This window comes from Variovorax sp. Root434 (genome assembly GCF_001426595.1).
Taxonomy (GTDB): Bacteria; Pseudomonadota; Gammaproteobacteria; order Burkholderiales; family Burkholderiaceae_C; genus Variovorax.
In genome coordinates, this window is record NZ_LMEK01000025.1 from 735,417 (window position 1) to 829,490 (window position 94,074).

Annotated in this window: 90 protein-coding genes, 2 tRNA genes and 1 pseudogene (1 of these 93 cut by a window edge); 34 read left to right on the forward strand and 59 right to left on the reverse strand. The window is 66.8% G+C overall.

Going from position 1 to position 94,074, the window contains the following annotated elements; translation table 11 throughout:
- From ASD05_RS24130 to ASD05_RS24155, 6 genes are all read right to left on the reverse strand, one after another.
- Positions 1 to 691 carry the 5' portion of an alcohol dehydrogenase gene (locus tag ASD05_RS24130; protein ID WP_056597702.1) on the reverse strand. It extends 338 nt beyond the left edge of the window, so 691 of the gene's 1,029 nt are visible here — the first part of the coding sequence; the start codon lies at positions 689 to 691; its stop codon lies off the left edge, out of view.
- Between the two features lie 53 nt (positions 692 to 744).
- Positions 745 to 1,863, reverse strand: a complete 1,119-nt coding sequence (locus ASD05_RS24135) for a flavin monoamine oxidase family protein (RefSeq protein WP_056597704.1) — start codon at positions 1,861 to 1,863, stop codon at positions 745 to 747.
- Positions 1,857 to 2,537 carry a cupin domain-containing protein gene (locus ASD05_RS24140; RefSeq protein ID WP_056597706.1) on the reverse strand — a complete coding sequence of 227 codons (681 nt, stop codon included), beginning with the start codon at positions 2,535 to 2,537 and terminating at the stop codon, positions 1,857 to 1,859. Before ASD05_RS24140 ends, ASD05_RS24135 begins: the two co-directional genes overlap by 7 nt.
- 76 nt (positions 2,538 to 2,613) lie before the next feature.
- Positions 2,614 to 2,958 carry a carboxymuconolactone decarboxylase family protein gene (locus tag ASD05_RS24145; RefSeq protein WP_056597708.1) on the reverse strand — a complete coding sequence of 115 codons (345 nt, stop codon included), beginning with the start codon at positions 2,956 to 2,958 and terminating at the stop codon, positions 2,614 to 2,616.
- Positions 2,959 to 2,985: 27 nt separating this feature from the next.
- Positions 2,986 to 3,267: a hypothetical protein gene (locus ASD05_RS24150; RefSeq protein WP_056597980.1), complete on the reverse strand. Its 282-nt coding sequence runs from the start codon at positions 3,265 to 3,267 to the stop codon at positions 2,986 to 2,988.
- Between the two features lie 62 nt (positions 3,268 to 3,329).
- Entirely contained in the window at positions 3,330 to 4,103 is a 774-nt protein-coding gene (locus tag ASD05_RS24155) for an SDR family NAD(P)-dependent oxidoreductase (protein WP_056597710.1), read from the reverse strand.
- Between the two features lie 307 nt (positions 4,104 to 4,410).
- On the opposite strand from ASD05_RS24155, the gene gcvA reads away from it, so the two are divergent.
- Entirely contained in the window at positions 4,411 to 5,331 is a 921-nt protein-coding gene (gene gcvA, locus ASD05_RS24160) for a transcriptional regulator GcvA (protein ID WP_056597713.1), read from the forward strand.
- 144 nt (positions 5,332 to 5,475) lie between these two features.
- On the opposite strand, the gene ASD05_RS24165 is transcribed toward gcvA, so the two are convergent.
- The 25 genes and pseudogenes from ASD05_RS24165 to ASD05_RS24285 form a co-directional block, all read right to left on the reverse strand.
- Positions 5,476 to 5,551, reverse strand: a tRNA-Phe gene (locus ASD05_RS24165).
- A 24-nt stretch (positions 5,552 to 5,575) separates the two neighbouring features.
- Positions 5,576 to 6,277 carry a response regulator gene (locus ASD05_RS24170; protein WP_007831069.1) on the reverse strand — a complete coding sequence of 234 codons (702 nt, stop codon included), beginning with the start codon at positions 6,275 to 6,277 and terminating at the stop codon, positions 5,576 to 5,578.
- Positions 6,278 to 6,366: 89 nt separating this feature from the next.
- Complete coding sequence (locus ASD05_RS24175) at positions 6,367 to 8,697, reverse strand: sensor histidine kinase (RefSeq protein WP_056597714.1); 2,331 nt, start codon at positions 8,695 to 8,697, stop codon at positions 6,367 to 6,369.
- Complete coding sequence (locus tag ASD05_RS24180) at positions 8,694 to 9,260, reverse strand: DUF4390 domain-containing protein (RefSeq protein ID WP_200955490.1); 567 nt, start codon at positions 9,258 to 9,260, stop codon at positions 8,694 to 8,696. The genes ASD05_RS24175 and ASD05_RS24180 overlap by 4 nt, the downstream gene beginning before the upstream one ends.
- 52 nt (positions 9,261 to 9,312) lie before the next feature.
- Positions 9,313 to 10,698, reverse strand: a complete 1,386-nt coding sequence (rsmB, locus tag ASD05_RS24185) for a 16S rRNA (cytosine(967)-C(5))-methyltransferase RsmB (RefSeq protein ID WP_200955480.1) — start codon at positions 10,696 to 10,698, stop codon at positions 9,313 to 9,315.
- A 79-nt stretch (positions 10,699 to 10,777) separates the two neighbouring features.
- Entirely contained in the window at positions 10,778 to 11,386 is a 609-nt protein-coding gene (locus ASD05_RS24190) for a hypothetical protein (protein WP_056597721.1), read from the reverse strand.
- A 97-nt stretch (positions 11,387 to 11,483) separates the two neighbouring features.
- Positions 11,484 to 15,719: a DNA-directed RNA polymerase subunit beta' gene (rpoC, locus tag ASD05_RS24195; protein WP_056597724.1), complete on the reverse strand. Its 4,236-nt coding sequence runs from the start codon at positions 15,717 to 15,719 to the stop codon at positions 11,484 to 11,486.
- A gap of 21 nt (positions 15,720 to 15,740) precedes the next feature.
- Positions 15,741 to 19,865: a DNA-directed RNA polymerase subunit beta gene (rpoB, locus tag ASD05_RS24200; RefSeq protein WP_056597726.1), complete on the reverse strand. Its 4,125-nt coding sequence runs from the start codon at positions 19,863 to 19,865 to the stop codon at positions 15,741 to 15,743.
- Positions 19,866 to 20,161: 296 nt separating this feature from the next.
- On the reverse strand, positions 20,162 to 20,536 hold the full coding sequence (rplL, locus tag ASD05_RS24205) for a 50S ribosomal protein L7/L12 (RefSeq protein ID WP_007831060.1): 375 nt from the start codon (positions 20,534 to 20,536) through the stop codon (positions 20,162 to 20,164).
- Positions 20,537 to 20,579: 43 nt separating this feature from the next.
- Positions 20,580 to 21,116 (reverse strand): 50S ribosomal protein L10, encoded by a 537-nt coding sequence (rplJ, locus tag ASD05_RS24210; RefSeq protein ID WP_007831059.1) that lies wholly within the window; start codon positions 21,114 to 21,116, stop codon positions 20,580 to 20,582.
- A 248-nt stretch (positions 21,117 to 21,364) separates the two neighbouring features.
- A complete protein-coding gene (gene rplA, locus ASD05_RS24215) occupies positions 21,365 to 22,063 on the reverse strand; it encodes a 50S ribosomal protein L1 (RefSeq protein ID WP_007831052.1) in 699 nt (232 codons plus the stop codon).
- Positions 22,064 to 22,495, reverse strand: a complete 432-nt coding sequence (gene rplK, locus ASD05_RS24220; RefSeq protein ID WP_007831051.1) for a 50S ribosomal protein L11 — start codon at positions 22,493 to 22,495, stop codon at positions 22,064 to 22,066.
- 137 nt (positions 22,496 to 22,632) lie between these two features.
- Complete coding sequence (gene nusG, locus ASD05_RS24225) at positions 22,633 to 23,235, reverse strand: transcription termination/antitermination protein NusG (RefSeq protein WP_007831050.1); 603 nt, start codon at positions 23,233 to 23,235, stop codon at positions 22,633 to 22,635.
- Between the two features lie 3 nt (positions 23,236 to 23,238).
- The gene (gene secE, locus ASD05_RS24230) at positions 23,239 to 23,622 is read right to left on the reverse strand and encodes a preprotein translocase subunit SecE (protein WP_056597729.1); all 384 of its coding nucleotides are present in this window, start codon (positions 23,620 to 23,622) and stop codon (positions 23,239 to 23,241) included.
- A 102-nt stretch (positions 23,623 to 23,724) separates the two neighbouring features.
- A tRNA-Trp gene (locus ASD05_RS24235) sits at positions 23,725 to 23,800 on the reverse strand.
- 21 nt (positions 23,801 to 23,821) lie between these two features.
- Complete coding sequence (tuf, locus tag ASD05_RS24240) at positions 23,822 to 25,114, reverse strand: elongation factor Tu (RefSeq protein WP_082572269.1); 1,293 nt, start codon at positions 25,112 to 25,114, stop codon at positions 23,822 to 23,824.
- A gap of 6 nt (positions 25,115 to 25,120) precedes the next feature.
- Positions 25,121 to 25,214: pseudogene (locus ASD05_RS31100) on the reverse strand (GTP-binding protein); the annotation flags it as partial.
- 141 nt (positions 25,215 to 25,355) lie between these two features.
- A complete protein-coding gene (gene fusA / locus ASD05_RS24250; protein ID WP_007829590.1) occupies positions 25,356 to 27,455 on the reverse strand; it encodes an elongation factor G in 2,100 nt (699 codons plus the stop codon).
- 96 nt (positions 27,456 to 27,551) lie between these two features.
- Positions 27,552 to 28,025, reverse strand: coding sequence for a 30S ribosomal protein S7 (rpsG, locus tag ASD05_RS24255; RefSeq protein ID WP_007829591.1), 474 nt, complete (start codon positions 28,023 to 28,025; stop codon positions 27,552 to 27,554).
- A gap of 150 nt (positions 28,026 to 28,175) precedes the next feature.
- Positions 28,176 to 28,553, reverse strand: a complete 378-nt coding sequence (gene rpsL / locus ASD05_RS24260; protein WP_013543948.1) for a 30S ribosomal protein S12 — start codon at positions 28,551 to 28,553, stop codon at positions 28,176 to 28,178.
- 203 nt (positions 28,554 to 28,756) lie between these two features.
- Complete coding sequence (locus ASD05_RS24265; protein ID WP_056597731.1) at positions 28,757 to 29,926, reverse strand: D-alanyl-D-alanine carboxypeptidase family protein; 1,170 nt, start codon at positions 29,924 to 29,926, stop codon at positions 28,757 to 28,759.
- 40 nt (positions 29,927 to 29,966) lie between these two features.
- Positions 29,967 to 30,599, reverse strand: coding sequence for an alpha/beta hydrolase (locus tag ASD05_RS24270; protein WP_056597733.1), 633 nt, complete (start codon positions 30,597 to 30,599; stop codon positions 29,967 to 29,969).
- Positions 30,600 to 30,635: 36 nt separating this feature from the next.
- Positions 30,636 to 30,989, reverse strand: a complete 354-nt coding sequence (locus ASD05_RS24275; protein ID WP_007829595.1) for a (2Fe-2S) ferredoxin domain-containing protein — start codon at positions 30,987 to 30,989, stop codon at positions 30,636 to 30,638.
- Between the two features lie 44 nt (positions 30,990 to 31,033).
- The gene (locus ASD05_RS24280; RefSeq protein ID WP_200955481.1) at positions 31,034 to 32,164 is read right to left on the reverse strand and encodes a VanZ family protein; all 1,131 of its coding nucleotides are present in this window, start codon (positions 32,162 to 32,164) and stop codon (positions 31,034 to 31,036) included.
- Between the two features lie 12 nt (positions 32,165 to 32,176).
- Positions 32,177 to 32,605: a CopD family protein gene (locus ASD05_RS24285; RefSeq protein ID WP_056597735.1), complete on the reverse strand. Its 429-nt coding sequence runs from the start codon at positions 32,603 to 32,605 to the stop codon at positions 32,177 to 32,179.
- A gap of 368 nt (positions 32,606 to 32,973) precedes the next feature.
- Between ASD05_RS24285 and hemB the strand changes: the two genes are divergently transcribed.
- Together hemB and ASD05_RS24295 are read left to right on the forward strand one after the other, a co-directional pair.
- Complete coding sequence (gene hemB, locus ASD05_RS24290) at positions 32,974 to 33,960, forward strand: porphobilinogen synthase (RefSeq protein ID WP_056597737.1); 987 nt, start codon at positions 32,974 to 32,976, stop codon at positions 33,958 to 33,960.
- An 11-nt stretch (positions 33,961 to 33,971) separates the two neighbouring features.
- Positions 33,972 to 35,114, forward strand: coding sequence for a magnesium transporter CorA family protein (locus ASD05_RS24295; RefSeq protein WP_056597738.1), 1,143 nt, complete (start codon positions 33,972 to 33,974; stop codon positions 35,112 to 35,114).
- A gap of 87 nt (positions 35,115 to 35,201) precedes the next feature.
- Here the strand turns inward: ASD05_RS24295 and ASD05_RS24300 are convergent, their stop codons facing one another.
- The gene (locus ASD05_RS24300; protein WP_056597740.1) at positions 35,202 to 35,576 is read right to left on the reverse strand and encodes a hypothetical protein; all 375 of its coding nucleotides are present in this window, start codon (positions 35,574 to 35,576) and stop codon (positions 35,202 to 35,204) included.
- Between the two features lie 304 nt (positions 35,577 to 35,880).
- Here ASD05_RS24300 and ASD05_RS24305 point away from each other — a divergent pair, with 304 nt between their 5' ends.
- Complete coding sequence (locus tag ASD05_RS24305) at positions 35,881 to 36,786, forward strand: LysR family transcriptional regulator (protein WP_056597742.1); 906 nt, start codon at positions 35,881 to 35,883, stop codon at positions 36,784 to 36,786.
- Between the two features lie 18 nt (positions 36,787 to 36,804).
- Here the strand turns inward: ASD05_RS24305 and ASD05_RS24310 are convergent, their stop codons facing one another.
- Together ASD05_RS24310 and ASD05_RS24315 are read right to left on the reverse strand one after the other, a co-directional pair.
- Positions 36,805 to 37,488, reverse strand: coding sequence for a dienelactone hydrolase family protein (locus ASD05_RS24310; protein WP_056597744.1), 684 nt, complete (start codon positions 37,486 to 37,488; stop codon positions 36,805 to 36,807).
- Positions 37,489 to 37,541: 53 nt separating this feature from the next.
- Positions 37,542 to 38,147 (reverse strand): 2-hydroxychromene-2-carboxylate isomerase, encoded by a 606-nt coding sequence (locus ASD05_RS24315; RefSeq protein WP_056597746.1) that lies wholly within the window; start codon positions 38,145 to 38,147, stop codon positions 37,542 to 37,544.
- 73 nt (positions 38,148 to 38,220) lie between these two features.
- On the opposite strand from ASD05_RS24315, the gene ASD05_RS24320 reads away from it, so the two are divergent.
- Entirely contained in the window at positions 38,221 to 38,967 is a 747-nt protein-coding gene (locus tag ASD05_RS24320) for an SDR family oxidoreductase (RefSeq protein WP_056597748.1), read from the forward strand.
- Between the two features lie 2 nt (positions 38,968 to 38,969).
- Complete coding sequence (locus ASD05_RS24325; RefSeq protein ID WP_007829619.1) at positions 38,970 to 39,623, forward strand: MarC family protein; 654 nt, start codon at positions 38,970 to 38,972, stop codon at positions 39,621 to 39,623.
- A 5-nt stretch (positions 39,624 to 39,628) separates the two neighbouring features.
- Here ASD05_RS24325 and ASD05_RS24330 read toward each other — a convergent pair whose 3' ends face one another.
- The 10 genes from ASD05_RS24330 to purT form a co-directional block, all read right to left on the reverse strand.
- A complete protein-coding gene (locus ASD05_RS24330) occupies positions 39,629 to 40,090 on the reverse strand; it encodes an EVE domain-containing protein (protein WP_056597750.1) in 462 nt (153 codons plus the stop codon).
- A 139-nt stretch (positions 40,091 to 40,229) separates the two neighbouring features.
- Entirely contained in the window at positions 40,230 to 41,396 is a 1,167-nt protein-coding gene (locus ASD05_RS24335) for an ABC transporter substrate-binding protein (RefSeq protein WP_007829622.1), read from the reverse strand.
- A 32-nt stretch (positions 41,397 to 41,428) separates the two neighbouring features.
- Complete coding sequence (locus ASD05_RS24340; protein WP_056597752.1) at positions 41,429 to 43,285, reverse strand: AMP-dependent synthetase/ligase; 1,857 nt, start codon at positions 43,283 to 43,285, stop codon at positions 41,429 to 41,431.
- Between the two features lie 5 nt (positions 43,286 to 43,290).
- On the reverse strand, positions 43,291 to 44,064 hold the full coding sequence (locus ASD05_RS24345) for an ABC transporter ATP-binding protein (RefSeq protein ID WP_056597754.1): 774 nt from the start codon (positions 44,062 to 44,064) through the stop codon (positions 43,291 to 43,293).
- A 472-nt stretch (positions 44,065 to 44,536) separates the two neighbouring features.
- On the reverse strand, positions 44,537 to 45,355 hold the full coding sequence (locus ASD05_RS24350) for an ABC transporter ATP-binding protein (RefSeq protein WP_056597757.1): 819 nt from the start codon (positions 45,353 to 45,355) through the stop codon (positions 44,537 to 44,539).
- Positions 45,352 to 46,428 carry a branched-chain amino acid ABC transporter permease gene (locus ASD05_RS24355; protein WP_056597759.1) on the reverse strand — a complete coding sequence of 359 codons (1,077 nt, stop codon included), beginning with the start codon at positions 46,426 to 46,428 and terminating at the stop codon, positions 45,352 to 45,354. Before ASD05_RS24355 ends, ASD05_RS24350 begins: the two co-directional genes overlap by 4 nt.
- Before the next feature lie 6 nt (positions 46,429 to 46,434).
- Positions 46,435 to 47,310, reverse strand: a complete 876-nt coding sequence (locus ASD05_RS24360) for a branched-chain amino acid ABC transporter permease (RefSeq protein ID WP_007829636.1) — start codon at positions 47,308 to 47,310, stop codon at positions 46,435 to 46,437.
- A 15-nt stretch (positions 47,311 to 47,325) separates the two neighbouring features.
- Positions 47,326 to 48,156: a helix-turn-helix domain-containing protein gene (locus ASD05_RS24365; protein WP_056597984.1), complete on the reverse strand. Its 831-nt coding sequence runs from the start codon at positions 48,154 to 48,156 to the stop codon at positions 47,326 to 47,328.
- Positions 48,157 to 48,266: 110 nt separating this feature from the next.
- Positions 48,267 to 49,208, reverse strand: coding sequence for an alpha/beta hydrolase (locus tag ASD05_RS24370; RefSeq protein ID WP_056597761.1), 942 nt, complete (start codon positions 49,206 to 49,208; stop codon positions 48,267 to 48,269).
- Between the two features lie 144 nt (positions 49,209 to 49,352).
- A complete protein-coding gene (purT, locus tag ASD05_RS24375) occupies positions 49,353 to 50,555 on the reverse strand; it encodes a formate-dependent phosphoribosylglycinamide formyltransferase (RefSeq protein ID WP_056597763.1) in 1,203 nt (400 codons plus the stop codon).
- A 173-nt stretch (positions 50,556 to 50,728) separates the two neighbouring features.
- Between purT and ASD05_RS24380 the strand changes: the two genes are divergently transcribed.
- The 3 genes from ASD05_RS24380 to ASD05_RS24390 are packed head-to-tail and all read left to right on the forward strand — an operon-like array spanning position 50,729 to position 53,777.
- Positions 50,729 to 51,577 (forward strand): 3-hydroxybutyryl-CoA dehydrogenase, encoded by an 849-nt coding sequence (locus tag ASD05_RS24380; RefSeq protein WP_056597765.1) that lies wholly within the window; start codon positions 50,729 to 50,731, stop codon positions 51,575 to 51,577.
- A gap of 35 nt (positions 51,578 to 51,612) precedes the next feature.
- Positions 51,613 to 52,428, forward strand: a complete 816-nt coding sequence (locus tag ASD05_RS24385; RefSeq protein WP_056597768.1) for a crotonase/enoyl-CoA hydratase family protein — start codon at positions 51,613 to 51,615, stop codon at positions 52,426 to 52,428.
- 20 nt (positions 52,429 to 52,448) lie between these two features.
- Positions 52,449 to 53,777, forward strand: coding sequence for a serine hydrolase domain-containing protein (locus tag ASD05_RS24390; protein WP_056597986.1), 1,329 nt, complete (start codon positions 52,449 to 52,451; stop codon positions 53,775 to 53,777).
- A gap of 17 nt (positions 53,778 to 53,794) precedes the next feature.
- On the opposite strand, the gene ASD05_RS24395 is transcribed toward ASD05_RS24390, so the two are convergent.
- A complete protein-coding gene (locus ASD05_RS24395; RefSeq protein WP_056516467.1) occupies positions 53,795 to 54,580 on the reverse strand; it encodes a type III pantothenate kinase in 786 nt (261 codons plus the stop codon).
- A 135-nt stretch (positions 54,581 to 54,715) separates the two neighbouring features.
- On the opposite strand from ASD05_RS24395, the gene lysM reads away from it, so the two are divergent.
- A complete protein-coding gene (gene lysM / locus ASD05_RS24400; RefSeq protein WP_056597770.1) occupies positions 54,716 to 55,177 on the forward strand; it encodes a peptidoglycan-binding protein LysM in 462 nt (153 codons plus the stop codon).
- 276 nt (positions 55,178 to 55,453) lie between these two features.
- Here lysM and ASD05_RS24405 read toward each other — a convergent pair whose 3' ends face one another.
- A complete protein-coding gene (locus ASD05_RS24405; RefSeq protein WP_056597772.1) occupies positions 55,454 to 55,864 on the reverse strand; it encodes a rhodanese-like domain-containing protein in 411 nt (136 codons plus the stop codon).
- A gap of 177 nt (positions 55,865 to 56,041) precedes the next feature.
- On the opposite strand from ASD05_RS24405, the gene ASD05_RS24410 reads away from it, so the two are divergent.
- The 3 genes from ASD05_RS24410 (at position 56,042) to ASD05_RS24420 (ending at position 59,937) form a co-directional block, all read left to right on the forward strand.
- The gene (locus ASD05_RS24410) at positions 56,042 to 57,151 is read left to right on the forward strand and encodes a TRAP transporter substrate-binding protein (RefSeq protein WP_056597776.1); all 1,110 of its coding nucleotides are present in this window, start codon (positions 56,042 to 56,044) and stop codon (positions 57,149 to 57,151) included.
- A 124-nt stretch (positions 57,152 to 57,275) separates the two neighbouring features.
- The gene (locus tag ASD05_RS24415; RefSeq protein WP_056597779.1) at positions 57,276 to 57,944 is read left to right on the forward strand and encodes a TRAP transporter small permease subunit; all 669 of its coding nucleotides are present in this window, start codon (positions 57,276 to 57,278) and stop codon (positions 57,942 to 57,944) included.
- A gap of 61 nt (positions 57,945 to 58,005) precedes the next feature.
- A complete protein-coding gene (locus ASD05_RS24420; RefSeq protein WP_056597781.1) occupies positions 58,006 to 59,937 on the forward strand; it encodes a TRAP transporter large permease in 1,932 nt (643 codons plus the stop codon).
- Positions 59,938 to 59,945: 8 nt separating this feature from the next.
- On the opposite strand, the gene ASD05_RS24425 is transcribed toward ASD05_RS24420, so the two are convergent.
- From ASD05_RS24425 to ASD05_RS24435, 3 genes are read right to left on the reverse strand one after another with little or no spacing between them, the layout of a single operon-like run.
- Entirely contained in the window at positions 59,946 to 60,389 is a 444-nt protein-coding gene (locus ASD05_RS24425) for a YeeE/YedE family protein (RefSeq protein WP_056597988.1), read from the reverse strand.
- A gap of 20 nt (positions 60,390 to 60,409) precedes the next feature.
- Positions 60,410 to 60,847: a YeeE/YedE family protein gene (locus ASD05_RS24430; protein ID WP_056597783.1), complete on the reverse strand. Its 438-nt coding sequence runs from the start codon at positions 60,845 to 60,847 to the stop codon at positions 60,410 to 60,412.
- Positions 60,848 to 60,849: 2 nt separating this feature from the next.
- The gene (locus ASD05_RS24435; RefSeq protein ID WP_056597785.1) at positions 60,850 to 61,173 is read right to left on the reverse strand and encodes an ArsR/SmtB family transcription factor; all 324 of its coding nucleotides are present in this window, start codon (positions 61,171 to 61,173) and stop codon (positions 60,850 to 60,852) included.
- 75 nt (positions 61,174 to 61,248) lie between these two features.
- Here ASD05_RS24435 and ASD05_RS24440 point away from each other — a divergent pair, with 75 nt between their 5' ends.
- Positions 61,249 to 62,160, forward strand: a complete 912-nt coding sequence (locus tag ASD05_RS24440; protein WP_056597787.1) for an MBL fold metallo-hydrolase — start codon at positions 61,249 to 61,251, stop codon at positions 62,158 to 62,160.
- Between the two features lie 4 nt (positions 62,161 to 62,164).
- Here ASD05_RS24440 and ASD05_RS24445 read toward each other — a convergent pair whose 3' ends face one another.
- Positions 62,165 to 64,210 carry a PEP/pyruvate-binding domain-containing protein gene (locus ASD05_RS24445; RefSeq protein WP_157610247.1) on the reverse strand — a complete coding sequence of 682 codons (2,046 nt, stop codon included), beginning with the start codon at positions 64,208 to 64,210 and terminating at the stop codon, positions 62,165 to 62,167.
- A 141-nt stretch (positions 64,211 to 64,351) separates the two neighbouring features.
- Between ASD05_RS24445 and ASD05_RS24450 the strand changes: the two genes are divergently transcribed.
- Both ASD05_RS24450 and gorA read left to right on the forward strand, forming a co-directional pair.
- The gene (locus ASD05_RS24450; RefSeq protein WP_056597789.1) at positions 64,352 to 66,295 is read left to right on the forward strand and encodes a DUF6600 domain-containing protein; all 1,944 of its coding nucleotides are present in this window, start codon (positions 64,352 to 64,354) and stop codon (positions 66,293 to 66,295) included.
- Between the two features lie 77 nt (positions 66,296 to 66,372).
- Complete coding sequence (gene gorA, locus ASD05_RS24455) at positions 66,373 to 67,731, forward strand: glutathione-disulfide reductase (protein ID WP_056597791.1); 1,359 nt, start codon at positions 66,373 to 66,375, stop codon at positions 67,729 to 67,731.
- On the opposite strand, the gene ASD05_RS24460 is transcribed toward gorA, so the two are convergent.
- Together ASD05_RS24460 and ASD05_RS24465 are read right to left on the reverse strand one after the other, a co-directional pair.
- On the reverse strand, positions 67,728 to 68,624 hold the full coding sequence (locus ASD05_RS24460) for a ketopantoate reductase family protein (protein WP_056597793.1): 897 nt from the start codon (positions 68,622 to 68,624) through the stop codon (positions 67,728 to 67,730). The two genes, gorA and ASD05_RS24460, sit on opposite strands and share 4 nt — an antisense overlap.
- 54 nt (positions 68,625 to 68,678) lie before the next feature.
- Positions 68,679 to 69,593, reverse strand: a complete 915-nt coding sequence (locus ASD05_RS24465) for a LysR substrate-binding domain-containing protein (RefSeq protein WP_056597795.1) — start codon at positions 69,591 to 69,593, stop codon at positions 68,679 to 68,681.
- Between the two features lie 166 nt (positions 69,594 to 69,759).
- Between ASD05_RS24465 and ASD05_RS24470 the strand changes: the two genes are divergently transcribed.
- The 8 genes from ASD05_RS24470 to ASD05_RS24505 all read left to right on the forward strand — a co-directional run bounded on the left by ASD05_RS24470 (position 69,760) and on the right by ASD05_RS24505 (position 78,095).
- Positions 69,760 to 70,545 carry an ABC transporter permease gene (locus ASD05_RS24470; RefSeq protein ID WP_056597797.1) on the forward strand — a complete coding sequence of 262 codons (786 nt, stop codon included), beginning with the start codon at positions 69,760 to 69,762 and terminating at the stop codon, positions 70,543 to 70,545.
- A gap of 6 nt (positions 70,546 to 70,551) precedes the next feature.
- Positions 70,552 to 71,580: an ABC transporter ATP-binding protein gene (locus ASD05_RS24475; RefSeq protein ID WP_056597799.1), complete on the forward strand. Its 1,029-nt coding sequence runs from the start codon at positions 70,552 to 70,554 to the stop codon at positions 71,578 to 71,580.
- 22 nt (positions 71,581 to 71,602) lie between these two features.
- Positions 71,603 to 72,682, forward strand: coding sequence for an extracellular solute-binding protein (locus ASD05_RS24480; protein WP_056597801.1), 1,080 nt, complete (start codon positions 71,603 to 71,605; stop codon positions 72,680 to 72,682).
- Between the two features lie 5 nt (positions 72,683 to 72,687).
- Positions 72,688 to 73,509: an ABC transporter permease gene (locus tag ASD05_RS24485; protein ID WP_056597803.1), complete on the forward strand. Its 822-nt coding sequence runs from the start codon at positions 72,688 to 72,690 to the stop codon at positions 73,507 to 73,509.
- Positions 73,460 to 74,008 (forward strand): TIGR00725 family protein, encoded by a 549-nt coding sequence (locus ASD05_RS24490; RefSeq protein ID WP_056597806.1) that lies wholly within the window; start codon positions 73,460 to 73,462, stop codon positions 74,006 to 74,008. Before ASD05_RS24485 ends, ASD05_RS24490 begins: the two co-directional genes overlap by 50 nt.
- 315 nt (positions 74,009 to 74,323) lie before the next feature.
- Positions 74,324 to 75,841 (forward strand): AMP nucleosidase, encoded by a 1,518-nt coding sequence (locus tag ASD05_RS24495; protein ID WP_042672838.1) that lies wholly within the window; start codon positions 74,324 to 74,326, stop codon positions 75,839 to 75,841.
- Positions 75,842 to 75,966: 125 nt separating this feature from the next.
- Positions 75,967 to 76,977, forward strand: a complete 1,011-nt coding sequence (locus ASD05_RS24500) for a Bug family tripartite tricarboxylate transporter substrate binding protein (RefSeq protein ID WP_200955482.1) — start codon at positions 75,967 to 75,969, stop codon at positions 76,975 to 76,977.
- A 110-nt stretch (positions 76,978 to 77,087) separates the two neighbouring features.
- Positions 77,088 to 78,095: a Bug family tripartite tricarboxylate transporter substrate binding protein gene (locus ASD05_RS24505; protein ID WP_056597809.1), complete on the forward strand. Its 1,008-nt coding sequence runs from the start codon at positions 77,088 to 77,090 to the stop codon at positions 78,093 to 78,095.
- Positions 78,096 to 78,107: 12 nt separating this feature from the next.
- Here ASD05_RS24505 and ASD05_RS24510 read toward each other — a convergent pair whose 3' ends face one another.
- Entirely contained in the window at positions 78,108 to 78,800 is a 693-nt protein-coding gene (locus tag ASD05_RS24510; RefSeq protein WP_056597993.1) for an ArsR/SmtB family transcription factor, read from the reverse strand.
- 82 nt (positions 78,801 to 78,882) lie between these two features.
- Between ASD05_RS24510 and ASD05_RS24515 the strand changes: the two genes are divergently transcribed.
- Positions 78,883 to 80,067, forward strand: a complete 1,185-nt coding sequence (locus ASD05_RS24515) for a cytochrome P450 (RefSeq protein ID WP_235508074.1) — start codon at positions 78,883 to 78,885, stop codon at positions 80,065 to 80,067.
- Here ASD05_RS24515 and ASD05_RS24520 read toward each other — a convergent pair.
- Together ASD05_RS24520 and ASD05_RS24525 are read right to left on the reverse strand one after the other, a co-directional pair.
- The gene (locus ASD05_RS24520) at positions 80,025 to 81,026 is read right to left on the reverse strand and encodes a pyridoxamine 5'-phosphate oxidase family protein (protein ID WP_056597811.1); all 1,002 of its coding nucleotides are present in this window, start codon (positions 81,024 to 81,026) and stop codon (positions 80,025 to 80,027) included. The genes ASD05_RS24515 and ASD05_RS24520 overlap by 43 nt on opposite strands.
- Complete coding sequence (locus ASD05_RS24525; RefSeq protein ID WP_056597814.1) at positions 81,023 to 81,673, reverse strand: glutathione S-transferase family protein; 651 nt, start codon at positions 81,671 to 81,673, stop codon at positions 81,023 to 81,025. The genes ASD05_RS24520 and ASD05_RS24525 overlap by 4 nt, the downstream gene beginning before the upstream one ends.
- Positions 81,674 to 81,788: 115 nt before the next feature.
- Between ASD05_RS24525 and ASD05_RS24530 the strand changes: the two genes are divergently transcribed.
- Positions 81,789 to 82,679 carry a LysR family transcriptional regulator gene (locus ASD05_RS24530; protein ID WP_056597816.1) on the forward strand — a complete coding sequence of 297 codons (891 nt, stop codon included), beginning with the start codon at positions 81,789 to 81,791 and terminating at the stop codon, positions 82,677 to 82,679.
- On the opposite strand, the gene ASD05_RS24535 is transcribed toward ASD05_RS24530, so the two are convergent.
- The 3 genes from ASD05_RS24535 to ASD05_RS24545 are packed head-to-tail and all read right to left on the reverse strand — an operon-like array spanning position 82,669 to position 84,790.
- Entirely contained in the window at positions 82,669 to 83,271 is a 603-nt protein-coding gene (locus ASD05_RS24535; protein WP_235508075.1) for a hypothetical protein, read from the reverse strand. The genes ASD05_RS24530 and ASD05_RS24535 overlap by 11 nt on opposite strands.
- Positions 83,268 to 83,951, reverse strand: a complete 684-nt coding sequence (locus ASD05_RS24540) for a hypothetical protein (protein WP_056597819.1) — start codon at positions 83,949 to 83,951, stop codon at positions 83,268 to 83,270. The genes ASD05_RS24535 and ASD05_RS24540 overlap by 4 nt, the downstream gene beginning before the upstream one ends.
- Positions 83,948 to 84,790, reverse strand: a complete 843-nt coding sequence (locus ASD05_RS24545; RefSeq protein WP_056597822.1) for a hypothetical protein — start codon at positions 84,788 to 84,790, stop codon at positions 83,948 to 83,950. The genes ASD05_RS24540 and ASD05_RS24545 overlap by 4 nt, the downstream gene beginning before the upstream one ends.
- 185 nt (positions 84,791 to 84,975) lie before the next feature.
- Between ASD05_RS24545 and ASD05_RS24550 the strand changes: the two genes are divergently transcribed.
- The 6 genes from ASD05_RS24550 to ASD05_RS24575 all read left to right on the forward strand — a co-directional run bounded on the left by ASD05_RS24550 (position 84,976) and on the right by ASD05_RS24575 (position 90,271).
- Entirely contained in the window at positions 84,976 to 85,923 is a 948-nt protein-coding gene (locus ASD05_RS24550) for an ATP-binding cassette domain-containing protein (RefSeq protein ID WP_200955483.1), read from the forward strand.
- Between the two features lie 118 nt (positions 85,924 to 86,041).
- A complete protein-coding gene (locus ASD05_RS24555; RefSeq protein WP_056597824.1) occupies positions 86,042 to 86,869 on the forward strand; it encodes an ABC transporter permease in 828 nt (275 codons plus the stop codon).
- A gap of 82 nt (positions 86,870 to 86,951) precedes the next feature.
- The gene (locus ASD05_RS24560) at positions 86,952 to 87,407 is read left to right on the forward strand and encodes a MarR family winged helix-turn-helix transcriptional regulator (RefSeq protein ID WP_056597826.1); all 456 of its coding nucleotides are present in this window, start codon (positions 86,952 to 86,954) and stop codon (positions 87,405 to 87,407) included.
- A 92-nt stretch (positions 87,408 to 87,499) separates the two neighbouring features.
- Positions 87,500 to 87,925 (forward strand): organic hydroperoxide resistance protein, encoded by a 426-nt coding sequence (locus ASD05_RS24565; protein ID WP_056597828.1) that lies wholly within the window; start codon positions 87,500 to 87,502, stop codon positions 87,923 to 87,925.
- Between the two features lie 161 nt (positions 87,926 to 88,086).
- Entirely contained in the window at positions 88,087 to 89,202 is a 1,116-nt protein-coding gene (locus tag ASD05_RS24570; protein WP_200955484.1) for a DUF2855 family protein, read from the forward strand.
- Between the two features lie 34 nt (positions 89,203 to 89,236).
- Entirely contained in the window at positions 89,237 to 90,271 is a 1,035-nt protein-coding gene (locus ASD05_RS24575) for a serine/threonine protein kinase (RefSeq protein ID WP_056597831.1), read from the forward strand.
- Here the strand turns inward: ASD05_RS24575 and ASD05_RS24580 are convergent.
- The gene (locus ASD05_RS24580) at positions 90,262 to 91,161 is read right to left on the reverse strand and encodes a LysR family transcriptional regulator (RefSeq protein ID WP_056597833.1); all 900 of its coding nucleotides are present in this window, start codon (positions 91,159 to 91,161) and stop codon (positions 90,262 to 90,264) included. The genes ASD05_RS24575 and ASD05_RS24580 overlap by 10 nt on opposite strands.
- 92 nt (positions 91,162 to 91,253) lie before the next feature.
- Here ASD05_RS24580 and ASD05_RS24585 point away from each other — a divergent pair, with 92 nt between their 5' ends.
- Both ASD05_RS24585 and ASD05_RS24590 read left to right on the forward strand, forming a co-directional pair.
- Positions 91,254 to 92,948 (forward strand): acyl-CoA dehydrogenase family protein, encoded by a 1,695-nt coding sequence (locus ASD05_RS24585; RefSeq protein ID WP_056597835.1) that lies wholly within the window; start codon positions 91,254 to 91,256, stop codon positions 92,946 to 92,948.
- A gap of 36 nt (positions 92,949 to 92,984) precedes the next feature.
- Complete coding sequence (locus tag ASD05_RS24590; RefSeq protein WP_056597837.1) at positions 92,985 to 93,962, forward strand: Bug family tripartite tricarboxylate transporter substrate binding protein; 978 nt, start codon at positions 92,985 to 92,987, stop codon at positions 93,960 to 93,962.
- Positions 93,963 to 94,074: the final 112 nt, after the last annotated feature.

Genomic DNA, 94,074 nt, shown 5'->3' on the forward strand with positions numbered 1-94,074 from the left:
CCATGGCCTTGAGCCTGGCAACGGCATCCTCCGCTCGGCTGTCGATGTAGACATGCGCACCCAGCGCCAGGGCGTCCGCGGCAATATCGCTGCCACGCCCGATGGCGACGACCTTGAAGCCCATGTTCCGCGCGTACTGCAGCGCCATATGCCCCAGGCCGCCGATGCCGAGGATGGCCACCGTGTCGCCAGCCTGGGCACCGCACTTCTTCAGCGCATTGAAGGTGGCAAGGCCGGCGCACAGGATCGGCGCGGCTTCCTCTGCGTTCAGTTCGTCCGGGATCGACACCAGGCCCGTGCCGCGCGCCAGCATCATCTCGGCATAGCCGCCGTCGCAGGTGGCGCCGACCACCGGCTGGTTCTGGCAGAGCTGGAAATGTCCCTGGCGGCATTGGACGCACTCGTTGCAATGGCCGCCGAGCCGGCCCACGCCCACACGCTGGCCCAATTTCCAGATGGAAGGTGTATGGGCGCCCAGCGCCACGATGCGTCCGACAACTTCATGCCCGGGCACGCGCGGTGGTTGCAGCGCCGGATAGGCCCTTTCGATGTCGGCGGCATCCGCACCGCAGACGCCGCAGGCCTCCACCTGAATCAGCACCTCGCCGATGCCCGGCTGCGGCGTCTGCCGCTCCACGAGTTCCAGCACGCCGGGGCTGCTGATCTGCATGGCCCGATAGGTTTGCTTCATCTCTATATCTCCAATGTTTCGTCCCATCCACGCTCGGCGAATGGGGCTGGGTTTCAATGAAAAAAGGAACCTGCCATGTCGGGAGCCGTCAACTCCTCGACGCCCCGCCGGGCGGCATCCACCGCGCCTGCGACATATCCGGAAAATTCCGGCGACCATTCGCTCGCGATGCCAATCAATCGGTCTCGCCACACCCCGGAAAGTGCCGTGCGAGACAAGCTCGCAGCGTGATGCACGTCGGGGGTCTGGTCGGCTGCGACAGCCGTATGGGGATCGCCGGCCCAGTCCTTCAGGAACTCCGCCAGGGGCGATTGCGCACGGTCGCCGAACAGCCGCACCAGCTGGGCGCGGCAGTGGCCCAGCAGGACGGCTTCGGGAACCTGGATGCGCACGGCGGCGGGAACACCCAGGAACCCGAACAGCGCGGCGCGGCCGCCCGGCGCCGAGGCGTCATGGATCTCGGCCATGGGCCCCACGGAACTTCTCGCCTCGCCGGAGAGCCCTTGTTCGCGCCAGAAAGGCTCGTCGAAAACCGCCACGTACTTGGCATGCGGTGCCATCCAGGTTGCGCAGCTTTTCCATTGCGTCGCCAGGTCATCCGGAAGCGCCGGCGTGAAGTCGATCGTGTGGGCCGCAAGGCGAGGAGGCACGGCAAGCAGGACATGCGCCACGCGACAGGTGACCGCACGCCCTCGCCTGTCATCGGCTTCCACCTCGATGCACTCGCCCAGATCCCTCACGCGTCTCACCTGGCAGCCGGAGACGAGCTTCTGCGCACTCAGGCGATACCGAATGGCATCCGTCAGCGCGCCCATGCCGCCCGCGATCCGCCGGGTCGTCGACATGGACGCATAGCCATCGACCCGGCTGGGCGAATGCACCCTGGAGCGTTCGATCAGCATGTCTCCTGTCTCGTGCTGCGCGAAAGTTGCAAGGCCGAACTCTTCCACCACCCGTAGCAGGCTCGGCTGAATCTCAGGCCAGAACCACGTTGCGCCGAGGTCGAAGCGTCCGGCGGCCGATGCCGCCTCAGGCACTGAGACGATCCGCCCGCCGAACGTATCGCGCGCCTCCAGCAGCACATAGTCCTGGATGCCACGCGCTTCGAGAAGTGCGGCCGCGTACAGGCCGCTCAGGCCACCGCCGATGATGGCTATTCGCGCGCTCAGCATGGCGCGCTCGCTTCCCTGGCATGGCTTGAGAGATGCCCGGTCTTGAGATACATGGTCGCTCCGGCACTGCCTGCGATGAAAGCGAGGTATTCGCCGGCAGGCAGCCGGATCCAGCTGCCTGGGCCATGCTGCTGTGCGCTGTCGAGCAGACAGCCCTCCAGCACCAGTATTTCCGCCCCCTCGACCGGGCCGGCGAATACACGAGCGCCTGCCGTCAGACGCTCGATGGAGACATGTTCAGTCCGGTCCGCGAACAGCAAACAGGATTCGCGCCCGTCCTTGACGGCCCACCGGGAGGCATCGCAGGTGTCGATGCGCACGGGCCGGCTCTCATCCGCGCGCATCTGCCAGAGCTTGACGAAGATGAGCGCGCCCTCGTCGCTGAAAGGCTGGTGGCTGGAGCCTGGCGGATTGCGCAGGTACCACCCGGCGGGATAGTGCTTGCCCCCTTCGGAGAAGGTGCCGGACAGGACGAGGATCTCCTCGCCGCCCGGATGCAGATGGGGCGAATAGCCCGATCCGGGCGCGTAGCGCACGATGCTGGTCGCGCGCGCCTTCTCATCGCCCAGCCGGTCCAGCATCACCCGTTCGACACCGCTCAGGGGGGAGGCCACCCACTGGTACTCGGTGGGAGCGACGATGGCACGGCGCGAAAAATCTGCATTGACGAGCATGATCGCTCTTTCAAGAAGTTCACAGGGAGAGCGGCCGGCGTGCCGAGCTGTCGGAGCCCGGCACGCTCCGGCGCGCTTATTTGTTGGGCAGTTGCGCGTGGGCTTCGAGCACGCGTGCCGAGTAGGTCAATGCGGCGCCCGCGTTCAGGGCGATGGCCACACCCAGCGCCTCGGAGATTTCCGCCAGCGTGGCGCCATGCTCGACGGCCTTCTTGGTGTGCACGGAAATGCAGCCGTCGCAGCGTGTGGTCACGGCCACGGCCAGCGCGATCAGCTCGTGCATCTTCGGCGCCAGATGGCCGGTTTTGGCGGCGGCGCCGTCGATCGCCGCCAGGCCGCGCATCACGTCGGGGCTCTGCTTGGCATAGTCGCCCACGCGCTCCAGCAGGGAGTCGCGGTAGACGTTCCAGTCGTTCATCATGTTTTTGTTCCTGTTCGGGGTTGGGGTTCAGGCGACCTGGTAGACGCGCACGTCGGGTGCGGCATCCAGCAGCGGCTTGAGGCCGGCGACCACGTCGGCGGTGAAGAGGTCGCTTTGCAGATAAGCGGTCGCGTTCTCCTGGCTGTCGAAGCCATGCAGCACCTGCACGTCTTCGTCGCGGACGAGCAGCTCCTTGGACTTCGCACCCTTGATGGTGTCGAGGAACGGCGCCTTGTACTTCTGGTAGACGCCGGCGGCGGCGGCGCGGTTGGCATCGGCGATCCTGAGGGTGATCTGCAGATAGACCATGTGCATTTCTCCTTGCGAGTTGGTGAGATGAAATCAATGCGCGCGGCGCCTGTCCGCCGGCATCAGTTGCGGCCGGCCATCACGCCGCCGTCGACGTCCCAGATCGCGCCGGTGACCCAGCCCGCCTTCTCCGACAGCAGGAAGGCAACGACTTCGGCGACGTCCTGCGGGGTGCCGACCCGGCCGATGGGGTGGAAGCTGTTGAAGCCTTGCAGTGCGCTGTGCACTTCGGCCTTCGGGATGAAGCCCTCGTAGATCGGGGTCTGCACCACCGCCGGCGACACCGCATTGACGCGGATGTGCTTGGGAGCCAGCTCCATCGCCAGGTGCTGGGTCAGCGAGTGCAGGCCCGCCTTGGCCATCGAGTAGGCCGACGACGGCGTGGCGGCAATGGCCTGCCTGGCCCACATCGAGCCGATGTTGACGATGGCGCCCGGACGGTTCCTGGCAACCAGGTTGGCGGCGACCTTCTGCGTGATGAAGAAGAACGCCTTGTTCAGCTTCATGTACTGCTCGTAGTCCGCGTCCGAGTGCTCCAGGAACGGCTTGGGGAAGAACACACCGGCCGCATTGACCAGCAAGTCGATGTCCGAGTGCTGCCCGTCGATGGTCTTGAGCAGCGCGGCCAGCCCCTCGGCGCTCGACAGGTCCGCCGTCAGCGCCCACACCCGGCCCAGCGCGGCCAGTTCCTTGCGCGCTTCCTCGGTCTTCTCCGGGCGGTTGCCGACGATCACCGCGCTGCCGCCTTCGGCCAGCACCATGCGCGCCGATTGCATGCCCATCCCGCTGGTGCCACCGACGACCAGCAATTTCTTGCCCTTGAATTGGTTGCTCATCTTGAAAACCTTTCGTTTGCCTGCCTATCGACAGGACTTGATTGAAAAAAGCCCGCAGCAGGCATCCGACGCACGCCGTCGATGTCCACATTCGTGAGGCAGTCCGCGACCTTCCTGGTTCGACTCAGTTCGCCATCGACGCTTTCGTTCATTGGGAGAAAACCATGATTCCCTGCGCGCATCAGAACTTCATATGCACCGCGAATCGGGGATCCCTCATCTCGACTCAGGCCAGATTTTTTGCTTATTCCAGCTCGCCGACAAACGAGATAAAGTTTCCTTGACTGAAAGAAAATCTTTAGCAAACATGAAATCGCCCGTTCATCTGAATGCTCTGCGTGCCTTCGAGGCCAGCACCCGCCACCAGAGCTTTTCTGCAGCGGCGGCCGAGCTGAACGTCACGCCCGCCGCTGTCGGCCAACTCGTGCGCACGCTGGAGGATTGGCTGGGCACGCCCCTGTTCCTGCGGGGCAGCAGCGGGCGGGCGCGGTTGATCCCGACAGAGACGGCCGAACGTGCGCTGCCGGACATCCGGGCAGGCTTTGACAGGATCGCGCTTGGCCTGGAACGCCTCAAGGAGGGGGCCACCAGCGGAATGCTCACCGTGGCCGTCAGCCCAGCCTTTGCCGCCAAGTGGTTGTTGCCGCGCATCGAACGTTTCCAGACCGCCTGGCCCGACACGGACGTGCGGCTGGACACCAATCTCAAGCCGGTGGATTTCGTTGCGCAACGGGTGGATATCGGTGTCCGCTACGGCATGGGGAGATGGCCGGGGCTCGCGGCGGAAAAACTGATGGACGAGGAGGTCTACCCCGTGTGCTCACCCCAACTGCTGCGCGAGCATCGGCGCTTGAAAAAGCCGAATGACCTGGCACGGCAGACCCTGATCCACGACCTGTCGATGGACAGTCACACAAGCTTTCCCACCTGGGATGCGTGGTTGCAGCAAGCAGGCGTGAAAGATGTCGATACTGCGCGCGGCATGAAGATCAACAATTCCGCGGCCGTCCTGCAGGCAGCCTTCGAGGGGCATGGCGTTGCCCTCGCCCGCAGCGTGATGGCACGCGACGATCTGGCGACCGGCCGCCTGGTGCGGCTGTTCCCGGAGATCACCGTCCCTTCGGCGCTGGCCTACTACATCGTCTATCGGCCCGAATGCGCCAGCCTGCCGAGGCTGGCAGCCTTTCGGGACTGGTTGCTCGAGGAGGCGACGGAGCAACAAGAATGAAGGGGGCGCGGTTGCCGAAGCGGTTACTGCGCAAATGCCCCGGAAGCCTTTGGACCGATGCGGAAGCAAGCGCAATGCAAAAAGCCCCAAGCTGTTGATGTGCTTGGGGCTTTTTGGGTTGCGCCTTTGAGAGACGCAGTAATTTGGTGGCCTGGGGCGGAATCGAACCACCGACACGCGGATTTTCAATCCGCTGCTCTACCAACTGAGCTACCGGGCCATTGCATTTGAGTGCAGCCCTAAATTATACAGCGCTTCTGCGCCCCCTTGAAAGATCCACACCAAGTTGTTTGAGCTTTCGATAGAGATGGGTGCGTTCGAGGCCGGTTTTCTCGGCGACGCGGGTCATCGAACCGTTCTCCATCGCGAGGTGGAACTCGAAGTACGCCTTCTCGAAACCGTCGCGCGCGTCGCGCAGCGGGCGGTCGAGGTCGAAGCTCTGCGTCGACTGGGGGCCCGCATCGGCCACGGGCACGGAAGCCAGCGAGGCCATCAGCAGGCTGTCGCCCGTCGTCGTGATGGCGGCCGCCTGGCTGCCGGCGACGGGCGCGGGCACCACGCCCGCAGCGGCACGGCGCGCGCTCTCGCGCGCCAGGCCCTGCTCCACCGCCTTGAGCAGCTTCTGCATGGTGATGGGCTTCTCGAGGAAGGCGAACGCGCCGATGCGCGTGGCGTCGACCGCGGTGTCGATGGTGGCGTGGCCGCTCATCATGATGACCGGCATGCTCAGCAGGCCGGCGGTCGACCACTCCTTGAGCAAGGTGACGCCGTCGGTGTCGGGCATCCAGATGTCGAGCAGAACGAGGTCGGGCCGCGCGCGCTGGCGCGCAGCGCGCGCCTCGGCGGCGTTTTCCGCGAGCTCCACGTTGTGGCCTTCGTCATTGAGAATTTCGAAGAGCAGGTCCCGGATGCCCAGCTCGTCATCGACCACGAGAATGTTTGCCATGAGTGCTGCTTGTTGTTTGCGCTGGTGTCTGCAATGTGTGTAGGGTCCGCGGGCCCATCCGTCGCCTGTGCGACGGATATTCGTGCGGCTCAGGCGGCGGAAGACTTTGAATCTTCGGTGTGAGCGGCCGCTGCCCGCGGCCCGCTTGCCAGCGCGAATGATAGCGAGACTTGCGCCCCTGCTACAGCCCCGTCGACGACACGGTTGGAAAGCTCGATGCGCGCGCCATGCTCGTCGGCGATTTTCTTGACGACCGCAAGGCCCAAACCGGTACCTTTTGTTTTCGTGGTGACGTAGGGTTCGAACGCGCGCTTCAGGATGTTCTCGGCAAAACCAGGGCCGCTGTCCTGCACGGTCAGGCGCACGCGCTGCCCCGAATCTCCGAGCCGCGTGCGCACGACGACCTCGCCCGCCCTGCCGGTCCCGCTGGCGGCAGCCTCGGCAGCGTCCTGCGCGTTCTGCAACAGGTTGTGTATCACTTGGCGGATCTGCTGCGCATCGCCGCGAATGGGCGGGCAGCGCTCGTCGAGTTCGGAGCGCAGCGTGATCGGCAGGTTCTCCGCGCTGTAGAGCTGGAGCACGTCGGCCAGCAGGGCGTTGAGGTCCACCGGCTTGAGGTCGGCCGCGGGCAGGCGCGCATAGTCGCGGAATTCGTTCACCAGCCGCTTCATCGCATCGACCTGGTCGACGATGGTCTTCACCGACTTCACGAGCACGGCCTGTTCGGGCGGCTGGACCTTGCCCGACAGTTTCATCTCCAGCCGCTCGGCCGAGAGCTGGATCGGCGTGAGCGGGTTCTTGATCTCGTGCGCCAGCCGGCGCGCGACCTCGCCCCAGGCCTGCGCACGCTGGGCCGAGACGATCTCGGAAATGTCGTCGAACACCAGCAGCCGCGCGGCACCGGGCAGTTCCGCGCCGCGCGCGACGATGTTGATGGCGCCGTCCTGCTGCGGGAGGTCGGTGCCGGAAGCGTGCAGTTCGAAGGCGTGCTGCCAGTGGTCGAGGCCGTGCTGCACGCGCTCGACGAGAAAGTCCTCGAATTGCTGCTGCACCTTGGCGCCGAATTCGGCCAGCCCTGGCACGTCGACGAGCGCCCGGCCTTCGTAGGCCGCGAGCGGCGCGCGCAGCACCCGGGTCGCACCCGGGTTGGTCGACAGCACGGTGCCCTTGGCGTCGAGCACGATCACGCCGGAGGTCAGGTTGTCGAGAATGGTCTGCAGGTTGGCGCGCGCGGCATCGAGCTCGCCCACGGTCTTCTCGACGGCGCCGCGGGCATCGGCCAGTTGCTGGGTCATGACGGCGAACGAGCGCGTGAGGCCGCCCAGTTCGTCTTTGCCCTGCAGAACGGCGGTGGGCCGCAGGTCGCCGGCGGCCACCTGGCGCACGCCGTCGGCCAGCACGAGCAGCGGCCGCGCGAGCTGATTGCCGAACAGCACGGCCAGCAGCACCGCGCCGAACACGGCAAGGAACAGGCTCAGCGTGAGCGTGCCGATGTACATGCGGCGCAGGCCCTCGCGCGCGAGCGCCCGCTCCTGGTATTCGCGGTTGGCCTCCTGCACGGCCAGCGCGTTGGCGACCACGGCCGGCGGCAGCGGCCGCGTGACTTGCAGGTAGCGCGGTGCGGTGTCGAAGTCGAAGCCCGGCCGCTGCACCATGGCGAGCGCGCGCACGCTCGCCACCGGCGGGGTCGCGCCCGGGGGGGCGGTTTCGTCCAGACCCTCGACGTGCGCGACGGCGCGTTCAGGGCGGACCTGGCGGAACTGCTGCGGGGTCGGACGCTCGGGGCTGAGCTGGAAACGGGAGCTGCCGGCGCTGGCCACCAGTTGCCCGGAACCGGTCCAGAGGATCACGTCGGTGGCCTCGAGCTGGTCGCGGATGCGCTCGAGCACCAGGCCCGCGCTCGTGTCGGGCACCTGCGCCAGCTGTGCGCTGGCGCTGCGCGTCTTGGCGGCGAGGTCGTCGGACAGCGAATCGAGCGTGGCGCGCCCGAGGTTCAGGCCGGCATCGAGCGCGCCTTCGACCTTGACGTCGAACCAGCTCTCGATCGAGCGCGCGACGAACTGATAGGACACCACGTAGACCAGCGCCCCGGGCACCACGGCCACCAGCGCGAAGATGGCCGCCAGCTTGATGAGCAGCCGGCTGCCGAACTTGCCTTGCCGCAGCCGCCGCAACAACCGGAAGGCGACCCAGCCGATCACCAGCACCAGCAGCACCGCCACCACAACGTTGATGCCGAACAGGCGCACGTAGTAGCGCTCGTACAGCGCGCGGTTGTTGGTGGCCTGCGCCAGCAGGAACATCAGCACAAGGCCGATGGCCGTGACCAGCGCGGCACCGACGCCGATGGCCCAGCGCGTGGCCCGCGCGCGGCGCGCGGCCGGCGTGGCCGCTGCGCCGCTGCGCCCGGAAGTGCTCACTTCTGCTTCTCCATTGCGAGCCGGGCCGTGCGCTCGGTGGCGATGTTCCAGTCGGCCTGCCCGACCACGCCGATCTGGAACGGGCGCGGCAGCTGCGAGGTGTCGAGCCGGAAGCGGAAGGTGACCTGGTGCAGCGGATCGTCGCCGACCTCGGACACGTCGGCCAGCCGCAGGCGGCCGACGCGCTTGATGGCGTCGAGCGCGTCGGTCAGGGTGTCGAAGTTCTGGTTCAGCGAGATGCCCAGGCCGGCCGCCCCCGTCATCGGGGCGGCCGACACGTTGAGCCGCCAGCGCCGCGTGAGGGGCTGGTAGGCCAGCCGCATGTGGCGCGTGACCTGGGCGACCTTGCGGTCGGTCCAATACCAGCGCTCCTGGTAGAGCTCGGCCTCGGCCACGAAATAGATGGCGATGCCCTTGTCGAGCACCTCCTCCACCAGCGAGGGCAGTTCGAACTGCACCGCAGCACTGAAATAAATGCCGTCGTCGGCCTGCTCGAGGCGCATCTGCGTGATCGATGCGCCGGTGCGGGCCTGGGCGGCCGCCGGAGCCGGCAGCCAGGCCATGCACATCGCCCAGACCCAGAACAGGATGGGCAGCAATACCGGCCAGCGGCGCTCAGTGCAGGCGCTTTTCAAGCAGGGCGTAGAAGAAACCGTCGTGGTCACCAGAGGGATTGTCCGGGACGCCGCGGGCATTCGATCCGCTTTGGGGGAGCAAATGGCCTGGCGATGGCAGCAATCGGGCGTCGGTGTTGTGTACAAGAAACGCATCAATTTGTTGCGAACCCTCTTCGCGGAACACGGAGCAGGTGCAGTAAAGGAGCCGGCCGCCGCGCCGCACCAGCGGCCAGAGCGCGGCCAGCAGCGCGGCCTGCTGGGCGGCGAGTTGGGCGGTGTCGCTCTCGCGGCGCAGCCAGCGGACGTCGGGATGGCGCCGCACGATGCCCGAGGCGGTGCATGGCGCATCGAGCAGGATGGCGTCGAAAGGCGTGCCGTCCCACCACTGCGCGGGGCGCCCCGCATCGGCCACGAGCACCTTGGCGCTCAGTCCGAGGCGGGCGAGGGTTTCGTCGATGCGGCGGCTGCGGGCGGCGTCGACTTCGAGCGCGGTCACGTCGATGGCGCCGGGAGCCGCCATTTCGAGCAGGTGCGCGGTCTTGCCGCCGGGAGCCGCGCAGGCATCGAGCACCCGCAGCGGCACTGCGGTACCGGGCTTCGCCGGCAACAGGCCTTCAAGCAGCAGCGGCGCGGCCATCTGCGCAGCGGCATCCTGCACCGAGCAGGCACCGTCGGCAAAGCCGGGCAGTTGCTGCACGGGGCGTGCACGCGTCAGTTGCAGGCCGCTGGGACCCACGCGCGTCGCGCCAAGACCGGCGGCCTCCAGCTCCACAAGATAGGAAGCCGCGGTCGACTTCTGAACATTGACCCGCAGCGTCATCGGCGCCTGCGCGTTGTCTGCGCCCAGCACCCGTTGCCACTCGCGCGGATGGTCGCGCTTGAGGCGCTCGATCCACCAGCGCGGGTGGTTCCATTGCGCGACCGGCTCGGAGTCGGTGGCGGCCACCAGTTCGTCGCGCTCGCGCAGGAAGCGCCGCAGGCAGGCGTTGATGAAGCTGGCCTGCGCCCGCGTCGCGGGATTGCGCTTGGCGGCCTCGATGGCCTGGTCGACCAGCGTGAACGGTTCGTAGGGCGCGCGCTCGGCGTCCCAAGCCAGCGCCAGCGCGGTGCACAGCAATGCATCGGGCAAGGGCGGCGGCGTGCGCTTGGCCAGGTGGCGGCGCAGCGCTTCGGCGCGGCCGAGCCAGCGCAGCACCTGGAAGCCGAGCGCCTGCACACCGGGCCGCAGCGCGGGCTCGACGGCTTCGAACGCGACGGAGCCCGAGGTGCCGGCGCGGATCGACGCCAGCGCCGCTGCGGTTAGTTGCAGTTGGCGCCAGAGCGGGGGCTGCAACGACGGCGTGCCGCTGCTGCTCGAGGAAGGATCGGAAGGTAGTTCTGACAAGTTGGGGCGATGGTAACGGGCGACCGAAAAGCCGGGCGCCACGCAATGGAAAGATGGAAAAGAATCGCGCCGGGTTCGTTCAGAGCAGCGGCGCAGCCGGACGCAGACGCACGGCCCATGCCACCAGCAGTGCCGGGAATTGCGCGATCGCGGCGTTGTAGTGCCCCACCGCCTGATTGAACTGGCCCCGTGCGATCTCCGCCGCGGCCGAAGGCTCTGGCCACGTGATCGGCTCGCTGGCGCTGGGCGCCGTGGCCTCGGTGCCGGGCTGCAGTTGCGCCGGCCGCGACAGCGTGCCGTCGGCATCGAACACCGTTACCTCGTCCGGGTGCTGGCGGCGCCATGCATTGGCCCACACCTGGAGCGCGGTGGCCAGCGCGGCCATGCCGCCGCTGTCCAACGGGTGTAGCCGGGTCGCACCGAGCAAGGTCGCGAGCTGGGTCGTCGCGGCCTGCAATGGCGCGATGGACGACAGCGACTCCCCGGTTGGCGCCGCCTCTGGCGGTGGCGCGGCGGTGATGCTGGCCTGCACGAAATCCAGCTGCTTGCCCAGGGCCGCGTCGAGCAGGCCATAGGCCTGCAGCACAGCCGCGCGCAACCGCACCAGCCGGTTGTAGGCACCGACAAACCAGAACAACAGGATCGCAATGACGATCCAGCTGGCCAGCGATTCGGGCAACACACTCATCGACGACAACGCCTCATGGAAAACACAAAGAAAAACGCCCCCCAACCGGGGGCGGTCGGGGGGCGTGTGTACCGGTCATGCCGGTGATGCTACCCAGTTATTCGGTCGCAGCGCCTTCGCTGGCGTCCGCCGTGCTGGTCGTCGCATCGCTCTCGGCGGAGCCTGCCAGTTCGGCAGCTTCCGATTCGGCGATGGCGCGGCGCTCGGCTTCGTCCATGGCGTCCTTGACCTTGCGGGCCTGGTGGTACGCCATGCCGGTGCCTGCGGGAATCAGGCGGCCGACGATGACGTTTTCCTTCAGGCCGCGCAGCTCGTCGCGCTTGCCCATGATCGCGGCTTCGGTCAGCACGCGCGTCGTTTCCTGGAACGAAGCGGCCGAGATGAACGAGTCGGTCGACAGCGATGCCTTCGTGATACCCAGCAGCAGGTTGGTGAACGTCGCGGGGATCTTGCCTTCGGCGCGCAGGGCGTCGTTGGTGTTGAGCATTTCGCTGCGTTCGACCTGTTCGCCGGAGATGTAGCCGGTCTCGCCGATGTTGTCGACCACGACGCGGCGCAGCATCTGGCGAACGATCACCTCGATGTGCTTGTCGTTGATCTTCACACCCTGCAAGCGGTACACGTCCTGCACTTCGTCCACGATGTAGCGCGCGAGTTCTTCCGAACCCAGCAGGCGCAGGATGTCCTGCGGGTCCGCCGGTCCGTCGACCACGCTTTCGCCCTTGTTCACCACCTGGCCTTCGTGCACCAGGATGTTCTTTTCCTTCGGCACGAGGTCTTCCCAGACCGTGCCTTCCGGATCGGTGATCTGCAGGCGGATCTTGCCCTTCGTTTCCTTGCCGAACGACACGGTACCGGTCATTTCGGCCAGCATGCCCTTGTCCTTCGGCGAACGGGCTTCGAACAGCTCGGCCACGCGCGGCAGACCGCCGGTAATGTCGCGGGTCTTCTGGCCTTCGACCGGAATACGCGCCAGCACTTCGCCGGGGCCCACATCCTGTCCGTCGCGGATCTGCACCAGCGCGCCGATCGGGAAGCCGATCGTCACCGAGTGATCGGTGCCGGGGATCTTCACTTCCTGGCCTTGCGCGTCGATCAGCTTCACCTGCGGGCGAACGACCTTGGCAGCGCCGCGGCGCTTCGGATCGATCACGACCAGGGTCGACAGACCGGTCACTTCGTCCACCTGCTTCGCAACCGTGAGGCCTTCCTCGACGTTTTCGAACTGCGTCTTGCCGGCGAATTCCGTGATGATCGGGCGGGTCAGCGGGTCCCAGTTGGCGAGCACGTGGCCGGCCTTGATCTGCTGGTCTGCCTTGACCGTCAGCGTGGCGCCGTACGGCACCTTGTGACGTTCGCGTTCGCGGCCGTGCTCGTCATGGATGACGATCTCGCCCGAACGCGAAATCACGACCAGCTCGCCCTTGCTGTTGGTCACGTAGCGCATCGTGGCGTTGAAGCCGATCGAGCCGTTCGACTTGGCTTCCACACTCGAAGCGATGGCGGCACGCGAAGCGGCACCACCGATGTGGAAGGTACGCATCGTCAGCTGCGTGCCGGGTTCGCCGATGGACTGGGCAGCGATCACACCGACGGCTTCGCCGATGTTGATCAGGCCGCCACGGCCCAGGTCGCGGCCGTAGCAGGTCGCGCAGATGCCGAAGCGGGTTTCGCAGGTCAGCGCGGTGCGGACCTTGACTTCGTCGACGCCCTGGGCTTCCAGGACTTCGATGTTGTCTTCGTCGAACATCTCGCCGGCCTTCAGCAGCACCGAACGGTTTTCCGGGTGCAGCACGTCGTCCGCAGCCGAGCGGCCGAGGATACGGTCGCGCAGCGACTCGATCACTTCACCGCCTTCGACGATGGCGCGCATCAGGTAGCCGCCGTGCGTGCCGCAGTCCTGCTCGGTCACGACCAGGTCTTGCGTCACGTCGACCAGACGACGGGTCAGGTAACCCGAGTTCGCCGTCTTCAGCGCCGTGTCGGCCAGACCCTTACGGGCACCGTGGGTGGAGATGAAGTACTCCAGCACGTTCAGGCCTTCGCGGAAGTTCGCGGTAATGGGCGTCTCGATGATCGAGCCGTCCGGCTTGGCCATCAGGCCCCGCATACCGGCCACCTGGCGAATCTGCGCTGCGGAACCGCGGGCGCCCGAGTCGGCCATCATGTAGATCGAGTTGAACGACTCCTGCTCGACTTCCTTGCCGTGGCGGTCGATGACCTTCTGCTTCGAGAGCTTGGCCATCATGACCTTCGACACTTCGTCGCCGGCCTTGCCCCAGATGTCCACGACCTTGTTGTAGCGCTCGCCGGAGGTCACGAGACCGGAGACGTACTGCTGTTCGATCTCCTTCACTTCCTTGGCCGAGCGCTCGATGATGCCGTGCTTCTCGGCGGGCACCAGCATGTCGTCGATCGCGATCGAGATACCGGCCTTGGTCGCCAGGCGGAAGCCGTTCTGCAGCAGCTTGTCGGCGAACACGACGGTCTCTTTCAGGCCGCACTTGCGGAACGAGACGTTGATGAGCTTGGAGATTTCCTTCTTCTTCAGCGCCTTGTTGATGTTCGAGAACGGCAGGCCCTTCGGCAGGATCTCGGACAGCAGGGCACGGCCCACGGTGGTGTCCACGAGCGAGGTCGACGGCGTGAACACGCCGGTTTCCTTGTCCTTGGTGTACTCCGTGATGCGCACTGCCACCTTGGCCGTGAGCTCGACTTCGTTGGCGTCGAGCGCGCGCTGCACTTCACCGATGTCGGAGAAGATCAGGCCCTCGCCCTTGCCGTTGATGCGGTCGCGGGTCGTGTAGTACAGACCCAGCACCACGTCCTGCGAAGGAACGATCGACGGTTCGCCCGAAGCCGGGAACAGCACGTTGTTGGAGGCCAGCATCAGCGTGCGGGCTTCCATCTGCGCTTCCACCGACAGCGGCACGTGGACAGCCATCTGGTCGCCGTCGAAGTCGGCGTTGAAGGCCGCGCAAACGAGCGGGTGCAGCTGGATGGCCTTGCCTTCGATCAGGATGGGTTCGAAGGCCTGGATGCCCAGACGGTGCAGCGTCGGAGCGCGGTTCAGCATGACCGGGTGCTCCTTGATGACCTCTTCCAGGATGTCCCAGACCACCGGCGTGCCCGATTCGACTTCCTTCTTGGCAGCCTTGATCGTGGTCGCGATGCCCATGGCTTCGAGGCGCGAGAAGATGAAGGGCTTGAACAGTTCGAGCGCCATCAGCTTCGGCAGGCCGCACTGGTGCAGCTTGAGCGTCGGGCCCACCACGATGACCGAACGGCCCGAGTAGTCGACGCGCTTGCCCAGCAGATTCTGGCGGAAGCGGCCGCTCTTGCCCTTGATCATGTCGGCCAGCGACTTCAGCGCGCGCTTGTTGGCGCCCGTCATGGCCTTGCCACGGCGGCCGTTGTCCAGCAGCGAGTCGACCGCCTCTTGCAGCATCCGCTTTTCGTTGCGCGCGATGATTTCCGGAGCCTTCAGCTCCAGCAGGCGGCGCAGGCGCGAATTGCGGTTGATGACGCGGCGGTACAGGTCGTTCAGGTCGGAGGTCGCGAAGCGGCCGCCGTCCAGCGGCACCAGCGGACGCAGGTCCGGCGGCAGCACGGGCAGCACGTCGAGCACCATCCACTCGGGCTTGATGCCCGACTTGCGGAAGGCCTCGAGCACCTTCAGGCGCTTGGAGTTCTTCTTGACCTTGACTTCGGAGCCGGTCAGGTCGCCGCGCAGGCGTTCGATCTCGCTGTCGAGTTCGATGCCTTCGAGCAGGTCCTTGATGCCTTCGGCGCCCATCTTAGCGACGAACTCGTCACCGTATTCCTTGCGCTTTGCGTCGTAGTCGTCCTCGGACATGATGCCGAACTTCTTCAGCGGGGTCATGCCGGGGTCGGTGATCACGTAGGCTTCGAAGTACAGCACGCGTTCGATGTCGCGCAGCGTCATGTCGAGCACGAGGCCCAGGCGCGACGGCAGCGACTTCAGGAACCAGATGTGGGCGCAGGGCGCGGCCAGGTCGATGTGACCCATGCGCTCGCGACGCACCTTGGTCTGCGTGACTTCAACGCCGCACTTCTCGCAGATCACGCCGCGGTGCTTCAGGCGCTTGTACTTGCCGCACAGGCACTCGTAGTCCTTGATGGGGCCGAAGATCTTGGCGCAGAACAGGCCGTCGCGCTCGGGCTTGAACGTGCGGTAGTTGATCGTCTCTGGCTTCTTCACTTCGCCGAAAGACCACGAGCGGATCTTCTCGGGCGAAGCCATGCCGATCTTGATGGCATCGAAATGCTCATCGGGCGTGAATTGCTTGAACAGGTCGAGTAGCGATTTCATAAGACTCTTTCCCTTTTCAACTTAAGAACGCTCGAGCTCGATGTCGAGCCCCAGCGAACGAATTTCCTTGACCAGCACGTTGAACGATTCCGGCATGCCGGCTTCGATCGAGTGCTCGCCCTTGACGATGCTTTCGTACACCTTGGTACGGCCTTGCACGTCGTCGGACTTCACGGTCAGCATTTCCTGCAGGACGTAGGCGGCGCCGTAAGCTTCCAGCGCCCACACTTCCATTTCCCCGAAACGCTGGCCGCCGAACTGCGCCTTGCCGCCCAGCGGTTGCTGCGTGACGAGCGAGTACGGGCCGGTCGAACGGGCGTGCATCTTGTCGTCCACCAAGTGGTGCAGCTTCAAGAAGTGCATGTAGCCGACGGTGACGGGACGCTCGAACTGGTCGCCGGTGCGGCCGTCGAACAGGTAGGCCTGCGTGCGCGTATCGGTCAGGCCCTTGAGCTTGGCGATGTCGTCCGGGTAGGCGAGCTTCAGCATGCCGCGGATTTCTTCTTCCGAAGCGCCGTCGAACACAGGCGTCGCGAAGGTCGCGCCGTTCTGCAGGTTCGCTGCCATTTCGAGCAGTTCGGTGTCGTTCAGCGAAGCGATGTTCTCCTGGCGGCCCGATCCGTTGTACAGCTGCTCCATGAACTTGCGCAGCTCGGCCACCTTGGCCTCCTGCTGCAGCAGGTCACCGATGCGCTGGCCGATACCCTTGCCGGCCCAGCCCAGATGCACTTCGAGAACCTGGCCCACGTTCATCCGCGAAGGCACGCCCAGCGGGTTCAGGCAGATGTCGCACGGCGTGCCGTCGGCCATGTGGGGCATGTCTTCGACCGGAACGATCTTCGAGACCACACCCTTGTTGCCGTGGCGGCCGGCCATCTTGTCGCCGGGTTGCAGGCGGCGCTTGACGGCCAGGTAGACCTTGACCATCTTGAGTACGCCCGCGGGCAGCTCGTCGCCCTGCGTGAGCTTCTTGCGCTTTTCTTCGAACGCGAGGTCGAAGCTGTGGCGCGTCTGCTCCAGCGAGTTCTTGATCGACTCGAGCTGCGTCGCCACTTCGTCTTCCGCCGGACGGATGTCGAACCAGTGGAATTTCTCGACCGACGACAGGTAGGCCTTGTCGAGCTTGGTGCCCTTGGCCAGCTTGTTCGGGCCGCCGTTGGCGACCTTGCCGGTCAGCAGCTTCTCGATACGGTCGAACGCGTCGGCTTCGACGATGCGAAGCTGGTCGTTCAGGTCGAGACGGAAGCGCTTGAGTTCATCGTCGATGATCTGCTGGGCGCGCTTGTCGCGCGTGATGCCTTCACGGGTGAAGACCTGCACGTCGATCACGGTGCCTTGCGAGCCCTGGTCCACACGCAGCGAGGTGTCCTTCACGTCGGAAGCCTTCTCGCCGAAGATGGCGCGAAGCAGCTTCTCTTCAGGCGTCAGCGTGGTCTCGCCCTTCGGCGTGACCTTGCCCACCAGCGTGTCGCCCGGCTGCACTTCGGCACCGACATAAATGATGCCGGATTCGTCGAGGCGGTTGAGCTGCTGCTCGGCCAGGTTCGGGATGTCGCGCGTGATTTCTTCGGCGCCCAGCTTCGTGTCGCGGGCCATCACCACCAGTTCCTCAATGTGGATCGAGGTGTAGCGGTCTTCGGCAACGACGCGTTCCGAGATCAGGATCGAGTCTTCGAAGTTGTAGCCGTTCCACGGCATGAACGCGATCAGCATGTTCTGGCCGAGGGCCAGTTCGCCGAGGTCGGTCGATGCGCCGTCGGCCACCACGTCGCCCTTGGCGATCTTGTCGCCGCGCTTGACGATGGGGCGCTGGTGGATGTTGGTGTTCTGGTTCGAACGCTGATACTTGATCAGGTTGTAGATGTCCACACCGACTTCACCGGCAGCCGCTTCGGCGTCGTTCACGCGCACCACGACGCGGGTCGCATCGACGTAGTCGACGATACCGCCGCGGGTGGCCGTGACCACGGTGCCCGAGTCGACTGCGGAGACGCGCTCGATACCGGTACCGACCATCGGCTTTTCGGGGCGCAGCACAGGCACGGCCTGACGCTGCATGTTGGCGCCCATCAACGCGCGGTTCGCGTCGTCGTGCTCCAGGAACGGCACGAGCGATGCGGCCACCGACACGATCTGTGCGGGCGACACGTCCATGTACTGGATGCGCTCGGCACCGACCAGGATCGATTCGCCGGCTTCACGCGCGGAGACCAGGTCGCCGGTCAGCACGCCGTCCTTGTCCAGGGCCGCGTTGGCCTGGGCGATGACGTACTTGCCTTCCTCGATGGCCGACAGGTAGTCAATCTCGTGGGTGACCTTGCTGTCCACCACGCGACGGTACGGCGTCTCGATGAAGCCGTATTCGTTCAGGCGGGCGTACAGGGCCAGCGAGTTGATCAGACCGATGTTCGGGCCTTCAGGCGTTTCGATCGGGCACACGCGGCCGTAGTGGGTCACGTGCACGTCGCGCACTTCGAAGCCTGCACGTTCGCGCGTCAGACCGCCCGGGCCAAGGGCCGACACGCGGCGCTTGTGGGTGATTTCGGACAGCGGGTTCGTCTGGTCCATGAACTGCGACAGCTGCGATGCGCCGAAGAATTCCTTCAGCGCCGCCGAGATCGGCTTGCTGTTGATCAGGTCGTGCGGCATCAGCGGCTCTTGCTCCGCTTGACCCAGACGTTCCTTCACGGCCTTCTCGATACGTGCCAGGCCGGTGCGGTACTGGTTTTCGGCCAGTTCGCCGACGCAACGCACGCGACGGTTGCCCAGGTGGTCGATGTCGTCGACTTCGCCGTTGCCGTTGCGCAGGTCCACGAGGATCTTGACCACGGCCAGGATGTCTTCGTTGGTCAGCACCATCGGGCCGGTCGATTCGTCGCGGCCGACCTTGGCGTTGAACTTCATGCGGCCGACGCGCGACAGGTCGTACGTGTCCGGGTTGTAGAACAGGCGCTGGAACAGGGCCTGCACGGCATCTTCCGTCGGCGGCTCGCCGGGGCGCATCATGCGGTAGATGGCCACGCGGGCGGCGAATTCGTCCACGGTTTCGTCGATGCGCAGGGTCTGCGAGATGTACGCGCCCTGGTCGAGTTCGTTCGTGTAGATGACCTGCACGTCCTGCACGCCGGCGGTGCGCAGCTTCTTCAACAGCGCTTCGGTCAGCTCGTCGTTGGCCTTGGCCAGGATTTCGCCGGAGTCGGCGTCGACGATGTTGCGGGCGATCACGCGGCCGACCAGGAAGTCTTCCGGCACGCTGATGTGCGTGGTGCCGCCCTGCTCGAGTTCACGCGTGTGGCGCGCGGTGACGCGCTTGTCCTTGGCGACCACGACCTTGCCCGACTTGTCGGTGATGTCGAAGCGCGCAACTTCGCCGCGCAGGCGCTCGGAGACGAACTCCATCTGCGCGCCGCTGTCCATCAGGCGGAAGTTGTCGTTCACGAAGAAGTTCGCGAGGATCGATTCCGGGTTCAGGCCGATGGCCTTCAGCAGGATCGTGACCGGCATCTTGCGGCGACGGTCCACGCGGAAGTACAGCATGTCCTTCGGGTCGAACTCGAAGTCGAGCCACGAACCGCGATAGGGAATCACGCGGGCCGAGAACAGCAGCTTGCCCGAGCTGTGCGTCTTGCCCTTGTCGTGTTCGAAGAACACGCCCGGCGAACGGTGCAGCTGCGAGACGATCACGCGCTCGGTGCCGTTGATGATGAACGAACCCTTGTCGGTCATGAGCGGAACTTCGCCCATGTAGACCTCTTGTTCCTTCACTTCCTTGACCACCTTCGACTGCGACGTCGACGACTCGCGGTCATAGATGATGAGCTGGACCTTGGCGCGCACGGCCGAGGCGAAGGTCAGACCACGGGTCTGGCACTCACGCACGTCGAAAGCCGGCTTCGCCAGGTTGTACTCGAGGAACTTCATCTCGACAAAACCGTTGTGCGAGACGATCGGGAACGCTGCGTCGAATGCGGCCTGCAGGCCTTCGACGGTGCGTTGCTTCGGGGGGATGCCGGCTTGCAGGAACGCGGTGTATGCGTCCTTCTGCATCTGCAGCAGGTAGGGGATTTCGACGACGCTGTCGCGGTTACCGAAACTTTTTCGGATGCGCTTGCGTTCGGTGTAACTGTACGCGGACGATTGGGCCATGAGAGCTCCGGTGCTTGAGATCTTCAGCGACTTGTCAGCAGTGCCGAGGCACCACTGCTTGGCGGCTGGCCACTACCAGCCGTTGGCGGACAGCGATGCATTGCACATCGCCCGAACCAAGGGATCTTCTGCAGTCGGGGTCAGAAGACACTCGAAAATCCGCTTGATTTTGACTTTCCCGTCGACCTGGAGGTCTGCGGGGAAGCCGGCAATCAAGCCGACTTTCGGGTGCGCTCTGAAAGCGGCAAAGGCTGGAGGGCCTTTTCAGGCACCTCCAGCCCTCTAGGGGGTCTGAATTACTTCAGTTCCACCTTGGCGCCGGCTTCTTCCAGCTTCTTCTTGGCGGCGTCGGCGTCAGCCTTCGACAGGCCTTCCTTGACAGCCTTGGGAGCGGCTTCCACCAGGTCCTTGGCTTCCTTGAGGCCCAGGCCGGTGATTTCGCGCACGGCCTTGATGACCGACACCTTATTCGCGCCGACATCGGCCAGCACGACATTGAATTCGGTCTTTTCTTCGACCACAGCGGCGGCAGCGCCACCACCGGCGGCCGGAGCCGACATTGCAGCGGCGCTCACGCCGAACTTCTCTTCGATGGCTTTCACCAGGTCGTTGAGTTCCAGGACCGTCATCGCGTCGAGTGCGGTCAGAAATGCGTCTTTATCGAATGCCATTTTTGTTTCCTAACAATTGGGTTGAATGTTTCAAACGCGAGGCTCAAGCGGCCTGCGCTTCTGCCGGTGCATCGGCAACGGGTGCAGCTTCGCCACCACCGCGCTTCTCGGCCAGCGCCGCGAGCACGCGGGCGGTACGAGAGATCGGGGATTGCATCAAGCCCAGCAATTGCGCCAGCAGCACTTCCTTCGAAGGGATGTTGGCCAGTTGCTTCACGCCGTTCACGTCCAGGGCCTTGCCGCCAAACGCGCCACCGCGAATCACCAACTTGTCGTTGGTCTTCGCGAAGTCGGCCACCACCTTTGCGGCAGCCACTGCGTCTTCGGAAAAGCCGTAGATCAGCGGACCGGTCATCTGGTCGCCAACAATCTCAAACGCGCTACCAGCGACAGCACGGCGTGCCAGGGTGTTCTTCAGAACACTCAGGGTCACACCCTTGCTGCGCGCTTCGATGCGCAGTTTGGTCATATCGGCCACCGTGATGCCACGGTATTCCGCCATCACGAGCGTTTGAGCTTTTGCGGCGAGGCTGGTCACATCACTGATGACCGCTTCTTTCTCACTGCGATTCAGACTCAAGGTCTACTCCTTTTAATGCGATCTTCGGCCGGGGCCTGGGATCGCGCTTCATGCAGCGACCAACAACTGTTTCGGAACAAAAATCAAATTCCTTGCAGCGGGATCGCCATCTGCGCTGGATACCGGAAGGATCGATCCGGCGATTAAGTGCAGCGCCCTGCACACCAGCGGTCTTGGATGGCCCGCAGCAACCGGAGCTGCCGCGACCCACCACATCCGCCCTACCCTTTCGGGCGGGGCAAATCTCTTTAGCTCGCCGAGATGGTTTGCGTGTCCACGCGGACACCCAGACCCATGGTCGACGACACAGCCACCTTGCGCAGGTACACACCCTTGCTGGTCGCCGGCTTGGCCTTGACCAGAGCGTCGATCAGCGCGGCGAGGTTGCCTTGCAGCTTGTCGTTGTCGAACGAGCGGCGGCCGATCGTGCCGTGCACGATGCCGGCCTTGTCGACGCGGAACTGGACCTGGCCAGCCTTGGCGTTCTTCACGGCCGTGGCGACGTCCGGGGTCACGGTGCCAACCTTGGGGTTGGGCATCAGGCCGCGCGGGCCGAGGATCTGGCCGAGCGTACCGACGACACGCATGGCGTCCGGTGCGGCGATCACGACGTCGAAAGGCATGTCGCCAGCCTTGACCATGGCAGCCAGGTCGTCCATGCCGACGATGTCGGCGCCGGCGGCCTTGGCTTCTTCAGCCTTGGCGCCTTGGGCGAACACGGCGACGCGCTTGGTCTTGCCGGTGCCGTTGGGCAGCACGACGGCGCCACGCACGACCTGGTCCGACTTCTTCGCGTCGATGCCGAGCTGCACGGCCACGTCGATCGATTCGTCGAACTTGGCGGTAGCGGCGTCCTTGACGATGACGATCGCGTCAGCCAGCGGGTACAGCTTGTTGCTGTCGACCTTGCCTGCGAGCGACTTTTGCTTCTTGGTGATCTTGGACATTTACACGCCCTCCACATTCACGCCCATCGAACGGGCCGAGCCGGCGATGGTGCGAACTGCTGCGTCGAGGTCGGCGGCAGTCAGGTCCTTCATCTTGGCCTTGGCAATTTCTTCGAGCTGTGCGCGCGTGATCTTGCCGACCTTGTCGGTGTGCGGACGGGCCGAGCCCTTTTCCAGCTTGATGGCCTTCTTGATCAAGGTGATCGCCGGGGGCGTCTTGATGATGAAGGTGAAGCTCTTGTCAGCGAACGCGGTGATGACCACCGGCAGCGGCAGACCCGGCTCGACGCCTTGGGTTTGCGCGTTGAACGCCTTGCAGAACTCCATGATGTTCAGACCGCGCTGACCGAGTGCGGGACCGATCGGCGGGGACGGGTTGGCCTTACCAGCTGGCACTTGCAGCTTGATGAAGCCGACGATTTTTTTCGCCATGCTTTTTGCTCCTTGCGGGTGATATCGCCTTGGCTTGCGGCCAAGGCTCCCCGGGGTTTAACGACTCTTCGATCAAGGCCGCGCGCCGAGTCGGACAACGCGCAGCCGGGAATGCTTCAGGCCTTGCGGCCTGTGGCTCAGGTCTTTTCGACCTGGCTGAATTCGAGCTCCACAGGCGTCGCGCGGCCGAAGATCATGACCGACACGCTGACCTTGCTCTTCTCGTAGTTGACTTCTTCGACCGTGCCGTTGAAGTCGGTGAACGGGCCTTCCTTGACGCGCACGAATTCGCCGACGGTGAACTCGACCTTGTGGCGCGGCTTCTCGGTGCCCTGCTGCATCTGGCTGACGATGTCCTCGACCTCTTTCTGCGAGATCGGGGCCGGACGGTTCTTGGCGCCGCCCACGAAACCCGTCACCTTGTTGGTGTGCTTCACCAGGTGCCAGCTCTCGTCGTCCATGATCATTTCGACCAGCACGTAGCCAGGGAAGAAACGGCGCTCGGTGGTGCGCTTCTGGCCGTTCTTGATCTCGACCACTTCTTCGGTCGGAACCAGGATGCGGCCGAATTTGTCCTGCATGCCGGCGCGATTGATGCGCTCGGTGATGTTGCGCTCGACGGCCTTTTCCATGCCCGAATAGGCATGCACCACGTACCAACGCAGATCGGGGTTGGCGGCGGGAGCCAGAATCGGAGTGTTTTCCTCTTCAGGCGTGGTTTCAACTACGTCGTCGGTCATTGCTTACTTTCTCCAGCCCAGAATGAGGTCGAAAAACACCCATTCGAGCGTCTTGTCGGTGAGCCAGAGGAAGACGGACATGATCGCCACGAAGGCGAACACATAAGCCGTCATCTGCATTGCTTCCTTGCGGGTCGGCCACACGACCTTCTTGACCTCGCGCCACGAGTCGCGGCCAAAAGCCCACAACTGACGGCCATTCTCCGAACTGCCAAAGGCACCCACCGCAGCGGACAGGCCGACCAGCAGCGCAGCCCACTGGACCAGCGAACCTTGGCGCGACAGCAGATAGAACGCCACGATGGCGCCCACTGCCAGCACAACAGCCGCGGCCAACTTGGCCTTGTCTGCGCCGGTGCTCACGGTTTCGATTTGAGAAGTGGCCATGGTTGGCTGATTTCCTGCGCCTTTCGGCCTTCTATTCAATGCGCCTCTTGAGACGCCGAAGCCCATCGGGTCACGATGGGCTTTTTCGGGGTGCCACCTAGGTGGCAGGGGCAGTAGGAATCGAACCTACAACCTTCGGTTTTGGAGACCGACGCTCTGCCAATTGAGCTATACCCCTCCGGTACTCTTTTCGCTCGGCTTAGATGTCGAGGATCTTCGCCACGACGCCCGAACCCACGGTGCGGCCGCCTTCACGGATGGCGAAGCGCAGGCCTTCTTCCATCGCGATCGGGTTGATCAGCTTCACGGTGATGCTGACGTTGTCACCCGAACCCACGGTGCGGCCGCCTTCACGGATGGCGAAGCGCAGGCCTTCTTCCATCGCGATCGGGTTGATCAGCTTCACGGTGATGCTGACGTTGTCGCCGGGCATGACCATTTCCTTGTCCTTGGGCAGCTCGATCGCGCCGGTCACGTCCGTCGTGCGGAAGTAGAACTGCGGACGGTAGTTGTTGAAGAACGGCGTGTGACGGCCGCCTTCGTCCTTCGACAGGACATACACCTCGGCGGTGAAGTGCACGTGCGGCTTGATCGAGCCGGGCTTGCACAGCACTTGGCCGCGCTCGACTTCTTCGCGCTTGGTGCCGCGCAGCAGCACGCCGACGTTGTCRCCAGCCTGGCCCTGGTCCAGCAGCTTGCGGAACATTTCCACGCCGGTGCAGGTGGTCTTGACGGTCGGGCGGATGCCGACGATCTCGATTTCCTCGCCGACCTTGATCACGCCGCGCTCGACAGCGCCGGTCACGACGGTGCCGCGACCCGARATCGAGAACACGTCTTCGACGGGCATCAGGAAGGTGCCGTCCACGGCGCGCTCGGGCGTCGGGATGTAGGTGTCGAGGGCTTCGGCCAGCTTCATGATGGCGCCTTCGCCCAGTTCGCCCTTGTCGCCTTCGAGGGCGAGCTTGGCCGAGCCGTGGATGATGGGGGTGTCRTCGCCGGGGAATTCGTACTTGTCGAGGAGTTCGCGGACTTCCATTTCGACCAGYTCGAGCAGTTCCTTGTCGTCRACCATGTCGCACTTGTTCAGGAACACGATGATGTAGCCCACGCCCACCTGGCGAGCCAGCAGGATGTGTTCACGGGTCTGGGGCATCGGGCCGTCGGCGGCCGAGCACACCAGGATGGCGCCGTCCATCTGGGCAGCGCCGGTGATCATGTTCTTCACGTAGTCGGCGTGGCCGGGGCAGTCGACGTGTGCGTAGTGGCGGTTGGCCGTTTCGTACTCGACGTGCGCGGTGTTGATCGTGATGCCGCGRGCCTTTTCTTCAGGAGCCGCGTCGATCTGGTCGTAGGCCTTGGCTTCGCCGCCGAACTTGGCCGACAGCACCGTGGCGATCGCCGCCGTCAGCGTGGTCTTGCCGTGGTCGACGTGACCGATCGTGCCCACGTTCACGTGCGGCTTGGTGCGGGTGAATTTACCTTTTGCCATTTTTCNTCGCCGCCGTCAGCGTGGTCTTGCCGTGGTCGACGTGACCGATCGTGCCCACGTTCACGTGCGGCTTGGTGCGGGTGAATTTACCTTTTGCCATTTTTCAATCCTTGAAAGAGCAGTCCCGTGTGTTGGTTTTATGTCTGCATCCGATTGCTGGTTCGCCTCGCACGGGAACGTGGCGGCACCGGATCGCAGACAACGAGGGCCACGCACCGCGCGGCCCTGCATTCTTGAAAACTTACTTTGCGCGAGCAGCCACGATGGCTTCGGCAACGTTGCGCGGAGCTTCGGCGTAGTGCTTGAACTCCATCGTGTACGTGGCGCGGCCTTGCGACATCGAGCGCAGCGTGGTCGAGTAGCCGAACATTTCCGACAGCGGCACCTCGGCCTTGATGGACTTGCCGCCACCGATCATGTCGTCCATGCCCTGCACCATGCCGCGGCGTGAGGACAGGTCGCCCATCACGTTGCCGGCGTAGTCTTCGGGCGTTTCGACTTCCACGGCCATCATCGGCTCCAGGATCACGGGGCTGGCCTTGCGGGCGCCTTCCTTGAAACCGAAGATCGCGGCCATCTTGAACGCCATTTCGTTCGAGTCGACGTCGTGGTACGAACCGAAGTGCAGCGTGACCTTGACGTCGACGACGGGGTAGCCTGCCAGCACGCCTTGCGTCAGCGCTTCGACAACGCCCTTTTCCACCGCAGGGATGTATTCGCGAGGAACCACACCACCCTTGATGGCGTCGACGAACTCGAAGCCCTTGCCCGCTTCCTGCGGCTCGAGCTTCAGAATCACGTGACCGTACTGGCCCTTGCCGCCCGACTGGCGAACGAACTTGCCTTCGGCTTCTTCGACGGTCTTGCGGATCGTTTCGCGGTAGGCCACTTGCGGCTTGCCGACATTCGCTTCCACGCCGAATTCGCGCTTCATGCGGTCCACGATGATTTCGAGGTGGAGCTCGCCCATGCCGGCGATGATGGTCTGGCCCGATTCTTCGTCGGTCTTGACGCGGAACGACGGGTCTTCCTGAGCCAGGCGCTGCAGGGCGATGCCCATCTTTTCCTGGTCGGCCTTGGTCTTGGGCTCGACGGCCTGCGAGATCACCGATTCCGGGAACACCATGCGCTCGAGCGTCACGACGGCTGCGGGATCGCACAGGGTTTCGCCCGTGGTCACTTCCTTCAGGCCCACGCAGGCAGCGATGTCGCCGGCGCGGATTTCGTTGACTTCTTCGCGGTTGTTCGCGTGCATCTGCACGATACGGCCGATACGTTCCTTCTTGCCGCGCACCGGGTTGTAGACGCTGTCGCCCTTGGTCAGCACGCCGGAGTAGACGCGCACGAAGGTCAGCTGGCCCACGAACGGGTCGGTCATCAGCTTGAATGCCAGCGCCGAGAACTTCTCGTTGTCGTCAGCCTTGCGGGTGACGGGCGCTTCGTCTTCGTCGGTGCCGTTGACCGGCGGAATGTCGGTCGGTGCCGGCATGTATTCGACGACGGCGTCGAGCATGGCCTGCACGCCCTTGTTCTTGAAGGCCGAGCCGCACAGCATCGGCTGGATTTCCCCGGCGATGGTGCGCTGGCGGATGGCCTTCTTGATTTCTTCCTCGGTCAGCTCGTTGCCTTCGAGGTACTTGTTCATCAGCTCTTCGCTGGCTTCGGCAGCCGCTTCGACGAGCTTTTCGCGGTATTCGTTGCAGACATCGGTCAGGTTCGCGGGGATGTCACCGTAGGTGAAGGTCACGCCCTTGTCTTCGTCCCAGATGATGGCCTTCATCTTCACGAGGTCGACGATGCCCTGGAAGTGCTCTTCGGCACCGATCGGGATCTGGATCACGACGGGGTTGGCCTTCAGGCGGTCGACCATCATCTGGCGCACGCGCAGGAAGTCGGCGCCGGTGCGGTCCATCTTGTTGACGAACGCGAGGCGGGGCACCTTGTACTTGTTGGCCTGGCGCCAGACGGTTTCCGACTGGGGCTGCACGCCGCCGACGGCGTCGTACACCATGACGGCGCCGTCCAGCACGCGCATCGAGCGCTCGACTTCAATGGTGAAGTCCACGTGGCCGGGGGTGTCGATGATGTTGATGCGGTGTTCTTCGAACTTGCCAGCCATGCCCTTCCAGAAGCAGGTGGTGGCAGCCGACGTGATCGTGATGCCGCGCTCTTGCTCTTGCTCCATCCAGTCCATCGTGGCGGCACCGTCGTGCACTTCACCGATCTTGTGGTTCACACCGGTGTAGAACAGGATACGTTCGGTCGTCGTGGTCTTGCCAGCGTCAATGTGCGCGGAGATACCGATGTTGCGGTAGCGCTCGATGGGGGTCTTGCGGGACATGATTTACTTTCGGGTTAAATGCGTTGAGCGCTGGTTCTCGAGTACGGACGACATCGCCCGACACTCAAGATCCAACGCCCAAGCTGTGTCTGATTTTTAGAAGCGGAAGTGGCTGAATGCGCGGTTGGCTTCTGCCATGCGGTGCACTTCGTCGCGCTTCTTCATGGCGCCGCCACGACCTTCCGTGGCTTCCATCAGTTCGTTGGCCAGACGCAGGGCCATCGACTTCTCACCGCGCTTGCGGGCAGCTTCCTTGATCCAGCGCATCGACAGGGCGAGGCGGCGGACAGGACGGACTTCGACCGGCACCTGGTAGTTCGCACCGCCAACGCGGCGCGACTTCACTTCGACCATCGGCTTCACGTTGTTGATGGCAACGGTGAAAGCCTCGAGAGGGTCCTTGTCCGGGTTCTTCTTTTCGATGAAGTCGAGAGCACCGTAGATGATGCGCTCGGCAACAGCCTTCTTGCCGCCTTCCATGATCACGTTCATGAATTTGGACAGCTCGACATTGCCGTACTTGGGATCCGGCAGGATTTCACGTTTGGGGACTTCGCGACGACGTGGCATTTTTCTAACCTCTTTGCTTCAGTTGGCATCGTTTCCGATACCGCGAGAGCCAGTCAGGACTCTCACTTACTCGACCCGGGATTGGGTCACTTCGTTCGACAAGCCCGCCAAGGCCATCGAACACCGCTTGTTTTTTGACAACAGGAAGGCTTAAGCCTTCTTGGGACGCTTCGCGCCGTACTTGGAACGCGACTGCTTGCGGTCTTTCACGCCTTGCAGGTCGAGCGAACCGCGCACGATGTGGTAACGCACACCGGGCAAGTCCTTGACACGACCGCCGCGAACCAGCACCACGCTGTGTTCTTGCAGGTTGTGGCCTTCGCCGCCGATGTAGGAGATGACTTCGAAGCCATTGGTCAGACGGACCTTGGCAACTTTACGAAGCGCCGAGTTGGGCTTCTTTGGCGTCGTGGTGTAGACGCGGGTGCAGACACCGCGACGTTGCGGCGAGTTCTGCATGGCAGGGCTCTTCGAATTGATCTTTTCGACCGTTCGACCCTGACGCACCAGTTGATTGATGGTTGGCATGAATGAATTAGTCCCAAAACGCCCCGGCCTTGGCTGTGAAACCGTCCTTGTCCTTGTCGTGACGCAAGGCAGGGAAACCGGGAATAACGAAAACGTGAAACCCTTCGGAAATTTCCGAAAAGCCCACGAGTATAGCAAACGAGTATGAAACAGCAAGGTCAGCCGTGGCGTCTGGCCGCCGGCGGCCTTGCAATCCCACTGATTTACTTGATCCAGAGCCGCACGGCATCCCAGGCGCGGCCGAATATCCCTGCCTGCTCGACGGGCTCCAGGGCGACCAGCGGCACATCCGCGACCGGCTGGTCGTCCAGGGTGACCTTGAGCGAACCGACGGGCTGGTACTTGGCGAACGGCGCCACCAGCGGATCGGGGCGCGACACCTGGGTCTTGATCTTGGCGGCGGTGCCGGCCGGCACCGCGACCACGATGGCCTCCGGACGGCCCAGCTTCAGGATGTTGGCCTTGCCCTTCCAGACGGCCGGGGTGGCAGCCGGCTGGCCTGCGTCGAACAGGCGGACCGCGTCGTAGGCCGTGTAACCCCAGTTCAGCAGCTTCTGCGACTCGTTGGCGCGCACGGTCTCGCCGGTGGTGCCCAGCACGATCGACAGCAGGCGGCGCCCGCCGGTCAGGTTCGGGAAGTCGCGCTTGGCGGTGGCGATCATGCAGTAGCCGGCCGCTTCGGTGTGGCCGGTCTTCAGGCCGTCGACGGTCGGGTCGCGGAACAGCAGCAGATTCCGGTTGGTGTCGTTGGTCGACGGCGTGCCCGGATAGCGGTATTTCTTGATGGCGTAGTACTTGGCTTCCTCGGGGAAGTCGCGCACCAGGCGGGTCGCCAGGATGCTCAGGTCGCGGGCCGTGGTGGTGTGGCCGGGGGCCGTCAGGCCTTCGGGGTTCTTGTAGCTGGTGTTCTTCATGCCCAGGGCCTTGGCCTGGGCGTTCATCATTTCGACGAAGTGCTCCACCGTGCCGCCCACGCCTTCGGCCAGCGCCACCGTGGCGTCGTTGCCGGACTGCACGATCAGGCCCTTGATCAGGTCTTCCACCGGCACCTGCATCTTGGGGTCGATGAACATGCGCGAGCCGGGCATCTTCCATGCGCGCGGGCTGACCGGCATCGTCTGGGTCAGCGTGATCTTCTTGGCGCGCAGCGCGTCGAACACCACGTAGGCCGACATCAGCTTGGTGAGCGAGGCCGGCTCGACCGGGCTGTCGATGTCCTTCTGCGCCAGGATCTGGTTCGCGGTCACGTCGAGCAGCAGGTAGCTGCGCGCGGCGATTTCGGGCGGCGTCGGCACCTGGGCGACGGCGATCAGGTTGACGGATGCAGCGGCGGTAAGGACCAGCGCGCGGAGCGCGCCAAGAAAACGATTCATGGGGAGTTCGGAAAGAGACGAAAACAAGCCTGCGAGGCTTTCACGCGATGTCCGCGCGCAGATGGCGGACCACGAGACTTTTGAGCAGCGGCAATTGTCCGTGAAAGAAATGACCGCCCCCGGGAACGACTGTGACAGGAAGTGACTGGGGCCGCGCCCAATCCATCACGGCGGAGAGCGCCACGGTGTCGTCGGCTTCGCCATGAACCACCAGCATGCGCTCGTGCGCCTCGGCCGGCAGCGTGGCCACGGTGTTGCGCGCGGCGGCCGTACCTACCAGCACGATTTGCCGGATGTCGCGCTCGGCCCAGAGTCTTGCGGCGGCGCCGCTCGCGACGAAAGCGCCGAAGGAAAAGCCGGCGATCGCCAACGGACCTTCGGACGCCAGCTGGCCCACGACATTCAGCATGTCTTCCAGCTCGCCGCGTCCTTCGTCGTGTACGCCTTCGCTGGCACCCACGCCACGGAAGTTGAAGCGCACCGTGGTCCAGCCGCAGGCGACGAAAGCGCGCGCCAACGTCTGCACCACCTTGTTGTCCATCGTGCCACCGAACAGCGGGTGCGGATGGGCGATCACGGCAATGCCGCGCGCAGCACCCGCAGGCTGGTCGCGTTGAACCTCGATCGCGCCGGCGGCGCCCTGGAGGCTGATCTTTTCGGTCTGGGAGTTCATTGGCGCAGGGTACGAGCGGAGGGTCGGTGGAAAAGTTCAGCGTCCGACATCGGGAGGCAGCACGAGCCGCTCGACGACCTGGCCGTTCTTCAGGTGCGACTCGACGATCTCGTCGATGTCCTCGCTGTCGACGAAGGTGTACCAGACGGCTTCGGGGTACACCACGGCCACCGGCCCGCCCGCGCAGCGGTCGAGGCAGCCGGCCTTGTTGACGCGCACCTTGCCAGGCCCTGCGAGCCCCTGCTCCTTGACCTTCGCCTTGCAGCGGTCGAAGCCCTCCTGTGCGTTATGCATGGCGCAGGAGTCTTCGCCGTTCTTGCGCTCGTTGAGGCAGAAGAAGATGTGGCGACCGTAATAGCCGGACGGCTTGGCGGGAGAGGAACTGGGCATCGGCAGATTTTAGTGACCGCCTCCCGGCGCCGTTGCCCGGACGCTCAGACCGTCGCGACGGCGGCGGGCCGGCTCCGCCGCGACAAGGCGGCCACCACGTACGCCAGCACGGCGAATGGCCAGGTCCAGCCGAGCCACTGCGCCAGCCCGTGGAAGCGGATGAAGCGCCCCTGCTCCCAGGTGGCCAGGGTCTGGGCGAAGTACGCGCTCTCGGGCGCCTGGTTCAGCAGGCTCAGCTGCAGCACGAGCCCCACCAGCAGCAGTGCCGCGCAGAGGCGGCGCGACGCGAAAAGCAGCAACACGCCGGCGAACAAGGCCGCGGCCATGCCGACCTGCACCGGCAGGTCCAGCCATGCCCATGCGTGCTCGGGCCCGTAGCTCAATGCCGCCGACAGCGCCGAGGCCGCGATGCCGGTCAGCAGCGTCAGCGGCAGCAGGACCGCGCGCTGGGCCACGGAGCGCGCCACCAGGTAGCCCAGCAGGCACGGCACCAGCGCGCCGAGCATCACGCACAGCAGTTCCACCGCGGGCACCAGCGGTTCGAGCTCGAACTGCCGCAGCGGAAGCCAGTCGATGAAGGGCGTGTCGAGCAGCCATTCGGAAATCGCCACTTCGAGCCGCTCGAACACCTGCCCGAGCCCGAAGGTGACGGCGGCCGGAAACAGCAGCGCGAAAGGCCACAGCGCGAGCAGCACCAGCGCGCCGCGCGACTCCTCGACGAACCACTGCGAACGCGCGCGGCTCCAGTGCGCAACCGCGCCCAGCCGCTCCAGCCCCGCCGCCAGCACCGCGCCGAGGACGGTGCCGATCGTGTTGAGCCCCAGGTCCACATTGGAAGGAATGCGCGCGGGCAGATAGCTCTGCAGCGTCTCCATGGCGAAGGCGATCGCCGCGCCCGCTATGACGGCTCGCAGCACGGCATGCCAGACGGCGGCGGTCCGGCCCGTGCGCAGTGCCGCCAGGGCGCAGAGGAAGCCGAAGGGCATGTAGCCCACCACGTTGACGGCAAAGTCGAAACCGGTCCAGTACTTGGGCCAGGGCGCCGACAGGTAGGCCCAGGGCGCGATCCCCTGGTCGCGCCAGTCGGCGAACGGATAAAGGCTGGCGTAGACAATCAGCGCCGCATAGGCGAGCGCCAGGGGGAGCGCGGTTGACTTGTGCGGCCTCTCCACCATGTGCACCGGGTTTCAGAACGGCTTGACGACCACCAGGATCACGATGCCCAGTAGCAGCAGCACCGGCAGTTCGTTGAACCAGCGGAACCAGCGGTCGTTTCGCCGGTTCTCGCCCGCCACGAAGCGGCGCAGCAGCACGCCGCAGCCATGGTGATAGCCGATGGCCACCAGCACCAGCGCCAGCTTGGCATGCATCCACCCGTTGCCCGGGCCGCGCCCGATGCCGTAGCCCAGCCAGAGCCACAGGCCGAAACCGAGCGCTGGAACTGCCAGGAAAGTCGTGAACCGTATCAGCTTGCGCGCCATCAGCAGCAGCCGTTCGCGCTCGGCCACCGACTCGGGTGGCACCATCGCCAGATTGACGAAGATCCGGGGCAGGTAGAACAACCCCGCGAACCAGCTTGCAATGAAGACGATGTGAAGAGATTTGACCCAGAGCATCGCGGCAGTTTAGTGGCGCCCCTCTCGCCGGCCCCGGGTTTTGCGCCGACGGCTCTGCACGGCGGGCAAAAAAAAGCCCGACGTCTTCACGTCGGGCTGGGAAGCCCTTTTGCTGTCACACATCAAGGCACCCGCTCAGGGAGGAAAAGCGGGGAGCGGCAAGCCGCCCGCTTCAGAATTTAACAAAGACGAAACAAGGTTTCAAGCGACTGAGGCACTTTCTTTGACATTTAAGGCAAAAAACTTAGAACCTTGGTTCTACGATTTTCCGTAGTTGTCAGACAACCGCCTTCTTCGAGGGAGGCACCGCGAAATGTCGCTTCAGGCACAATTTTGGATATATGACGTCATCATCTTCCCCCTTGGCCATGTTCCCCGCCGGGCGGCCACGGCGCCTGCGCCGCGATGCCTTCACCCGCAACCTCGTGCGGGAGCACGCGCTGACGGCCAACGACCTGATCTACCCGGTGTTCGTGCAGGAAGGCGAAAAACGCCGCGATGCCGTGCCTTCGATGCCTGGCGTGGATCGCCTGAGCCTCGACCTGCTCCTGCCCGTGGCCGAGCAGTGCGTTGCCGCCGGCATCCCGGTGATGGCGCTGTTCCCGGTGATCGACGCCAGCCTCAAGACACCCAGCGGCGACGAGGCCTTCAACCCCGACGGGCTGATTCCCCGCATGGTGGCCGCCCTCAAGGCGCGCTTCCCCGAACTGGGCGTGATGACCGATGTCGCGCTCGACCCCTACACCAGCCACGGCCAGGACGGCCTGCTCGACGACACCGGCTACATCCTCAACGATGCGACCGTTGAAGTGCTGGTGAAGCAGGCGCTCACACAATCGCAAGCTGGCGTCGACATTGTGGCGCCCAGTGACATGATGGACGGCCGAATCGGCGCCATCCGCACCGCGCTCGAGGCCCGCGGCGACGTGCACACGCGCATCATGGCCTACAGCGCCAAGTACGCCAGCGCCTTCTACGGCCCCTTCCGCGACGCCGTGGGTTCGGCCGCCACGCTCGGCAAGAGCAACAAGAAGGTCTACCAGATGGACCCCGGCAACAGCGACGAGGCCCTGCGCGAAGTGGCCATCGACATCGCCGAGGGCGCCGACATGGTGATGGTGAAGCCCGGCATGCCCTACCTCGACATCGTGCGCCGCGTGAAGGACCAGTTCCACGTGCCGACCTTCGCCTACCAGGTGAGCGGCGAGTACGCGATGCTCAAGGCCGCAGCCCAGAACGGCTGGCTCGACCACGATGCCGTGGTGCTCGAAAGCCTGCTGGCCTTCAAGCGCGCCGGGGCCGACGGCGTGCTGACGTACTTCGCGCTCGACGCCGCGCGCCTGCTCCAGAAGTAGCGCGCACTGGCATGCGCATCTTCGAAATCAATCGCTCGCAGGTCAGCGAGCACTCCGCACTGACGCCGTTGACCGTGCCGGGCGCGTGCGGCGCAGGCGGCTACCTGTGGATCTCGCTCACGCGCGAGGAATTCCGGGCCTCGCTGGCCGAGGTGCAGCAGATCCTGCAGACCCTGTGCCTCACGCAGCTGGTCGACCTGCACGTGGCCGACCTGCTCAACGATCAGCTGCCTTCGCACTACGACTACACGTCCCAATACGACGTGCTGGTGTTCCGGCGCCTTGCCAATGGAAACGGGCAGGGCCAGGAGGCCCCGGCGGGAGGCGCGGCGCCGCGCCTGCCCCGCAGCGGCCCGCCCGTGCTGCGCCGCGTCGACACCCGTCCGGTCGGCTTCGCGGCGTTCGACCGCGTGCTGCTGTCGGTGCACCCGGAAGACGGCGCGGTGCGCGACGCCTTCGCCGCGCGGCTGCTGGCGACCGGCTCGCCCGACGACCGCGGCGCGCCAGCGCTCGACGTGCGCGCCACCTCGTCGCGCGTGCCGGCCAGCCCTTCGGACCTGATGCTGCGCGTGATCAACCAGATCGTCGACGGCTACCTCGACTTGCGGCGCGAACTCACCAAGCAGCTCGACCACTGGCAGACCGAGCTGATCGACCCGCGCAGCCGCTTCACCAACTGGGGGGCGCTGATGGAAGCGCGCCAGTCGCTGCACCACCTGGACGAGATCTGCGAGGACCAGCGCGCCGCCATGCAGGACTGGATCGACTCGCTCGAGACCCTGCCCGTGCCCAAGGGCGAGACCGAGCGGCGCGAGCGCGAACTCATCATGATCCGCAGCCGCGACGTGCTCGAGCACATCGAGCGCGTGGTGCACCACGTGCACCGGCTGGAGCAGAACGCCGAGACCGCCGTGCAGATGCACTTCAGCGTCCAGGGCCACCGCGCCAACGACATCATGCGGGTGCTGACGGTGCTCACCGCCGTGTTCCTGCCGCTCAACCTCATCGCAGGCATCTTCGGCATGAACTTCGAGTTCATCCCGCTGGTGCACAAGGCCGACGGTTTCTGGATCGCGATGACGTCGATGCTGGTCATCGCCGTGCTGCTGGTGCTGATCTTCTGGCGCAAGCGCTACCTCGCCCGCACGCGCTGACTCCCCTATATATCAGCGGCAAATGCAAAAGGGCCACGCTTTCGCGTGGCCCTTTTGCATTTGGGCAACCCCGAGGGGCCGCTTCGATTACTTGGCGATAGCGCCCGAACCTTGCTGCGCCTGGAGTGCGTCAGCCGGGTTGGCCATCGTCGAGATCACCTTGCTGTTGACGCGCGAACCCGAGCTCACGTTCTGGTCGGGAGCGTAGGCGGTGCGAACGGCTTCGGCTTCGACGATCGCACGGTCCTTCGACACGGCGACGGTTTCCGCACCGCGCGAACCGCGCACGACGTTCTGGTTCGGAGCCGACGCGGTGCGTGCGGCTTCGGCGTTGACGTCGTCGCGGCTCTTGGCCGAGACGGCGGCGTTCACGCCTTGGTAGGTTTCGGCTTGAGCGCCAACAGCGCCAACAGCGGCAAGCAGGGTCAGAGCGGCAGCGGCGAGGATTTGCGAGGTCTTCATGTTCAGTTCTCCTAGTGTGTTCGTCGGATGGTTCGTCCACCAGGCTTGCTGGTTCGCTTGCCTGTGCGGCGAGTTTCCGGGCGAACTGCCTTGCCAGAACACTCGGATCAGAGACACCGTGTTTCCTCTATTGAAACAATACGAACATCAAGGCATGCCAGTAGAAGAAGACGGCCGGTTCCGGAACGATCCAGCCGTGGCTGGCAACGTCGGCGTGCACCACAGTGTCGCGGGAGTCGGCTAAGAAAAACCCCGGAGAATCGAACCATCACGTTCCCAAAACGGAAACAATGGGCTCATTCACATGGACAGTCTCGACCTGATCAGAACCTTTCGGGAAGTCGCCTCGCAAGGCAGTTTTTCCCAGGCAGCCAAGAGGCTCGACATGTCGAAGGCCACCGTCAGCAAGTACGTGGCCGAGCTGGAAACCCGCTTCGGCGTGCGTCTTCTCAACCGCTCCACGCGCTCGGTGAGTCTCACCGACGCCGGCCAGCTGCTGCTGGAGCGCAGCATCCCGATGCTCGAGATGGTCGAGCTCACCCAGTCGGAACTGCAGGACCGCGCCAGCCAGCCCGGCGGCCGGCTGCGCATCTCGGCCCCGCACGGCATGGGCAACGGCGAGTTTCCGAACCTGCTGGCCGACTTCATGCGCTACTACCCCGACGTGACGATCAGCCTGCAGCTGACCAACCGCACCGTCGACCTCGCCGAGGAAGGCATCGACGTCGAACTGCGCAGCGGCCCGGTGGAAGACGCCAACCTCATCGTGCGCAAGCTGCGCCTGATGAACATGGTGGTCTGCGCCTCGCCGATCTACTGGAAGAAGCACGGCAAGCCCGAGCATCCGCGCGACCTGTCGGGCCACGACGCCCTCACGTTCTCGCTGCTGGGCCAGCAGCCGGTATGGCGCTTCGACGACAACGGCACGCCGCTCGACGTGCAGGTGAAAAGCCGCATGGACTGCACCGAGGCCGCACCGCTGATCCGCGTGGCCATGCACGGCTTCGGTGTGATCTACCTGCCGTCGATCCTCGTGCAGTCCCACCTCGACCAGGGCGAACTCGTGCCCGTGCTGCAGGACTACGCGCGCAAGGACATGTGGCTGTCGGCGGCCTACCTGCAGCGGCGCCACAACAGCGCCGCGCTGCGCGCGCTGCTCGACTTCCTGCAGACGCGCGTGGGTCCGGAATCGGCGCGAAGAAGCAAATAAGAGCGCCGAGGCGCTGCTTCAGCCGACGTGCTTCGCAAAGAACGCCAGCGTGCGTTCCCGCGCCAGCTTTGCCGCGTCGGCGTCGTAGGAGCCGCGCTGGTCGCAGTTGAAGCCGTGGCCGACCGGGTACACGTGCACTTCCACCTCCGGATGCGCCTTCTTGAACGACTCGATGGTGTCCAGCGGAATCCAGTGGTCCTGGTTGCCGAAATGCGCGAGCACCGGCACCTTGGGCTGGCGCGCCGTTTCCTCGGGCGTGGTCATGCCGCCGCCATAGTAGGGCGCGGCTGCAGCCAGGCCCGGCAGCAGCGCCGCTGCGCGCCACACCAGCAGGCCGCCCCAGCAGTAGCCGACGATGCCGACCTTGCCGGCCTTCGACGCGTAGGCGATGGACGCCTCGATGTCCTGCAGCACGCCCGGCGCCGGCAGCGCCTCGACCGCCGTCTTCAGTCCGAAGCCGTTCTTCATGTCGTCTTCCGAATAGCCCAGCTCCACGCCCGGCTTGACGCGATGGAAGGTCGACGGCGCCACGGCGAGGTAACCCTCCGCCGCGTAGCCGTCGGCCACCGCGCGGATGTGCGAGTTCACGCCGAAGATTTCCTGCACAACGACCACCGCGCCGCGCGGCTTGCCCGCCGGCTCGGCCACATAGGCGGGAAAGGTGAAGCCGTCCTTGGCCTTGAGATCGATGAATTGACCCATGTTGTCTTGCTCCTTGATGGCAAATAGATGAATGAATGAATGAACGCCGGGGGTCAAGGGCGCAGCGCCCGCTCGACGAAGTCGAGGCGGTCCTGGCCCCAGAAGATTTCGCCGTCGATCACGTAGCTCGGCGCGCCGAACACCTGGATGTCGATGGCCTCCTGCGTGTAGGCCTCGTAGCGCTCCTGCACCGCCTGGCTCTGCGACTGCTCGGCGCGCTTGGGCGACAGCCCGCATTCGATGACCAGCGAATCGAGCACCTTCGGGTCGCCGATGTTGCGCTCCTGCACCCACACGGCCGCGAACACCGCCGCGCACATGCGCATGGCGGCCTCGGTGCCGTCGTGCATGTCGACCGCGATGATGAGCCGGGCCGCATCGTCGCTGGCCACGGGAAAGAACTTCGGCCTGGTGTTCAGCGGCAGGCCGAGGTGGCGCGAGAAGCGCGCCAGGTCGACCAGCCGGTACGCCTGGCGCTGCGGTGCGCGTTTTCCCAGCGGCAGCCCGCCCGACACAGGGAACACGCTGCCCATGTCGATGGGCCGCACGCGCACCTCGGCACCGGCGGCCGCGGCAATCGCCGCGAAGCGGGAATGCCCCAGATAGGTCCATGGGCTCTGTGGCGCAAAGTAGTAGTCGATGGTCCTGTTAGTGCTCATGCGCGTGCCCCCGATGATGTAATCCAAGCCAACGGTTTTAACTGACACGCAGTTTCTCTGCAGGAGGTAGGTTTTGGACCAAGTGCTCTTGATCACGGGCGGCGGGCGCGGCATCGGCGCCGCCACCGCCGTGCTCGCCGCGCAGCGCGGCTACGCGGTGGCCGTCAACTACGCCAGCAACTCGCTGGCCGCCGACGAGGTGGTGCGCACCATCCGCGCTGGCGGCGGCACCGCCATGGCCGTGCAGGCCGACGTGGGCGACGAGGCACAGGTACTGGCCATGTTCCAGAAGGTCGACGCCAGGTTCGGCCGGCTGACGGCGCTGGTCAACAACGCCGGCGTTGTCGACGTGCAGGCGCGCGTCGACGAGATGAGCGTGGCCCGGCTGGAGCGCATGTTCCGCATCAACGTGATCGGCAGCTTCATCTGCGCGCGCGAGGCCGTGCGGCGCATGAGCACGCGCTACGGCGGCGCGGGTGGCGCCATCATCAACATCTCCAGCGCCGCCGCGCGGCTGGGCTCGCCCGACCAGTACGTCGACTACGCCGCGAGCAAGGGCGCCATCGACACCTTCACCATCGGGCTGGCCAAGGAAGTGGCGGCCGAAGGCATTCGCGTGAACGCAGTGCGCCCCGGACTGATCGATACCGAAATCCACGCCTCGGGCGGCATGCCGGACCGCGCCTTCGATCTCGCGCCCACCGTGCCCATGCAGCGCACCGGCAGCGCGGAGGAAGTCGCGGGCGCCATCCTGTGGCTGCTGTCCGCCGAGGCCAGCTACACCACCATGGCCCTGCTCGACGTCGCCGGAGGCCGCTGACCATGAGCACCTCGATGGACCTGATCAAGCCGCTGGTCACGCTGGTGGCCATCGTCAACCCACTGGCCATCGTGCCGTTCTTCATCCACTACACGCAGGGCTACAGCGATGCGCAGCGCCGCCACACGGTGCGCATGTCGGCGTTCAGCGCGTTCGTGGTGATCGCGGTGAGCGCGCTGCTCGGGCTGCAACTGCTGTCCTTCTTCGGCATCTCGATCGCGAGCTTCCAGGTCGGCGGCGGCCTGCTGCTGCTCATGAGCTCGCTTTCGATGCTGAATGCCAAGCCGGCCGAGAGCAAGACCAACGTCGAGGAGCTGCGCGCCACCGAAGTGAAGGCCTCCATGGGCGCGTCCATCGCGGTGGTGCCGCTCACCATCCCGCTGCTCACCGGGCCGGCCACCATTTCCACCGTGGTCATCTACGCGGACAAGACGCAGCACCTGTGGGAGTTGGCGGTGCTGGTTGGCTACGGCGTGGTGGTGGCGCTGGCCACCGCGGTGGCCTTCTCGCTCGCGCAACCCATTGCGCGCGTGCTCGGCAAGACGGGCATCAACATCATGACGCGGCTCATGGGGTTGATCCTCGCGGCGCTAGCGGTCGAGGTGATGGCCGATGGGCTGGGGAAGCTGTTTCCGATCCTGCAGCGCGTGGGCTGATTCATTCAGCCCAGCATCTTCTCGATGACTCTCCAGTGCGCGGGTTCGACCGGCGTGATCGACAGCCGGTTGCCCTTGCGCAGCACGACCAGGTCAGCCAGTTCCGGATTCGCGCGCAGCTCGGGCAGCGCCAGCAGCCGCGTCTTGCGCAGCGCCTGCACGTCCACCAGCAGCCAGCGCGGATCGTCCTTCTTCGAGGCCGCGTCGTAGTAGGGCGACTTCGGATCGAACTGCGTCGGGTCGGGCTTAATGCCCGAGGCCACGCGCGCAATGCCCGCGATGCCGGGCTCCGGGCAGCTCGAGTGATAGAACAGCACGCCGTCGCCGACCTTCATGCCATCGCGCATGAAGTTGCGTGCCTGATAGTTGCGCACGCCGGTCCAGGGCACGGTGGCGCCGGGCGCGGCGAGCGCATCGTCGATCGAGACCTCGTCGGGCTCGGATTTCATCAACCAGTACTGTGGCATTGCGGTCTCTTCACCAGAGGAATTCGCCGCAAATATAAACCTGCACCTGGCCGCGCACCTTCATCGCGGAACACCGCGGAACCGGCTTTGCCGGGCCGCCGGTGTTGCCCCCAGCGAGGGGATTGCGAAGCGACACGGATTACGGTGTCACATAGTCGGAAACGACCACCCACTTGCCATCCTTGATCTGCGACAGGCGCGACAGGTCGTTGCCCAGGCGCTTGGTGGCGGTGTAGCTGCTCTTCGGGCTGCCGAACATGTCGGGCTCGAAGGTCATGCTGTCCATCGCCTTGATGAAGCTGTCGGTCGTGAGGTTCGGCCCGGCCTTGGTCGCCGCCTTGATGAACGAATCGATGATCACGTAACCGTACACCGAGAACACGGTCGGGTCTTCGTTGAACTTGGTCTTGTACTTGTTGGCCCAGAAGCGCAGCGGCTGCGACTGCTCGTCGGTGTACGGGTTCTGCACCGTCATGGTGGCGTAGATGCCGTCCATCGCCTTGCCGCCCAACTTGTGGATCAGGTCGGTGTAGGCCGCGCTCGAGCCCAGGAAGGTCGGGTTGAAACCCGTCTTGCGCGACTCGCCCACGGTGCCGATGGTCTCGCGGATGATGGTGCCGAGCACCACGAGGTCGCAGTTGGCGGCCTTCATCTTGGCGACCTGCGAGCTGAAGTCGGTGGCGCCGCGCTTGAACGAGGTCTTCTCGGCCAGCTCCATGCCGGCGGTCTTCAGGCCCGCCTCGGCACCGCGCAGCACCTCGAGGCCGAACTCGTCGTCCTGGTAAATGGTGCAGACCTTCTTGGCGCCCTTCTCCTTGATCATCTTGGGCAGGGCCAGGCGGATCTGGTCGTAGTAGGTGGCTGCGAACGAATACTTCAGCCGATTGAGCGGCTCGTACATTTCGCGCGCTGCGGTGATCGGCATGAAGTTGACGATGTTCTTCTCGAACTGCACCGGCATCGCCGCCATGTTCTGCGCCGTGCCGATGTGGCCGGCCATGATGAATATCTTTTCCTGATTCACCAGCTTCTGCGCTGCCAGCACGGCCTTCTTCGGGTCGTAGCCCGAGTCTTCTACGAAGAGCTTGAGCTTGCGCCCGTTGAGGCTGCCCTGCTCGTTGAGTTCGTCCACGCGCAGCTGCATGCCGTTGCGCGCCTGCTTGCCGAAGCCCGCGAGCGGACCCGACAGGTCCTGGATCGTGCCGATGCGGATCTCGTCCTTGCTCACGCCCTGCTGCTGCGCGGACGCAAGCGTCGCGATCAGGCCCAGCACGGCCAGCGTCGTCAGTGTCTTGAGCTTCGTCATAGCCTTGTCTCCTCGGGTTGGCAAAAAAGAGGTCAGCGGTACATAGCGTCGATGCGGCCGGCGTACTTGGTCTGCACCAGCTTGCGCTTCAGCTTCATCGTGGGCGTGAGCTCCTCATCCTCGGCGCTGAGCTGCGTTTCGAGCAGAAAGAACTTCTTGATTTGCTCGACGCGCGCGAACCTGGCGTTGACGCGATCGATCTCGCCCTGGATCAAATCCTGCACTTCCTTCGTGCGCGTCAGGCTCTCGTAGTTGCTGAACGGCACGTCGTGGTCCTGCGCAAACTTCTCGACGTTCTCCTGGTCGATCATGACGATCACCGTGAGGTAGGGCCGCTTGTCGCCGATGACCACGGCATCGGTGATGTAGGGGCTGAACTTGAGCTCGTTCTCCAGCTCGCTGGGCGTCACGTTCTTCCCCCCCGCCGTGATGATGATGTCTTTCATCCGGTCGGTGATGCGGAAATACCCGTCCTCGTCCATCGTGCCCACGTCGCCGGTGTGCAGCCAGCCGTCGGCGTCGATGGTCTCGGCCGTCTTCTCGGGCAGGTTGAGGTAACCCATGAAGACATTGGGGCCGCGCACCAGGATCTCGCCGGTGGCGGGGTCGAGGCGCACCTCGTTGTAGCCGGTGGCCGGGCCGATGGAGCCCGGCTTGATGCGCGTGGCCGGCACCGCGGTCGAGGCGCCGCACGACTCCGTCATGCCCCACACCTCCAGCATCGGCACGCCCAGCGCGAGATACCACTTGACCAGCTCGGGCGAGATGGGCGCCGCGCCCGTCACCAGGAAGCGCGCGCGGTGGATGCCGATGAGCTTGCGCGCGTTGTCCAGCGCGAGCATGCGCGCGAGCCTGAACCTGAACTTCAGCGACGAGCTCACCGGCTCGCCCGCCAGCACGCGGTTGGCGATCTCCTCGCCCACGCCGATGCTCCACCTGTAGGCGGCCTGCTGCAGCGGGCTCGCCTCCTTCAGCGCGATCATCACGCCCGAATAGAACTTCTCCCACACGCGCGGCACGGCCGTGAACACCGTGGGCGCGATCTCGCGCACGTTCTCCGGCACGGTCTCGGGGTTCTCGACGAAGTTGAGGATAGCGCCGGTGTACATCGCGAAGTACTCGCCGCCCATGCGCTCGGCGATGTGGCACAGCGGCAGGAAGCACATGCGCTCGTCGGTCTGGTCCTGCGCGACGAGCGTGTTGTAGCCACGCGCGGTGTACACGAGCCCGGCATGGCTGTGCATGGCGCCCTTGGGCTTGCCGGTGGTGCCCGAGGTGTAGACGAGGATGGCGAGGTCTTCGGGGCGGCAGGCAGCAACCGTACGTTCGACCGCCTGCGGTTCGGCGGCCAGGTGCTGGCGCCCGAGCGCACGCAGCGCATCGAGGCTCATCACCGCCGCATCGTCGAGGTCGCGCAGGCCTTCCATGTCGAACACGACCACGCAGCGCAGGCCCGGCAGGCCGGCGCGCACCTCGAGCGCCTTGTCGAGCTGCTCGTCGTCTTCCACGAAGAGCACGGTGGTGCCCGAGTCTTCGCAAAGGTAGTGCACCTGCGAGGCCGCGTCGGTCGGATAGATGCCATTGGAGACACCGCCGCAGCTCAGCACCGCGAGATCGGCGAGCACCCATTCGATGACGGTGTTGGACAGGATCGACGCGCACTCGCCCGGCGCAAAGCCGATGGACTGGAGGCCGGCCGCGATCTCGCGTACCGCGTCGGCGGTCTGGTGCCAGCTCCAGCTGCGCCAGATGCCCAGTTCCTTCTGCCGCATCCAGATGTTGTCGCCGCGCTGCTTCACGGCGTTCCAGAACATCGCGGGAATGGTGTCGCCGGGCACGACGACGTCGAGCCGGGGTGCGAAGGTGTCGAGGTCCCAGAGTCCTTGCATGGCGGCTATCTCCAGGTCTTCTTCTTTTTCCAGCGCCGCTCGCCGCGTACGCCGTCGTCCTTCACGCCGAGGTAGAACTCCTTGATGTCTTCCTTCTCGCGCAGGCGTTCGCAGGTGTCTTCCATCACGATGCGGCCGTTCTCGAGCACGTAGCCGTGGTCGGCGGCGTTGAGCGCCATGTTGGCGTTCTGCTCCACCAGCAGGATGGTGGTGCCGCGCTCGCGGTTGATGCGCACGACGATCTCGAAGATCTCTTTCGTCAGCTTCGGGCTCAGCCCGAGGCTCGGTTCGTCCAGAAGAATCAGATGCGGCGCGGCCATGATCGCGCGCGAGATGGCGAGCATCTGCTGCTGGCCGCCCGACAGCAGCCCAGCATCCTGCGTGGCCCGCTCGCGCAGGATCGGGAAGTAGGTGTAGACCGTCTCCATGTCCCGCGCCACGCCGTCGCGGTCCTTGCGGGTGTAGGCGCCCATCAGCAGGTTGTCTTTCACCGACAGCAGCGGGAACACCTCGCGGCCTTCGGGCACGTGGCTCAGGCCCTGCTGGACGATGTGGGCCGGGTCCTTGGCGGTGATGTTCTTGCCCTGGAATTCGATGCTGCCCTTGCGAGGGTCGATGATTCCGGAGATGGTCTTGAGGATGGTTGTCTTGCCTGCGCCATTCGAACCGAGCACGGTCACGATCTCGCCCTGCCTGACTTTCAGGCTGACGCCACGGATCGCCTTGATCGGACCGTAGGCGCTCTCTACGTTGAGAAGCTGAAGGACTGCGTCGCTCATGACGTCGCTCCTGGGGCGCTTGCGAAGAGCGGGGGGCTGCGTTGGGGCCCCTGTCTCCGGCGGGCCGACGTCACCGGCCCTTCGGGCTTCCCTGCGCTGCTCGCGCCGGGCGGGGTCTCGCAGAACTCGCTTCGCTCAAACAGCTGCGAGCCCTGATCCGCCCGTCGCTGCGCTGCTCGGCGGTGCCTCAACGGCCCGCCGGAGACAGGGGCCCCAACGCCGTGGGTACGCACAGGACGACGATCACCCCACCGACTGAGCCCGGTATGCGGTGCGGCGTGGGCGCCCCCTCTGTGCCGCTGAGGAGCGCAGCTTTCCGCGGATAAGGGCCCGCCCTTGTCTGAGCGAAGCGAGTTTGGGCGGGACCCCGCGGAAAGCGAGCACCGGAAGGGAGCCCGAAGGGCCGGCATAGTGGGGGTGACCGCGCCGCACCGCATATCGGGCGCCCTCAAAGAGGTAGCGAACAAAGCGCTCATGCCGCCCTCCTCCTCAAGCTGCTCACGTCGTCCACGGTCCCGAGATAGGCCTCGACAACCCGCGCATCGGCTTGCACCTCGCGAGGAGAGCCGGTAGCCAGCACCTCGCCCATGTTCATCGCCAGCACCCGGTCGGACACCTTGGAAACAAGCGACATGTCGTGCTCGACCATCAGCACAGACACGCCCAGCTCATGCTGGATGTCCTGGATCCAGAACGCCATGTCCGCCGTCTCCTCCACATTGAGCCCCGAAGAAGGCTCATCGAGCAGCAGCAGCTTCGGCTCCGTGCACAGCGCACGCGCCAGCTCGACGACCTTGCGAACGCCATAAGGCAACCCCGCCACCATCGAATCGCGATGGTGCTGCAGGTCCAGCAGCTCGATCACCTGCTCCGCCTTCTCGCGCGCCTCGATCTCCGCGAGCCGCGTGGCGGGCGTGAAGAACACCTCGCTCCAGAACCCCGTCTTCCGGTGCGTGTGGCGGCCGATCAGCAGGTTGTGCAGCACCGTCGCGTGCTCGAACAGTTCGATGTTCTGGAAGGTGCGCGCAATGCCCAGCGCGGCAATCGCATGCGGGGCCTGCTGCGTCAGCGCGATGGCGCCGCCCTCCTCGCCATGCCACGTGATCTCCCCCATGGTCGGTGTGTAGATGCGGCTGATCAGGTTGAACACCGTCGTCTTGCCCGCCCCGTTCGGCCCGATCAGCGTGAACACCTCGCCACGCCGCACATCGAAGCTCACCTTGTTGACCGCCAGCACGCCGCCGAAGCGCACGCTCAGCTCTTTCGCGGAAAGGAGAATGTCGCCGTTCATCTCAGCCGGTCTGACTTGGTGAACGACTTCTGCCGCTTGAACAATCCGCGGCGATAGAACGGAAAGAGCTGCAGCCACGTACGCACCTTGAGCCACCGGCCGTACAGGCCCAGCGGCTCGAACAGCACGAAGGCGATCAGCACCAGGCCATACACCAGCCCCTGAAGCCCCGGCGCCTGCCCGATGACTGCGGGCAGCCAGTCCTTGCCGATGGAAATCAGCTGCGGCATCGCGATCAGGAAGATCGCGCCAAGGAACGCGCCGTGCACCGAGCCGAGCCCGCCGATCACCACCATCAGCAGCAGGTCGATCGACTGCAGGATGCTGAACTGGTCCGGCGAGATGAAGCTGAGCTTGTGCGCATACAAGGCACCGCCCAGCCCCGCAAGCGCGGCCGAGATCGCGAACGACATCGTCTTGTAGCGCGCAAGATGAATGCCCATGCTCTGCGCCGAAATCTCCGAATCGCGGATCGCGACAAAGGCGCGCCCCGTCGGCGAGCGCAGCAGGTTCAGGATGCCCAAGGTGGAAATCACCGCAACCACCAGGCACAGGAAGTAGAAGCCATCGCCCGAGCCCAGCGACCAACCGAAGATTTCCGGCGCCTTCACATGCAGGCCGGCATTGCCGCCCGTCACGCTCTCCCACCGCGCGAACACTTCCTCGACGATGAAGCCGAACGACAGCGTCGCGATGCCCAGGTAGATGCCCTTCACGCGCAAGGCAGGCAGCGCGACCACCACGCCCACGGCCGCCGACAGCGCAGCGGCCGCGAGCAGCGCAATCGGAAACGGCACACCGGCGTTCGTCAGCACGCCCTGCGTGTAAGCGCCCGCGCCAAGAAACGCCGCATGCCCGATCGAGAACTGCCCCGTGAACCCGGCCAGCAGCATCAGCCCCAGGCCCACGATCCCGTAGATCAGCACGAAGGTCAGCTGCGCGAGCCAGTATTCGTCGATCACCCATGGTGCGACGACCAGGAACGCCACCAGCAGGCTGTACCAGAACACATGCCCGCCGTGCCGGGCGAGGCGGATGTCCTGGTCGTAGCTGGTCTTGAAGATGAAGCGCATGAACGATCAAACTTTCTTGCGCAGCTTTTCGCCGAACAGACCGTTCGGCTTGATCATGAGCATCAGCAGCACCACGATGTACGGCGCCGTGTCCTTGAATCCATCGGGCAGATAGAAGCCCGCGAACGACTCGACGATGCCGATGACCAGCCCGCCGACGATGGCACCCGGCAGGCTGCCGAAACCGCCCACCACCGCCGCCGGAAAGGCCTTGAGCCCGATGAAGCCCATGTTCGCGTGCACGAAGGTGATGGGCGCGAGCAGCATGCCCGCGATGGCCGCGACCGCCGCCGCCAGGCCCCACACCAGCCCATTGAGCCGCTTCACCGGAATGCCCATGTAGTAGGCCGCCAGCTGGTTCTGCGACGAGGCCTGCATCGCGATGCCGAGCTTGCTGTAGCGGAACATCGCGAACAGCAGGGCGCAAAGGATGGCTGTGGCGACGATGATCGCGAGCTGCTCGAGGTTGACCACCAGCTCGCCCAGTTTCCAGATCTGGTCCTTGTAGGGCACGGGAAGCGTGTGGGTGTCGGTGCCGATGCCTGGCACCATGGTGATGAGCCCGCGCGCCACGTAGGCGATGCCGATCGTGAGCATCACGATGGAGAACTGCGGTTGCCCGAGGATCGGCCGGATCACCACCAGTTCGAGCAGCACGCCGAAAGCCGCCATCGCCACCACGGCAAGGATGGCCGCGAGCCAGAACGGCAGGCCGAACAGCGACATGCCCGCGAACGCACCGAAGGCCCCGAGCATCATCAGGTCGCCCTGCGCGAAGCTCACGGTTTCGGTGGCCTTGTAGATCAGCACGAAGCCCAGCGCGATCAGGCCGTAGATGCAACCTTGCGCAATGCCCGACAGCAGGAGTTGGAGGATCTGCATGGGGCCTCGTCGCGCCTACTGCCTGAAGCTGCCCGCCGCGTCGTGCAGCGCGAGGCGGCGCGATCCGGCCACGATGTCGCTGGGCTTGAGGCCGTAGACCTGGCGGATCGAATGGCTGAAGTGCGTCGAGTCGGGGTAGCCGGTGTCCAGCGCGATGTCGGTCAGCGTGCCGGTCTGGCGCACGTAGCGCAGCAGGCTGCGCGCGCGCTTCCAGGCCCGGAAGGCGCGAAACGCCATGCCGGTCTCCTGCTTGAACAGATGCAGGAAGCGCGAGAACGACAGGTGCACCGAGGCCGCGCAGTCCTCGGCCGAGGCGGGCGCCGCGGGGTCGGCGACGAGGGTGTCGATGACCTTGCGGATGCGCGCGTCGATCGGTCGCGGCGCAAGCGCCTCGCCGAAGAACAGCGCATCGAAATCGAAGCCGTCGAATTCCGAGCCGCGGCCCGAGGCCGCGAGCAGGTGCGCGTGGACCTCGCGCACACGCTGCGCGAAGGCGGGCGCATCGACCGGGCCGCAGTGCTGCATGAACGCCGGCAAGCGCGCGGGGTCGACCGATTCCGATTCGATCAACAGGTTGAAGATCAGCGGATGCTCGCTCTCGACATGGTGCGGCACCTGCGGCGGCACCACGATCAGCTCGCCCGCCTGCCAGGCGCCGCCGCCGATGCGGATGCGGATCGGCGGCACGCCCGCGGGCGACAGGTACACGCCGTGCCCGCCCATCGTGCGCTCGGCGGCCGCACCGAGCAGCCCGGCGTAGAACACGCGCTGCGGCGTGAGCCACATCAGGCGTTCGCCCTGCCGTGCGGCACCGCTTGCGGACGGCGTCGTCCTCGTTCGCTGCATGGTGTTTGTCTCCTGCATCGGTGGACTGCCAACCGGTGGATGGCGTCTTGTTCGCTGGATCGTAGCGGCGCGAGCCGTTTGCGCGATGTCCATTTGCGCGGGGACTTTCCCTAGGCCTGCGCGAAGGCGCGGCGCAGTTCGGCGGCACACAGCGCGACTGCCGTGTTGGCCTCGTCGAGCACCTTGCCCATTGGCACGAAGCCGTGGATCTGGCGCTCGAAGCAGACGTACATCGCGCGGTTGCCCGCGGCGGTCAGTGCCTCTGCATAGGCCAGTCCCTCGTCGCGCAGCGGGTCGTAGCCGGCGGTGAGCACCAGCGCGGGCGGCAGCTTCGAGAGGTCGGGGTGCAGCAGCGGCGAGGCGCGCCAGTCGAGGTCGTGCTTCGGGTCGGTGATGTAGTGGTCGTGGAAGTAGCGGATGGTGTCCGCCGTCAGCAGGTAGCCCTGCCCGTTGCTCTGGTGCGATGCGTGGCTGCGCCGCATGTCGGTTGCCGGGTAGATCAGCAGCTGGTAGACGATGGGCAGGTCGCCCGCATTGCGCGCCGCGATCGACACCACGGCCGCGAGGTTGCCGCCAGCGCTGTCGCCGCCCACTGCGAGGCGGCTTGCATCGAGCCCCAGCGCGGCGGCCTCGCGGCGCACCCAGCGGGTGGCGGCGAGCACGTCGTCCACCGCCGCGGGAAAGCGGTGCTCCGGGCCCATGCGGTAGTCGACCGCGACCACGGCGCAGCCGGCGCCGTTGGCCAGCTCGCGGCACAGCACGTCGTGCGTGTCGAGGTCGCCGATGACCCAACCGCCGCCGTGGTAGTACACCAGCACCGGCAGCGGCCCCGCGCCAGAGCCCATCGGCCGGTAGAGGCGCACCGGGATGGTGCCGTGCGGGCCGTCGGCGGCGAGGTCGCGCACCTCGGCCACTTCGGGCGGCAGCGGCTGCGTGGTGGTGCGGCGCTCGCGATAGAAGGTCCGCGCGTCGGCGGGCGACAGGGTGTGCGTCGGCGGAATGCCGCGCGCCTCGATGAAGTCGAGCAGGGCGCGCGCCTGGGGATGCGGCATGGTGTCTCCGGTGGATCGTTGCGAGCGTCCAGTGTGGAAGGCATCGGGCTCGCGCGGTATCCGCACGCACCCGCCCCCCGCGACCGGACCCGGCAAGCCCCCGCACCATGCCCGCGCCCTTGCGGCGCGGCTTGCGGAAACTGGCTACGCCTTGCGCGGCTTTACGCGGGAAGCGGCTTCCTTGGCGAGCTTGCGGGCCGTGTCGGTGTCGGCCGCGTGCACCAGCGCCACGCCCATGCGGCGCTTGGTGAAGCTCTCGGGCTTGCCGAACAGGCGCACGTCGCTGCCCGGCACCTGCAGCGCCTCGGCCACGCCGTCGAAGGCGATGCCGGTGGCGTCCACGCCGCCGTAGATCACCGCGCTGGCGCCCGGGCTCTTGAGCGAGGTGTCGACCGGCAGGCCGAGGATGGCGCGCGCATGCAGCTCGAACTCGTTCTGCCACTGCGTGGCCATGGTGACCATGCCGGTGTCGTGCGGGCGGGGGCTGACTTCGCTGAACCAGACTTCGTCGCCCTTCACGAACAGCTCCACGCCGAACAGGCCCTGGCCGCCGAGGTCGGCCGTGACGGCCTGCGCGATCTGCTGCGCCTTCTGCAGCGCAGCGGGCGCCATGGGGTGCGGCTGCCAGCTTTCGACATAGTCGCCGCTGACCTGCACGTGGCCGATGGGGTCGCAGAACTTGGTTTCCACCGCACCCACGGCATCCTTGGCGCGCACGGTCAGCAGCGTGATCTCGTAGTCGAAGTCGATGAAGCCCTCGACGATCACGCGGCCGTGGCTCACGCGGCCTCCGGCCATGGCGTAGTCCCAGGCCTTCTGCACGTCGGCCGGACCGTCGATCTTGCTCTGGCCCTTGCCGGAGCTGCTCATCACGGGCTTGACGATGCAGGGGTAGCCGATGCCTGCGTCGATGGCCGCCTGCAGCTCGGCCAGCGAGTCGCAGAACTTGTAGGGGCTGGTGGGCACGCCCAGCGTCTCGGCGGCCAGGCGGCGGATGCCTTCGCGGTCCATGGTCAGGCGGGCGGCGCGGGCGGTGGGAATCACGCGCACCACGCCCGCGTCTTCGAGCTGCTGGAGCATGGGCGTGGCAATGGCCTCGATCTCGGGCACCACCAGCGTGGGCTTCTCAGCCTCGATCAGCGCCTTGAGTTGCTCGGGGTCGCTCATGGTGATGGTGCGCGCGTGGTGCGCCACCTGCTGGCCGGGCGCGTTCTCGTAGCGGTCGACCGCGATGGTCTCGACGCCGAGGCGCTGCAGGGCGATCAGCACCTCCTTGCCGAGTTCGCCGGAGCCTAGAAGCATCACGCGGGTGGCGGAAGGGGAAAGGGGGGTGCCGAGGGTGGTCATGGTCGAAAGACGAAAAGAGAGAAGAAAAACAACCGCCGCACTGTAAGCCACCCACGAAGCCCGGGTGTCACACGCGGCAACGGCCCGGCCTGGGGGCTGATTCACAATCGATGGTTTCGCCGTGGCGCCCGCCCCGTGCATCCCCTTTTTTTGTTTCCTCAAGGAGTTCTCTCATGGCTATCCAGACTGTCGGCATCATCGGCGCCGGAACGATGGGCAACGGCATCGCGCAGGCCTGCGCGGTGGCCGGCGTGAACGTGGTGATGGTCGACATCGCCCAGGCGGCGGTCGACAAGGGCCTGGCCACGGTGTCGGGCAGCCTCGACCGCCTGATCAAGAAGGAAAAGCTCACCGCCGAGCAAAAGACCGCCGCGCTGGCGCTCATCAAGGGCTCGACCAACTACGACGACCTGAAGAGCGCGCAGCTGGTCATCGAGGCCGCCACCGAGAACCACGCGCTCAAGCTCAAGATCCTCAAGCAGGTCGACGACATGCTGGCACCCGAGGTGATCATTGCCTCGAACACGTCGTCGATCTCGATCACCCAGCTCGCGGCCGCCACCTCGCGCCCCGACCGCTTCATCGGCATGCACTTCTTCAACCCGGTCCCGATGATGGCGCTGGTGGAGCTGATCCGCGGCTATCTCACGAGCGACGCCACGCACGACACGGTGAAGGCACTGGCCGAGCGCCTGGGCAAGTCGCCCATCACCGTGAAGAACGCGCCAGGCTTCGTGGTCAACCGCATCCTGGTGCCGATGATCAACGAGGCCTTCTTCGTGCTGGCCGAGGGCATCGCCACGGCGGAAGACATCGACGCCGGCATGAAGCTGGGCTGCAACCAGCCCATCGGCCCGCTGGCGCTGGCCGACATGATCGGCCTGGACGTGTGCCTGGCCGTGATGGAGGTGTACCTGGAGCAGTTCGGCGACTCCAAGTACCGCCCTTGCCCGCTGCTGAAGGAAATGGTCGCGGCCGGCCAGCTAGGCCGCAAGACGGGCCGCGGCGTCTACACGTACTGATCGAGCGAAAACAACAACAAGGAGACAAGAACGCCATGACCGCCACGCCCACCACCCCACCGGCAGAAGGCTGCATCGACACCCAGGTGCTCGGCCACATGCTGCTGATCGGCATCAACCGCCCTGCCAAGCGCAATGGCTGGACGCCGCCGATGTTCAGGCAGCTCGCCGAGGCCTACACCCGGCTCGACGACGACCCGAACCTGCGCGTGGGCGTGCTGCATGCCTTCGGCGACCACTTCACGGCAGGCCTCGACCTGCCGGCGGTGGCCGAGTACATGAAGCGTGGCGAGAAGGCGGTCCCGCAGGGCCTGGTCGAGCCGCACGACTTCGGGCTCGAAGGCTACCGCCGCCGCACCAAGCCGATGGTGGCTGCCGTGAAGGGCATCTGCTTCACCGTGGGCATCGAGCTGATGCTGGGCGCCGACATCGTGGTGGCGGCCGACGACTGCCGCTTCTCGCAGATGGAAGTGCAGCGCGGCATCATGGCCACGGGCGGCGCCACGCTGCGCATGGCCGAACGCGCCGGCCTGGGCAACGCGATGCTGCACCTGCTCACGGCCGACGAGTTCGACAGCGCCGAGGCCTATCGCCTGAACTTCGTGCAGAAGGTGGTGCCGGCCGGCCAGGAGCTCGACGCGGCGCTGGCCATTGCGCAGCGCATCGCCGCCCAGGCGCCGCTGGCGGTGGTGGCCACGCGGCTCAACGTGCTGAAGGCCATCGAGCACGGGCCGCTGGCCGCGGTGTCGGAATTCATCGAGACGCAGAAGCGCCTGTCGAACAGCGAGGACGCCGCCGAGGGCGTGCGCTCTTTCGTCGAACGCCGGCCGGCGCGCTTCAGCGGCCGTTGATCACCTTCACCGACCTCACCATGTCCCTTTTCATTCGCACGGCGCTCGCCGCCGCCGTCACCCTGCTCGCAGTGAACACCACCTCCGCCCAGACACCCGCGCCCGCCGCGCTGCCCGACCCCGCGGCCACCTCGGTCGACGCGCTGGGCTGGATGAAGGGCTTCCCGCCCGCGCCCGACAAGCTCATCACCTTCGACAACCCGGCCGGCGGCGTGTTTCCGCGCACGCGCTGGAGCTTCTCGCACGTGCGCGAGACCGTGCCCACCGCCAACGTGTGGCGCGGCAGCGGCGCGGCGAGCCCTCTGCCGGCGGCCACGCCGCGCTTCGACGTCGAGGCCGTCACGTTCAAACCCCTGGGCAGCGACCAGACGCTCAACTTCGCGCAAATGATCTCCGGCACCTACACCGACGGCATCCTCGTGATGCACCGCGGCAAGGTGGTCTATGAGAAGTACTTCGGCGCGCTCACGCCCGAGCGCCCGCACATTGCGATGTCGGTCACCAAGTCCTTCGTGGGCACGCTGGCCGCCATCCTCGCGGACGAAGGCAAGCTCGACCCCGCCGCGCCCGTCACCAAGTACATCCCCGAACTGAAGGACACGGCGTACAGCGACGCCACCGTGCGCCAGGTGATGGACATGACCGTCGGCGTGCACTACTCCGAGAACTACGCCGACCCGAAGGCCGAGATCTGGGACTACGCCCGTGCCGGCGGCATGCTCACGCAGGGCCAGAACTACACCGGACCCAAGTCGTTCTACGAATTCCTCGTCACGCTGAAGAAGGAAGGCGAGCATGGCGACGCCTTCGCCTACAAGACCGTCAACGCCGAGGTGCTGGCCTGGATTCTTCGCCGCGCCAGCAACCAGTCGCTGGCCGACCTGCTGAGCGAGAAGATCTGGCGCCGCATCGGCGCCGAGCAGGACGCCTACTTCATGGTCGACCGCATCGGCACCGAGTCGGGCGGCGGCGGCCTCAACACCGTGCTGCGCGACCTCGCGCGCTTCGGCGAGACCATGCGCAACGGCGGGCGCGCCTCCAACGGGCAGCAGGCCATTCCGAAGGCGGTGGTGGAAGACATCCAGCGCGGCGGCGACCCGGCGAAGTTCGTGAAGGCCGGCTATCCGCTGCTCAAGGGCTGGTCGTACCGCGACATGTGGTGGGTGTCGCACAACCCGCACGGTGCCTACATGGCGCGCGGCATCCACGGCCAGAGCATCTACGTGGACCCGAAGGCCGAGGTGGTGATCGTGCGCTACGCGGCGCATCCGGTGGCGGGCAATGCGGGCAACGACCCGCTCACGCTGCCGGCGTTCCATGCCGTGGCCGAGGCGCTGATGCGCCCCTGAGCCGCTTCTCTTTTTTTCTAGGCCGCCGCCCGCTCCCGGGCAATCACGAGCAGCCCGTCCATGATCAGGCTCTCGACCAGCTCGAAGTGGCCGTTCATGACGGGCGCCATCTTCCAGCCTGCGCCGCCCGTCATGTAGCAGGCCGGATCGGCGCCGCAGTGCGAGCGCACGTGCTGCACCATGCGCTCGACCGCGCCGGCGATGGCGTAGGTGCCGCCGCTGGTCAGCGCATCGCTGGTGTTGGTAGGGAATTCGCGCACCTCGCCGGTCGGCACGTGCAGCCCGGCCGTGCCCGACTCCAGCGCGCGCAGCATGATGCCGTGGCCCGGCAGGATCAGGCCGCCGAGGAACCTGCCGTCCGCGTCGATCGCCTCGACGGTCACGGCGGTGCCGATCATCACCACCACCATGGGCCGCGGCGGCTGCCCCGGCCTTGCGGCCAGCATGCGGTGGCGCGCACCGATCATCGCCACGAAGCGGTCGGCGCCCAGGCGGGTGGGATGGTCGTAGCCGTTCACGATGCCGGCCTCGCCCGCGCTGGACATCACCCAGCGCGGCGCGCAGTCGAAACGCTCGACGATCTGTTCCTCGGCGCGCCGGCGCACCGCGTCCCCGGCCACCACGCAGCCCAGCATGGAACCGGGCGCCGGCAGGTCGGCCCAGGGGCCGTCGGCCAGCCGTTCGATGTGGTCGAGGAATTCGGCGCCGTGCGCCTGCAGCTCGGCGCCGGGACGGGCCGAGTCGTAGAGCGCCCATTTGAGGCGGGTGTTGCCGATGTCGATGGCGAGGAAGGGGGATGGCATGCGCGGGATTATTGCGACTTTGTCGTTATTCCTGCTGGCACCCCGTCGACACGCGGCATGGGCCTACGCGGCGCTGCCCCGTCGCGCCGGTAAATTGGCAGGCCCATCCACCAACCACGGCACAAGGAGAACACCATGGGTTTGCTCAGTTTCATCAAGGAGGCGGGTGAAAAGCTGTTCGGCGGTTCGTCGGCGCAGGCCGCCACGCCGGACGCCAACCAGGCCGCCGCCGCGGCCATCAAGACCTACATCGAGACACAGAACCTCGGCCTCACCGGGCTCCAGGTGACCTATACGGCGAGCAGCGGCGTGGTCACCCTCGCGGGCCAGGCGCCCTCGCAGGAGGCCAGCGAAAAAGCCTCGCTGGCAGCAGGCAACGTGGCGAACGTGACGAGCGTCGAGAACAACCTCGTCGCACCGGCCGCGCCGCCCGCGCAGTACCACGACGTGGTGAAGGGCGACACGCTCTCGGCCATCTCGAAGAAGTATTACGGCGATGCGAACAAGTACAACGCGATCTTCGAGGCGAACAAGCCGATGCTGAGCAGCCCGGACAAGATCTATCCGGGGCAGAAGCTGCGCATTCCGCCGCTCTGAACTGGCGCTCGAAGCGGGCAGTCTCGAGGCCTGCCGAGGAATCGGCGGGCCTTTTTGCTTCTTTCGGGGGGCGTGCGAATGACACCGGGTACTCCCCTCCGCGAATGTCCTCCGGCCTTCGGCCTCCTCCTTTATTTCGCTGCGGGGAGCACCCGGTGCCATTCCCATCGATCACGCCGATGGGGTGCCTTGCGCAGCGAAATAAAGGGGGAGGCCGAAGGCCGGAGGACATTCGCGGAGCAAGGTACCCCGTCGGCGTGATCGCCCCCGAACGACTCAGTTCTGCTTCCAGGGCAACCCACGCTTGCGCCAGCCGCCGATGAGCCCACGGTGCCCCTGGTCGTCCGGATTCCCCTCGAAGCCTTCGAGGATGTTGTAAGCCTCCGCGCCCAGTTCGGTCGCGCGCTTGGCGGCCGCGATGGAGCGCACGCCGCTGCGGCACAGCAGCACCAGCTTCTTCTTGCCTTCGGCGGCGGCACGGATGCCGTCGTCGAACGCGGGGTTCATCGCCATGCCCGGCCACTGCTTCCACGCCAGCGGCACGGCGCCGGGTACGTAGCCGACCCATTCGCGCTCGGCGTCGGTGCGCACGTCGACCAGCACGGCCTCGCCGCTGGCCATCCACTGCGCCGCCTGCTCGGGCGTCACGTCGCCGGCATAGCCCTTGTTTTCCACGGGGTCGGTCATTCCTGCTTCCTTCTTTGCGATGCGGTTTTCGATTACCGGAATTCTTCACCAGTTCGTGAAAACCCTGTTTGTCGCGTTTTCTTGCGCGCCAAAGATGCGGCTTGGGCCTGCCGAACATAGCGACAAGACTGCGGGCAGGGTTTCTTCGTCATCAGAACTTGTTTGGAGAGAGACAACATGACAGACAGCAAATCACCCCGCCGCCGCAGTCTTCTCAAGGGTGCGGCCGTGGCCGCAGGCGCCATGTCGGCGCCGATGGTCAGCATGGCCCAGACCACTTCCCTGCGCTTCCAGAGCACCTGGCCGGCCAAGGACATCTTCCACGAGTACGCCAATGACTTCGCCAAGAAGGTCAATGACATGGCCGGCGGGCGCCTCAAGATCGAGGTGCTGCCCTCGGGCGCCGTGGTGCCCGCGTTCCAGCTGCTCGAAGCGGTGAACAAGGGCACGCTCGACGGCGGCCATGGCGTGGTGGCCTACCACTACGGCAAGAACTCGGCGCTCGCGCTGTGGGGATCGGGGCCGGGCTTCGGCATGGACGCCAACACGGTGCTGGCCTGGCACAACTACGGTGGCGGCAAGGCGCTGCTCGACGAGATCTACAAGAGCCTGAACATGGAGGTGGTGTCGTACCTCTACGGCCCGATGCCCACGCAGCCGCTGGGCTGGTTCAAGAAGCCGGTGGCCAAGGTGGAAGACATGAAGGGCCTGAAGTTCCGCACCGTCGGGCTGGCGGTCGACATGTTCACCGAGATGGGCACGGCGGTGAACCCGTTGCCCGGCAGCGAGATCGTGCCCGCGCTGGACCGCGGGCTGATCGATGCGGCCGAGTTCAACAACGCATCGAGCGACCGCGTGCTCGGCTTCCCGGATGTGGTGAAGAACTGCATGCTGCAGAGCTTCCACCAGTCGGGCGAGCAGTTCGAGGTGCTGTTCAACAAGGGCAAGTACGCCGCGCTGTCGCAGGAGCTGCGCTCGATCATCGACTACGCGGTGCAGGCCGCGAGCGCCGACATGAGCTGGAAGGCCGTGCAGCGCAACTCGCAGGACTACGCCGACATGAAGAAGGCCGGCATCAAGTTCTACAAGACGCCCGACGCGGTGCTGCGCGCGCAGCTTGCTGCATGGGACAAGACGGTGGAGAAGAAGTCCGGAGAAAACCCGCTGTTCAAGAAGGTGCTGGAGTCGCAGCGCACCTTCGCCGAGCGCGCGCTGCAGTGGCAAAACGACTACAGCGTGGATTTCAAGATGGCCTACACCCACTACTTCGGCAAGAAGAAGAGCTGACCCCCCAGGGCTTCGCGCACTTCGTGCCGCTTCTCCTTCCCCCTCCCAGGGGGCAACACCGGTGGCCCGGCGAAGCCGGTTCCACGGTGGTCCACGAACGGGCCTCTTCCATGCTCCTGCAGCCATGACCATCCAACGCCTCCTCCACGCCGTCGACCGGTTCAGCATGGTCGTGGGCAAGACCTTCTCTTGGCTCATCGTGGCGCTGATGCTGCTGGTGTGCGGCGAGGTGTTCAAGCGCTATGCGCTCAATGCGCCCACCGCCTGGATCTTCGATGCCAACAACATGCTCTACGGCACGCTCTTCATGATGGGCGGTGCCTACACGCTCTCGCAGGCCGGCCACGTGCGCGGCGACTTCCTCTACGGCAGCATGAAGCCGCGCACGCAGGCCGCGCTCGACCTCGTGCTGTTCGTGCTGTTCTTCCTGCCCGGCGTGGTGGCGCTCACCTGGTCGGGCTGGACCTATTTCGGCGAATCGCTGGCGATGCGCGAGCAGACCTTCAATGCCGACCCGATTCCGGTCTATCCGTTCAAGTTCGTGATCCCCGTGGCCGGCGCGGTGCTGTTGCTGCAAGGCATCGCGGAGATGGTGCGCTGCGTGCTGTGCCTGAAGACCGGCGCGTGGACGCCGCGCCTGAAGGACGCGGAAGAGATGGACGTGGTCGGCCAGCAGCTCGCGGGCAGCACCTATGTCGACGAGGCCGCCAAGCGCGAGGTGATCGACAAGGCCAAGGCCATCGAACAGGCCGCGCAGCAGCGCAAGAGCGATTCGACGGGAGGCAGCGTATGAACCCCCGCCCGGCCGCTCCGAAGGGGTCTCGCACCGCAGCGCGTCGCGCGGAGGTTACGAAATGAGCGAACCCGCACTCGGCCTTTCGATGCTCGGCCTGATCGTGGTCGTGATCATGCTGGGCTTTCCCACGGCATTCACGCTGATGGGGCTGGGCATGTTCTTCGGCTTCATCGCCTTCTACGATCCCGCCTTGCACTGGCTGGACAACAAGGTCTTCGACCTGATGGTGCAGCGCGCCTTCGGCGCCATGACCAACGAGACGCTGCTGTCCATCCCCCTCTTCGTGCTGATGGGCTACGTGATGGAGCGCGGCGCGCTGGTCGACAAGATGTTCCACAGCGTGCAGCTCGCGTTCCGCCGCGTGCCGGGCTCGCTGGCCGTGACCACGCTGATCGTCTGCACCTTCTGGGGCATCGCGAGCGGGCTGGTCGGCGCGGTGGTGGTGCTGATGGGCGTGATCGCGATGCGGCCGATGCTCAACGCGGGCTACGACACGCGGCTGGCGGCCGGCGTGATCACCGCGGGTGGCACGCTCGGCATTCTGATTCCGCCCTCGGTGATGATCATCGTGTACGCGGCGGTGGCCGGGCAGTCGGTGGTGAAGCTCTATGCGGCCGCCATGTTCCCGGGCTTCTTCCTCGCGTTTCTCTACCTGCTCTATGTGATCGGCTGGGCCATGCTGCAGCCCAAGGTGGCGCCCAGGCTGCCCCCCGACCAGCAGCGCGCACCGGTCACGCCGTGGGTCGCGCACATCGCGGCCAGCTACTCGCCGCGCATGCTGCCGGCACTGTTCGCGGCGGTGGTGTCGCCCGCGCGCGCCATGCGCGGCGCGGCGCAGGGCGTGCGCATCACGTGGTGGCTGCTGCTGCGCGGCCTGCTGAACGCGCTGGTGCCGCTGGCGCTCGCGGCCGTGACGCTGGGCTCGGTGTGGTGGTACGTAGCGATCTACTCGCAGAAGGACAACAACACGCCGGCCGCGCAGCAGCAGGCGACGCAGAAAACCGCGGCGGCGCAGCCCGAGGCCGCTTCGCCGTCCTCCTCCGGCACCGGGCTGGCCGAGCCGCCGACGTCCGGCGAACCGAAGGAGCCGGCATCGGAAGGCGGCCTGCAGGAGCCCCCCGGCGGTGTCGAGGAGCCGCCCGGCAGCGAAGCCGCTTCGGCCCCGCCGGCTGCGGAAGGCGGCCTGCAGCAGCTCGGCGAAGCCGTCGAGGCGCCGAAGACCGCCGCGGTGCCCGAGGCCTTCTACACAGGCTTCCTGCTCGCCAGCCTGTTCACGATCGCGCTGCTCGCCTGGTACTACTGGCGCATGGACGCGGAGCAGTTCGAGATCCTGCGCATGCTGGTGTCGTCGGTGATGCCGCTGGGCACGCTCACGCTGGTGGTGCTGGGCGTGATCCTGTTCGGCATCACCACCGCCACCGAGTCGGCCGCCGTTGGCGCGGCCGGCGCCTTCCTGATGGCCTGGCAAGCCGGCACGCTGGACTTCAAGAAGACCAAGGAGGCGGTGTTCCTCACGCTCAAGACCACGTCGATGGTCTGCTGGCTGTTCGTGGGTTCGGCGCTGTTCTCGGCGGTGTTCGCGCTGCTGGGCGGCCAGCGCATCATCGAGGAATGGGTGCTGGGCATGAACCTCAGCCCGCTGCAGTTCCTGCTGCTGTCGCAGGCGATCATCTTCGTGCTGGGCTGGCCGCTGGAATGGACCGAGATCATCGTGATCTTCGTGCCCATCTTCCTGCCGCTGCTCGCGCACTTCCAGATCGATCCGCTGCTGTTCGGCGTGCTGGTGTTCGTGAACCTGCAGGCGGCTTTCCTTTCGCCGCCGGTGGCGATGTCGGCCTTCTACCTGAAGGGAGTTTCGCCCTCGCACGTGACGCTCAACCAGATCTTCGCGGGGATGATGCCGTACATGCTGATCGTCATCCTGTGCATGGTGTTCATGTACATCTGGCCGGGGCTGACGCTGTGGCTGCCGCAGTATCTGTACGGCTGATGGCGCGCTCAGGCTGCGCCTGAAGCCGGGCGCAGCGCACGGCTGCGCTCGATCAGTTCGAACAGGCTCATGCCCAGCAGCATGGCGCCCACGAAGACCACGGCCTTGAACTCGCCAGTGCCGAGCGAGACCAGCGCGGGGCCGGGACAGAAGCCCGCCACACCCCAGCCAACGCCGAACAGCAGGCTGCCGCCGACCAGGCGGCGGTCGATCCGGCGCGCGGTGGGCAGCACGATCGGCGCGCCGAGCAGCGACAGCTTGCGCCGGCGCGCGAACAGGAAGGCGACGGCGCTCACGATCACCGCCCCGCCCATCACGAATGCGAGCGAGGGGTCCCAGGCGCCGGCAAGGTCGAGAAAACCGAGCACCTTGGCCGGATTGGCCATGCCGGAGACGATGAGGCCGAGCCCGAAGACCAGGCCGGCGAGCAGGGAGGCGATGACGGTCGGCATGAGGGCGAATCGCTCCTTCATCACAGGTTGAACAGATGGCGCGCCACGAACACCGTGGCGAATCCGGCTGCCATGAAAACCCCGGTGGCGGCCAGCGAACGCGGCGACAGCCGCGCCACGCCGCACACGCCGTGGCCGCTGGTGCAACCCGCACCGTAACGCGTGCCCACGCCCACCAGCAGGCCGGCCAGTGCGAGCGCGCCATAGCCGGCGTCGATCCGTGCCGCGGGCAGCACGGCGAACAGCCCGTAGGCGGCGGGTGCACCGACCAGTCCGAGCACGAAGGCCGCGCGCCAGGCCACGTCGCCCCTCACGGGGCGCAGCAAGCCGCCCAGCACGCCGCTGATGCCCGCGATGCGCCCGTTGAGCAGCACGAACATCGCCGCAGCGATGCCGATGAGAACGCCGCCGGCCAACGCGGTCCATGGCGTGAAATGGGGCCAGTCGATGGCGGGCATCTTCAGTCTTCCTTCGGGCAGTAGAGACGGTAGAGCACCGCGAGGATGTCGAGCAGCGCGGCATCGGCCACGCTGTAGTAGATGTTCTTGCCCTCGCGACGGGTACTGACCACGCCTTCCGCGCGCAGCACCGAGAGTTGCTGCGACAAGGTGGGCTGGCGGATGCCCAGCGCGCTTTCGAGGTCGCTCACGCACATCTCGCCCTGCGAGAGCTGGCACAGCAGCAGCAGCCGGTCTTCGTTGGCCAGCAGCTTGAGCACCGCGACCGCCTGGCGGGCACCGCCGCGCAGCACTTCGGGATCGATGACGAGGGTGGAAGCCTTCATGGGTGGCAATGTCGGTTGGTTTGCCAATATTATATCAATTCATATAATATCAACAGCTTGACTGAAGGAGTGCCCATGACGACGACCGCAGCGCCCCGCCGCACCACCACCCAGGCATTCTTCGATCCCGTGACGGGCACCGTGTCCTACGTGATCTGGGATCACGCCACGAAGCGCGCCGCGATCATCGATCCGGTGCTGGAGTACGACTTCAAGTCCGGCCACACCAGCACCGCCTCCGCCGATCGCCTGCTGGCCTATGTGCGCGCGCAGGCGCTACAGGTCGACTGGATCCTGGAGACCCACGCGCATGCCGACCACCTCTCGGGCGCGCGCCATGTGCAGTCGCAGGCCGGCGGGCGCATCGCCATCGGCGAACACATCCGCACGGTGCAGGCCACCTTTCGCACGCTCTACAACCTGGAGCGCGACTTCCTGCCCGACGGCAGCCAGTTCGACCATCTCTTCAAGGACGGCGAATCCTTCCGCATCGGCGACGCCGAGGCGGTCGCGCTCCTGGTGCCCGGCCACACGCCGGCCGACATGGCGTACCTCGTGGACGGCGCGGTCTTCGTCGGCGACACGCTCTTCATGCCCGACCTGGGCAGTGCGCGCGCCGACTTTCCGGGCGGCGATGCGCGCCAGCTCTACCGCTCGATGCACCGGCTGCTCGCCCTGCCGCCCGAGACGACCGTGTACGTCTGCCACGACTACCCGCCCGCCACGCGCGAGCCCCGCTGGCAGAGCAGCGTGGCGGAACAGCGCGCCCACAACATCCACGTGCGCGACGGCATCGGCGAAGAAGAATTCGTGCGCATGCGCACCGCGCGCGACGCCACGCTCGACGTGCCGACGCTGATCCTGCCGTCGATGCAGGTCAACGTGCGCGCCGGGCGATTTCCGCCGCCCGACGACAACGGGGTGGCCTACCTGCGCATTCCGCTTAACACCCTTCCGGTCCATCGAGGCGCGGCCGCCCCGCAGTAATAGCTCAGCGCCGCCGCTCCACGTACGGCCGCGCCTGCAGCAGCACGATGCGGTCGCCCACCGTCGCCCACTCGATGTCCTGGTCCACCGCGTTGAAGGTGCGCTTCACCGCTGCACCCACGTTGGCGAGGCGCACCACCAGCTCGTCGGTCAGCACATTGCGGCCCACCTCCACCGGCACTTCCTTCACGCCGCCTTCCTTGTCGAGCTGCAGCGACGTTTCTTCGGCCGAACGGCTCAGCACCTGGATCGCCTTCGACCAGCTCGAATACATCACCTGCTCCGCCACCCGCTGCCCCTCGACCACGCGGATGCCGATGCCGCGCTTGGCCGAGATGTAGGTGACGTGCGGATGCCCCGCGTCGAACGGGTCTCGCGTGATCATCACGCCGGCGTTGGTCGAGTCGATGGCGGTCTGCACGAACACCCCCATCAGCACCGATTCGGCGCCGAAGCCCGCGGCGCTGCGTGCCTCCCAGGCCTCGGGGTTGAAGACCGAGGCCCAGACCTTCTTCACCGCGACCTCGAGCGCATCGCCGGTCTTGACGTTGGGCACCGTGGTGTAGAGCCCCGCGCCGCTGAAGCCGGGCAAGTCTTCGGAGTTGGACGAGCTGCGCACGAACACGCCGCCGCCGCCCAGCTGCGACTGCCACGCGGCGCGCCAGCCGGCCGCGGTGGCGGCATCGACGGGCCATTGCACGATCTCGTCGCGCAGCTGCGCCAGCGCCTTCTGCCGGGCCTTCGGATCGCTCGCGAAGCCCGGCTGCTGCTGCATGCGCGCGATGCGTTCGGCCAGGCCGTTGGCGCGCATGAAGCGGTCGTAGTGCGCAAACGGAATGCAGAAGCCGTCGGGCACCGAGGTGCCCGGAATGTGCGCGGCCAGCATGGCGCCGAGGTTCGCGGCCTTGGTGCCGCACTGGGCGTTGTTGCGCGCGCGCAGCGAGGCCAGCGGCAGCAGGCGGGTTTCGCGCAGGTCGGGCCTGATGGCGCGCGCGCTGCCGGGCGTCGCGCCGGTGGCGGCGGTGCGCACGGCGCGCGGCGGCAGGGCGGCGATCTCTTCGGGCGCGAGGCGGCGCACCTCGTAGCCCGAGGCCGCCACCTTCAGTGCGACCCACTGGCCCGCGTGCGCCTTCAGCACCGTGGCGGCGTCGCGCACGTAGGCGTTCGGAATGCCCCAGCCCTTGGCCAGCAGGTTGACGTGCGACAGCGCGGTCGACGGCCGCTCGGTCAGCACGCCCGCCACCGGCGGCAGGCTGATCGGCACCTGCCGCAGCACGGCGATGTCGTCGGGCAAAAGTGCGTTGATGCCCGATTCGTCGTCCACGATGCGCACGCGGCCGGTGGCGGTGCCGAGGTTCATCGGCAAGAAAGGCTGCTCGCGGATCAGCGCCTCCTGGCTCACGAAGTCGATGCCGGACTCCTTCGCCACGCGTTCGTGCAGCGTGGAGTTGGTCTTGAACTTCACGGGCGCGAAGAAGCTGGCCTTGACCTGCGCGTCGGCCTGCCGCAGCAGCGGCGCAGTGAGCCGGTCGCCCTCCCAGAACTCGTAGGTGAAGGTGCCGATGTTCTGTTGCCAGCTCAGCGTGCCGAACAGGAAGCGGCGGTCGGGCACGAGGTAGTTGCGGTCGATCTCGCGCTTGATCGTGTTCGGCACGAGCCGGGTGTCGCGCAGGAAGCGCACGTGCAGCTGGTAGCGCGGCGTGTCGATGTAGTACATGCGCGCCGGCTTCGCCTGCCGGTCGACGGCGAACAGCACGTGCGCGAGCTGCATCGGCGTGCCGGCGTCGTAGACGCGCGCCAGCTGGTCGAAGTCGCCCTGGCTGCGCAGCGCGGGCAATGACGACGGCACCGCCGGGCGCGGCGCGAGCTGCGCGGCCGGGCCTTCGGGCAGCGGCTGGTTCTGCTGCTGGTAGTACGAGGGCTTGCGCGCCAGTTGGGCCGCGGCGGGCATGGACGCCAGAACCATGGCGAGCGCTGCGCCCAGCACGATCAAGCTATCGGTTTCGGAGCGCATGGCGCCCGTGGGGCGTGCGCGATCCTGGTTTTTCATGGAGATTTCTTCCTTACAGCCGGTTGCCGAATGCACGCGCGCTTCACCAAGCAGGGGGTTGGCGATGACAGCGGCAGCGGATTCTCGCGCGTTACAAATTCAGCGCTTTCGCATCGTCCCAACGACTGGGGAGAACACGCCATGAACCCATCCGCCATTTCCATGCATTCCGCCACGCTGCGCCGCTGGCTGCTCGGCCTGGCCATGCTGTGCGTCGGTCTCGCAGCCAGCGCCCAGGAGGACCCGCCGGGCCGCGTGGCCCGTCTCAACTTCCACCAGGGCACCATCAGCTTCGCGCCGGCCGGCGACGACAGCTGGTACGACGCGCAGCCCAACCGCCCCATCACCAGCGGCGACCGCCTCTGGACCGACCGCAACGCCCGCGCCGAGGTGTACATCGGCTCGGCAGCCCTGCGGCTCGACGGGCAGACGCACGTGGAGTTCTCCGAGCTCGACGACGACACGGCGCGCATCACCTCGAACCAGGGCAACCTGCAGCTGCGCGTGCGCGACGAACTGGCAGGCCAGCGCTTCGAGGTCGACACCGGCAACCTCGCGGTGGTGATCGACGCGCCGGGTGAATACCGCATCGCCTCCGATCCGGCCGCGGGCACCACCTGGGTGGCCGTGGCCTCGGGCCGCGCCACGCTCTACGGCGAGAACGGCCAATCGCAGTCGCTGGGCGCGCGCCAGCAGCTCACCGTGTCGGGCCGCGACCTCGCGGTCGTGGGCGGTGCGCCGCCGCAGGCTGGCGGCTTCGACGCCTGGGTGGCCGAGCGCAACCGCATCGAGGACCAGTCGGTCTCGGCGCGCTACGTGTCGCGCGAGGTGGTCGGCTACCTGCAGCTCGACAACTACGGCGACTGGCAGAACGACGCCATGTACGGCGACGTCTGGTTCCCGCGCAACGTCGATGCCGAATGGGCGCCGTACCGCGACGGCCAGTGGGTCAACGTCGCACCGTGGGGCCTGACCTGGGTCGATGCCGCGCCTTGGGGTTTCGCGCCCTTCCATTACGGCCGCTGGGCGCGCGTGGGTTCGCGCTGGGGCTGGGTGCCGGGGCGGACGAGCGGCCGGCCGGTGTATTCACCGGCGCTGGTCGGCTTCGTGGGCGGCGGTGCGAACGCGGGCGTCCAGATCGGCAACGGCCGCAGCGGCGTGGGCTGGTTCCCGCTGGCCCCGGGCGAGCAATGGCGCCCCGGCTACCACGCGAGCCAACGCTATGTGGACCAGGTGAACCGCATGGCCATCTACAACCGTCAGGCCGGGCCGCGCAACGACTTCTATGCCAACCAGCAGATGCCGGGCGCCGTGACCGTGCTGCCCGCCGACCGCTTCGGCCGCGGCCCCTTCGGCCGTCGCGACCTCGTGCGGCTGCCGGACGACCGCTTCGCGCGCGTGCCGGTGGCTCCCACGCCCGGCGTCGCGATCAACGGCTTCGGCGGCGGCTTCGGCCGGCCCGCCGCAGTGGTCCCACCGGCGGCGGCGCTGATGGCGCGGCAGCAGCAGATCCAGCTCCAGCAGGCGCAGCAGCAGCAACAGTTACAGCAACGACAGCAGATGGAATGGCAGCGCCAGCAGGGCGGGCGTCCGCAACAGGAATGGCGCCAGCAGCAGGATTGGCGGGCCCAACAGGACGGGCGCCAGCGCGGCGAACAGGAACGCTGGCAACAGCAACAGCAACAGCAACAACAACAACAACAGCAACAAGCGCTGCGCCAGCAACAGGAAATGCAGCAGCGCGCGGCGCAGGCGCAAGCCCAGCAGCAGCAACAGCTGCTTCAACAACAGCAACAGATGCAGCTGCAACAGCAACGCGCGGCCCAGCTGCAGGCCCAGCAACAACAACAGCAGCTTCGCCAGCAACAGGAAATGCAATTGCGCGCCGCACAGGCGCAGCAGCAGGCGCAAGCCCAGCTGCAGGCCCAGCAGAACGCGATGCGCCAGGCACAGGAGGCTCAGTTGCGCGCGATCCAGCAGCAGCGCGGCATCGCACCAGCGCCAACGCAGCAGCAGCCGCCGCAGCCGCAAGGCCAGCGCAGCGACGATCCGCGCAGGCTCTGGACCTCGCCCGACTCGCGCTGAACGCCAGCCGCCGCGCAAGTCCCGCCGAAAGCGCTTCCTTCGGCCTGCCGCTACAGTCGGCGGCCAAGGAGCCTTTCATGCCCACATTCGACTTCGATCTCTTCGTCATCGGCGGCGGCAGCGGCGGCGTTCGCGCCGCGCGCATGGCAGCGCAGACGGGCGCCCGCGTCGGGCTGGCCGAAGCCGCCGAACTCGGCGGCACCTGCGTCAACGTGGGCTGCATCCCGAAGAAGCTCTACAGCTATGCGGCCGGCTACGCTGAATCGTTCGAGGAAGCCGCCGGCTACGGCTGGAAGCTGTCCCACGCGCCGCAGTTCGACTGGGCGCACCTGAAGTCGCAGCGCGCAAAAGAGATCACGCGGCTCAACGGCATCTATGCCTCGCTGCTGAAGAACTCGGGCGTCACGCTCATCGCCGGCTGGGCGCAGCTGGCCGACGCCCACACGGTGGAAGTCGACGGCAAGCGCCACACCGCGCGCCACCTGCTGGTGGCCACCGGCGGCACGCCCTACGTGCCCGACATTCCGGGCCGCGAACACATCGTGAGCTCCGACGCGATGTTCGACCTCGACCCCTTCCCCAAGCGCCTGCTGGTGGTGGGCGGCGGCTACATCGCCTGCGAGTTCGCATCCATCTTCAACGGCCTCGGCGCCCAGGTCACGCAGCTGCACCGCCGCGCGCACCTGCTCACCGGCTTCGACGACGACGTGCGGCAGTTCCTTGCGAACGAGATGGGCAAGGCCGGCGTCGACGTGCGGCTGAACTGCGAAGCCGCCTCGGTCACGCGCGGGCCGCACGGGCTTGCCGTCACGCTGGCGCGCGGCCAGCAGATCGAGGCCGACACGGTGCTCTTCGCCACCGGCCGCGTGCCCAACACGCAAGGGCTCGGTCTCGAGGCGGCGGGCGTGAAGCTCGACGAGAACGGCGCGATCGCGGTCGACGCCCGCTACCGCAGCTCGGTGCCGTCGATCTACGCGGTGGGCGATGTCTCCACCCGTGTGCAACTCACACCGGTGGCGCTGGCCGAGGCGATGGTGGTGGTCGACGAACTCTTCGGCAAGGGCAAGCGCCGGCTCGACTACGAGTTCATTCCCACGGCCGTGTTCACGCACCCGAACATCGGCACCTGCGGCTACACCGAACTCGAAGCGCGCGCGAAGTTCGGCGAGGTCACGGTGTTCTCGAGCGAATTCAAGTCGCTGCGCCACACGCTGTCGGGCCGCAGCGAGCGCACATTCATGAAGCTGGTGGTCGAGAAGGCCACCGACCGCGTGGTGGGCCTGCACATGGTAGGCGCGGACGCGGGCGAAGTGGTGCAGGGCTTTGCGGTGGCGATGCGCGCCGGCGCGACGAAGGCGCTGTTCGACAGCACCATCGGCATCCACCCGACCGCCGCCGAAGAGTTCGTGACGATGCGCGAGCCGATGCCAGGCTAGCGCTGCTTGCCTTCGAGCAGCTTCACCATCACGAACAGCACGCGGTTCGCCGGCGTGGGCACGCCGCGCGCCTCGCCGCGGCGCACGACCAGGCCATTGAGGTGGTCGATCTCGCTGAGCTTGCCGCGCGCGAGGTCCTGCGCGGTGGACGAGTACTGCGATGGCATGGTCTGCGCGATGCCTCGCACAGCGGCGTCGGTGTCGCCGGGCACCACAACGCCCTCGGCCTTTGCGACGGCGAGGCACTCGGCCACCACGTCGCGGATCACGTCGGTCACGCCTGAGCCCTTCACGAGCACGCCATACGGCAGCTGCGTGATGGCCGACAGCGCGTTGTAGGCGCAATTCAGGATCAGCTTGGCCCACAGCGAGCCGCGCACGTTGTCCGAGATCTGCGTCGGCACGCCAGCGGCCACCAGATGCCGCGCCACTTCTTCGCTGCGGCGCGACGGCGCAATCACCAGTTCGCCGCGCCCGTTGTGCTTCACGTGGCCGGGCCCGGCCATGCCGGTCGCCACGTAGACGACGGCCGCGGCCACGTCGTTCGACGAAAGCACCGAGCGCACGCGCGTGTCGTTGTCCACGCCGTTCTGCAGCGTGAGCACCAGCGCGCCAGGCGACAGGTGCGGCCCGATCTGCGCAGCGGCCGATTCGCTGTCGGTGGACTTCACGCAGAACAGAACGAGGTCGGCGCCGTGCACTGCGCTGGCTTCGGTGCTGGCTGCCACCTTCACGAATTCGTCGAAGGCCTTGGTCTCCAGCCGAAGCCCGCTGGCGTTGACGGCCTCCACATGCGAGGGCCGCCCGATCAGCACCACCTCGTGTCCGGCGCGCGCCAGCATGGCGCCGTAGTAGCAGCCGACTGCGCCGGCGCCCATGACTGCGACTTTCATCGATCGTGTCCTTCGTTGTCTGTTCGGACCACGAGGTTACTCAACATGGCCGTTTCACGCCTCGGCCTCCACGCCGCGCGAGGCCGCGCCCTCTTGCAGCAGCCATTCGCGGAAAGCCGCGAACGCCGGCAGGTCGAGCCGGTCCGGCCGATAGCAGAGATAGTGCCCCTGGTTCACGCTCACCGGCGTGCCGCAGGGGCTCAGCAGCGAGCCTTCCGCCAATTCTTCCTGCACCAGCAGCCTGGGCACGAGCCCGATGCCCAGTCCGTTGAGCGCTGCCTGGATCAACGCGGAGTACTGCGCGAAGCGCGGGCCGGCCACGGTCTGCACCTCCGGCACGCCGTGCTGCGCGGCCCACTGGCGCCACGCGGTCGGCGCGCCCTCGTGGTGCAGCAGCGTGTGGCCGAGGATGTCGGCGGGCTGCGCGATGCGGTGCCGCCCTTCGACCAGCGAGCGCGCCACGATCAGCACGAACTCGCGCCCCGCGATGTATTCGGACACCACGCCGGGCCAGCCGTCGGGGCCGTAGCGGATGGCCGCATCCACGCCCGCCGGAATGCCGTCGCTCGGCTCCAGGTGGCGGCTGAAGCTCAGCATCACGTGGCGGCTCTTCTGGCTGAAGGCGGGCAGCCGCGGAATCAGCCACTTGGTGAGGAAGGTGGGCACGCTCGCCAGCGTGAGAAGCCCGGCGCCCGCATCGCCTGAGCGCGCCTCGAAGGTCGCCGTTTCAATCGCTCGCAGCCCACCCGAAATCTTTTGCCAGTACACGCGCCCTTGGGGAGTCAGCTGCACGCCGCGTCCGTTCTTCTGCAGCAGTTCGCGGCCGAGGAGAGCTTCGAGCCCCGCAATCTGCTTGCTGACCGCGCTCACGGTGATGCACAGGGCGCCCGCCGCGAGCGTGATGCTCTGGTGGCGCGCCACCGCGTCGAAGGCCAGCAGCTCCTGGATGGTGGGACAGTCGCGCTTCATGCATGGCCTCGCTGTGTGAAAGCTGCGTGAAAAACACTTTCCGATTGCTCAAGTGTCGTCATCCAACTTTCACCCATAAGTTCGCATGTGCTTTCTAGAATTCGAAGCATCGCGGCGGCATGGCCGGCGCAGACAGTAGCGCATCCGGAAAGTATGCCGGGCGCCAATGACACTGGAGACAACCTTGGTTCGCGGCATCTCGCTCATCTACGGCCTGTACCTGCTGCTGCCCATCGCCCTGCTGCTCGTCGGCAGCGCGGGCGGCAACTGGACCAACACGCTGCTGCCCACGGGCATCACCGGGCAGTGGTATCTCGACCTCTGGCTCGACACCTCGTTCCGCAAGGCCTTCGTGAGCAGCCTTGTGGTCGCCATGGCGGCCTGCGCCATCAACACCGTGCTGGCGCTGCCGCTGGCCTATGCGCTGTACCACGGCGCGCGGCGCGGCGGCAGCCTGGCAGCGCGGATCGTGAGCGCCACGCCGGTGGCGGTGCCGGCCATCACGCTGGCCTTCGGCTACATGATCGTGTTCAACACCGACCTCGCGCCCTGGCTGGGCTCGATGCCGCTGCTGATCGCGGCGCACGCGATCCTCACGCTGCCCTATCTCACCAACACGCTGCTGACCGACCTGCGGCACCTCGACCTGGGCCGGCTCGAGCAGGCCGCGGCCACGCTCGGCGCCTCGGGCTGGCAGCAGTTCACCGGCATCGTGCTGCCGAGCCTGCGCCAGAGCCTGATCAGCGGGCTGGTGATGGTGGCCGCGATATCGGTGGGCGAGTTCGGCGTGTCGAACCTGCTCACGAGTTTCCAGAACCGCACCTACCCGGTCGTGCTGCTGCAGGCCTTCTACGGCGCGACGGGCTTTGCGTGCGCGGCCACGGTGATTCTTCTGGTGCTGGCGAGCGCGTCGGCGCTTCTTTCTTCCTCCCTGGTGAAGCAACGCGCGTAACCGACCATGAGCCTCCTCCTCGACAACGTCAGCTACAACTACCCCGGCAGCACGCACGGCCTGCACGACGTATCGCTCGACGTGCGCACGGGCGAGCTGGTCGCGGTGATCGGTCCGAGCGGCTCGGGCAAGTCGACCTTGCTGAAGCTCGTGGCGGGCCTGGAAACGGGCCACACCGGGCGCATTGCGCTCGGCGGCGACGACATGTCGCGCACGCCGGTGCACCAGCGCCACATCGGCATGGTGTTCCAGAGCTATGCGCTCTTTCCACACCTGAGCGTGCTCGACAACGTGGCCTACGGGCTCAAGCTGCGCAAGGTAGGTACTGGCGAGCGCCGCAAGCGTGCGCAGGAGCTGCTCGACATCGTGGGGCTCGGCGACTACGCGCAGCGCGCGGTCGCTCGACTCTCGGGCGGCCAGCAGCAGCGCGTGGCATTGGCGCGCGCGCTGGCCATCGATCCGCGCGCACTGCTGCTCGACGAGCCGCTGTCGGCGCTCGACGCCAGCGTGCGCGGCCACCTGCGCGACCAGATCCGATCCCTTCAGCAGCGCTTCAACGCCACCACGCTGCTCGTCACACACGACCAGGAAGAAGCGCTGGTGATGGCCGACCGCGTGGCCATGCTCAAGGACGGCCGGCTGCTGCAGATCGCCACGCCACGCGACATCTACGAGAACCCCGCGAGCCGCGCGGTGGCCGAGTTCGTCGGGCTCTCGACGATCCTGCCCGCGAAGGTGGCCTCGCCGGGCCGGCTGGACCTGGGCTTTGCCGAGCTCTTCGCCGAGACGGGCAGCCGCTCCAACGGCTGCCCGGTGCATGTGCTGGTGCGCCCCGAACACATCCGGGCCGACCCGACGCCCGACGCGGTGAACCGTCTCGCGGGCCGCACCGGCGCACAGCGCTACCTGGGGGCGCTCACGCGCTACGACTTCGAAGTGCAGGGGGCGCCCAAGCCCTTCCTCGCCGAGTCGCCCGCGCCGGCCGCCGAAGCCATTGCCATCGCGCCCGAACACCTCCGTTTACTCGACCACTGATCTTTTCCTCCAAGGAGCCACCATGCAACGCAGACATCTGATCCAGGCCGCCGGCGCACTGCCGCTGGCCACGCTCGCGGCCCGCACCGCCTTCGCCTTCGACGGCCCCGAGCTCTACGCGGGCGAGAAGGCGCTGTACGCCGAGGCGCAGAAGGAAGGCCTGTGCGTCTCCTTCGACACCGGCCCCGAGTGGGCCAACTGGAAGTCGCTGTTCCGCGACTTCAAGAAGCGCTACCCCGAGATCGAACTGACCTACAACGACATCGGCTCGGCCGCCACCGTGGTCGCGCTCGAGAAGACCAAGCGCCGCCCGCAGGCCGACACCGCCTACTACTTCGCCGCCTCGGCCGTCGATGCCGCGAAGAAGGACGTGGTCGCGCCCTTCAAGCCCGTCAACTTCGACAAGCTGCCCGCGGTGTTCCGCGAGGCCGAGGGCCGCTGGTTCACCATCCACACGCTCAACATCGCCTTCCTGGTCAACAAGAAGCTGGTGAAGAACGTGCCCACGGGCTGGGCCGACCTGCTCAAGCCCGAGTTCAAGAGCACGGTGGTCTACCTCGACCCGCGCTCCACCGGCATCGGCCAGGTGCTGACCTTTGCCGCGGCCTACGCCAACGGCGGCAGCGTCGACAACGTGCAGCCCGGCACCGACTACCTGGGCAAGCTGCATGCGGCTGGCAACGTGCTGCGCGTGGAAGGCACCACGCCCTACGCCAAGTTCCTCAAGGGCGAGATCCCGGTGTGGATCAGCTACGAGAACGACGGCCTCAAGGCCAAGCATGTCGACGGCATGGGCGACGCTGTGGAAGTCGTGATCCCGAAGGAAGCCAGCGTGGCCGCGCCCTACGCCATCAGCCTCGTGAAGAACGGCCCGAACCCGAACGCCGGCAAGCTGTGGCTCAACTTCATCATGAGCGAGGCCGGCCAGTCGCTGTTCGCGCAGGGCTTCGTGCGCCCCGCCGTGCCGGGCACGCCGCTGTCGGCCGATGTCGCGGCCAAGATGCCGGCCGCGCCGCAGATCCGCCCGCTCGACGTGGTGAAGGCTTCGGAGCGCAAGGCCGAGGTCGACAAGCTCTGGGCCCAGGCTGCGTTGGGGAAGTAATCAGCATGCGACGCTTTGGCGCCTGGCCCGCGTGGGCCTTCATGGCGCTGTTCTTCGCGGTGCCGCTCGCGGCGCTGCTGCCCGAAGCCTTCGGCGAAGGCGGCAGCGCGTTCGGGCGGCTGTTCGGCAATCCGCTGTTCCTCGGCGCGCTGCGCAACACGCTGGGCCTTGGCCTCGCGGCGGGCGCGATCTCTGCGCTGGTGGGCACCTGCATCGCGATCGAACTGGCGCGCCAGCCTGTGGCGCGGCGCCAATGGATGATGACCTTGCTGGGGCTGCCGCTCGCCTTCTCGGGGCTGGTGATTGCCTACGGCTTCATCCTGGCCTTCGGGCGCGCGGGCTTCGTGACGCAGCTGCTCGCGGGCCTGGGCGCGGACCCGGCGGCCATCGGCAGCTGGATCTACAGCGTGTCGGGCCTGGGCTTCGCGTATGCCTACTACCTGATTCCGCGCGTGGCGCTGTCGCTGTACCCGGTGTTCGCGAACCTCGACCTGCGCCCCGCGCAGGCGGCGCGCACGCTGGGTGCTTCGCGCTCGCGCGCCTTCCGGGACACGGTGGTGCCCGAGGTGCTGCCCTCGGTGTTGTCGAACGCCTGCATGGTGGCCGCGATAGCGATGGGCACCTACGGCACGGCGCTGGCGCTGGTGGGCACGCAGCTCAACATCCTGCCGCTGATGCTGCTCGCGCAGGTCGGCGACGGTGGGTCCGATTTCGCGGTGGCGGCGGCCTTGTCGCTGGTGCTGATGGTGGTGTGTGTGATCGTGATGGGAGTGGGCGATGTCTTTACGCGAAGGCGCGAGCGCGGTGCTGTCGGCGCCGGTCACTGAGGCGCTGACGCGCCTGGCGCAGAAGCAGTGGGGGCCGGCGCGCCACCGCCAGCCGGTGGCCATCATCGGTCCCGGCGACGGCGGCCCGGCGGAGTGCGAGGCGGCCTATGCCGTGGCGCATGCGCTGGCCGGCGCGGGCATGGCGGTGGTCTGCGGCGGGCGCGGCGGCGTGATGGCCGCAGCCTCGCGCGGTGCGGTGGAAGCCGGCGGCATCGCCGTGGGCATCCTGCCCGAGGACGACGACCGCAACGCCAACGAATGGCTCAGCGTAGCCATTCCCACAGGCATGGGCGAGATGCGCAACGGCATCGTCGCGCGCAGCGGCGTGTGCCTGGTCGCCATCGGCGGCAACATGGGCACGCTGTCGGAGATGGCGATGGGGCTCAAGTGGGGCAAGCCGGTGTTCGTGATGCACGGCGATATCGAGCTGCCGGGCGCGGTGCAGGCCGCGGATGTGAACGACATGCTGGGCAAGGTGCTGGGCTGTCTGTTGGCTTGAGAGGCCGTGCGGGGGACATTCGGGGTACGTGCGCAGGACACCGGGTACTCCCCTCCGCGAATGTCCCCCGGGCTTCGCCCTCCTCCTTTATTTCGCTGCGGGGAGCACCCGATGCCCTGCGCACGAGGGCACGCTGCTGGTTTGCGGCCGATCAACCAGTGCTCTGAACGATCACGACGGCGGGGTGCCTTGCGCAGCGAAATAAAGGGGGAGCCCGAAGGGCGGAGGACATTCGCGGAGCAAGGCACCCCGTCGGCGTGATCGCGCCCCGAACAACGCAGCGACCAACACCGCAGCCATTGCACAATGACAGGCATGCCCTACATGCCCACCTTCGTCGCCCCCGCCCGCTTCACCGACGCCGCCGCCGCACTCGAACAGGTCAAGACCATCTACCAGGGCGGCCTGGCCCACCTGCGCGAATCGATGCTGCGCTTCGTTGCCGGCGAGGCGCTGCCGGGCCGGGTGCGGGCCTGCTACCCCTTCGTGCGGGTGCACACCCATACCGTCTCGCGCCACACGCCGCCTGCCAATGCCGGGCTGAGCTACGGCTTCGTGGCCGGCCCCGGCCGCTACGAGACCACGCTGACGCGGCCCGACCTGTTCTCGCGCTACTACCTCGACCAGTTCCGCCTGCTGCTGGAGAACCACCAGGTCGAGCTCGAGGTGGGCACCAGCACGCAGCCCATTCCGATCCACTTCTCCTTTGCCGAGAACGACCACATCGAAGGCACCATGAGCGCCGAGCGCCGCGCCCTGATGCGCGACGTGTTCGACCTGCCCGACCTGGGCGTGATGGACGACGGCATCGCCAACGGCACCTACGAGGCGCGCGATGGCGAGGCGCAGCCCCTGTCGCTGTTCACGGCCGCGCGGGTGGACTACTCGCTGCACCGCCTGCGCCACTACACGGGCACCGCGCCCGAGTGGTTCCAGAACTTCGTCTTGTTCACCAACTACCAGTTCTACATCGACGAGTTCGTGCGCCTGGGCCACGAGGCAATGGCCGACGAGAACAGCGAGTACGTCGCCTTCATCGAGCCCGGCAACGTGGTCACGCGCCGGCGCGGGCTGCCGGCCGGTTCGAGCAGCACCTACGGCCACCTGCTCGACGGCAGCCAGGGCACCGCGCCGCCGCGGCTGCCGCAGATGCCGGCCTACCACCTGGTGCGCGAGGACTGCAGCGGCACCACGATGGTCAACATCGGCGTCGGCCCGGCCAATGCCAAGACCATCACCGACCACATCGCGGTGCTGCGCCCGCATGCCTGGATGATGCTGGGCCACTGCGCCGGCCTGCGCAACACGCAGCAGCTCGGCGACTACGTGCTGGCGCACGCCTACGTGCGCGAAGACCACGTGCTCGACGAGGAGCTGCCGCTGTGGGTACCGATTCCGGCGCTGTCGGAAATCCAGCTCGCGCTGGAAAAAGCCGTGGCCGACATCACACGCTACGAAGGCCCCGACCTCAAGAAGATCATGCGCACCGGCACCGTGGCCAGTACCGACAACCGCAACTGGGAGCTGCTGCCCGGCAACCAGCCGCAGCGCCGCTTCAGCCAGAGCCGGGCCGTGGCGCTCGACATGGAAAGCGCGACCATCGCGGCCAACGGCTTCCGCTTCCGCGTGCCCTACGGCACCCTGCTGTGCGTGAGCGACAAGCCGCTGCACGGCGAGATCAAGCTGCCCGGCATGGCCAACCACTTCTACCGCGAACGCGTGGAGCAGCACCTGCGCATCGGCATGCGGGCCATCGACATCCTGCGCGCGGAAGGCTCGACACGGCTGCACAGCCGCAAGCTGCGCAGCTTCGACGAGGTGGCGTTTCAGTAAGAAGAAGGGCTCCAGCAGGGCCCTGGAAGAGCGCGGGCCTCAGGGTTTGTCCTGCCCGCCGCGGCGCGGGATCGCCGCGTTTCGCGGACATCATCTGGTTGGCCCTACAGACAACCGGAAAAAAGATGCCCCAGTCGCCTTCCGTTCCCCTCTCCCGCCGCAGCTTCTCGGCATGGATCGCGGCCTCGGCCGCAGCAGTCGGCACAGGGCATGCCGCCCTCTGGCCGCACGCCGCGCACGCCGCCGACGCGCCCGTGAGCAGCAAGCTGCGCATCGTGATTCCCGCCAACGAAGGCGGCGGCTGGGACCAGACCGGCCGCGCGCTCGGCGCCGCGATGCTGGCCTCCGGCGCGGTCGGCAGCGTGGTGTACGAGAACGTCGGCGGCAAGGGCGGCACCATCGGCCTGGCGAAGTACGCCGAGAAATACGATGCGGACCCCGACACGATCCTGATGAGCGGCATGGTCATGGTCGGCGCGGTGGCGCTGCAGAAGCCTGCCGTCACCATGGCCCACGTGGCGCCCATCGCCCGCCTTACCAGCGACTACGAGGTGGTGGCGGTGAAGGCCGATTCGCCCATCAAGACACCCAAGGACCTGATCGCGCAGCTGCGCGCCGATGCGGCCAACACCGTCATCGCGGGCGGCTCGGCCGGCGGCGTGGACCACATGTACGCCGGCATGCTGGCGCGCGTGGCCGACGCCTCGCAGACGCTGGTCTACCAGGCGCACCCCGGCGGCGCGGAAGTGGTCGAGGCGCTGGAAAGCGGCAAGGCCGCGGCGGGCATCTCGGGCTACAGCGAGTTCGGCGAAGGCCTGGCCAGCGGCAAGCTGCGCGCCATCGGCGTGTCGTCGAAGCGACCGTTCCAGGGCATTGCGTCGGTGCGCGAACAGGGCGTCGATGCCGACCTCGCCAACTGGCGCGGCGTGCTCACCGGCCGCAAGGTACCGCCTTACCGCAAGGCAGCGCTGCTGACGGTGGTGCGGCGCGCCACCGCCACCGATCTGTGGCAGAAAACCATCAAGCAGAACAACTGGGACCCCTTCTGGATGGAGGGCAAGGACTTCGAGAACTTCCTCGAACTCGACACGGCGATGGCCGGTCCGCTGATCTATCTGCTCAAGCTGAAAGCCTGAGGGGCAACGGCGCTGCTCAATTCCAAGGGTTTTCCCTAGATGTAAAACTTGAGGAGGTTGCTCGTTTTTCGGACATCATCCAGTTACCTTTGTAGACAACTGGAAACAAAATGCCGCATCCCGTGCCAGCAGGCCTTTCTCGCCGCAGCCTCGCTGCATGGTTGGCATCGGCCGTCGTCGCGGGCGTGGTGCCAGAAGCGTTCTGGCCCCGGTTGGCTGGCGCGGCCGAACCGCAGCTGATCCCCAAGCTGCGCATCGTCATTCCCGCCAACGAAGGCGGCGGCTGGGACCAGACCGGCCGCGCACTCGGTGCCGCCATGGTGGCGTCGGGCGCGGTGGGCGATATCGCCTACGAGAACATCGGCGGCAAGGGCGGCACCATCGGCCTGGCGAAGTACGTAGAGAAATACGATGCCGACCCCGACACCCTGCTGATGAGCGGCATGGTCATGGTCGGCGCGGTCGCGCTGCAGAAGCCCGCCGTCACCATGGCGCAGCTCGCGCCGGTGGCGCGGCTCACCAGCGACTACGAGGTGGTGGCGGTGAAGGCCGACTCGCCCATCAAGACGCCGAAGGACCTGATCGCGCAGCTGCGCGCCGATGCCGCCAAGACGGTCATCGCCGGCGGCTCGGCCGGCGGCGTGGACCACATGTACGCCGGCATGCTGGCGCGCGTGGCCGGCAACGCGGCCGCGCTGGTCTACCAGCCGTACCCCGGCGGGGCACAAGTGGTCGAGGCGCTGGAAAGCGGCAAGGCGGCCGCCGGCATCTCGGGCTTCAGCGAATTCAGCGAAGGCCTGGCCAGCGGCAAGCTGCGCGCCATCGGCGTATCGGCCAAGCGCTCGTTCATGGGCATTCCGGCGGTGCGCGAACAGGGCGTGGACGCCGACCTCGCCAACTGGCGCGGCGTGCTCACCGGCAAGAAGGTCACGGCCGAGCGCAAGGCCGTGCTGCTCGAAGCCGTGCGCCGCGCCACCATGGCCGAACTCTGGCAGAAGACCATCAAGCGCAACAACTGGGACGCGTACTGGATGGCGGGCAAGGACTTCGAGAGCTTCCTCGAACTCGACACGGCAATGGCCGGCCCGCTGATCTACCTGCTCAAGCTCAAAGCCTGATCGCCCGGCGCTTCAAGAAAAAAGCTCCGGCATCTCGCGCTGCGCCTTCGGCGTGAGGGTGAGCGCCCGCCCGTCCAGCTCCTGCCGTACCCATCCCCGGCGCAGCGACAGCTGCAGCCATGCGGCACCCAATGCGCCGCCCAGGTGCGGCCGGCGTTCACTCCAGTCCAGGCAGGCGCAGGCAAAGCGCCGGCGCGAGCGGCGCACCGCATCGACCTCGACGCCCAGGCTCTCCAGCGCGATCGCGCCTTCGGGCGTGAGCTCGTACGAGCCGCTCTGCAGGCCGCTGAGCCAGCCCTGGGCGTGCAGCCGGTCGTGCAGCGCGACGCCCGCCGTGCCCGCCATGTGGTCGTAGCAGGTGCGCGCGCTGCGCAGGCGGCTCGGCGTGCTCGGCTCGAACCCGGGTGTGCGCGGCGTGCCCGCCACCACCATCAGGCTTTCGAGCGCGGCGGCGACGTCGTCGCTGGCGAGGCGGAAGTAGCGGTGCTTGCCCTGCACCAGCAGCTCGACCAGCCGCTCGTCCTTCAGGCGCGCGAGGTGCGCGCTGGCGGTCGACGCGGCCACCTCGGCGACGGTGGCGAGCTCGGTGGCGGTGCGCGCGTGGCCGTCCATCAGGCAGCTCAGCATGCGGGCGCGCGCCGGTTCGGCGATGGCGCCGGCCAGGCGGGCCAGCTGCAAATCGGCGGAGGAGGAAAGGGTGTCCATGCGCGCATCGTAGAACGACGCTGCATCCGACACTTCGTTCGTGGGCGAAGTGTGATGGCGGCTTCGATCGCACACTGCGGCCATGAACGAAAGCAACCGCCCCGTCGATATCGACATGCCCGCCGATCCGGTCGCGGCCGCCACGCATGCCGATCCCTATCCCTGCTACGCAGCCCTGCGCGACGGCCCGCCGCTCGCGTGGAACGAGAAGCTGCGCCTCTGGGTCGCAAGCCGGGCGGATGTCGTCGAGCAGGTGCTGCTCGCGCATGGCGCGTTGCGCGTGCGGCCGGCCGCCGAGCCGGTGCCGCGCGCGATCGTGGGCAGCGCGGCCGGCGAAGTGTTCGGACATCTGGTGCGCATGAACGACGGCGTGGCGCACCAGGCGCATCGGCCTGCGCTGCAACGAGCGCTGACCGGCCTCGACCTCAACGCCGTGCATGCAGCCGCCTTGCGGGTGGCGCAGCGCGTGCCCAGGCAGCAGCCGCTGTCCGACACGCTGTTCTCGATGCCCGTGCAGGCCGTCGCGCACCTGCTGGGTTTTGCCGACGATGCACTGGCGCAGGTGGACCGGTGGATGCGCGACTTCGTGGCCTGCCTGTCGCCGCTGTCCACGCCCGCGCAGCTGGAGCGTGCGAGCGCCGCAGCGGGCGAACTGATGGCGCGCTTTGAAATGCTGGCAGCGAGCGCGCCGCCGCGGCACGGCACGCTGCTCGCGGCTGTGCTCGCCGAGAGCGCGGGCGATGCGCGCGTTTCGCGCTCGCTGCTCGCGAACCTCGCAGGCCTGCTGTCGCAGACCTGCGATGCCACGGCGGGCCTGGTCGGCAACAGCCTGATCGCGGTGATGCGCGAGCCTTCGCTGCTGAGTGCGTCGACCCGCACGCGCGACGGCCTGCAAGCCATCGTCGAGGAGACCGCGCGCTACGACCCGTCGGTGCACAACACGCGGCGCTTTGCCGCCGAGGCCGTCACCATCGCCGGCGCCCCGCTGGCGGCAGGCGATGCGGTGCTGGTGCTGCTGGCCTCGGCCAACCGCGACCCGGCACTCAACCCCGACCCCGATCGCTTCATGCCCGTGCGCGCCCGCCGCCGCATGCTCGGCTTCGGCCACGGCATGCACGCGTGTCCGGGGCAGGCGCTGGCCTGCACGCTGGCGGCGGCCAGCCTCGAAGCCCTGCTGCCGCGCCATGCAGCCGACCTCGACGCGCAGCGCCTGCGCGGCTGGAGCTATCGGCCGTCGGTCAACGCGCGCATCCCCGTGTTCCACTGACCCGTGCCCGCCAAGTGGGGCGACAGTTGCGCATCGCCCCAGCGCAGCGGCAACGCCGCCGGACGACGCAGGGCGTGCGCGACCCGAAAGCGCATCAGCCGCTCCGCACCTTCGAACGCGGCCACTTCGGGACCGTCCCACACGATCTCTGCCGTGACCGCCACGTGCAGCAGGTCGCCGCTGTCGAAGTCGACAAACAGCAGCCCCGCGCGCGGATGCGCCGCCAGGTTGCCGAGCGTGTTGAAGAAGCGGTTGCCGTTGAAATCCGGCACGGTGAGCACGTCGCCTTCGTGGTCGTTGTCGATGCGCACGAAGCCCGGACGGCCACCGCGGTGCGACACGTCGACGCCGTGCGAACTTGCATCCGCCTCATCGCCCGCCGCCGCTTCGTTCGGATAGGCGGTGGCGATGAACAGCGTGTCGGCGCTGCCGATCAGGCGATGCGCCGCCAGGTCGAGCTCGTCGAGCCACTGCACCTGCGGCGCCGCATCGCCGCGCGGCGATGCGAACACCGGCTCGCGCGCCTGGATGTAGCGCGGGCAGTTGCCGAAGCTCTGCTGCACCGCGACCATGAAGCCCGACCCATCGAGCGCCTCGACCGTGCCGTTCATGCGGTTGCGCCGCCGCGTGTGCGGCTGTATGCCGAGCAGGCCCAGCGTGGCGCCCTGCTTCAGTTGCCCGGCGAGCGGATCGCCCGCCGCCGGCAGCGCATCGACGCGCAGGTGCGTGGCATCGGGTGAATGCACGAAGCCGGCGGGCGCCGCGAGCACGCTGGCCCACGGCTGCAGTTCCGCATCGAGACTGCCGACCACGAGGAACGGCAGCAGCCCGAAGAATTCGCGGTGCTGGTCGGGCATGTAGTCGCGAATGACGCGCGGGCCCGCCACCTCCATCTGCTCGCGCGAGCCCGCCAGGGCTTGCATCGCGCGCTCGCCCGCATGGAACGGCGCGGCGATCATGCGACCGCTCCGAGTCCGACGGGCGTGCGCACCATCGGCACGAACCCCGGCAGGGCTTCCACGCGTTCGAGCCAGCCGCGCACGTTCGGATAAGCGTCGATCGACACGCTGCCTTCGGGTGCATGCGCCACGTAGGCGTAGTTCGCGATATCGGCGAGCGTTGCGTCGGGGCCGGCGAGGAAGGGCTGCTGCTGCAGATGCATTTCCATCACCGAGAGCAGCGCATGCGAACGCGCGACGGTCTCCGCCGGGTCGGTGTCGCGGCCGAACAGCGCAATGACCCGCGCCGCCGCCGGGCCGTAGGCGAGCGGGCCGGCCGCCACCGAGAACCAGCGCTGCACGCGCGCCGCACCGACGGGGTCGCGCGGCATCCAGCGCGCGGGGTCCGGCGCGTAGCGTTCGTTGAGGTAGACGAGGATGGCGTTGGAATCGGCCAGCGCGAGCTCGCCGTCCTCGATCACCGGCACCTGGCCGAAGGGGTTGCGCGCCAGGAATTCGGGCGTGCGGTTCTCGCGCTTGCGCATGTCGATCTCGATGTTCTCGAATGGCAGGCCGAGCATCGCGAGGAACAGGCGCACGCGATGCACGTGGCCCGAGATGGCGGAACCGTAGAGCTTGATGGGCTGGGCGGGGCGGGCGGCAGTCATGGGGAACTCCTTGTTTGAGGATAGCGGGGTGTTGCCTGGATTGTTCTCTCTTGCACCAGATGAATGAATAGCCAATTCGGTATTTGACTGCTGCATTTTCCGGTTTAATCGCGCCATGGATCGTTTCAAAGCCATGCAGACCTTCGTTCAGATTGCCGACCAGGGCAGCCTGACCCGCGCCGCCGAGGCGCTCGGCAGCTCGCTGCCGGCGGTGGTGCGCTCGCTCGCCGCGCTGGAGGCGCACCTGGGCGTGCGCCTGTTCCACCGCACCACGCGCCGGCTGTCGCTCACCGAGGAAGGCCGCCACTACCTGCCGAGCGCGCGCGAGGTGCTGCTCGCGGCCGACGCCGCCGACCTCGCGCTGAAGGCCGAGGCGCGCGAGCCGGCGGGCCAGCTCACCATCACCGCGCCGGTGCTCTTCGGCCACATGTACGTGGCGCCCGCCATCGTGCGCTTCATGCAGCGCCACGAAAAGGTGCGCTGCAGCGTGCGCCTGTACGACCGCACCGTGAACCTGCTCGAGGAAGGCATCGACGTGGGCATCCGCATCAGCCCGCTGGAAGATTCTTCGCTGGTGGCGCAGACGCTCGGCACCATCCGCCGCGTGGTGGCCGCGAGCCCCGAGTACCTCGCGCAGCACGGCACGCCACGGCATCCGCGCGACTTGGCCGGTGCGCCCTGCGTGCGCGGCCGCATCGACGCGCCGGCGCAGTGGCTGTTTCGCGACGGCTGCAAGACGATCAGCGTGACGCTGAACAACCGCCTGGAGTTCAACCACCTGGCCCCGGCCATCGAGTCGTGCGCGGCGGGCATGGGCTTCGGCACCTTCTTCTCGTACCAGGTGATGCCGCACGTGGCGCAGGGGCGGCTGAAGCTGGTGCTCGAAGACTTCGAGCCGCCGCCGCGGCCGGTGAGCGTGATCTATCCCAACGCGCGGCTGCTGCCCGCGCGCACGCGGGCGTTCATCGACTGGATGAAGATGGAGTTCAGCGGCCTCAGGCTCTGAGCCCGGGCGGCGTCAAGCGGCGCCCCGGCCAGCCGTCGTCGAGCGATTCGCGGCTGTCGTGCAGGCAGAGCTCGCTGTCCTGCTTCAGCAGCGGCCAGCCTTCGCGTTCCAGCTGGCCCGCCAGCGCCGCCACCCGCGTCTTGAACCCGGCCAGCGGCTCGCGGCTGCGCAGCGTCACGAAGCGCATGCCGGTCTCGCCCATGAGGCTGTTGCGCGACAGCCGCGCGCCGTGTGTCTCGCACAGGTGCTGCAGCGCGGATGCGTCGTGCAGCTGCAGCTTGCCGCGCCACTCGAAATACTGGTCGGGCTGGCTCAGCCGCTCCCAGCCCTGGACCGGCACCTCGATCTTCACGCGCCGCACCGCCATGCCCGCGCGCGCCAGCCATTGCCCCAGGGCCATGGCCTCGGCCTTCGCTTCTTCGAGCGTGCCGCGAAGCCAGCCGGTGGCGATGGGCTGCTGCTTCTGCTCGCCATGGGCGAGGTCGATCAGCATCGGCTTGAGCCCGACTTGCTCGCACACCACGACGAAGGCCGCTATTTGCGATTCCTGCAAAGCGCAGCACGTCAGGTGCAGCTTCAGCGCGCGCTTCATGCTGCGCCCACCGGCTCGGGCAGCGGCCTGCCATCGCAGAGCGCGGTGGCGTCGATCGCCATGCCCCGCACCGCCTCTTCGAGGCCGAGGTTCAGCACCGACATGAACTCGCCATTGGCGCTGGTCCAGTTGGTGCGCGTGCCCATGCCGTGGTACTGGCGCGCGACGGTCGCGCCACCGGGCAGGCGGTAGCTCACCTTCAGCACGACGTGCGAAACCAGGTTCAGGTTCACCGACCACGCATGGGCGAGACGCAGCGCGACGTCGGCCACGGCCTGCCTGGCACCACCACCGTCGCTTGCGGGCGGCGCCCCCGGCACCGCCTGGAGTCCGTAGCGGCCCAGCGATTGCAGCGCCCCGCGCGTCCACGCCGTGGCGTCGCCGCTGCGCAGCGACTGCACGGACCGGGGCGTGGCGTGCACCGTCGGCAGCATCACCGTGAGGTTGCCGGCGTAGGCCTTGTTGCTGCGCGCGTCCTCGATCGCGGGCAGGTACAGCGTGCAGCCGCGCGCGAGCCGCAGCGGTGCGGCCGGTACGCCATTGGGCCGCTCGGCCGGTTCGGGCGCCGGCTCGAAGACCATGGAGAGCGGCTCGCTCTCGGTGAGGGCATGCGAGAGGGTGGGCAGGGCGCAGAGCGCGGCGAATGCAGCAGCGGCGAGTTGTTCGTGGCACGGCCTCATGGCGCGGCGCTCCTGACCGAATACATGGCGCCGTCCTGGTCGCGGAACAGCACGCGGCCCGGCTGCTCGTCGAAGCCCTGGCCGGCCAGCGTCACCCACGAGCCGTTGACGTTGAAGCGCGCGCTCTTCACGCCGCCGGAGCGGGCGCCGGCAATGTCCAGCGCCACCGCATGCAGGGTCTGCGCCATCGACTCGCGCATCACGCCGCGCAGCACCTGCCCGTCGTTCGCCGTGAGCCGCCGCAGCACGGCGGCGCGCGCCGTGCCGCCGACGGGCGTTTGGAAAATGGCCGCAGCGCGGTAGCTGGGCTCGCTGCGGCCGTCCTGCCACAGCAGGGCCGAGGTTCGCGTGGTGAAGGCGCCCAGGCCGGGCTCCAGCGCGTACTGCAGCAGCAGCACCATGTAGGCGGGACCGGCCTTCGTGGCGGCGATGCGGGCCTCATGCTCGGCCTTCGCCGGCATGGCCGCGAGCACCTGCGACGAGCGGATCTTCAGCGGGAACGAACTCGGCTCGGCCAGCAGGGCGTCGAGCGCCTTGCCCGCCTCCACGCGGTAGTCGTAGTCGAGCAGCGGGCCGACGATGGCCTGCACCTCGGCGCTCATGTCCTTCTGGCGCGATTGCTGCACCGACGAATCGATCAGTGCGCCGATCAGCCCGCCGCCCGTGGCCGCGCTCACGCCGGGGGGCTGCGCGGAGAACATGAAGCTCTCCTGCGCAACGACGACGCGCACGTCGACTTCCTGAACCTTGTGGCGGTCCACAGCCGCCAGCGGCCGATGAAAAGGCGCGCAGGCGCCGAACAGCATCAGCACCGGCAGCGCCAGCCAGAAACGCAGCATCTTTGGGCCTCCCACCGCACAAACGCCATTCTCGGCGTCGATTGTGCAGCCGCCGGCGTGCGGTTCGACCCGGGTTATCGAGGGTCCGCCGGACGCCCCCGCCATGTAGTGGCCCCGAACACACGCGGTTGTCCATCGATTGAAGCGATGGGGCGCCCGCGGCACGGCTGCGTCAGAATGGCCGCGTGCCACCCACACAATCCTCCATTCAGTCTCCGCTCTTCCACGCCAGCCACCTGCACAAGCGCTACGGCGACACCACCGTCGTCGACGACCTCTCGTTCGAGATCGCGCCCGGCGAGTGCCTCGGCGTGATCGGCCCGAACGGCGCCGGCAAGACCACCACCATCCGCATGTGCCTGGGCCTCACCACGCCCGATGGCGGCGACATCTCCGCGCTGGGGCTGCAGATGCCGCGCGACGCGCTGGCCATCAAGGCCCAGCTCGGCGTGGTGACGCAGTTCGACACGCTCGACCCCGATTTCAGCTGCGCCGAGAACCTCGTGGTGTACGGCCGCTACTTCGGCTTCGGCAAGGCGCAGGTGCGCGCACGCGTGCCGCAACTGCTGGAGTTCGCGGCGCTGTCGCACAAGGCCGACGCGAGGCCGGGCGAACTGTCGGGCGGCATGCGGCGGCGGCTGTCGCTGGCGCGCGCGCTGGTCAACGATCCCAGGCTGCTGCTGCTCGACGAGCCGACCACCGGACTCGATCCGCAGGCGCGGCACCTCATGTGGGAGCGGCTGCAGGTCTTGCTGCAGCAGGGCAAGTCGATCTTGCTGACCACGCATTTCATGGACGAGGCCGAGCGTTTGTGCTCGCGCCTGCTGGTGCTCGACCACGGCCGCAAGATCGCCGAAGGCCGGCCGCGCGACCTGATCGCCGAGCACCTGGAACCCGACGTGGTCGAGGTGTACGGCAACGGCGCGCTGTCGCTGGCCGACTCACCCGAACTGAAGGCGATGGCAGCACGCGTGGAGGTCAGCGGGGAGACCGTTTTCTTCTACACGCAGGACGCGCGGCGGCTGCTCGATGCGCTGACGCGACACAGCGGCCTGCGCACTTTCCATCGGCCCGCGAACCTGGAGGACCTGTTCCTCAAGCTCACCGGCAGGCAGATTCGAGAGGACGGCTAAGAATGCGGCACACCCCCAGGCTTGCCCACTTCGTGTGGCCTCCTACCCCCTCGCCGGGGGCAATACCAGCGGCCCGGCAAAGCCGGTTCCGCGGTATTCCTGAAATGGAGAGGAAATCATGAACAACATTGCGACCGCTGCGTCGCCGCCTGCGCCTTCCGTGTGGCGCGCGCCCGAACTCTCGCTGCGCTGGTGGCCCGTGTTCCTGCGCAACCTGCTGGTGTGGCGCAAGCTGGCCATTCCGAGCCTGATCGGCAACATCGCCGAGCCGCTGATCTGGCTCGTGGCTTTCGGCTACGGCATGGGCGCGCTGGTGGGGCAGGTGTCGGTCGACGGCGTGAAGGTGCCGTACATCCTGTTCCTGGCGAGCGGCTCGATCTGCATGAGCGCGATGAACGCGGCGAGCTTCGAGGCCCTGTACTCGGCGTTCTCGCGCATGCATGTGCAGAAGACCTGGGACGGCATCATGAACGCGCCGGTCGGTCTCGACGACATCGTGCTGGCCGAGATGCTGTGGGCCGCGTTCAAGTCGATCTTCACGGTCACGGCGATCCTGTTCGTGATGCTCGGGCTGGGCATCAGCCACAGCCCGAAGCTCGTCGTCGCGTGGATGGTGCTGGTCGGCGCCGGCATCACCTTCTCGTCGATCGCTCTGATCTTCAATGCGCTGGCCAAGGGCTACGACTTCTTCACGTACTACTTCACGCTGTTCATGACGCCGATGATGTTCCTGAGCGGCGTGTTCTTTCCGCTGGAGCAATTGCCCTCGGCGGTGAGGGCCGTGGCGGCGTGGCTGCCGCTGACCAACGCGGTGGCGCTGGTGCGGCCGCTGTTCATGGACCAATGGCCGACCGGCTGGTGGGTGCACGCGGCGGTGCTGGCCGTCTATGCGGTCGTCGCCTTCTGGATCGCGCTGGCGTTGACGCGCAAGCGGTTCAGGGGCTGAGCGGCCCTGTTGCAGCCAGGAACAGCACCGAAACTTCCGAATTACATTGCACACAATTCAATTGCTCGCTACAATTCGACCCATGCGCTCCACCCCAGCCCCCGCCGACGAAATGCTCAAGCTCGACAACCAGCTGTGTTTCGCCGTGTATTCCGCTTCGCTGGCCATGACGCGGCTCTACAAGCCGGTGCTGGAAAAGCTGCAGCTCACCTATCCCCAGTACCTCGTGATGCTCGCCCTGTGGGAGCAAGACGGCCCTACGGTCTCCGCGCTCGGCGAACAGCTTTCGCTCGACTCCGGCACGCTCACGCCGCTGCTCAAGCGCCTCGAGGCCAACGGCTACGTGGCCCGCGTGCGCGACGTGGCCGACGAGCGCCGCGTGCACATCATGCTGACATCCGCCGGCCGCAAGCTCAAGGGCCGCGCGGCCGACGTGCCCGAGTGCCTGATGGCGGCGGCCCAGTGCTCGGTACCCGAGCTGATTTCGCTCACCCAGCAGATCCAGGCCCTGCGCGACCGCATCAGGAAAGCGGCCTGACGCAGCGCAACTTTTTCTCCCGCTTCGATCGCATCCTCAAGAGAGAACGAAGCTTTTCACCACCCTCCTCCATCATCACCAAAGGAATCACCATGACCACCAAGCTCGACAAAGTGCTCTACACCGCAGAAGCCCACACGGTCGGCGGCCGTGACGGCGCAGGCAAGTCCAGCGACGGCGCCATCGACGTCAAGCTGAGCTCGCCCGGTTCCGGCAAGCCCGGCACCAACCCCGAGCAGCTGTTCGCTGTCGGCTACGCCGCCTGCTTCATCGGCGCGATGAAGGCCGTGGGCCCGAAGATCGGCGTGAAGGTGCCCGAAGACGTCGCCATCGACTCCAGCGTTTCGCTTGGCCCGACGAACGGCGGCGCCGCCTACGGCATCGCCGTGAAGCTGGCGATCACGCTGCCCGGCCTGGACACCGACGCCAAGCAGAAGCTGGTCGACGCCGCTCACCAGGTGTGCCCGTATTCGAACGCAACGCGCGGCAACATCGACGTCGATTTGACGATCGCCTGACCGCTTGTTGCACACGCGAAGAAGCGACCCGGCCACAAGCCGGGTCGCTTTTTTTCATGCCCGCCGATGTCTCACGGGTGACGCCGAAACGCGCCGCGCGGTGGCGCCTTTCATCGAGGCTGGCTAACGTAGCCGCATACCAACCGCCCGGAGCCTCGCTCATGAGCACCACCAGCCTTCTCATCCGCAAAGACCAGCTCGCCACCACGCGCCTGCACACCGCCAGCGACGAGCCGCTCGCCGACGGCCAGGTGCGCGTGCGCATCGACAGCTTTGCGCTCACTTCCAACAACATCACCTACGCCGCCTTCGGCGAGGCGATGAGCTACTGGCAGTTCTTTCCGTCCGAGGAAGAAGGCTGGGGCAGCATTCCGGTGTGGGGCTTTGCGAGCGTGGTGCAGTCGCAGCACCCCGGCGTGTCGGTGGGCGAGCGGCTCTACGGCTACTGGCCGATGGCCTCGAGCGCGGTGCTGAGCCCCGACCGGCTGTCGGTCGCGCGCTTTACCGACGCCGCCCCGCACCGCGCCGAGCTGCCCGCGGTCTACAACCAGTACTTCCGCTGCAACGCCGACCCGCTCTATACCACCGACACCGAAGACCTGCAGGCGCTGCTGCGCCCGCTGTTCATCACCTCGTGGCTGATCGACGACTTCATGGCCGACAACGACTTCTTCGGCGCCAGCACCATGCTGCTGTCGAGCGCATCGAGCAAGACGGCCTACGGCACGGCCTTTCAGCTGCACCAGCGCAAAGGCATCGAGGTAATCGGCCTGACCTCGCCAGCCAACGTCGCTTTCTGCGAAAGCCTGGGCTGCTACCACCGCGTGGTGACCTACGACGCACTCGACGGCATCGCGGCAGACACGCCTTGCGTGTACGTCGACTTCGCCGGCAACGGCGGGCTGCGCAGCGCCATCCACGAGCGCTTCACGAATCTGAAGTACAGCTGCTCGATCGGCGGCACGCACGTGGAGCAACTCGCCTCCAAGGGCGCGGGCAAGGACCTGTCGGGCCCGCGCGCCACGCTGTTCTTTGCACCGGCGCAGATCAAGAAGCGCACCGCCGAATGGGGCGCGGACGAATTCGGCCGGCGCATGGTGGCGGCCTGGCGCAACTTCCTCGCCACGGTGACCGACGTCAACAACCCCTGGCTGCACGCCGAGCACCATCACGGCGGCGAGGCCGTGCAGGCCGCCTACGCGCAGGTGCTGGCCGGCAAGGGCGACCCGCGCACCGGGCATATCCTTTCGCTTTACAAGCAACCGGGCGGGCTGTAACAGCCTCGAGGGTCCGTGTGGCGACAATCGCTGCATGACCCCTTCCCCCGCGGCGCCCGCCAACACCCATCCCTACGAGAGCCTCACGCCCGACGTGGTGCTCGACGCGCTCGCGACGCTCGGCCTGCACGGCGACGGCCGGCTCACCGGCCTGAACTCCTATGAAAACCGGGTCTACCAGGTCCACCTGGAAGATCGCTCGGCGGTGGTGGTCAAGTTCTACCGCCCCGGCCGCTGGAGCGAGGCCGAGATCCTCGAGGAGCACGGCTTCTCGCTCGAACTGGCCGCGGCGGAAGTGCCCGCGGTGGCGCCGCTGGAATTCGACGGCCGCACCCTGCACCACCACGCCGGCTTCGCGTTCAGCGTGAGCCCCTACCGCGGCGGCCGCGCGCCCGAGCTCGACGACTTCGAAGTGCTCGAATGGGTGGGCCGCTTCCTCGCGCGCATCCACACCGTGGGCGGCGCCAAGCCTTTCGAGGCCCGCCCCGCGCTCGACCTGCAGACCTTCGGCCTCGATTCGCGCGACTGGCTGCTCGAGAACGACAAGATCCCGCTCGACGTGCAGCGCGACTGGGAAACGGCCTGCAACGCGGCGCTGGACATGGTCCGTGCAACCGCCCTCGCACTGCAGCCGCCGGCCTCCGATTTCACGCCCCGCAAGCTGCGCCTGCACGGCGACGTGCATCCCGGCAACATCCTTTGGACGCCCACCGACCGCCCCGGCGGCGGCCCGCACTTCGTCGACCTCGACGACGCGCGCACGGGCTTCGCGGTGCAGGACCTGTGGATGCTGCTGTCGGGCGACCGCGCACAGCGCACCTCGCAGCTGTCGGGCCTGCTCGACGGCTACGAGCAGTTCCGCGAATTCGACCGGCGCGAGCTGGCGCTGATCGAGCCGCTGCGCACGCTGCGGCTCATCCACTACAGCGCCTGGCTGGCACGGCGTTGGGAAGACCCGATCTTTCCGATCAACTTTCCGTGGTTCGGCTCCAGCGACTACTGGAAGGGGCAGATCCTCGTGCTGGAAGACCAGTGCGAGCAGATGGCCGAAGAGCCGCTCTACGCCTGAGCCTGCTCGGCGGCAATGCTGTCCGCCACGCCCTGCAGCAGACGCTCGACCAGCACGTTGGCCGGTCCGTTGCGCCAGATGCCATAGGCCTCCGACTGCGCCACCACCCGATCGAGCGGCCTGAACACCGCGCCGCGCAAGGCCGAATGCCGCATCGCCTGAGGCACCAGCGCCACGCCCATGCCCTGCGACACCAGCGAGACCACCGCCAGCCAGTGGCGCACCTCGTGCCGCACCTCGGGCAGGAAGCCCGCGTCGGCGCAGATCGACAGGATGCGCTCGTGGTAGTCGGGCGAGGCCTCGCGCGAGAACAGCACGAAGGGCTGCTCGCGCAGGTCGGCCGGCGCCAGCACGCGCTTGCGGGCCAGCGCATGCCCGGCCGGCAGGCAGGCCACGAAGGGCTCGGACAGCAGCAGCCGGTGCTGCAGTTCGAGGGGCACGCGGCGCGTGTGCGCAAAGCCGAGGTCGAGCCGGTCGTTCAGCAGCTCGGCGATCTGCACGCCCGAGTTGAGTTCGCTCAGCGTGATGCGCACCGCCGGGTGCTTCGCCTGAAAGGCACGCAGCGCCTGCGGCAAGCCCCGGTACAGCATCGCGCCGACAAAGCCGATGCGCAGCCGACCCGCCGAGCCCAGCGCCACATCGCGCGCCTCGATGGCGGCCTCTTCCGCCTGCAGCAGCACGCGCCGCGCCGAGATGCGCAGCGCTTCCCCGGCAGGCGTGAGCCGCACTTCCTTGCTGTTGCGCTCGAACAGCCGCGCGCCCACGTTGTCCTCCAGCTGCCGGATCGCCACCGACAGCGGCGGCTGCGAGATCGACAGGCGCCGCGCCGCGCGCCCGAAGTGCAGCTCTTCGGCGAGCACGGAGAAGTAGCGCAGGTGCCGCAGTTCCATGGATAGTCAGATCGAATCGAACAAGACCAAATCGATATTAGACACGGATCGTCTCGGCTTCAACAATGCGGCGAACCAAGGAGACAAAGCGCATGTCCGCAGAGCACGCCCATCCGATTCCCGATCGCCACGGCCAGAACCTGTTCACCACCGACGCCGAGCTGCACGCCCTGCTCGCGCTCTACCTGCCCGACGACCTGCGGCAACACATGCAGCCGCACTTCGAGCGCCTGGGCGGCCTCGCGGGCGGCCTGCTCGACGAGCTGGCCGGCACCGCCGACCGCAACCCGCCCACGCTGAAGCAGCGCACGCGCACCGGTCTCGACGAGCAGGAGGTCGTCAAGCATCCTGCCTACGTCGAGATGGAACGCCTCGCGCTCGCCGAGTTCGGCCTGGCCGCCATCTCGCACCGCGACGACACGCTGGGTTGGAAGGGCAAGATGCCGCCGCTCGTCAAATACGTGCTGACCTACCTGTTCGTGCAGGCCGAGTTCGGCCTGTGCTGCCCGGTGTCGATGACCGACTCGCTCACGCGCACGCTGAAGAAGTTCGGCAACCCTGATCTGGTCGCCAGGTACCTGCCGCGCCTGACCTCGCTCGACTTCGACGAACTCGCGCAGGGCGCGATGTTCATGACCGAGCAGGCGGCCGGCTCCGACATCGCCGCCACCGCCACCATGGCACACGCCGAAGCCGATGGCAGCTGGCGCCTTACCGGCGACAAGTGGTTCTGCTCCAACCCCGACGCCGACTTCGCGATGGTGCTCGCACGCGCCGACGATGGCGCGGCGGGCATGAAGGGCGTATCGCTGTTCCTGCTGCCGCGCCGGCTGGACGACGGCAGCCTCAACCACTACCGCATCATCCGATTGAAGGACAAGCTCGGCACGCGCTCGATGGCCAGCGGCGAGATCCGCCTCGAAGGCGCGGTCGCGTACCTCGTGGGCGAAGCGGGCCGCGGCTTCGTGCAGATGGCCGACATGGTCAACAACTCGCGCCTGTCGAACGGCGTGCGGGCCGCCGGCCTGATGCGCCGCGCGGTGGCCGAGGCCGAGTTCATCGCCTCGGAGCGCCGCGCCTTCGGCCGCACGCTCGAGCAGATGCCGCTGATGCAGCGCCAGCTCGACAAGCTGCGCCTGCCCGCCGAGCAGGCACGCACGATGGTGTGCCAGACAGCGCTGGCGCTGGCCCGCTCCGATGCCGGCGAGCCCGACGCCTATGCGCTGCTGCGCATCCTCACGCCGCTCATCAAGTTCCGCGCCTGCCGCGATGCACGCAAAGTCACGGGCGACGCGATGGAAGTGCGCGGCGGCTGCGGCTACATCGAGGAGTGGAGCGACGCGCGCCTCGTGCGCGACGCCCACCTGGGCTCGATCTGGGAAGGCACGAGCAACATCGTGGCGCTCGACGTGATCCGCGCAGTAAAGCGCGAAGGCTCGCTGCCGGTGCTGCGCGCGCACTGCGAAAAACTGCTCGACGACGCGGCACTCGCCCCCGGCTTCGCCAAGGCGCTGCGCGATGCGCTGGAGCGCGCCGCCGCGCTGGCCGAAACCGCCGCGCGCGAAGGCGGCGACGTGCTCGCGCGCCAGGCCGCCTCGGCGCTCTACCACTGCACCAGCGCCATCGCGATGGCCTGGGAAGCCGCGCACAGCGGCTCCGCTGCGCGCCTGCGCTGGGCCCAGCTGGTGCTGTTGCACCGCGTGCTGCCGCGCGACCCGCTCTCGCCCGATGCCATGCCCGCGGACTGGAACGGCGCCGCGGTGCGCCCTGCGAAAGCGCTCGCCTGAGCCTCTTTGTCAATTCACAAGAATCGGAGACATCCCTTGAAACGCCTCACCTTCCTGCTGGCCGCCTGCGCCACGTTCATGACGGCAATGCCGGCCGTCCACGCGGCCGATGCCTTCCCAACCAAACCGCTGATGCTGGTCGTCCCCTTCCCGCCGGGCGGCCCCACCGACGCGATGGCGCGCACGCTCGCCGCCGGGATGAAGGACCGTCTCGGCCAGCCCATGATCGTGGAGAACCGTGCGGGCGCGGGCGGCAACATCGGCGCCGAGTACGTGGCGCGCGCCGAGGCCGACGGCCACACGCTGATGTTCGGCACCTCGGGCCCGCTGGCCATCAACGCAAGCCTGTACCGCAAGATCAACTATGACCCGGTGAAGAGCTTCGCGCCGGTGATCCAGGTCGGCTACCTGCCCAACATCCTGGTGGTGAACCCCGCGCTGCCGGTGAAGAACGTGCCCGAGCTCGTGGCCTACGCCAAGGCCAACCCCGGCAAGCTGAGCTATGCCTCGTCGGGCAACGGCGCGTCGTCGCACCTCGCGGGCGTGCTGTTCAACTCGGTGGCCGGCACCGACCTGCAGCACATTCCGTACAAGGGCACGGGGCCGGCGCTCAACGATCTGCTGGGCAACCAGGTGAGCATGACCTTCACCGACATCCTCACCGCGCTGCCCTACGTCAAGGCCGGCAAGCTGCGCGCGCTGGGCGTGGCCACGGTCGCGCGTTCGCAGGCGCTGCCCGACGTGCCGACGATCTCCGAGCAGGGCTACAAGGGCTACGACGTGAGCGTGTTCTTCGGCATCGTCGCGCCGGCCGGCACGCCCGCCGATCGCGTGACCAAGCTCAATCAGGCCTTCGCCGAGGTGCTGAACTCGCCCAAGGTGAAGCAGATGTTCGCGTCCCAGGGCCTCGAGGTGCCCGCCGATACGTCGCCGCAGAAGCTCGGGCAGTTCATCGGTGCCGAGTCGGTCAAGTGGAAGGACGTGGTGAAGAAGTCTGGGGCGCAGCTCGATTGATACCGCTGTCGTTCGGGGCGCGCTCACGCCGACGGGGTACCTTGCTCCGCGAATGTCCCCCGGCCTGCGGCCTCCTCCTTTATTTCGCTGCGCAAGGCACCCCATCGGCGTG

What these genes read in the sequence shown, in the direction of transcription:
- ASD05_RS24365 (WP_056597984.1), bottom strand. Translation starts at nt 48,156, where the DNA reads ATGCAGCGAACGAGGACGACGCCGTCCGCAAGCGGTGCCGCACGGCAG.
- ASD05_RS24270 (WP_056597733.1), bottom strand. Translation starts at nt 30,599, where the DNA reads ATGAACTCCCAGACCGAAAAGATCAGCCTCCAGGGCGCCGCCGGCGCG.
- ASD05_RS24180 (WP_200955490.1), bottom strand. Translation starts at nt 9,260, where the DNA reads ATGGCCTGGCTGCCGGCTCCGGCGGCCGCCCAGGCCCGCACCGGCGCA.
- ASD05_RS24310 (WP_056597744.1), bottom strand. Translation starts at nt 37,488, where the DNA reads ATGGGTCAATTCATCGATCTCAAGGCCAAGGACGGCTTCACCTTTCCC.
- ASD05_RS24480 (WP_056597801.1), top strand. Translation starts at nt 71,603, where the DNA reads ATGCAACGCAGACATCTGATCCAGGCCGCCGGCGCACTGCCGCTGGCC.
- ASD05_RS24495 (WP_042672838.1), top strand. Translation starts at nt 74,324, where the DNA reads ATGCCCTACATGCCCACCTTCGTCGCCCCCGCCCGCTTCACCGACGCC.
- rplA (WP_007831052.1), bottom strand. Translation starts at nt 22,063, where the DNA reads ATGTCCAAGATCACCAAGAAGCAAAAGTCGCTCGCAGGCAAGGTCGAC.
- ASD05_RS24485 (WP_056597803.1), top strand. Translation starts at nt 72,688, where the DNA reads ATGCGACGCTTTGGCGCCTGGCCCGCGTGGGCCTTCATGGCGCTGTTC.
- ASD05_RS24285 (WP_056597735.1), bottom strand. Translation starts at nt 32,605, where the DNA reads ATGCTCTGGGTCAAATCTCTTCACATCGTCTTCATTGCAAGCTGGTTC.
- ASD05_RS24510 (WP_056597993.1), bottom strand. Translation starts at nt 78,800, where the DNA reads ATGGACACCCTTTCCTCCTCCGCCGATTTGCAGCTGGCCCGCCTGGCC.
- ASD05_RS24265 (WP_056597731.1), bottom strand. Translation starts at nt 29,926, where the DNA reads ATGAATCGTTTTCTTGGCGCGCTCCGCGCGCTGGTCCTTACCGCCGCT.
- ASD05_RS24280 (WP_200955481.1), bottom strand. Translation starts at nt 32,164, where the DNA reads ATGGTGGAGAGGCCGCACAAGTCAACCGCGCTCCCCCTGGCGCTCGCC.
- rpoB (WP_056597726.1), bottom strand. Translation starts at nt 19,865, where the DNA reads ATGGCCCAATCGTCCGCGTACAGTTACACCGAACGCAAGCGCATCCGA.
- rpsL (WP_013543948.1), bottom strand. Translation starts at nt 28,553, where the DNA reads ATGCCAACCATCAATCAACTGGTGCGTCAGGGTCGAACGGTCGAAAAG.
- ASD05_RS24350 (WP_056597757.1), bottom strand. Translation starts at nt 45,355, where the DNA reads ATGAACGGCGACATTCTCCTTTCCGCGAAAGAGCTGAGCGTGCGCTTC.
- fusA (WP_007829590.1), bottom strand. Translation starts at nt 27,455, where the DNA reads ATGTCCCGCAAGACCCCCATCGAGCGCTACCGCAACATCGGTATCTCC.
- ASD05_RS24470 (WP_056597797.1), top strand. Translation starts at nt 69,760, where the DNA reads ATGACACTGGAGACAACCTTGGTTCGCGGCATCTCGCTCATCTACGGC.
- ASD05_RS24275 (WP_007829595.1), bottom strand. Translation starts at nt 30,989, where the DNA reads ATGCCCAGTTCCTCTCCCGCCAAGCCGTCCGGCTATTACGGTCGCCAC.
- ASD05_RS24525 (WP_056597814.1), bottom strand. Translation starts at nt 81,673, where the DNA reads ATGACTGCCGCCCGCCCCGCCCAGCCCATCAAGCTCTACGGTTCCGCC.
- ASD05_RS24560 (WP_056597826.1), top strand. Translation starts at nt 86,952, where the DNA reads ATGCGCTCCACCCCAGCCCCCGCCGACGAAATGCTCAAGCTCGACAAC.
- ASD05_RS24580 (WP_056597833.1), bottom strand. Translation starts at nt 91,161, where the DNA reads ATGGAACTGCGGCACCTGCGCTACTTCTCCGTGCTCGCCGAAGAGCTG.
- ASD05_RS24475 (WP_056597799.1), top strand. Translation starts at nt 70,552, where the DNA reads ATGAGCCTCCTCCTCGACAACGTCAGCTACAACTACCCCGGCAGCACG.
- lysM (WP_056597770.1), top strand. Translation starts at nt 54,716, where the DNA reads ATGGGTTTGCTCAGTTTCATCAAGGAGGCGGGTGAAAAGCTGTTCGGC.
- ASD05_RS24155 (WP_056597710.1), bottom strand. Translation starts at nt 4,103, where the DNA reads ATGAGCAACCAATTCAAGGGCAAGAAATTGCTGGTCGTCGGTGGCACC.
- ASD05_RS24500 (WP_200955482.1), top strand. Translation starts at nt 75,967, where the DNA reads ATGCCCCAGTCGCCTTCCGTTCCCCTCTCCCGCCGCAGCTTCTCGGCA.
- ASD05_RS24190 (WP_056597721.1), bottom strand. Translation starts at nt 11,386, where the DNA reads ATGAGTGTGTTGCCCGAATCGCTGGCCAGCTGGATCGTCATTGCGATC.
- ASD05_RS24505 (WP_056597809.1), top strand. Translation starts at nt 77,088, where the DNA reads ATGCCGCATCCCGTGCCAGCAGGCCTTTCTCGCCGCAGCCTCGCTGCA.
- ASD05_RS24460 (WP_056597793.1), bottom strand. Translation starts at nt 68,624, where the DNA reads ATGAAAGTCGCAGTCATGGGCGCCGGCGCAGTCGGCTGCTACTACGGC.
- ASD05_RS24445 (WP_157610247.1), bottom strand. Translation starts at nt 64,210, where the DNA reads ATGAAAAACCAGGATCGCGCACGCCCCACGGGCGCCATGCGCTCCGAA.
- ASD05_RS24515 (WP_235508074.1), top strand. Translation starts at nt 78,883, where the DNA reads ATGAACGAAAGCAACCGCCCCGTCGATATCGACATGCCCGCCGATCCG.
- ASD05_RS24490 (WP_056597806.1), top strand. Translation starts at nt 73,460, where the DNA reads ATGTCTTTACGCGAAGGCGCGAGCGCGGTGCTGTCGGCGCCGGTCACT.
- gorA (WP_056597791.1), top strand. Translation starts at nt 66,373, where the DNA reads ATGCCCACATTCGACTTCGATCTCTTCGTCATCGGCGGCGGCAGCGGC.
- ASD05_RS24440 (WP_056597787.1), top strand. Translation starts at nt 61,249, where the DNA reads ATGACGACGACCGCAGCGCCCCGCCGCACCACCACCCAGGCATTCTTC.
- ASD05_RS24305 (WP_056597742.1), top strand. Translation starts at nt 35,881, where the DNA reads ATGGACAGTCTCGACCTGATCAGAACCTTTCGGGAAGTCGCCTCGCAA.
- rplL (WP_007831060.1), bottom strand. Translation starts at nt 20,536, where the DNA reads ATGGCATTCGATAAAGACGCATTTCTGACCGCACTCGACGCGATGACG.
- ASD05_RS24415 (WP_056597779.1), top strand. Translation starts at nt 57,276, where the DNA reads ATGACCATCCAACGCCTCCTCCACGCCGTCGACCGGTTCAGCATGGTC.
- ASD05_RS24575 (WP_056597831.1), top strand. Translation starts at nt 89,237, where the DNA reads ATGACCCCTTCCCCCGCGGCGCCCGCCAACACCCATCCCTACGAGAGC.
- ASD05_RS24530 (WP_056597816.1), top strand. Translation starts at nt 81,789, where the DNA reads ATGGATCGTTTCAAAGCCATGCAGACCTTCGTTCAGATTGCCGACCAG.
- ASD05_RS24430 (WP_056597783.1), bottom strand. Translation starts at nt 60,847, where the DNA reads ATGCCCGCCATCGACTGGCCCCATTTCACGCCATGGACCGCGTTGGCC.
- ASD05_RS24315 (WP_056597746.1), bottom strand. Translation starts at nt 38,147, where the DNA reads ATGAGCACTAACAGGACCATCGACTACTACTTTGCGCCACAGAGCCCA.
- hemB (WP_056597737.1), top strand. Translation starts at nt 32,974, where the DNA reads ATGTTCCCCGCCGGGCGGCCACGGCGCCTGCGCCGCGATGCCTTCACC.
- ASD05_RS24405 (WP_056597772.1), bottom strand. Translation starts at nt 55,864, where the DNA reads ATGACCGACCCCGTGGAAAACAAGGGCTATGCCGGCGACGTGACGCCC.
- ASD05_RS24370 (WP_056597761.1), bottom strand. Translation starts at nt 49,208, where the DNA reads ATGCCGCATCCCCAGGCGCGCGCCCTGCTCGACTTCATCGAGGCGCGC.
- ASD05_RS24170 (WP_007831069.1), bottom strand. Translation starts at nt 6,277, where the DNA reads ATGGCAAACATTCTCGTGGTCGATGACGAGCTGGGCATCCGGGACCTG.
- ASD05_RS24300 (WP_056597740.1), bottom strand. Translation starts at nt 35,576, where the DNA reads ATGAAGACCTCGCAAATCCTCGCCGCTGCCGCTCTGACCCTGCTTGCC.
- ASD05_RS24325 (WP_007829619.1), top strand. Translation starts at nt 38,970, where the DNA reads ATGAGCACCTCGATGGACCTGATCAAGCCGCTGGTCACGCTGGTGGCC.
- ASD05_RS24535 (WP_235508075.1), bottom strand. Translation starts at nt 83,271, where the DNA reads ATGAAGCGCGCGCTGAAGCTGCACCTGACGTGCTGCGCTTTGCAGGAA.
- ASD05_RS24555 (WP_056597824.1), top strand. Translation starts at nt 86,042, where the DNA reads ATGAACAACATTGCGACCGCTGCGTCGCCGCCTGCGCCTTCCGTGTGG.
- nusG (WP_007831050.1), bottom strand. Translation starts at nt 23,235, where the DNA reads ATGACCGACGACGTAGTTGAAACCACGCCTGAAGAGGAAAACACTCCG.
- ASD05_RS24355 (WP_056597759.1), bottom strand. Translation starts at nt 46,428, where the DNA reads ATGCGCTTCATCTTCAAGACCAGCTACGACCAGGACATCCGCCTCGCC.
- ASD05_RS24330 (WP_056597750.1), bottom strand. Translation starts at nt 40,090, where the DNA reads ATGCCACAGTACTGGTTGATGAAATCCGAGCCCGACGAGGTCTCGATC.
- ASD05_RS24410 (WP_056597776.1), top strand. Translation starts at nt 56,042, where the DNA reads ATGACAGACAGCAAATCACCCCGCCGCCGCAGTCTTCTCAAGGGTGCG.
- ASD05_RS24565 (WP_056597828.1), top strand. Translation starts at nt 87,500, where the DNA reads ATGACCACCAAGCTCGACAAAGTGCTCTACACCGCAGAAGCCCACACG.
- ASD05_RS24140 (WP_056597706.1), bottom strand. Translation starts at nt 2,537, where the DNA reads ATGCTCGTCAATGCAGATTTTTCGCGCCGTGCCATCGTCGCTCCCACC.
- rpsG (WP_007829591.1), bottom strand. Translation starts at nt 28,025, where the DNA reads ATGCCACGTCGTCGCGAAGTCCCCAAACGTGAAATCCTGCCGGATCCC.
- ASD05_RS24435 (WP_056597785.1), bottom strand. Translation starts at nt 61,173, where the DNA reads ATGAAGGCTTCCACCCTCGTCATCGATCCCGAAGTGCTGCGCGGCGGT.
- ASD05_RS24425 (WP_056597988.1), bottom strand. Translation starts at nt 60,389, where the DNA reads ATGCCGACCGTCATCGCCTCCCTGCTCGCCGGCCTGGTCTTCGGGCTC.
- ASD05_RS24385 (WP_056597768.1), top strand. Translation starts at nt 51,613, where the DNA reads ATGACCGCCACGCCCACCACCCCACCGGCAGAAGGCTGCATCGACACC.
- ASD05_RS24345 (WP_056597754.1), bottom strand. Translation starts at nt 44,064, where the DNA reads ATGAGCGACGCAGTCCTTCAGCTTCTCAACGTAGAGAGCGCCTACGGT.
- ASD05_RS24450 (WP_056597789.1), top strand. Translation starts at nt 64,352, where the DNA reads ATGAACCCATCCGCCATTTCCATGCATTCCGCCACGCTGCGCCGCTGG.
- ASD05_RS24340 (WP_056597752.1), bottom strand. Translation starts at nt 43,285, where the DNA reads ATGCAAGGACTCTGGGACCTCGACACCTTCGCACCCCGGCTCGACGTC.
- purT (WP_056597763.1), bottom strand. Translation starts at nt 50,555, where the DNA reads ATGACCACCCTCGGCACCCCCCTTTCCCCTTCCGCCACCCGCGTGATG.
- ASD05_RS24395 (WP_056516467.1), bottom strand. Translation starts at nt 54,580, where the DNA reads ATGCCATCCCCCTTCCTCGCCATCGACATCGGCAACACCCGCCTCAAA.
- ASD05_RS24380 (WP_056597765.1), top strand. Translation starts at nt 50,729, where the DNA reads ATGGCTATCCAGACTGTCGGCATCATCGGCGCCGGAACGATGGGCAAC.
- ASD05_RS24465 (WP_056597795.1), bottom strand. Translation starts at nt 69,593, where the DNA reads ATGAAGCGCGACTGTCCCACCATCCAGGAGCTGCTGGCCTTCGACGCG.
- ASD05_RS24585 (WP_056597835.1), top strand. Translation starts at nt 91,254, where the DNA reads ATGTCCGCAGAGCACGCCCATCCGATTCCCGATCGCCACGGCCAGAAC.
- rplK (WP_007831051.1), bottom strand. Translation starts at nt 22,495, where the DNA reads ATGGCGAAAAAAATCGTCGGCTTCATCAAGCTGCAAGTGCCAGCTGGT.
- ASD05_RS24135 (WP_056597704.1), bottom strand. Translation starts at nt 1,863, where the DNA reads ATGCTGAGCGCGCGAATAGCCATCATCGGCGGTGGCCTGAGCGGCCTG.
- ASD05_RS24335 (WP_007829622.1), bottom strand. Translation starts at nt 41,396, where the DNA reads ATGACGAAGCTCAAGACACTGACGACGCTGGCCGTGCTGGGCCTGATC.
- ASD05_RS24295 (WP_056597738.1), top strand. Translation starts at nt 33,972, where the DNA reads ATGCGCATCTTCGAAATCAATCGCTCGCAGGTCAGCGAGCACTCCGCA.
- ASD05_RS24540 (WP_056597819.1), bottom strand. Translation starts at nt 83,951, where the DNA reads ATGAGGCCGTGCCACGAACAACTCGCCGCTGCTGCATTCGCCGCGCTC.
- ASD05_RS24520 (WP_056597811.1), bottom strand. Translation starts at nt 81,026, where the DNA reads ATGATCGCCGCGCCGTTCCATGCGGGCGAGCGCGCGATGCAAGCCCTG.
- ASD05_RS24545 (WP_056597822.1), bottom strand. Translation starts at nt 84,790, where the DNA reads ATGCTGCGTTTCTGGCTGGCGCTGCCGGTGCTGATGCTGTTCGGCGCC.
- rpoC (WP_056597724.1), bottom strand. Translation starts at nt 15,719, where the DNA reads ATGAAATCGCTACTCGACCTGTTCAAGCAATTCACGCCCGATGAGCAT.
- ASD05_RS24145 (WP_056597708.1), bottom strand. Translation starts at nt 2,958, where the DNA reads ATGATGAACGACTGGAACGTCTACCGCGACTCCCTGCTGGAGCGCGTG.
- ASD05_RS24150 (WP_056597980.1), bottom strand. Translation starts at nt 3,267, where the DNA reads ATGGTCTATCTGCAGATCACCCTCAGGATCGCCGATGCCAACCGCGCC.
- secE (WP_056597729.1), bottom strand. Translation starts at nt 23,622, where the DNA reads ATGGCCACTTCTCAAATCGAAACCGTGAGCACCGGCGCAGACAAGGCC.
- ASD05_RS24390 (WP_056597986.1), top strand. Translation starts at nt 52,449, where the DNA reads ATGTCCCTTTTCATTCGCACGGCGCTCGCCGCCGCCGTCACCCTGCTC.
- ASD05_RS24570 (WP_200955484.1), top strand. Translation starts at nt 88,087, where the DNA reads ATGAGCACCACCAGCCTTCTCATCCGCAAAGACCAGCTCGCCACCACG.
- ASD05_RS24360 (WP_007829636.1), bottom strand. Translation starts at nt 47,310, where the DNA reads ATGCAGATCCTCCAACTCCTGCTGTCGGGCATTGCGCAAGGTTGCATC.
- ASD05_RS24420 (WP_056597781.1), top strand. Translation starts at nt 58,006, where the DNA reads ATGAGCGAACCCGCACTCGGCCTTTCGATGCTCGGCCTGATCGTGGTC.
- gcvA (WP_056597713.1), top strand. Translation starts at nt 4,411, where the DNA reads ATGAAATCGCCCGTTCATCTGAATGCTCTGCGTGCCTTCGAGGCCAGC.